The sequence below is a fragment of the Ruegeria sp. K3 genome (genome assembly GCF_056531845.1).
In genome coordinates this window covers 55,421-167,057 of the sequence record NZ_JBQFMM010000003.1, presented here as the reverse complement: position 1 = coordinate 167,057, position 111,637 = coordinate 55,421, and the positions used below count along the sequence as shown (strand labels likewise).

Genomic DNA, 111,637 nt, shown 5'->3' with positions numbered 1-111,637 from the left:
CCCCCACGCCAGGCTTACCGCCCGCGCACCGTATCGATCATCAATTGAACGTTCTCAGGGTCCGCATCTGGCGTAATACCATGACCCAAATTGAAGATATGCGGTCCTTTTGAGAAGGCTTCGACAATCCGCCGCGTCTCATCGACAAGCGCTTGCCCGCCTGTCACCATATGCGATGAAGCCAGATTGCCCTGTACACACCCATCGACTTGCACATTCGCAGCAGCCCATTCGGGCGACACAGAATTGTCCAGCGCGACACAATCCACACCGGTGGCCTTGGCGAAACCGATGTACCCCTGATCCGCTTCGCGTGGGAAACCGATGACGGGAATGCCCGGATGGCGTGCCATTATGGCAGCAGTAATCACGCGACAGGGTTCAACGGCGTATTTCTGAAACGCTTCGCCCTTCAATGATCCCGCCCAACTATCAAATATTTTGACAACCTCGGCCCCTGCCTCGATTTGGGCAGACAGGTATTCAATTGTCGCGGCCGTGATCCGATCCAACAGCGCCTCGAACAGCGCAGTGTTTTCTTCGCGCAGCGCATGGGCTGGCCCCTGATCCGGGGTGCCCCGTCCGGCGATCATGTAGGTAGCCACTGTCCAGGGCGCGCCTGCAAATCCGATCAGAGTTGTCTCAGAAGGAAGCTCACGCGAAAGAATACGCACGGTTTCATACACCGGAGAAAGCGTCTCATGAATTGCATCAACGGGCTTCAGCGCATCAAACTCCGACTGCCGTGTAATTGTCGAAAGGCGAGGACCTTCGCCGGTGACAAACCACAAATCCGCACCCAGCGCCTGCGGCAGAAGCAGGATATCAGCAAACAGGATCGCGGCATCAAAGCCGTAGCGGCGAATAGGCTGAAGGGTGACTTCGGCGGCAAGCTCGGGGTTATAGCAAAGAGACAGGAAATCTCCGGCCTGTGCGCGCGTTGCACGATATTCAGGCAAATACCTCCCAGCCTGTCGCATCATCCAGATCGGCGGCACATCCTGCACTTCCCCCGCCAGCGCCCGTAGCAATTTCTTTGTCTCGGCCATTCGTGCCCCCAGTGTTCCGGTTTGGTGCAACGCGTCGGCCCTCAGTGGCAATTTGTCAAGCTCTGCCCCCATTGTCAGGGCAATGTGACGCGACTAAAGCTGTGCGCATGAGTCTTACATTGCCTACCCCCGCATCGCCTCTGAAAATCGGCACCCGTGGATCACCGCTGGCGCTGGCGCAGGCTTATGAAACCCGTCAGAGGCTTGGTGCCGCTTTCGACCTTCCAGAAGATGCGTTCGAGATCGTGGTGATCAAGACTACCGGCGACAACCGCGCGATGATCGATGCGGACCGACCGCTGAAAGAGATTGGCAACAAGGGTCTGTTCACCAAGGAAATCGAAGAGGCGATGCTGAAGGGCGAGATTGATGTCGCCGTGCATTCGACCAAGGACATGCCGGTCGAACAGCCTGATGGGCTGGTGCTGGATACTTTTCTGCCGCGTGAAGACGTGCGCGATGCCTTTATCTCTCCGACGCTGAGTTCGATTCACGACTTGCCCGAAGGCGCGGTTGTCGGGACGTCTTCGCTGCGCCGTCGGGCACAGTTGCTGAACCGGCGGCCCGATCTGAATGTGGTCGAGTTTCGCGGCAATGTTCAGACTCGCCTGAAGAAGCTGGCCGATGGCGTGGCCGATTGTACCTTTTTGGCCATGGCCGGATTGCGCCGCTTGGATATGAAAGACGTCCCCGCGACTGCCATATCACCTGATGACATGCTACCTGCCATTGCGCAGGGCACCATCGGCATTGAACGGCGCAGCGACGATAACCGCACCGCCGAGATGCTGGCGGCGATTCATCATGTCGAAACAAGCCAACGCCTTGCGGCTGAACGCAGCCTGCTGGCCGGGCTGGATGGCTCATGCGAAACACCGATCGCCGGTCTGGCACAAGTCCAAGATGGCCAACTGCATCTGCGTGGAGAAGTTCTGCGCCCGGACGGTTCCGAGGCGATCAGCGAAGAGGCCACCGGGGCGCTCGAAGACGGCGCAAAACTGGGTCAGACAATGGCCGCCTCTCTGCTGATACAGGCCGGACCAGGGTTTTTCGACTGGCGCTAAGAAAAAATTTAAACAATTTCAGGGTAATGTGAACTTCTTCACTGTCTACCCTGCCGAATTCGTTAAATATGGGGACAGAAGGTCGATCTCGAATATATCGAAAGTTTTAGCCCGTGTTGTTTTAGATGGTATTCGAGGGGGCGAGATTGATACTTCCGGCGGGGCGCAGTTGATTTTCAACAGCGCCCCGTTCTCTTTTCCAAAGCATATGGCGAAGTACTTACTCTGCACCTTCGCGCAGACCATGATGATGACTAAACACCGGGCGCGCATGAAGCACCTCTGATCGGAAATCCGCCATGCGCCCCGGTAGCGCGCGATAGAATGATGCCAAACCTGGCTCAACCGCCATCGCATGCTTGGCACATTCCTTGCACAACCCAGCGACTACGGTCTGTGATTCCCGTGCGCGTATCGCCTCTAGTAGACCTATGTGTGCGGTCTGCAGCTTTTGAAACGATGCACTGCCTGCAACTTCTCGATCTCCGACCAGTACATAAACAGGCTCTGGCTCGCTTTTGCCTTTCAAATCCACGAAGCCCGCCTCTAGCAGCGCAAGATCAGAATTGGTGACACGGCGAATAGAGTCTGAGACCAGAATATCATAATCCACATGTCGGCAGTTTTGTTCGATCCGCGCTGCCACATTCACCACATCTCCGATTACTGTATAATTGAACCGGCGCCGCGAGCCGATATTGCCTACGCAGGCGGCTCCGGTTGCGCAGCCTGTCGCCAGAGCGATGGGAGGACGCCCGCGCATGATGGGCAAAGTGTTGAACTTATCTAACGCGCCGCGCATCTTCAGCGCGGCCAAAGCAGCGCGGCACGGGTGATCATCCACGGGCAGCGGTGCATTCCAAAAAGCCATAACCGCATCGCCGATGAACTTGTCGATCGTGCCACGCTCGACCAGAATCTGATCCCCGATCTCTGAGAACAGCGCATTCAGCAAGGCCACCAGATCGGTGGCTGATACAGACTCGGACAATGGCGTGAAGCCCCGAATGTCCGAAAACATCACCGTGATCTCCTGAGATTCACCTCCCAATTGCAGTTGATGCCCGTTGGCCTCCATCTCATCGAGGATTTCCGGTGCGACATAGTGCGAGAAAGTCTGGCGGATCACCCGCTTCTCCCGCTCGGTCGAAACAAAGAGGTACCCGGCCAGAAGCCCGAAATTGGCCATACCTCCGGCCAAAGGGAAGGTCGCATCAAACAGAACCGACTGGTTCTGGAACGCCAACCAACTGATGGCAATCACGGCCGATGCGGCCACACCGCCTGCAGCAAAAGAAGCGACCGCCCCATAGTTGGACATGACCACTGTGACAACGACGCCCAGGATCACGAACGCCAGCAGCTCAAGTGCAGAGGTAACATCCGATCTGCTCAGCACATCGCCAAGGATGATCTGTTCGATAATCTGGGCGTGGATCGAAACACCGGGAACAGATTCACCCAGTGCCGTTTCGCGTATATCGAACAAGCCCGCCGCAGAGGTGCCGACCAGAATGATCCGTCCTTCTATCTCTGACTGAAGCGTTGGATCACTACCGCTACGCATGACATCATCGGCCGACAGATAGAGGCCAGGATTGTCCCGCCTGTAACGCACCCAAATCTCGCCATTCTCGGTGGTCGGCAGCACAAAATCACCCAGACCAACCTCAAGCATGATGCCGATCTCGTCCTGCGATCCTTCGGCAAAATAAACGGATTCGCCCATGGCCACCCGCAGGGCTTCAACCCCAAGCGCAGGTAATACACCGTTGGGCCCGGACCAAAGCACAGGGACCCGTCGCACCACACCCAAACTTCCTTGGGGCGAAACATTAACACCCCCGATCCCGGCCGCTTCTTCCCCCAATGGCGGTGCCAGAGAGGTCCAGTGGGCAACGCTGACAAGGCCAGCTGCGGGGTTCTCTCCGATTTCAACTAACCCCGCCTTCGGTACAATGGCCGAACCGCTATCGGTTTGCCGGGCTGCCACACCCAGAACCACTGGCCATTTCGCAACTTCGTCCCCAAATCTGACGTCATTGTCCAGATCGATCGCAGCCTGATCCACCTGCAATAGTCCGGACAAGGTCGGGTCTTGCAACAGTCGCATCGGAGAGTATCGGTCGGGCTCGGCAAACAGCATATCAAAGGCAATCGCAGCGGCACCGTATTCGCCCAATCGTTCGACCATCTGACCCAACAGGGTACGAGGCCAAGGCCATTGGCCCCATTCTGCCAGAGACCTTTCATCAATATCCACCACGCGGACCGGCAGATCCGGGTTGTAGGCCCGTGGTGAAATCCGCTGCAGGATATCGAAGTAAATCAATCTGGACATTTGAACGGGATACGGATCCGCGACCCTAATGAAGCAGCCCATCAGGATCAGCGCCAAGCCTACAAGCCTGAATACTAATCGATGCCCAATTTTGTCTCTTATCTTACCCACCACGTTCACCTTCCAGGCGCAGGGGAACATGAAAATATATGTAACCTGATGCTACCAACCAGCTATCGCTGAAGCGTTACCTGCCGTCGCCGTTGCCCTGACACCCGATCCACCGCTATCTCCACTGGATGCGTTTACGGATGTTCTCGTTTCACCCGAGGCGCTTACACCTGCGTGCGCTGATGTCCCGGAACGCCCTTCGGCGCTGGCTGAGGCCCGGTCTGGCGCTTCGGATCGCCCGCTTTCGCGGGCCGCCGACACCTCAGAACGACCTTGTTCCGTTTGCCGCCGTGCTTCGCGCCGCTCTGGCCTTTCAGATTCAATCTTTGGGGCCTGAGCCTGTCTGCCCGAACACCCTTCGGCACTCACCCGAAACGGTGGCAGCAGTTGCGTTTGCGAGCGTATGAAGGGGAAACCACCTTTTAGCGCTTTGTCATACTGCTCCTGATCTATCGGGCGCCCCACCTGACCGCCCGAACCGGTCGCAAAGAGACTGCACTGTCGGCTTGCCGACCGGCACGACCCGCGTCGGCCGCACATCTGAACGGTGCCCTCGATAACCAGCATCGCGCTTTGGCTGCCGGATGTAATCCACATGTCAAATGTCGTTCCCCGCACGGCCATGGTGGCATCGGGCGTTTTGATCGAATAAGCGCGCTTTCTGCTTTTGCCCGAAATGAAACGGAAACTGCCGCCCAGCGCCTGCACGGTGAAGTTTTTTGCCTTCCGATTGCCTCGCAGCATCGAGACATCCAGGATCATTCGCGCGTTCGGACCAACCGCGATCTTGGTTTCATCTACAAACACCAATTGAACCACGCCTGATCTGTCGGTCGAAATAGTATCGCCTGAAACAACATCCATCCCTTCACGCAAGCGTATCTTTTTACCGGCCCGGATAATATCCGCGCCCGGTTTAGCACTGAGCACTTTTCCGATTGATGCGATGGCCGACGCAGGCAGCGTCGCTAGAACCAAGAAAACACAAAACAATTTCAACCAGGCCAAACCCAAGTCCCCTTCCCCCAAAAGGTACCTACCAGGGTGCCAAACACCCCACGCCCGATATCTGTCGCCTCAGAAAGCTAAATCTGAATAGTTATTAGAGCCTTAAAACTAGACAAATATGCGCCAGAACAGGTGGAGTTGGCAAGGTTTTGCATGTTTTTCAGCATTTCGGGGGTTTCGCACCCCTGCTTTCGGTAGCCCCAGCGCTCCTTCTTGTGGGTTTGATCATCGGTATTCAGAAAAATTTTCCAGACATAGAAAATCGCCTTGTATCTGGATGACAGGCAAGGATATACCGGCCAGCGGAGACGTGGCCGAGTGGTCGAAGGCGCTCCCCTGCTAAGGGAGTAGGCGGGAAACCGTCTCGAGGGTTCGAATCCCTTCGTCTCCGCCACCCACCCCTATCTCTGCCTGCGCAGTCCTTCTTTCCCTGTTTTCTCCCGTTTTCCCGGGCGCTTGGGCTATGCCATCTGCCAGAGAGACGACCATGATCCCATAAGCTGGCGCGATTTCCTCGTAACTTCTCTGGAGGCACCATCATGCGCTTCGGTTAGGGCCAAAATTCCCTGCTAACAGGGAATTAATTGGGAAATACTTCAGATTTGGGCCTTTTGGCTGATTTTGGCTTCTGGATCATCACGTGTTATCAGTGCGTTGCACAAGATTTCCCTGCGCAAGATAACAGGGAACATTTTCGCGATTATCAGGGAAATTCTTAGGAGAAACAGGGAACGCCACATCCAGATCAGGGAAGTCTCTGACCGCCTTTGAAGCCGAACAATCGGGCCTGGGCATCCCAGTCCAGTGGCAGTGGTTTTCGGATGAACCGTTCGAGGGTCAGGTTCGTCGGCTAGCGCCCCTCGAGGATTGCGCTCTGGATCGCGGGCGACAGGAACGCCAGCTGCGATCGGGTGCGAATGTAGGATTCTGCATGCCCCGTCGCCACGGCGATCTCTCTAAGGAGCCTGCCGTCGCGCAATTCGGCTGCCCAGACATGCGCGCGGGAAAGAGCGCGAAGGAGCGTACGATCTGGTTGAGGCTCGCGGTCGCCGATGACGATCTTTCCTTCGACACCGCGTCGCCGAAGTTCGAAGGGAGCCTCGATCATCCGAACTGCACCGTCCATCTCATTGGGCTGCATTTCCAACGCCTTGGCTAGGCAATCCGTATTAAGTCGCAAGACAATGCCGTTTTTCGTGATCTGCTCATCGTCCAAAATCTTCTGCAGAAGATCGGGTGTACCCTCTGAGAGCCGACTGGCGAGTCGACGCGCTTTTGCCAGTATGGCGCCGTCACGTTGCAGATCTGGTCGTGTGCAAATCCGATGGTCCTGGGCGAGCTTGCTGATGCGCCCTGCAATGGCGTTCGCCACAGCATGCTCCAGGGCGTTTGCAGGCAATCGCCAGCCTCGCGGCTCCGTCCCCCCAGAAATCAGCCGGTTTGAGACGTAGTACCGGATCTGCCGTCCATGACGATGGGTGTGCGTCGGGGTCAGTCGATCTCCGGTTTCATCACGGAGTTTCCCGGTGAGCGGTGCAGTGGGCCTGGTACTGAGTTGCTTGGCAGCGGTCTTTCGACTCCGCGGGCGCGCACTGGCAGTCTCCAGTTTTTCCTGGACCCGTTCCCAAACCGCCTCGCTTACGATCGGCTCATGCTGTCCATCCCAGACTTTGGTCTTGTGGCGGATCTTTCCGATGTAGATCGGGTTGCGCAGAGCCGCATAGATCTGGCCGCGCGAGAGTGTATTACCGCCCTGGACCCGCCCGGACTTGAAACGGTGCAGCTTGGAGCGCAGGCCCAACTCATTGGCGCGACGCATGACAGCATTCAGGCAGCCGAGGTCCTCGTAGAGGGCGAAGATCGTCCGCACTGTTTCAGCTTCGTCTGCGTTGATGACGAGGCCGCGGATCTTGGGATCGGCATGCGGATCGTATCCGAGCGGCGGCACGCCGCCCATCCAAAGACCCTTCTTCTTGGAGGCCGCGATCTTGTCCCGGATCCGCTCGGCCGTCACCTCACGCTCAAATTGGGCAAAGGACAACAGAACGTTGAGCGTCAGCCAGCCCATCGACGAGGCGGTGTTGAAGGCTTGGGTAACCGAGACAAAGGAACAACCGGCGGCATCGAAGCGCTCGACCAGCTTGGCAAAGTCGGCAAGGGATCGGGTCAGACGATCAATCTTGTAGACTACAACCATCTGAACGAGCCCCGCGTCGATGTCTGCCAGCAGGCGCTGAAGGCCGGGCCGGTCGAGCGTGCCACCGGAGATGCCGCCATCGTCATATCGGGACTTGCCCGCAACCCAGCCTTCGTGCCGCTGGCTGGCGATGTATGCGGCACACGCCTCGTGCTGGGCATCGAGCGAATTGAAGTCCTGGTCGAGCCCCTCGTCGGAGGATTTACGCGTGTAGATGGCGCATCGGATTCGCGGCTTGCTCACGGTCAACCCGCCCGCTTCAGACCGAAGAAGCGGGGCCCGGACCATCGGGCCCCGGTGATGGCGCGGGCGATCGGCGACAGCGACGCATAGCGCTGACCTTTCCAGAGAAAGCCGCCCTCGACGACATCGACCACATGGGTCGCGCCAATCCATTCGCGGATCAGACGGCCGCCGGGTTTGAGCGCGGGGCTTGTGGCAGACGGAATGTCCCGTGCAGCCTTGGCGAGCCTTGTGACAAAGTCTTTTGGCAACCCGCCACGCTCGTGGGTCTGCACTTCGACGGCCAGGAACCGGCGCAGGAAGGGACTGCTGAGGAGTTTCGGGGCAGGGGTGCCGAAGACCTCTTTCCAGGCGGCGATCAGCGCCGCCCGGTCCAAGGTTTCGATCTCGGCCACGGAGAGCTCTCCGGGCCGTTGGTGATGCGGTAGATGGCGCCAGTGCCGGGCTTGGTGGGTTCCGCGCGGTCGATGCGATACCCCGCCTTCCTGAGCCCGCTCAGCGCCGCCCGGACCGAATGGGGCTGCCAGCCGGTTGCGGACTGAAGGGCGGCAAGATCTGTGCCGGCCTTGCGGCTCCGCAATTTACGCAGGATTGCAGTCTTGCTCACGCGCGAAGGGGTTGATTTGGACTTGGACATTCTTGTTCCTCGGTTTTCCGGGCCTGCGGGATGCCGGCCCTGGTACCGAGATGCGCCCGGGGTCCAACCGGGCGTGGGAGCAGTGACGCTCGTGTCCGCGCTGAAGTCCAGTACGGATTTGCGCTAACCGCGCAATTTGGAGTCTTCTGGAATTTTCACGCCCATGCGCTCCAGCCGTTCCACCAATTCCTGCCGCTTGTTTTTCTGCTCTTCCTCTTTCGCTTGCACGGCTGGGCCTACTTCCAACATGATCCGGATCGCTTCAAGCAGTGACGGTTTGTGCCCTTTGAGACCTTTGCGGCAGAGCGCAAGATAGGCGGCTTCAATACCGTCCAAACGAACAGTCGTGCCGTCTGGCGCGCGGGCGTCGACGGGCTGGGTCAGAATCTGTGCAGCGTCCATCATGAATTCGGACTTCGTCTTCGGCCGACCCTTAGGATTCCCGGATTGACCCTTCTGCCACCGCGTGGACTCAGGAGGGTTGGCGTAGCCTACTTTCTTGTCGTTACTCATTGTCTTTTTCTTTCTGCTTCCTGTGTTCGGCGATCCGCTTGACGGCGCGGAGGATCTTCTTTTTCTCTTCCTCCGGCGAATAGGCATTGGGATCGGCGATACCTGACTCGTCGATGATGCGTCGCTGCAGAGCCATTGCTTGCTTGTCACCATTCAGTGCCAGATCGCGCAGCTTCCACATCAGTGCATCCCGGATCGGCAATTTCTGGTCGTTTTCTTTGACCCGCACCTTGCGATTGAGGACTCGGTTCAGAACTGTGTTCAGGTCTTCCCGCTTGCGCGGGCGACCACGGGGATTGCCCGACTTACCCTTTTTGAAGCGGGTATGTTCGGGCGGGTTCATGTAGCCGACCGCAGATGTGTTTTCGTCTGTCATTCGGCAGCCTCCAAATTCGCATCATCGGCCCCGGCTTGCGCCACCTGCAATCTGAAGAAAGGCGCAAGCAATGACGACGATTAATCTCAGACCGTGGCAGGCTGCCTGCGCCAACAAAGCAATGGACTGGCTCCAGGCCGGCGAAGATCGGCATTTTTTGATCAACGCGGCGCCGGGCGCGGGCAAGACCATCTGCGCCTCGGTCATCGCACAGCGTTTGCTCAATGCGGATCTGATCGATCGGGTCATCGTGATCGCCCCGCGAAAAGCGGTCGTCAAACAGTGGGCGGCGGAATTCAAGCTCGTGACCGGGCGCGCCCCATACTTCAGATCACCGGGGCTGATGAAGAGCCCGAAGAATACCTGACAGAGCCTTGCCGAATAATGGCGTCAGAGACGAGCGGATCGTTAGGGGAAGCCCGCGGCGATAGCTGAAAAACGCCAGCGCAAGGCCGGCAATCGCATAGCACGCCCAAGCGCCCAGACCCCAATGCAGATAGGACCAGACATAAGCCGTGCGCACATTGTCCGCGTCAAGGGCCGTTGTCACGCCCTGAATAACCGATGGGTTGTTCTTGAAGTGCGCGACGGGTTCCGCAACAGCCCATGTCAACATCCCGACACCGATCCCGCTAGCACCAACGAATATGCACATCTCTCAGCCGGGACTCAGCTTCACATCCTGACTGCTCTAATCCTAAGAGCCGAAGGTGCGGGGTATCACAATCATGGATTTGAGAACTCAACGCGGTATAACCGCCGACAGCAGCCTGAGCACGAGATCGCCGCCTCAATCAAGAGGGGGTTGCAGACGGGAATCTGTTTCGCGGGTTATCTTGGTTTCAACGGGTATTGCAATGGCTATTTGGTATTTCTGCAGGCTGCAGCCCTAACGCGCGAGAATGTCGCCAGTATCACAAAACCTGCGGACGCTTCTTTCTAGAAATCTCCGACTATCTGAGCTTCGCAGTTCACGAGTTTACGTTGTCCAGTTTTGAAGCGTAATAGAAGGCAATCGCCTGCGCGCGGTTCTTGATCGACAGCTTGTCGTATATGTTCGACAGATGGAACTTTACCGTGTTGGTCGAAATCTGCAGCTCTTTCGACAATTCCTTGTTAGACATGCCCTGCGCCAGTGCCTCAAGGATAGCGAGTTCCTTGCGCGACAGAGTCTGCAACGGGTTTTGATGCATTTTGCGCACGTCGATATAGGGAAATACCATTTTGCCCTTAGCGACATCGACACAGGTTTCCAGCAAGCCTTCGACCTCGCCCGAACGCGGCGCGAACCCTGCGGCCCCGGCCTGCATAGCCTGACGCGGTACGTCCCCAGCCTCGTCCCCATAGACCACAAAGCGTGGCGCGTTGGTCTGCTCGCGCAGAACCTCAATCAGTTTTGCCGCGCCCAAAGCAGGAAGTTCCCAGGACACGATCCCCACCTGAACCGGCACCCGCATGACTGTGCCCAGAAATCCCTCGGCGGTCGCTGAAGTGGCCACCAGAGAGAATCGCGGGTCGCGCTCGAAGATCTCGGACATGGCCGACAGCACCAAAGGGTTGTTGTTGGCCAGCATGACATCAATGGGGCGTTGAGATGTGTCGGACATTGTTTTCCCGTCTGATTTTATCTAAACCTACCCATTTTGGTGGGGATGCTTTCAGTATACATTGGCATATTTACCAAAATGGGTAGGTTAATACCCACCTAACAAGATATGCTAAAGCTGTAGTAAGTTACGTTGTGCCCCGGCGCAAGTTTCAGTTTTCCTCTGGGTCAAGGCGATCGGCGGTATCGAACACACCCGACGCACAGGAGGAGCACATGACGTTTCAGATTTATCCAACGCTCGACATCCCCGAGACGCTGGCCGCTGGCCCAGGACCGGGAAACACCGACGCACGTGTTTTGCAGGCGTTTGCCAGCGCCGGCGTTGCCGACCACATGCAGAGCGACGTGCTGCGTGGCATGATCGAATGCAAGCACATGCTGCGTCAGATCTGGGGCACCGCCAACACCCATACCTTCGCGGTTGCTGGCACCGGATGGAGTGGGCTGGACACCATGTTCTCGGCGGTGATGCCGGGTGACAAGGTTGTGGCATTCACCAATGGCACCTTCTCGGGCATCGATGCGATGACTCTGCGGATCAAGGCTGCAACACCGGAAGAGCACGCGACCAACCCTCTGGACCCACAAGCCGCGAGTGTCGCCGTTATTGAAATTCCCCACGGCCAGCCCGTCACAGGCGAGATGGTCGAAGAGGTGTTGGCCACGCACAAACCGAAGTGGGCCTTCATGGCGCATTGGGAAACCGGGTCAGGTCGGGTCAACGACCTGCGTGGCTTCTCGGATGCCTGTGAACGCCACGATGTGATGGGTTTGATCGATGCCGTATCGTCGTTGGGTATCGCGGATTTCCGCATCGATGACTATCCGGGTGTCGCGGGATGGGCCTCGTGCCCGCAAAAAGGGCTGTGCTGCCTACCGCTGACCTATGCGCCGGTCAGCTTCACCGACGCCTATATCGACGCGCTGAAGACCTCCGGCGCCTATACATACGTCCACAACCCGATTTTCGAAGCACGCCACTGGGGCATCGTTGACGGGCAAAACGTGGAAAAGGGCACCTATCACCGTACCCATTCGGGCTATGCGGTCGCCGCCTTCCATGAATCGCTACGCCTGACTTTGCAGGAGGGATTGGCCAAACGTGCGCATTCCTATCGCACGCATGAGGCCGTCCTGCGCGACGCCGTCACCGCGATGGGTTGCCAAGTCACATCGGACATGCCCAGCCTTGTGGTGCTGAACCTGCCCGCAGAGCTGGCGGGTCGTGAGATGGAGTTGGTACAGAACTGCCGCGCCCGTGGCTTTGGCATCTGGCCCACGCTCAGCGCCCCGGTTCAAGTCCGTATCGGCATCCTGAACCAGCTAACCCACCAATCGGTCAGTCGCATCGTCAGGCTGTTCGCCCAGGCCATCCGCGAGATGGGCGGCTCAGTTGATTTCGAAGCCATCGAAGCACTTTTGGAAAGTCGCTACGGCACATCTATCGCTGCATAACGGGAGGGAATGCAGATGGATATCCATGAATATCAGGCGAAAGAACTTCTTTCGAATTTCGGCGTCGAGGTCCCTTCGGGGGCTTTGGCCTACAGCCCCGAGCAAGCGGCATATCGCGCGCGTGAGTTGGGTGGTGACAAGTGGGTCATTAAGGCGCAAGTCCATGCCGGCGGGCGTGGAAAGGCCGGTGGTGTAAAGCTGTGCAACTCGGAAAGCGAAATATACGAGGCTTGTGACGAGATGTTTGGCCGCAAGCTGGTGACGCACCAGACCGGCCCCGAGGGCAAAGGCATTTACCGCGTCTATGTGGAGGCCGCCGTACCGATTGATCGCGAGATTTATCTGGGCTTTGTGCTGGATCGGTCCAGTCAGCGGGTGATGATCGTGGCCTCTTCGGAAGGTGGGATGGAGATCGAAGAAATCTCATCTGAGCGCCCCGACAGTATCGTCCGCTCAATCGTTGAACCTGCCGTTGGATTGCAGGAGTTTCAGGCCCGCGAAATAGCGTTTAATCTGGGGCTGGAACCTCGCCTAATTCAGCACATGGTCCGTACCCTGCAGGGTTGCTATGCTGCGTTCAGCGAGCTGGACGCGACTATGGTCGAGATCAACCCGCTGGTCATCACTGGTGACGACCGTGTGCTGGCGTTGGACGCGAAGATGAGCTTTGACGACAATGCCCTGTTTCGCCATCCGCAGGTTGCTGAATTGCGCGACAAAAGTCAGGAAGACCCGCGCGAAAGCCGCGCGGCGGATCGCGGACTGTCTTATGTCGGACTGGACGGCAATATCGGCTGTATCGTGAACGGTGCCGGTTTGGCCATGGCCACGATGGACACCATCAAGCTGGCTGGCGGTGAACCTGCGAACTTTCTGGACATCGGTGGCGGTGCCTCGCCCGAGCGGGTGGCCAAAGCGTTCCGACTGGTACTGTCCGATGACAACGTTCAGGCGGTGCTGGTCAATATCTTCGCAGGCATTAACCGCTGTGACTGGGTGGCCGAGGGCGTAGTGCAGGCGCTGCGCGAGTTGGAAATCGACCTGCCGATCATCGTGCGTCTGGCGGGCACCAATGTCGAGGAAGGTCAGAAGATCCTGGCCAAATCGGGCCTGCCAATCATCCGCGCGACAACCCTTATGGAAGCCGCTGAACGCGCTGTGGGTGCATGGCGCAACGATCTGTCCCAAAACACCAAGATGAGGGCTGTGTAATGAGCATTCTTCTGGACCGCGACACCCGCGTTATCGTTCAGGGCATCACCGGACGCATGGCGCGCCTGCATACCAAGGATATGGTGCAATATGGCACCAACGTCGTTGGCGGCGTTGTTCCCGGCAAAGGCGGAGAGACCGTCGAAGGCGTACCCGTATTCGACACCGTCAAACAGGCGGTTGAGGCCACTGGCGCCGAGGCTAGCCTTGTCTTCGTGCCTCCGCCGTTTGCGGCGGATTCGATCATGGAGGCCGCAGATGCCGGTATTCGCTATTGCGTCTGCATCACAGACGGCATCCCCGCGCAGGACATGATCCGCGTAAAACGCTACATGTACCGCTATCCTAAGGACAAGCGCCTGGTGCTGACCGGTCCGAACTGTGCCGGTACCATCAGCCCCGGCAAGGCGCTGCTGGGCATCATGCCGGGACATATCTACCTGCCGGGCACTGTGGGGATCATCGGACGCTCGGGCACGCTGGGTTATGAGGCTGCGGCGCAGTTGAAAGAGCGCGGCATCGGTGTCTCAACCAGCGTCGGCATTGGCGGCGATCCAATCAACGGCTCGTCCTTCCGCGATATCCTTGAGCGGTTCGAACAGGACGAAGACACCGAGGTCATAGCTATGATCGGCGAGATCGGTGGCCCTCAGGAAGCCGAGGCTGCAGAATATATCCGTGACCACGTCACCAAGCCTGTTGTGGCCTATGTCGCGGGTCTGACCGCGCCCAAGGGCCGGACCATGGGCCATGCTGGGGCGATCATCTCGGCCTTTGGCGAAAGCGCCAGCGAGAAGGTGGAAATCCTGTCAGCGGCTGGTGTAACGGTTGCTGAAAACCCCGCGGTGATCGGCGAGACTATCGCCCGTGTCATGGGAAAGGCCGCGTGATGGTCAAACCTTCGGTCCTTGTCACCCGTCGCTGGCCTGCCGCCGTCGAGGCGCAACTGGCCGAAAACTACAACGCCGTGCTGAATACCGGGGACATTCCGATGTCTCCGGCGGAACTCCGCGACGCGTTGAAGACATACGACGCGGTTCTGCCCACCGTCACCGACACGCTTAGCGCCGAGGCGCTGGACGTGGCCGCAGCTCAGACCAAGATTTTGGCCAACTACGGCGTCGGGTACAGTCATATCTGTGAACCGGCGGCCCGTGATCTGGGTATGACGGTCACCAACACGCCCGATGTTCTGTCTGAATGCACCGCCGATCTGGCCATGACCCTGCTTCTGATGGTCGCCCGTCGCGCCGGTGAGGGCGAGCGCGAGCTGCGCGCAGGCGGCTGGACCGGCTGGCGTCCGACCCATTTGGTCGGCACCAAGGTCAGCGGCAAGACGCTGGGCATCATCGGCTTTGGCCGCATCGGTCAGGAAATGGCCCGTCGCGCCCATCACGGGTTTGGCATGAAAATTCTTGTCCAGAACCGCAGCGCCGTGTCGCCCGACGTGCTGAAGCAGTTCGATGCGACCCAAGTCGAAACGGTGGATGATCTGCTGCCGCATTGCGACTTTGTCTCGCTGCATTGCCCCGGCGGGGCTGCGAACCGGCACCTGATCAACGGACGCAGGCTGGACCTGATGAAGCCCGACGCCTTCCTGATCAACACCGCGCGCGGCGAGGTGGTGGACGAGCGCGCTTTGGTACAGTCGCTGATGTTCGACACGATCGGCGGCGCCGCGCTGGATGTGTTCGACGGCGAGCCACGCATCAGCCCCGACCTGCTGCAATGCGACAACCTCGTGATGCTGCCGCATCTGGGCAGCGCAACAAAAGAATCGCGCGAAGCCATGGGCTTTCGCGTGCTGGACAATCTGGGCGACTTCTTCGCTGGTCGCCCACCCCGTGACCGCGTGATCTGACGCACCCTTCTTCAAAGGAGCAAAACCCATGAGCTTTTATGCCATCGAACAGGCCCCCGCGCGCCTGAACCGCAGCGAACTCGCCGTGCCGGGCAGCCAGCCCGGCATGTTCGAAAAAGCCGCGAAATCGGATGTGGACGTGATCTTCCTAGATCTCGAAGACGCGGTAGCCCCGGATGAAAAAGAGCAGGCCCGCAAGAACATCATTCAAGCCCTGAACGATATCGACTGGGGCAGCAAGACAATGTCGGTGCGCATCAACGGGCTGGATACGCATTACATGTATCGCGACGTTGTGGATGTAGTCGAACAAGCCGGTGAGCGGCTGGACCTGATCATGATCCCCAAGGTCGGCACAGCAGCAGATGTCTATGCCGTCGATATGATGGTCACGCAGATCGAAGACGCGATGGGTTACAAGAAACGCATCGGGTTCGAGCATATCATCGAGACCGCTCTGGGCATGCAGAATGTCAGCGAAATCGCGGCGGCCTCGAACCGCAATGAGAGCCTGCACTTCGGTGTGGCGGACTATGCAGCCTCGACCCGCGCGCGAACCACGATCATTGGTGGCGTGAACCCCGACTATTCGGTTCTGACTGACCCGGATGGCGATGCTGCGCGCGCGACCCATTGGGGCGATATGTGGCACTACGCGCTCGCCCGTATGGTTGTCGCCGCCCGTGCCAACGGTCTGCGTCCGATTGATGGTCCGTTCGGTGATTTCCAGGATCCTGAAGGCTATAAGGCAGCTGCCAAAAGGGCGGCGGTGTTGGGCTGCGAAGGCAAATGGGCCATCCATCCCAGCCAGATCGCTCTGGCGAACGAGGTCATGTCACCCAGCGATGCCGAAGTCACCAAGGCGCAGCGTATCCTTGTTGCTATGGCCGAGGCCGAGACCGCAGGCAAAGGTGCAGTGTCGCTGGATGGTCGTCTGATCGACTATGCCTCGATCCGCCAGGCGGAGGTCATGGTCGAAAAGGCTCGCCAGATCGCGGCTGCCTGATTTTAGCCCGAACTGGCGTAACCAGTAGACGGATACTCCCTTGCCCCGGTTGGTCCGGGGCAGGCAACACCCGCGGATTACGTCGATCATCTATTCGGAATTGTACCAGATCTGTAGCACCCAATCCCTGACATTCACAACGCTATTTGAAAACAGTATTTTTCGACTCGGTCAGACAAAACCATCCGCCGACGGCGCGTTACCATTTGCCCCTATTGAGCCAAATACGCTGACGTCGAGCGTCTCGAGATTTTCCTGCGTTGCCCGGGCTCGCCGTATCTGGCTCTGACCAATCACTTAAGTCAAACTTGCTGTAGCGCGCGGCGAATGGCCGGTTTGGTGAGGCAGCGCTGCAGCCAATCTGACTAGGATTGTACTTCCGATTTAGTCCGTCCGGAAAAGTTTGCAAAGTCCGCTTCCTGCGCGTAGCCGCCGCTAAAGAACAACTAGGACTGCAACCGCAGCGAAGATGTGTTGTGTGGCGCATACGAGCCTTATCGGGCGAATTACAGCAATCGATCAGACCGCACCGCGAGAGGGACCATATTCACAGCTTATAAATGCAAAGGTACTTCAAGCAAATTCCAAAAGGATGACTAACGTCAGTTGGCGTTGGAGCCATGCCGTTTGAACGTCGACTACTTTTTTAGTCCCAAGTGTTCGAATTTAGCTACCTGATTTATCTCCCATTAAATCCCGCATAGCTTCTTCGGTGGAAATGACCAAGGGCTTCTAAGATGTTTATGTTATACATTATTTATTAGATCTTATCGATTTGCATAAACTCTCTTCGTCTCCGCCATTACCCACTTTCGGAATGTTAAAACGGCGCCAGCGCACCGTTGTGTCATTGAAATCAGACACTTTTTTTCTGCGCTCAATATCCCTGTTCTGATCCCCGTAATTTGGTGTAAATTGCGGGGTGGATATCTGGTAACCGAAATTCGGGACAAAGCTGCAATGCAAAGGGTCGATACGTCGAACGTCGACTGACACAGCGTGTGGTCGAGAAAGCCGCTCTGGACTGCCACATAGTCGGAGGCGGCCTCTACTTAGTGGTAGATCCAAAAGGTGCAAAACGATGGCTATTGCGCATCGTAGTGCAAGAGCGGCGCAGTGACTTTGGTCTGCGATCCGCGTCGATGGTCTGCGTCGAAGAAGCAAGATCAAAAGCCGAGGAATACCGAAGATTGGCATGAGGCAGTGGCGATCCCGTTGAGCAAAAGGAAGCTGTAGCGAAGGTCTTTATCACATTCGATGAGCTTACCACTCGCGTTCACAAAGGATGTATCATTCCGAAAAGCAGTAACGGCAAGCAGGTTGACCATCAGTTTAACACACTGAACATCTACACGTCACCCGTTGTTGGGAAAAAGCCGGTTCACTTGATTTCGCGATCAGATTTTTTTCGCCGTTCTTAACTCAATCTGGAAAGCAAAACATGAAATGGCGCGTCGAGTGCGAAAAAAGATTAGAGTAGTGATTGACTACGCACTGGGAACCGGAATCAAATCAGACAGAAACCCGGTCGCCGACGTCTTAAAAGACAGCAAAACACGACTCGCCGAAAGTGAAACACTTTGAAGCTGCCACTAGGCTTGAGGCGACAGAGAATTTCTAAGCCCTCAGGAAAAGGGATGAGATCAGGGCACTCGATCTTTACTAGAGAATCGCAACAGGCGTGCGATCCGGTGCAGTTCGAAGCTCGGTGGAACGAGTTCTGTGACACATTGTCTGGTGGACGATCCCAGACGTTCACATGAAATCGCGGGAGATATTTGAAGTTCCACTATGTCATACCGCGAGTGACATAGTGGTCAGGGCCAAGAGGTTTGCAGACGGTCCAAATAGCCTCGTTTTCCATCGCCTTATGGAAATGGAAAGTCGATGCTAAACGTCAGATATGGGCACCGACCAGTCAATAACACATACAGCAGAGAACGACCAATTCGAGCCCAGTTTACCGATTGCTGCAATGCGCACCAATGACCGCTAAACGGGTACTGGCACGGCGGAGCAGTTGCCTGTCAGTTAAATCCAGCGCTCGTTTGATCAACAGGGTATTCTCGAAAATTAATTGAGCGGCGAAATATTCCGAAGTGATGGCGAATTATGTACAATCTCTGATTTAACTTTAAATAGGGTTAGCGATACCTGGGAGAGACAGCATGACCGGTTCAGAAACAATTTCCTTGGGCTATCACGTCGATCCATCACGTTCTAGCTCGTTACAGGCTTCGGCATACACACAGGATAAGTGGTTTGACGCTGACCTTCGCTCGATTCTCTCCAAGAGTTGGCAATGGGTGTGTCATGTCGAAAAGACGCGTGAGCCGGGATCATATGTAACGGTGGATGTTGCCGGTCAGCCTATTGCGGTCGTGCGTGACAAAGAGGGTAAGCTTCGCGCCTTTTACAACGTCTGTAAACACCGTGCCCATGAACTGCTATCAGGCGAAGGCAATACCACACGGATTATGTGCCCCTATCACGCCTGGGTCTATAAGCTTGACGGGCAATTGGCGCGTGCGCCACATACTGAAAACCTCGAAGACTTCAACAAGGATGAGATTTGCCTCGACGAAGTGCAGGTTGAAGAATTCTGCGGTTTTGTTTTTGTCAATTTGGATCCGACGGCTGCCTCTTTGTCAGAGCAATCCGGAAACCTGGAAGCCGAGGTGCGCCATTGGGCACCGGATGTGGATCAACTCACTTTTGGCCACCGTCTGACCTACGACATCAAGTCGAATTGGAAGAACGTCGTGGACAATTTCCTTGAGTGCTATCATTGCCCTACGGCCCATAAGGATTTTTGTGACCTCGTGGATATGGATACCTACAAGGTTACAACCTACGGCATCTACTCCAGCCATATGGCTGACGCAGGCAACAATCCAAATACCGCCTATGACGTCTCGAACGCCACGGTGAAAACTCACGCGGTTTGGTGGCTCTATCCCACCACTTGCCTGATGCGATATCCCGGACGGTCCAGCATGATCGTGTTGAACATCATACCTGTTGGGCCAGATCGGACGCTTGAAACTTACGACTTCTTCCTTGAGACGCCGGAACCCGACGCGATGGAGTTGGACGCAATTCGCTATCTGGACGAAGTTCTTCAGGTCGAAGATATCAGCCTTGTCGAAAGTGTGCAGCGCGGGATGAATACACCTGCGTTCACCCAAGGTCGGATCGTCAATGACCCGGACGGGTCCGGCAAGTCCGAGCACGCCGTTCATCACTTCCATGGCTTAGTCTTGGACGCTTACGCTAAAGGTGCCACGTGACGCGGCCAAACATCCTTGTGGTCATGGCGGACCAATTGGCTCCGCATTTCACAGGGGCGTACGGGCATAAGGTCGCCAAGACGCCACATCTTGACGCGTTGGCCGCGCGCGGCAGGCGCTTCGATGCAGCTTACTGCAATTCCCCTCTCTGTGCGCCTTCACGGTTTTCCTTTATGTCGGGTCAGCACATCAGTCGCATCGCAGCTTACGACAATGCATCCGAGTTCAAGGCTTCGGTGCCGACATTTGCGCATTATCTGAAATCGCTGGGCTATCGTACATGTTTGGCAGGCAAGATGCACTTTGTCGGGCCGGATCAGATGCATGGATTTGAGGATCGTGTGACAACCGACATCTATCCTGCTGATTTCGCGTGGACCCCGGATTGGGAGGCCCCGGACGAGCGGATCGACAAGTGGTATCACAACATGCAAACGGTCAAGGAAAGCGGCGTTGCCCACGCGACTTTCCAGATCGACTATGACGACGAGGTCGGTTTTGCTGCCAAACGCTGGCTGTTCGATGCGGCCCGAGACAAAGCGCTTGGCAATGACGCGCCTTTTGCGATGGTTGCAAGCTTCATTCACCCGCACGATCCATATGTAGCCCGACCAGAATGGTGGAACCTGTATACGGATGATGAAATTGACTTGCCCGCGTTTGTGCCCGCGTTGGAGGATCAAGACCCCTTTTCACGACGTTTATTGGATGGGATCGAAGCGTCTTATGTGCCACTGACCGAGGAAGAAATCCTGCGCGCGCGCCATGCCTACTTGGCAAACGTCAGTTACTTCGACAGCAAAATCGGAGAGCTGGTTCAAACCCTCGAAGAAACGGGCGAGTTGGACAGCACCATTGTGATTGTCACAGCCGACCATGGCGACATGCTGGGTGAACGTGGGCTGTGGTACAAAATGAACTTCTTCGAGCACTCAGCACGAATTCCATTGGTCATGGCCGGACCAGGCATCGCTGTTGGGGCCGCTCAAAATGCAGTGTCACTGGTTGATCTATTGCCGACATTTATCGACATCGGTGGCGGTGATGAGACGATGATCGGAGAGCCGATCGACGGTCGTAGCCTTATGCCTCTGGCTCGGGGTGAAGATGATCCAGTTGATGAGGCGATCGGAGAATACTGTGCCGAGATGACGGGCTATCCTGTGATCATGATCCGGCGCGGGCCCTTGAAATATATTCATTGTGATAGCGACCCACCGCAGCTCTATGACCTGAGTGCTGACCCGATGGAAACGAAGAATTTAGCTTCGGACCCAAGCTACTCTGACGCGAAAACTCGTTTTGCAGCCGAAGTCGCCGAACGGTGGGACGGCAGCGCTTTGCGAAAGAAGATAATCGCCACGCAAAAATCGCGCCGTGCATTACATGCCGCGATGGAGGCCGGTGCCAGCGAGCCTTGGGACTACAACCCGCCGTCCGATGCAAGTCAGCAATATGTACGCAACAATATGGATTGGACAGTGGCTGCACGCCGCTACCGTTTTCCGCCTTTGAAGGATTGAAACCAATGATGCTGAACGGAAAAGTTGCTCTCGTGACTGGTGCTCGCGGTGGGATCGGGCGCGCGATTGTCGCTCGGTTTCTAAGAGAGGGCGCAACGGTATTTGCCGCTGACCTCACGCCGGAAGGGTCGTTAGATCAGCACGACGATGATGGCAGTCATTTTGTTAAGCTGGATGTGACTCAAGAAGCAGACTCGGTTGCGGCGATGGATCATGTGCGCGCCGCACACGGAAAGTTGGACATCCTAGTGAACGCGGCGGGGATCGAGATCGAAAAAACGGTTGAAGAGACCACGTTGGAGGAATGGAATCAAAGCTTTGCGGTTAATTCCACGGGCACGTTCCTGACCTCGAAATACGCCATCCCATTGATGCGCGAAGCGGCGAAGACAGGGAATAGCGCAAGCCTTATCAATTTTGGCTCCTACGACGGGTTCATCGCAGATCCAGGGCTTGCGGCCTATTGCGCGACCAAGGGTGCAGTTCACGCTTTGACCCGCGCAATGGCTTGCGATCATGGCCCAGAAGGTATCCGGGTGAATGCCATCTGCCCTGGCTATATCGACACTCCAATGCTGCAGAGCTTCTTCAACGGCGATGGATCCGGCGGAGGAGGTGGCAACATTGAAACGCTGCAAAAGGCCGTGCGTGATGTTCATCCGATGCGCACCTACGGGACGCCCGAGGATATTGCAAATTTGGTCAACTGGCTTGCCTCGGACGAGGCGCGCTATGCCTCTGGCCAGTTGTGGGTTCTGGACGGGGGGCTGTCTGCACAAGTGCAGCAGATGAAGCTCTGATGCCCAAGCCAGTCATTATCACTTGCGCGCCGACTGGAGGCATCCATACGCCGTCAATGTCACCGCATCTGCCGATTACACCGGCCGAGATTGCGACGGCCAGTATTGAGGCGGCCCAGGCAGGGGCATCAATCGTTCACCTGCACGCACGGCACCCGGAGACAGGAAAACCCGATCCCCGACCTGAGCTGTTCAAGCAATTTCTACCCGTAATCAAGCAGTCCACCGATGTTGTGATGAATGTCTCGACCGGCGGCGGCTTGGGGATGTCGATGGATGAGCGGCTGCTGGCGGCGACATCTACCAGCCCAGAGATGGCATCGCTCAACATGGGATCCATGAACTTTGGTATCTTTCCGATGCTGCAGAAATACACCGAGTTTCAGCACGACTGGGAACGGCCATTTTTGGAGATGACGGAAGACTTTATCTTTCCCAACACTTTCAAAACAATTCGTTACGCCATCGAAAAACTTGGTGGAGATCACGGCACCAAGTTCGAGTTCGAATGCTATGATCTTGGACATCTCTACAACGTCAAATGGTTCGTGGATCAGGGCCTGATCAAACCGCCATTTTTCATTCAGATGGTATTTGGCATCTTGGGTGGCGTTGGCGCAGATGCGGACCATCTGACTCACATGCACAACACAGCCGATAAGCTGTTCGGAGCAGAGAATTACGAATGGTCGGTCCTTGCCGCTGGTCGTCACCAAATGCCATTTGCGACCCAAAGCGCCATGCGGGGCGGTAACCTGCGCGTCGGTCTCGAAGACAGCCTGTTCATGGGCAAGGGTGAGTTGGCAAAATCTAACGCGGAACAGGTCACGCGCATCCGATCAATCGTTGAAAACCTTGGCCTTACGGTCGCGTCGCCAGCAGAAGCCCGCATGCGGCTCGCACTAAAAGGCGGCGATCAGGTTGGCTTCTAAGGAGATGCATATGCAGACGAAGATGTTGATCAATGGCGAATTGGTTGAAGGGATCGGAGAGGCCTTGGACGTCCTGAACCCTGCAACAGGCGAGGTAGTCGGTGCTGTAAAAGAAGCCAGCGATGCACAGATCGAGGCGGCGGTGCGCGGCTCAGCAGAGGCATTTGAGACCTTTTCGGTTACGACCCCTGCAGAACGCGCTACAATCTTGCTTCAGATAGCTGATGTTATCGAGGCGAACAGCCAGGAGTTGGCAGAACTTGAGAGCCTAGATGTGGGAAAACCCTGGCCATCGGCTCATGATGATGAAATGCCGCTGACGATTGATGTCTTTCACTTTTTCGCCGGGGCTGCGCGCACCATGATGGGGTCTGCCTCTGGAGAGTATGTCGCGGGTCATACGTCGATGATCCGGCGCGACCCCATTGGCCCTGTCGCCGCCATCGCCCCTTGGAACTACCCGCTGATGATGGCGTCCTGGAAGATTGCTGCACCAATTGCGGCAGGATGTTCGGTGGTGTTGAAACCGTCCGAGATCACGCCGCTATCTACTCTGCGACTTGCAGAACTGTTACAAGATGTTCTGCCAAAAGGCGTGCTTAACGTGATCCATGGTCGCGGGCCCGGCGTGGGGAATGCCCTGATGAACAGCCCACAGATGGAAGGGATCAGTGTTACGGGTTCTCCGGCGACAGGCATGGCTGCAATGCGGGCTGCTTCCCAGAAAATTAAACACGTTCATCTGGAATTGGGCGGCAAGGCGCCAGTCATTGTCTTTGATGATGCTGATCTCAATGCTGTGGCCGAGACGATCCGATATGGCAGCTACTTCAATGCCGGTCAGGATTGCGCACAGCCTTGCCGCGTGATGGTTGCAGACAGTGTTTACGACAAACTTGTGGCCGCGATTGCCGGTCAGGTTGGCCAGATCCAAATCGGTGCACCGAAAGCTGAAGGAACGGAAATGGGCCCGCTTGTCTCTGCGGCTCAGCGGGATCGTGTAGCGGGTTTTGTTGATCGCGCACGCAGCAGCTCTGAAATCGTTTCCGGTGGGGCCTCTGGCGAAGAAGACGGCTTTTTCTACCAGCCGACAGTCATCGCCAATGTCGACAACACTGCAGAGATTGCCTGCAATGAGGTTTTTGGACCCGTTGTAACTGTCTCTCGGTTTTCTGAGGCAGAAGATGCGTTGAAGACCGCCAACAACGGACCCTACGGGTTGGCCTCATCGGTTTGGACACGAGATGTTGGGAGAGCAATGCAAATGACGTCCAAGTTGCGCTATGGATTCACCTGGGTAAACACGCATGGGGTTGCGACCCCCGAGATGCCTTGGGCCGCGATGAAGGGCTCAGGCACGGGCAGTGATATGTCGGTCTATGCGCTGGATGCTTACACCGCAGTCCGTCACGTTATGGTGGCACACTGATGCGGTTAGCTGGGAAACGCGCCTTTGTTACAGGCGGCAAACAGGGCATTGGTCGCGGCATCGTTGAGGCCTTCGCAGCCGAAGGTGCGGCTATCGCCACCTGCGGGCGCGGCCCTCAACCAGATGATCTACCTGATCAAGTAACCTGGTACACGCTGGATGTATCCAATCCCGAAGCGGTTGCACGTACTGCCCGAACAATCGGCCTGGTAGATATCCTGGTAAACAACGCCGGCGTTCAGGTCGAAAAAACAGTGACCGAAAGCACAGACGCGGATTGGGATTTGGTGATGGGAGTAAACGCACGAGGCGTTTTTAACTGTTGCCGCGCCTTTATTCCGAAAATGTCTCAGGGTGGTTCGATCATCAACATTGGTTCTATCTCGGGCAATGCCGCTGACCCATCGATGGCGCTCTACAATGCTTCAAAAGCCTTTGTGCATGGGCTTACACGCTCTATCGCGGTGGACCATGGACCTGCGGTGCGCTGCAATGCAATCTGCCCGGGATGGATTGAGACGGGCATGCTGGACGCAGCATTCGAACTCGCCCATGACCCGGAAAAGGCTAGATCAGACGCGCTGGCACGCCATGCGGTCAAACGCTTTGGTAAGCCCGCAGACATTGCTGGGATGGCTGTTTGGCTAGCTTCTGACGAGTCGTCTTTTGCGACTGGCCAACTGTTCACTGTAGACGGTGGTATGACTGCGGCATCCCCCCTGAATCCGGGACTGTTCTGATGTCGGAAATCGAAAGAACCGCCATTCTCGGAGCCGGTGTCATCGGGGCAAGCTGGGCAGCGCTGTTCCTCGCGTCGGGTCGCAGTGTGACCGTATTTGATCCCGATCCGAACGCTGAGGCATCCGTCCGTAAATACATTGAAAAGGCGTGGCCTGCGTTGGAAGAATTGGGCCAAGTTGGCCACGCCACCCGAGATGCGATCACCTTTGCACCGACCGCAGCTGAGGCCGTGCGAAACGCGCAGTTCATTCAGGAGAATGTGCCCGAGCGGTTGCCGATCAAACATTCCACCTATGCGGAAGTTGAGCCAGAGTTGAGCGCTGATGCAATAGTTTCAAGCTCAACATCCGGCCTAACACTCGAGGCTCTTCAACAGGGTTGGCGCGATCCGAGTAAGCTCATCTTAGGTCATCCGTTCAACCCGCCACATCTCATTCCGCTGGTCGAGTTGACAGCGAACGACGCCACCGGTTCAGATGTTCTGAACCGAACAGAGACGTTCTACGAAGACCTGGGCAAAGTCACGATCCGGATCAAGAAGGGCATGCCCGGACACGTCGCAAACCGCTTACAAGCTGCAGTATGGCGCGAGGCCGTCCATATGGCGATTGAAGGCGTTGCCAGTGTCGAAGACATCGATAAAGCGATGTGGGCCGGCCCCGGATTGCGGTGGGCCGCGATGGGTCCGACGACGCTTTTCCACCTGGGTGCAGGCGACGGCGGTCTGCGGGCCTTCTGTGACCATTTCAAGGATACATTCAATGGCTGGTGGGATGACCTGGGCAACCCTCGTCTTGATGAGGATGTCATCAATAAACTGGTCGATGGTATTAACGATCAAACTCAGGGGCAAAGTACCGAAGAGTTATCAGCGCAACGCGACAAGATGCTTACGGCGATGCAAAAAGCTACCCAACACCTTCGGACTTAATATCAGGCTTGAACATTGGCCAAGCGCGGAACTCGAATGGCGTGCGGCCTTCAATACGGTCTGCAGTTGGTGTGAGGCCAAAACGGCTTCGATATGCCCGGCTGAAATGAACTTGCCCGTTAAATCCTGATGCTTCTGCAATCTCGCTGAATTTCAACTCTGTTTGGGTTACTAGTCCACGCGCGCGATCAAGGCGTATGTCACGGTAGTACTCGATCGGCGACTTCTGGACATATTGCTGAAACAATCTGCTAAGTTGTCGTTGCGAAATCTTCAACCTCGCTGATATTTCAGGGATCGACAAAGTGGCTTCCAAATGTGCCTCCATCAAGTCGATCGCGTCCCTTACCACCCCAGAGGTGACATACCCCAGTGGCTCCACGTCTTTGGGGTTCTGTGATTGGCCCTCACCGCGTACATTGTGATGAAAAAGATATCGCGCAGATGCATTGGCGATACTCTCACCATCGACAGAGTGCACAAACCGCAAACCCAGATCGGTCGCTGCGGAACCCCCGCAACAAGTGAACATCTTTCCATCCATAACAATCATGTTCTCTGACACTGTGGTATCATGGGCCATTTCAGCAAAGGCATCGATGTGTTCATAGTGAACCGTCGCTGTCTTGCCTTTAAGCAGTCCAGCAGCCGCAAGAACAATCGCACCAGTATCCAAGCCGCCAACGATTGCTCCGCACGCCTCCCACTTCTGAAGGGCCACCTTAAACTGAGATGTTCCGTGACGTTCAGGTGACCAACTTGTACTCACCAGAACCAACCAGGGCTTGCGCCCCGTCACGGCCGCCAATGGGGCAGTGTCAACGACTAGGCCGCTACTAGACTCAACTGGTCCACCGAGGTCCGAGACATAGGTCCAAGAAAATCGAGCCGAACCTGTCAGGTAATTGGCTATTCTGAAAGGATCCACGAAAGACGTAGTCGCCGAAACATTGAAATGCGGACTCACCAGGACAACGATATCTAGCGTGCGATCAATTGGATGGATCATGGCCGATTCTGTAAAATGGCGTCCAAAATTGTCAATAATGAACTTATCACTGGTTCAAAAAAGTCCAATTACTAAGGCAAACACAGCATAAACAAGGGGGAAATACCGGGGGAGATCAGCGCTCATTAAGTTTCTGAAATCCAAAAACGGACATTCGTTCTACCGCGGCGAAAGTCCGTTTTGGCCGCTAGAAACTTAGTGTTGTTGCGAGACAAAGAGATCACAATTCGGGATTCCGCGTCCAAGCGCATTCATATCAATCTTTCACAGGCCAAAGCTTCTGATTTGCAAGGCATTCTGCAAGGCTCACATGATGAGCGCCAACCCATCAAATCTTAACTGGTCTCCCATCCGCCTGGATCATCTCATCACCGCCTGAGAGGCCTTCAACAATTACGCTACTTGTGGCTGTTTCGATTGCTGTTCCATCGACAAAGCATACGTAATTCATCTTGTTCGGATTGTTTGTGCTTATGCTGGCTAATGCAAGCGGAACGCCTTCTAGCAAGGCCCGGTCGTCGAAAAGAACCAGCTACTTGCCCCGCCATAATAGTCACCCGCTGTCGTCGATACCTCTAAAGGGTAGAGGACATAGTTATCAGTACCGTCTATAGTGGTGAACGTGGCCTTATAAAAAACTCGTTCTCCGCCAATCGTTTGCTGGGTTGTATCGCTTGAGATCTGCTGAGGTAAGTCACCGGATAACTTTGCACGATTTGCCCGATAGTTTGCACACGCACCATTTTGGTGCCAGATCAAATCCTTCCGAAAGTCTCTTTGAGTTCTGCGACTTGTTCTGCATCCAGTAGGCGGGTTGGCAGGCCGCGCAGTGTCACGAGCAGCTTGGCTGTTTCTTCTAACTCTTCTGCCGCACAGATCGCTGAGAAGAGGTCCTTTCCCGATACGACGGGTCCGTGATTGGCCAGCAGAACAGCACTATAATTGCCGTCCAGTTCACGGATCAAATCACCGGACGTCGGGTCGCCCGGCTTGACGTATGGAACCATTTTGACCGTGCCGACACGCATAACCACATATGGCGTAAGCGGTGGAATACAGTCGTCTGGATCGGTGTCTTCCAGACACGACAGTGCAGTGGCCCAGGTCGAATGCAGATGGACCACGGCGCCAGCTTCTGGCCGCGTCTCATAGAAGGCTTGGTGCAGAAAGACCTCCTTGGTCGGCTTGTCACCGGAGACGTGGTTGCCATCCAAATCAATCTTAGCGATGCGCTCGGGGTCGATATCGCCCAAGGTGGAATTGGTTGGTGTCATGAGGATGCCGTCGTGCAGACGTGCAGAGACGTTTCCAGCAGTGCCGACGGAGAATCCACGCGCAAACAGCGAGGCGCACAGCTCGGACATCTGTTGTCGCAGTACCTGTTCTTCAGAACTCATTTGCCTGCCTCCATCATTTTGAGCGCCCTAGCGAAAAAGTCCGGAGCGCCGAAGTTTCCAGACTTTAGAGCCAGCGCAATGGGTTCAGTTTTTCCAACGCTCAAGACTGGTACGCCCGGGTCGATCTCTGGCCCTAGTGACATGGCCGGTGATCCCAGTGCCTCAGAAACAGCCTTTGCGACAGCTCCCGACGTCTCCCCCCCTGCCACCACCAATCGCTTGTAGCCCTTTTGGACAAGTTCTCGGGCGGTAACTGCAAAGAGACTATCCAGTTTTTCTGCAACCGCTTCCCGACCGAATTGGTCTTGGATCGCCCGCACATCCTCCGGGCTTCCCGATGAATACGCTAGCGGTGCCTGACCTAAATGCGTTTCAAAGAAATCCAGAAGCGTTTGCATAGTCACATCCCCGGACATAACACCCGGAACGTCAATGGCGAAGGTCGGATGGGATTTCGCATGAACATCGATCTGACCACGGGTCGCACCTGAGCAAGACCCTGCAAGGATAGCGGCGGGCCCAGCGATACCTGTGAATACACTGCCACCTCTTTTGGACGAAGCTTTTCTGACGAAGTTCTTGGGTAGCCCCAGCGCTATCCCAGATCCCCCAGTAATGAGCTGGGCATCCTTCAGAGCCTCGCCCCAGGCCAGCAAATCCTCGTCCGAAATCGCATCACCGATCACAAAGCGTTCGTCGACGTTCCGCAAAGCAGTAGCAATCGCCTCTGGTCCTTGCGTCACGGCGTCAATTGAAACCAACCCAACCGCTTCTTGGGTCTGATATTGCAACCAACGCTTGATGTCGGCATCCGTCATCGGAGTAAGAGGGTGATTTTCCATCCCGGACTCGTTCAACAGCTTGCCGAACACAAATAGATGGCCGTGATAGATGGTGCGCCCCGTTGTCGGAAAGGCTGGACAGAAAACCACCTTTTGCGCGCCCAGTTCGTTGGCCAACGCTTCCGCAACCGGGCCGATATTTCCCTGCCTAGTGGAATCAAAAGTCGAGCAATACTTGAAGATGAACTGGCGGCATCCTTGATCTTTAAGCCATCGCAGGGCTCGCAGGCTGTCCGCAACAGCTTCTTCGACAGGTGCAGTGCGGCTCTTGAGTGAGACGACACCCGCTTCGATCTCTTTGTCGGCCGGGGTATCCGGAATACCTGGAAACTGCGCGGTTCTTAATCCACCTTCCGGCTCGACGCCCTTTGCCAAGGTGTTCGCAATGTCGCTCGCACCAGTGAAATCGTCCGCTATGACGCCGATTAGCATATTCTAATGTCCTTCGTCGGCCCAGGATCCAGCCTATGGATGTGCGGTGCTGCTCCGATGGGAAAAATCTCGCGCACAAGTGGATCATGGCCGGGCACGATAAGTCGAGGATGCGAGACTAACTTCTCGAGTGTCTCGAAACCATCCATCATGTCCTGCAGGTCGACGACGATGGGAAAAGCTTTTCGCGCCATGAAATTCTCGTAGTAATGCGAGGCATCCGAGGCCAGAACCATCCACCCGGCTGCTGTTCTTACACGAACACATTGCAACCCCCGCGAATGCCCGCCGATACAGTGTACGGTCACCCCATCTGCTATCTCGGCCTCTCCGTCGTAGAACACGACCTTGCCTGAATAGAGGCGCTTTACGACCTCGCAGATATGGCCCGCCGAGAAAGGCGCGCGTAAGTGGTCGTGGCACATGCAGGGACCTGTAGCGAAGGCCATTTCCGCCGATTGCATGTGCAACTTCGCATTTGGGAACATATGCAGCCCCCCAGCGTGGTCATAATGGAGATGGGTCACGATAACCTCGGTCACCGCTTCGGGCATGATGTCCAATGGGCGCAAAGCCTCGCGTGGGTCCATCACAATGGGACGTCCACGGGCGGCTGCCTCGTCGCTGTCGTATCCGGTATCGACCAGTATAACTTTGTTGCCACGCTTGAGCACCCAAACGAAATAGTCCATCGCGTGAGGTGCATCGTGATTGTCATCCAATATGAAGCTGTCGCGTCGAGTGCGGGCATTGCGATCCGCGTATTTCACGGCGTGAATTTCCCAATCGTTCATCGGATGACCTCGGAATACTGTTGAACAGTCTTGGTGGCGATCATATCAGCCACAGCCGTATCGAAGGACTGGAAATGCGCGCTTTCTAGGTGGGCGGAGAACGCCACGCTGTCATCATAAACCTCATAGAGAAAAACTGTCTCGGGATCGTCGCCGAGGCAAACGTCAAACTGCTGGCATCCGGGTTCTTCACGCAAAGAGGTTGAAGCGTTTTCGACCATTAGCGGCAAAAAGGTTTCTCTCGTACCGGGCTTGAGAGTGAAGGTGACGGTAACCACAAACATCAGACGGAAAGTCCTTTCAAACGTAAGAAAGCGCGCTTTGCCATGGGCAGTTGGCTGAGGATCAGACCAACGTTGAGCACAAGTAGAATGGCCGCACCGGGTCGCGAAAAGAAGACAGAAAGATCCCCGTCCGACAAGAACAGCGATCGGCGGAAAGTTTCGTCAAACAGGCTTCCCAGTATAACCCCAATGACCAATGGAGCGATTGGGTACTTCATCAGGTTCATAAAATAGGCGACGGCGCCGACACCAAGCATCAGGTAGAGATCATTGATGCCACCACCGACGCTGAAGGACCCGATTGTTGTCAGAACCATCACAACCGGCAAGAAGATGGTCTGCGGTATGGCGAGTATTTTGATAAAGACCCGAGCAGTGAACAGGCCCATCAAGAACATAGTCAGGGATGCCAGCACTAGGATTGCGACTACGCGCAGAATGATCTCGGGGTCTATCGTGGGGCCCGGGATCACGTTGTTGATCTTGAAAGCCCCCATCAAAGCCGCGGCGGGTGGCGAACCGGGAATGCCCAAAACCAAAAGCGGGATTAGCGCGCCCCCAATGCAGGCGTTGTTTGCTGTTTCAGAGCATAGCAGACCTTCCAATGAACCTTTTCCGAACTTGTCGCCCTCGGCAGATACGGTCTTGCCGACACCGTAGCTGACCCAACCGGCGACATCTTCGCCCACGCCAGGAAGCGCTCCCACCCCGGTCCCAATTACCCCTGAACGGCCTATGGTCGGCAGGTAGCGTCGAATAGAGCGAAGGTTTGGAAGAATACGGCCCTTCAGTGCCAGAACTTTCCCGGCTTCAACATGCCTTAGACCGTCGATGATTTGAGGTATCGCAAAAGCCCCCATCAAAACGGGCACAACCTGAATCCCGCTCAATAAGTAAGACCAGCCGAAAGTATAGCGCGGCTCAGACAGAAGCGGATCGAGCCCTACCATAGACATTGCAAGCCCGATCAGACCGGCGATCCATCCCTTGATCACCAGATCCTCGCTCATAAGTGTGCCAGATAGAAGGATGCCAAACAAAGCCAAGAGTGCTTTTTCCGGACTCGCGATGTTCTTCGAAACCAAAAGCAGTGCCCAGACAAAAATCAAAAGCGTGATCGTCCCGATAACCGTACCGATAAAGCTGGCCGTTGTGGTCAGACCAAGTGCTTCGCCCCCTCGACCTGCTTTGGCCAGAGGGTAGCCATCCATGGCCGTCGCCGCGCTGGCTGCTGTGCCAGGTATGTTCAGCAGAATAGACGGGTAAGAGCCGCCGTAAATCGCGCCGACATAGGCCCCGAGCAAAGCGATAAGCGAATAGTCCAATGGGATCTTGTTGCCGAAAAATCCCGTCAGGATCGTCACTGCCAGCGTTGCGGTCAGGCCGGGCAACGCGCCGAACGTGATGCCTAGGAACACGGAAGCAATCAAATACAGATAGGTCAGCGGGTCCACTGCCAGACCAACGAATGCGGTCCCAAACCCAGCCAGTTGCGAAAGGATAAAGTCCATCCGGTCAGTCTTTCCATAACGGACGAAGCGTCACGTAGTAGTGGTATTCGATTTGCTTGAAGATCAGCCCCCCGCGCGCGGGCACGTTCTGTCGGAAAATAAAGGCCATCGCGCAGACGAGGATCAGCGGGGCCAGTATTGCGACGACTGGCACAAACCGCAAAACGCGTTCGGAAGCCGATTTGATCAACACCACAAATGATAGCGAGACCCATAGGGCCAGTGTAAACCAATCATCACCGTGTGCATTCCATTCCGCCTGCGCGGGAAACACGGCGAACGCAAAAAGTCCGGCAGAGACAACTGCGATACAGGCTACCAAAGCACGCCGCGCGTGACCGCCGTAGTAGCCGTAAGTCAAAGCAGTAATCAGTAACCCCGAGCACAATATGAAGTCCACTCTGGGAACCAGTCCGACGACGTATGCAAGAAGGATCAGGCCTATTGTTGATGCTCGATAGGCTTCCCACTTATCCCATCCGATCCCCAAAGCCGTGAGCGCGTTTTGGGCTCCACCTGAGCGGATCGAAGTAGCCAACAAGACGAAGGACAACACAAGCAATCCACCGAAGATGAACAACGGTACAATTGCAGCCGAGTTGTACCAGTCCGACCCACTTACACCTGCGCGGTTTTCACCCCAAAGTGGGATGTCCAACGTTTTCCAAAGGAAAAAGACGGACACTGTTATTAGAACAATAGCAGCCCAGAAATCGCGGGTCCGCATGACCAGTGTTTCGTCGATTTTGTCCATGCCTGCCTCCTAGAGGAAAGGGCGCGATCAAACGCGCCCTTCCAAAATTGATCGGATTAGGGCTTCTCGATACCCAGCGAGGCTGGATCGACCGTGGCAGCGCCCAAATCTTGCAAGGTATAGGCAAAAGTAGCCTCAAGGTTCGCAAATAATTCTTGAGCTTCTTCGCCGTGTTGACCACCGACATCATAATTGTTTGCCTCAGCCCATTCAGCGACGGTATCGGATGCAATCGCCTGCTCGAACGCATCGCCGAGGGCCGCCTTCACATCATCTCCAGCCGAGCTGTGAACGGCAAATCCGATGGCTTGTTTTAGCGGCAGATACTTGTCGAGACCGTCATAGATGCTAAAGGCAGATGGCACTGTAGCTCCGGCAATCTGCGCATCTTCCGGTGTCAACATCGCAAGTGGCTTCAACTGTCCGCCTTCGATCAAAGGAGCTTGTTCAGCCAGCGAAGTCACAACCAACGCAACCTCACCTGCTATCGCCGCTTCCTGCCCGGGCGCTGAGCCTTTGTATGGAACAAACTTGAACTCTGCACCGGACCCTTTCTCGATGGCGAGAAGATTCAAGTGGTGGATCGAACCCGCGCCGGACGCGGCAGCGGGAATAGTGCCAGGAGCGGCTTTGGCAGCGTCGACCAGTTCTTCCAGAGTATTGTAAGGGCTGTCCGCCGGAACCGAGATCAGATCGGGTGATCCGCCAACAATAAACGGATACCAAAAGTCAAATTTCTTGTCCCAACCGCCCTGCACAGCAGCGGTGACGTTCGATTCAGACAGACCAACCAGTGTATAGCCATCGTCTGGTTGGTTCATGACGTAGACCATGCCGTTGGAGCCTGCGACCCCACCGGTTTGGTTAATCACATTGATCGAGACTGGAAGGTGTTTTTCCATTTCGGCCATGATCATTCGGTTGATCGTGTCCGTGCCGCCACCGGCCCCCCAGACCACAGCTGTGGTGATATCACGGTAAGGGTAATCCTGCGCGGTAGCAGCCCCTGAAATCCCGGTTGCAATCACGGCTGCAGCCGCCAACTGCCCTAACTTCAGTTTCATTTCCAAGTCCTCCCAAACATCTTTGCGTTTATTATTGCATTTATTTGCGTATACATTAAAGAATGCATTGTCAACGGACTGTAGCGAAAGCTGCTATCGCGCTATGAATGCGAAACTGGAAGGAAGCGGGCCAAGATGAAAAAGAACTACGATGTCGCGGTGTTCCACGGGGACGGGATCGGCCCGGAAATTATGGCCCCTACGCTTGAAATCCTGCGGCAGCTCTCCGGCAACAATCCCAGCTACGACCTAGCGTTTACAGACGCTCCAGCAGGCGCAGGCCACTACGCCAAAACTGGAGAATCGTTTCCGACTGGTTCACTTGAAACTGCACGCAAGGCAGATGCGATTCTGCTATCTGCAATGGGTTTGCCGGATGTTCGCTATCCTGATGGAACCGAGATTTCACCACAGATCGACCTGCGGAAGCAGCTCGGCCTTTTTGCCGGCGTGCGTCCGGTAAAGGTTAGCAGCGGACAAATGACCCCCTTGGCGCTGCCTCCCGGAAAAGAGATCGACTTTGTCTTGATTCGTGAAAGCACTGAAGGGTTGTTCTTCACTCAAGGCGCGGGGGAAGTCACCGAAGACGAGGCACGTGAAACCCTTTTGATCACGCGCGAGATATCTGAAAAGCTATTCCGGTTCACGTTTGAACTTGCCAAAAACCGAAAGGCTTCAGGGCGTGGCAAGGGGCGGGTTACCTGTGTCGACAAGGCCAATGTGTTCCGCGCCTTTGCATTCTTCAGATCGATGTTTGACGCTGAAGCCGCTCGCCATCCCAAATTGCGGGCAGACCATGCTTATGTTGATGCCACTGCGCTTTGGATGGTGCAGAAGCCTTGGGAATTCGATGTTTTGGTGACTGAAAACATGTTCGGCGACATCCTTTCTGACCTTGGCGCCGGCCTTATGGGCGGTCTTGGATTGGCTCCTTCAGCAGATATCGGGTTGAACCACGCCGTGTTCCAACCCTGTCACGGCTCTGCTCCGGACATTGCGGGACAAGACATTGCCAATCCTTTCGCGATGATCCTGTCTGCAGCAATGATGCTTGAATGGTTAGGGTTGACCCATAATCATCCAGAACTGTCCAAAGATGGCGAACGTTTACGGGAAGCCGTGGAAAAGGTGACTGAGAGCGGTCAAAACCTGACGCGTGACCTAGGTGGCACAGCAGGAACGCAGGAAGCAGCCTCATCGGTATTGGAAGCATTGCTGGCATGAATACTCAACAAGCCATCACGGTCGCGTGCGTAGGTGCGGGGTATTTCAGCAAGTTCCACTACGAAAGCTGGTCTCGAATGCCCGGAGCGGTTCCGATTGCATCCTGCAACCGTGACATCAAAAAGGCGAAAGAAACAGGATTGGCCGCTTACGATGATCTGTCAAAAATGCTGGAGGCGGAAAAACCAGATCTCGTGGACATCATCCTTCCACCTTTGGCGCAGGCCGATGCCATCCGAACGGCGTTGCGCTCTGGAATAAAGTGGTTGATCTGCCAAAAACCTTTCTGCATGTCGCTGCATGAAGCTGAGAAAATTGTTTCAGAGGCCGAAGCGGTAGGAGCAACTATTGTTGTACACGAGAACTTTCGCTTTCAACCTTGGTATCGCGCGATCAAAGAGGCGATGACCGAGGGTCGAATTGGTACACCTCTACAAGCTACTTTCCGGCTTCGGCCTGGCGACGGACAAGGACCACGCGCCTATCTTGACCGGCAGCCGTATTTTCAGGACATGCCACGTTTCCTGGTTCATGAAACAGCAGTTCACTGGGTAGACACATTCCGATTCTTGTTCGATGCGCCCAGCGCAGTTTATGCGGACTTGCGCCAAGTGAACCCCATTATCGCGGGTGAGGATGCCGGCTATATCCTGTTTGATCATCCCAACGGTTTGAAAGCTCTGTTCGATGGGAACAGGTGTCTTGACCACAGCGCCAAAAACCTGCGTCAAACTATGGGTGAAGCCCTCATTGAAGGAACAACAGGATCATTGGTTCTTAACGGCGATGGTTCAGTTGAACTCCGCGCTTTTGGAAAGCAGGCGCAGCAGCAAATTCTACCTCCAAGCGATCATAATGGATTTGGCGGCGATTGCGTCCACGCCTTGCAAAGTCACGTCGTTTCAGGCCTTGTAAAGGGCACGCCGCTGGAAAACACGGCTCGAGACTATTTGGACGTGATCCGCATCGAAGAGAGCATCTATCTCTCGGCTGCGGAGGGACGAAAGATCAACCTGGAGACGCCGTGAAGGGTCAAGACGCAAAAACTCTTTCCAATACGCAACGCGCCGTTAGGGATTTGCGGCAGATGATCCTGTCTGGCGAACTTGCAGCCGGAACTGACCACCTGGAGTCGGAACTCGCCGAAACCCTTGGTATGTCCCGCACCCCGATACGGGAAGCTGCGCTGATGTTGGAAAGCAAGGGGTTGTTGGAGATGCGGCCCCGCAAAGGCGTGCGGATACTGCCGGTTTCATCAGACGATATGCGTGAAATCTACGACATCCTGACGGAGCTCGAGAGCCTCGCTGCACAACGCGCTGCCGAAGCGGGTTATTCAGAAGATGAACTTTCGGTACTTGCTGGATCAATTGCGAAGATGGACCGAGCCATCGAAGCCGAAGATCTTGAAGCCTGGGCCGAGGCCGATGAGTTATTTCATCAAGAACTCGTTCGGTTGGGCGGCAACAAACGGGTCGAAGCGATTGTCGCCATGATGAGCGACCAGGTGCGCCGCGCGCGCGCAACGACCTTGTTCATCAGACCCCTGCCCGTCAAATCCAATGAAGATCATCGGGTTGTTTTCCAAGCGATTAGTGAAGGTCGTCCGGATGTCGCCCGTGAACGTCATCGAGAACACAGGCTGCAAGCCAAGGCTATGCTTTGCGAGATACTCGAAAAGCATCGGCTCAACAGCCTCTGATCTTCTCGTATCCGGTCGTTAGTCAACTAAAGTAACTGCTTATTTCCGGTACTAAAGGCGCTCCGAATACTTGTCGATAACGGCAACCCGCAGTTGCCTCCGGCTGCTCTGATTTTCTTTTTTCTAGTCGCTCAAACAATCACTGCATCGATTGGGGTTGAAATAGTACGATTTCGTATTAATTTAGTTCGATATCGTACTATTGGAGAGTCAAGATGCCAAACCGAAGACGTTTTCTCAAGATTCTAGGCGGAGGCACAATACTGGCGGCAACGGGCGCGGCTGGGTTTCTCACGACACGTACGCCCCATGAAGCTTTAGCTCCGTGGACGCCAAAACCGTATGATGACCCACGCAAGGCTGCTTTGTCCTACGCAATTCTCGCCCCCAATCCGCACAATTTGCAACCTTGGCTGATCGAGTTGGTTGGGCAAGACAAAGTGCGCATCCACCGTGATCCTGAACGTGAGCTTCCTGAAACCGATCCTTACCACCGCCAGCTCTATATTGGCCTCGGTGCATTTGTTGAGACGATGGTTCTAGCAGCAGGTGCACAGGGGTTTGATACAGAGGTCGAGTTACTGCCAGGTGGGAATGACGGACCTATCGCAGAAGCGATGTTTGTATCTGGCGGGGCATCCGATCCACTCTCAGATCAAATCCTCAACCGACATTCAAATAAAGAACCGTACACTGAACAGCGGCTCTCTGAGGCGGAAATATCGGTCCTTGAAAACTATGCCACTCTGATTTCCGATGAGGATCTAGTGGCCCGTATTCGAGACCTCACAAAACGCGCTTTTGAAATCGAAATGCGAACTCCACAGACCCTTAGAGAATCCGTCGACCTGATGCGGATCGGCAAAGCAGAAATCAACGCAAACCCAGACGGGATTGAACTGCGTGATCCCATGCTGGAAACGCTGCGACTTACTGGCCTATTGGACAACGAGACCCTGATGAACGTTGATCACCCAGGCACTCAGGCGCACATGCAAGACTACTTCGCTATGCTAGACGCGACACCGCAATACGCAGTCCTCGCGACAGCCACAAATACGCGAAGCGATCAACTTGATGCTGGACGTCAGTTGATGCGTTTCTACCTGAAGACAACCGAAATGGGCCTAGGCGTTCATCCTGTCAGCCAGGCCCTTCAGGAATATCCTGAGATGGCCGATGAATACGCTCTGGCGCATGAGATTCTTGCGTCACCGGACCACACGGTGCAAATGTTGCTGCGTTTGGGGTATGGACCTGAACCAATTGCCACACCCCGCTGGCCGCTGGAGACACGAATTCTGAATGAAGCCTGAAGATGAGACCACCGAAGTTTACCGATTCTTCACCGAGGTCGGGATCATCAATCAGTTGATCTCGACCAAGCTGGAAACGTTCTTGCCTGGTAGAATGACGGCGACTCAATTCGGAATTTTGGGCCATCTGGTACGGCGTCCCGAGGGTGAAACTCCACAGCAACTTTCGAACGCGTTTCAAGTGCCTAAAACTTCGATGACGCACATGCTCTCCAGTCTTGAAAATCATGACCTGATTACTCTTGAAGCCAACCCCAATGACAAGCGTTCGAAAATTGCTCGGCCTACACCGCAAGGCGCTGAGTTTTTGAAAACTTGTATGGAGCGGATGTCGGAATCCCTGGCTCCAGTTTTGTCCGAACTCGGGCCTGAACCATTCCATGAATCATTGCCTAATCTGACGCTCATACGCGAAACTTTGGACAGCGAGCGCGACTAGCCGAAACCTGCGCCAGCCGAAGCAAGCAACCAAATTTTCAGAACATCATGCAATCCGCGCCCGGCGGGAGCGGCGGCGATCCTTCAGGCAAAGTGGGCGTGTAGTCAAATGTCACAATCTTCGCGCCACCGTCGAATGCAACGAACAGTTGATTGGACCCCGGCCTAATGGCGAGGCCTTCTGGATCGGTTCCGAATTCTAACAAACTTTGCTGGGCGAGAAGTTGGCCATCTGCCGTGAACTCATACAGGCTGTTTGACCCTTCCCAGTCATCAACAATCAACATGTGGCCGGTACGCGGATCAATCGCGATCCCCTGCGCCTCACTCAAGGGAGGAGAGAGCTTCATGGTATCCAACCTCGCCGTCAATGCACCCTCTGAGGTGAACCACGACAACCGTTCGGGGTCATCCTCTACGGTCACGATCTGTCCCTTGGCGTTGATCGCAATTCCTTCCGTATCCGCGAAACCACCTTCCAATTCGAAGGGTGCTCCCAGGCGTGATCCGTCCTTGGTGACACGTTGAAGACTGCCGAGACCATCGCCCAGCAACAAGTGATCCCCTTCAACAGCAATTGCTTTGATCCGAAAGAGATCGCTGGATATACGGCGCAATTCATCACCTTGCAATGTAACGAGAATTGCCTCGGGCCCCTCGTTCGCAATCCACAACCCACAAAAGGTCGGATCGTAGTCAAGACTTGCGGGCTGATTAAGTTCATAACGCCCTGTTTCGCGAAGCTGCAATGCCGTGGCCGGGGTCGACACAGCAAAAATCAATAAGGCGGTGGTCCTCACAAACACTCTGCATGCTCCGAAAATCTGCGTCAAAACTGTGGGGCGGAATCGTAACACGTCAATGCTAAGAGCACCTAAACTTCCAAAATCAGAGAGCATCATTTTACCTGATCAGAGACTTATAACACGGAAACTGGTTACGAGCGGTGTGGTTCGACGCATCTGGGTTCTGCCATAGTCCGTTGGATCTAGGGGTGTGTCGAAATCGCAAACCAACAACATGGCGCTTGTGAGAGTTACGAAATCAACACTAGCGAACAAAACAACCTCAGGCTTCATAGAACAAACTTGCAATCGCGCGCTCGGGCGTAGTCACCTAGGGCATAGGGTTGGAGAAAGCCAATGGCGCTGTGGAAGTTCGTGATTAGTGTTTATTGCGCGCTGTTTCTTGTCGCTTGCGCTCCGAAAACCCGCACGTATGAAAAGACGGTATCAGCTGCGCTACCGGCAAATTCCAGCACGGCTCTGGGTCAGGCGGCCAATCGCCTTGGGGATCCTAAAGACGGTCGGTCAGGCATCAAGCTGATCAGTGATGGAGAAGAAGCGCTCGTATCACGGCTGCTGTTGGCCACTGCGGCCGAGCGAACGATAGACGCGCAATACTATCTTCTGCACGACGACCCAACCGGTCACCTGTTCGCTGCCAGTCTCTTGCAAGCGGCGGATCGGGGTGTTCGTGTTAGGCTGTTGTTGGATGATATGGATACGTCCGGCTACGACGCGATGACCGCTGCGTTGGACAATCACAAAAACATTGAAATAAGGCTGTTCAACCCGTTCTGGCGAGATCAGAGCCTTTTGATCGCGGGTCTGACTGATTTCAAACGCATCAATCGCAGAATGCACAACAAGTCCATGACAGCAGACAACGTGTTCACGATTGTAGGTGGGAGAAACATCGGTGCCGAGTATTTTTTGGCGCGGGAAGAAATGAACTATGCTGATCTGGATGTGCTGGCCGCAGGCCCAGTTGTACGCGAAGTGTCACGTAGCTTTGACGCTTACTGGAACAGCGAATTCGCTGTTCCGGCTCGCGTGGTTGTCGGAGAACCCGAAGAATTTGACCTGAGCGATGCGCGCAGCAGGTTGAATGAACTCGTCGAGGAAGCGAAGCAAACGCAGTACGGCGCAGCGCTCAGAAAGTCGGCAAAAGAGAACTTCGCGGATGGTGCCCTGTTACTGGATTGGCTGCCAGCGAAACTTTATGCTGATCCGCCTTCAAAGGCCGCGGGCCTCGAAAACTCAGGTCCCGTTCTTGCATCTCAATTGCTTCCGTACTTTGAGAATGCCAGCAGTGAAGTGAACATCGTGTCCGCCTACTTCGTGCCGCGCAACAACGGTGTGAAATGGCTGACCGAACTCGAGAACCGTGGGGTCGACGTAAAGGTTGTAACCAACTCACTTGCATCTAACGACGTCGCACCCGTTTACGCACACTACGCCAAGAAACGCCGAGCACTGCTACGCGGTGGAGTAGAACTCTACGAGCTGCGACCCGACGCTTATCAAGTCCAGCGCCGCGGTATTAACTGGGCTCAATCCAGGTCAGGCCTGCACTCCAAGGCATTTGCAATTGATGACCAGTACTTGTTCGTGGGTTCATTCAACTGGGATCCGCGATCTGTCAACATCAACACCGAGATGGGAATTCTGATTGACTCTCCAGCGTTGACTGCGCAGACGATGGGAGCCTTGGACGACGCACTACCCGCATACACATATAACGTGACGCTCGAGCAAGCTGGCCAGCTTAAATGGACGACAAGAGCCAATGATGGCACCATTCTTGAGTACCAATTCGAGCCGACAGGATCGGCCTGGGATCACATAGTTGCCGGGCTATTAAGTATTTTACCAATTGGGTCCCAGCTTTAGGTTTCTGCAAACTACTTGATCGCTTGGCCGTCACCGGCGCCTGCGAAGATGGCAGCAAAAAAGAAATAGGACATCAGTCGCAGATATTTCCCAATATCTAATTCTTAATTCAGACTAGATATTCATTTTATCAACTGCTGGCGGGAAAATGCCTGCTACCAAAGTCAATGGCCATGTTCATCATTCCAGGGAAGCTGAACGACAACGGGCAAGTCCCGTTTTCCGGTTACTCTAACAGTTACGTTCAGCTTGCCGTGCCTTAGTGGATTTTTGCGCTTTGTGTTTCATTTCTAGCGATCATCTAATTTCGTAAGATGCCGAAGGTAGATTGTTTTGAATAACTATAGCTGACTATTGTGCATCTTCAGTGAGAAAGAACAACTCAATGGGCTGCGCAAGGCCACGTATTTCGTGATTCCCACAGCTAACGAACATGTTCGGAGCAGCACTTGCAACGGCTGACGTCGCCAACACTCTCCGACCAGTTGATTTTGTTAAACCTTCAATTCGGCTTGCAACGTTCACCGCCCCGCCCAGAACTGTGAAATCAAGCCTGCCGGGGCTGCCGATATTACCATAGCTGACCTGCCCGACGTTAATTCCAATACCAACATCCAAAGGCGGTTTTTGAAACCCGTCTCGTCTGGTGTTGAGAGCGTTCAAACCACTCAGCACACTCTGCGCTGCAAGAGCCGCCATTCTGCAGCGGTCGGCATGGTCTTTTTGCGCTTCAATAGTAAAGATCGACAGGATGCCATCGCCCATGAACTTGAGGACGTCTCCACCGTTGTCCTCTACGGCTTTAACCACCAGATCAAAATAGTCGCTAAGCGTGTCGAAGATATCTTCTTCCGGAGAGGTCTCGGAAAGTGCTGTAAAGCCTCGCAGATCAGAGAACATCACCACGGCATCCAAAGTTGTTCGCTCTCCGCGCTTTATATTGCCGCTCCAGACGGCCTCGGAAGGTCCATCTCCTAAATAAGTTCGAAGCAGACCTTTAGACGATTTTCGCATCGTGACAGGTTCCAAGGCAGAAGAAAGGGCCGGTAAGGCCGCTTCAATCAGCCTAAGATGTTCGGGCGAGAATCCATCCTTTGCCTGAGTAACGAACGTACATCCATGCAGCGATCCATCGCCGTAATAGAGCAAAGTAGCGTAGTAGTCTGTGCCGCCCTGCTCTGCAAATTCAAGATAGGATGAATGCTCTGTTTCCAAGTCCAGTCGCCGAAGACTTTTGTGAAGTGGCTTTCTGTTCGCAAGAATATACTCGAATGAACTCCCGACATAACCATCTGTCAACATCGTCTCATGCGTGACGTCGTAGCTGTCGGTGCCTTCAGGCGTCCAAACTACCCCCCAGGCAATAAGCAATGGGTTGGCAAAGCGCTGGCCAATGTTTGCCCGCCATAGCGGCACTCCGGCTTCGATCAAGGAGGAACAAAACTGTGACACCACCTTTACAGGATCACCGGAGCGACGACCTTCTGTAATCATCCATTCGGTCAGTCGAGTGACTTCTTCCATGGACCCAATTTAGTCGCTTGGAAACGATGAGCAAAGACAATTGGATTGGCAATGTCGGTTGCTGTTGTTGAGCAGCCTGATCAGACCTGTCCAAATTGATGCTCGGGCATCAAAGGAATGTATTCCATCGGGAAGATGGTTTGTAAATTTAGATCCCGCGCGGTTCCAAACAGACCTATTTGAAGATTGCAGCCCTCTCTTGGGAAACCTTCAATAGAAACCAATCTCGCTGACATCTACGCGGGCCTCGTGATCTCTCCCGTAGGCTACAACTCCAACTGAGGTGATTTCGTCAGCAACGGGAATACCTTCGCAACCCGACCTGCATTAGTTGGTGCTATTTCGACTTGTTCCGCTTCAACCCGCCCGTTTCCTTGCACAAATCCGACCGGCAATTCATCGCCATCCTCGGCAACAACGGCATACAGCAACGCACCAGCAAATACTAAACCAGCCAAAATAAGAAAAACCGATAGGTTTTTGGTCATAGCGTTTCACCTGAAACAGGGTTTCTGACGCAGAGTTTAGTGTCTCAAAAGACTCAAAGCCTTGTTTTGGATCAAAACCGATCCGGGCACCTCAGTTCCAAGCAATTGTTTGTATAAACACCGGTTTGGGTGTTGCACGCTCTTTCGCGATAGGTCGGAAGAAGTAGACGTGAAGCGTTTTTGCTATCAGTTTGGTATTGAAGAGGGTTGTTCTAGCACGCAATTGCAGTCGCGACTGACCTGCTGCGCAATACAGCGAAAGGAAACACGATGACCAAAACACTGAGAGCGTGCTTGTCTTTGTGAGCAGCCTCGTCTGACTGGTCCAAGTTGATTGTTAGTGCCTCATCGGCCTGTGATCCATTGGGATGATGGTCTCGGGCGCTGGCGGGCGATAGTCCAGTGCACTGCGGGGGCCGCTTTGTGTTGTAGTGTCTCCTCCATTGTTCGATCAGAGTTTGAGCTTCGTGTAGGCTGTAGAAGACTTATACCCTTGGACCTTGGTGGTTTAGCTGACAGGAGCTTTCGAAGTTCCATGCACCGCTGTCAGAACGACGAAGTCAAAACATACCATTGTCATTCTCGCTGTTTGCCGGAACCTCCTGAAGAACGTCCCAGTGCTCGACAACCTTCCCATCGACATCCAGGCGAAAAATATCGATCCCTGCGTACTCGAGACCATCGGGCCAGATTTGATGGCAATGCAGAATAACGTGATCGCCTTCGGCAAACGCACGTTTGATGTCCACACGCTTTCCCGGGTATTCGGCGGCCATGCGCTCGAAATATTCGATAAAAGCTTGCTTGCCGTCGCCAACATGCGGGTTGTGCTGCGTATAGGTTTCCCCAACAAAGATTTCTATGGCCTCGGCAGGTCGACACTCGTTGAACATCATTTCGTAGAAAGCGATGACGTTTTTCTTGTTTGTTTTGAGGTCCGGCATACTGATCTCCAAATCGACGTTTGCACCGCCCAAAAAATGTTGTCCCACGCAAGTCTTGGAAGCAACCCGGCAAGGACCTCATTCCCTAATCGGCAAGAAGTTACCGGCTTGATTTTGCGTTGCGACTAATTCGCGGGTTAGCCACTTATTCGGTTTCTTCAAAGTCTATGTGAATGTGATTTCCATCAGGATCGGCCACATGGACTTGCACCATTCCAGCCCCAGGGACTTCAGTTTTGCGATACTGGATCTGACTCGAGATCAGTTTTTCTTCGAATGCGCTCAACCCCGTGGCTGAGAGCGCAAAATGCTCGAGCTTGAGCCTCACTTCAGTGCCAACGTTAGGTGTTCCTTCGTGACCCACAAGATGAACCACGGCGTGATTACCCGCATACAACCATGCTCCGGGAAACGGAAAATCGGGCCGGGCCCCGTGTTTCAAACCCAGGACCTTTTCATACCAAGTAACCATCTCAGGCAACCTAGTCGTCACGATATTCACATGATCCAGCCGCTCAATTCTCATCTAAAAACCCTCAAGCACGAGTTTTCCTTTGGCCTTACCGCTTTCAAGGATAGCATGCGCTTTCTTTAAGTTTGCAGCATTGATCCTACCAAGTGTATCGGTTGCTGTGGATCTGATCTTTCCATTGTCTATCAAACCGCCGACCTGATTCAGGATTTCGCTTTGACGATTCATATCTCCAGTCCCAAAAAGCGACCGAGTGTACATGAACTCCCAATGCAATGAGATCGATTTGGGTTTGAACGGCGCGATGTCGAAGGTCTCAGGATCATCGATCAACCCAAAGCGACCTTGGGGCGTCATCACCTCTCCAGCTTGGGACGCATAAAGCTGGGAATGGTTTGTCGAATAGATGAAATCCACGCTGTCGATACCGAGAGCCTTGAGTTGTGAGCCAAAAGGTTCCGCGTGGTTGATGACTTGGTGTGCACCTAACTCTCGAACCCAGTCTTGTGTCTCGGGTCGGGACGCCGTCGCTATCACTGTCATGTCAGTGAGGGCCCGTGCTAATTGAATGGTGATTGACCCTACACCGCCTGCGCCACCAATAACCAGCAACGTATTGGTTCCGCCGGAAACGGCATCTTGGACCCGCAAGCGGTCGAACAGCATCTCAAAAGCAGTAAGCGTCGTTAGCGGCATCGCCGCAGCTGCTTTTGCAGGTATCGACTTTGGCGCTGACCCGACGATACGTTCATCCACCAGATGAAACTCGGCATTGGTTCCCGACCGGTTTATTGCCCCGGCGTACCAAACTGTATCTCCCAGACTGAAAGTCTCAACCGCTTCGCCAACTGCTTCGACGATCCCTACTGCGTCCCACCCCAGAATATCTGGTGCTGGACCTACAGGAGCACGTTTTTGACGAATTTTCGTATCGACTGGGTTCACTGACACGGCCTGCACCTTCACCAACAAGTCGTGACCTTTCGGCGTCGGTTTATCGGCCTCGAAGTCGATTAAGGCGTCCGCCCGATCAATCGACCCTGTCTTAAGGTATCCCACGGCTTTCATAACGTGCTCCTTTGTCCGGTTCTTTATCAACCGATGACTGTCATCTCATTTAGGGCGAATTCTGCAACGGCGCCTTCTGTTGCTTCCAGGTAAGCCGCAAGGTGCTGAGCACCCATGTGGGTTTGCCAAAGCTCTCGGCTTTCCCAATTTTCGTAGAACACGAAATGAGCCGGGTTGTCGTTGTCCTGGTGCAGGTCATAGTTGATGCAACCCTCTTCGGCTCGGGTTATGTCGATGAGCTTGATCAGCTCGGCCTTTACGAGGTCAATTTTGTCAGGGTTGGCTTTGATGTTGGCGACGATTGTCAGCTTGGCCATTGGAATAGATCCCTTGTGTTATTGAGCGATGCGCAAGATTTACGCCGCAGCTCCTTCGGGATAAACAGGGCAAGATCGAACATATAATCCGGAAATTCCGTTTAATGCTTTTAGACAATCTTCGCTTGTTTCTGACCATAGCCGAGAAAGGCAGTCTGGTGGCCGCGGCGCGCGAGACAGGGTTGTCGAGTACGACAGTGTCCGAACGGCTCGCGGCTCTGGAGGCACATTACGGCGTGGTTTTGTTCAACCGCACCACCCGTTCCATTAGCCTGACCGAAGAAGGCCGGACACTCGCTAATGGAGCAAGAAACGTTCTCAGTGAGGTTGCGGACCTGGACACACTTGTTCGGCACGGCGCCGAAACTCTGTCTGGTCCAATTCGCATAAGCGCGCCCATTGACTTGGGACGGAGCATTGTCTCCAAGGTTATTGCCGAATTCACCGAAAAGAACCCTGCCGTCTCAATCGAACTGTCCCTCTCGGACGGTTATGTCGACCTTGTAGGCCAAGGTTTCGACCTCGCCGTTCGCTTCGGCAACATTACGGACAGCTCACTCAGGTTGAGAAATCTGGGAAGCTACCAACGTTTCGTTTGTGCGTCCCCAAGTTACCTGGCCTCATTCGGAACGCCTAAAAAACCAGAAGATCTATTAAACCACAACTGCTTGGTGATGAGGTTTGGCGACATGCTCGACAACGTTTGGGAGTTTGGATCAGGACCAAATGCCCAGCGCGTATCGGTAAAGGGAAATCGAATTGTCAATGATGGTTCACTCATCCGCGATTGGGCGATTGCAGGCCATGGGGTCGTCTTGAAGTCCGAACTGGATGTCGGCGACGATGTTCAATCTGGCAGACTTGTTTCTGTCTTGCGCGACTTCCTCCCACCGCCGAAACCTTTGCAAATGATGTTTCCACCGAGCCGGGCCCAACCACGTCGCATAACAGCCTTAGCTGAGCATTTGCGTAGCAAATTTGGTGTGAGTTGAGGCCGCAGGGGAAGACACTAATCTGATAGCTGCTATGTCTGCTCAATGAATTTCAAAGTCGCATGTGCTAGTTCTGTGCCGGCATCTTCTTGAATGAAATGCCCGGCTTTTGGCACAACTGTATGATTTTGACCAACTGCCCCAGGGATCGACTTTTGGAACAGTTTGTCTACGCCCGCCATGACCCTGTCATCTTCTCCAAAAACAGTCAGAAACGGAGTGTTGAGGGTCTTGAAGGTTTTCCATGAGGCTCGGTTGGCTTCTGAAGCTGGATTGTCGGGCGAGTCGGGCACCAACACTGGAAACTCTCGAGCGCCTGCCAGATAGCGCGCATCTGGGAACGGTGCGTTGTATGCTGCGACTTCTTCATCGGAAATCTTGGATGATGTGCCGCCGAATACAATGCGTCCCGAATTAAATTCAGGCACGGACTGCGAGTATTCCCGCCATGAAAGAAATGCCTCACTCAAGGGTGCGTCACCGGTGGGCAAGGCCGTGTTTGCCACAACTACGCGCGAGAACCGCTCGGGCATACTCGCTACCAACCGCAAGCCTATTAGACCACCCCAGTCCTGGCAAACCAACGTGATGCCCGTCAGGTCAACCTTCCGCAACCACTCGGACATCCAGTCTACATGGCGTTGGTAGGTGTAGTCGGATCGCTCTGTTGGTTTATCCGACCTTCCAAACCCAATCAAATCAGGAGCCAGAACTCGATGGCCCGCGCCCTTGAATAACGGAATCATGCGCCGGTAAAGGAAGCACCAGGTTGGCTCTCCATGCATCAACAATACTGGTGATGCATGGGCCGGTCCTTCGTCCAAATAATGCAGTCGGAGAAGACTTCCCTCGGTGTCATCCACATCAAGATAGTTCGGGCCAAAGTTGAAATCTGGCAGCCCGTCAAACCGATGGTCCGGTGTACGAAGGAACTTCATCGTGAACTCTCCAAAAATGCCGACGGTCTTGGTCCAATAACAGTGATCGATAAAACAAGAACGGTCCAGTTCCAGCGTATACCGACTTCAGGTTTGGTTGAATTGGACACATTGCTTCGGTCCCTCGCGGAGGAGGCCCTTTTTGCAGACGTTTTGAATCCGCGCCAAAAAATTTGGTCTCAAAAACCATATATTGTGAGTTCTTCTGTACGGATCGCCGAGAGGCGGCTCAGAAGAAAATCGCAAGCCCGGTCATTGAGACAACCAAGAAAAGGAGAGTCATGATTCCACCTGAGCGAACGAAATCGACCACCCGGTAGCCTGCCGGGCCCATGATCAACGCGTTCACTTGGTGTGTTGGGATCAAAAATGAGTTGGACGTTGATATTGCCACCGTGAGAGCAAACACAGCCGGATTGCCACCCGCGGATACGGCAATAGAAACTGCTAGTGGCACCAGCAGGACAGTTGCGCCTACATTGGACATGACCAGCGTGAACGCCGTTGCCAAAACGGCAATCCCTGCTTGCAAAGACCAGATCGGCCACCCCTTCAGAAGGGCCAACACATGCGCTGCAATCCAATCCGCAGTGCCGGTGTTCTGAACCGCCTGACCTAGCGGGATCAGTGAAGCGAGTAGAAAAACAGTACTCCAACTTATCGACTCGTAGGCTTCGTCAATCGAGAGCACCCGGCTCAACACCATCCCAATAGCGCCGATCAACAGGCATAATGACAAGCGCAGATCGGAAAACAGAATTAAGCTCAACGCTATTAGGAAGAAAGCAAGCGCCCAGCCGACCTTGTGTGGCCGTAACTCTTCTTGGGGAAAGTCTGAAGTTACGACAACAAAATCCCTGTCCGACTTCAGTCGTGTCAGACGGTCCCACTGCACGTGAACCACACACGTATCACCGGCCTGCAAAGGGATTTGCCCGATATGCGTGGCTGAATGATCCTCGGTTTCAACGTGGCTCAGTGTTTCTTCTCCGCGCTGAATGGCCAACAGAGACAAACCATGTGTCTGACGGAGGCGCAAATCAATCGGAGTCTGGCCGATCACTGAAGAACCGGGCGGAATAACAACCTCGGCCACCCCGGATTGGGTCGCGGCGAAATCATCCGCAAAGACATCTAGTTGGGGTAGGATCTCTAATCCGTAAGGCTCAGCAAACTGATGCTCAACCACCCGACGCAGGCCAAGCACTGCGAGCCGCGCCGGGGCTTCGATCTTGGTATCAGCCATCGGCGCGATGACCTTGTGGCCACGATAGGACGTGCCAAGAATGTACATGTTATGGGCTACCATTAGATCTGCGAGCGTTTGCCCGATGATGATCGAACCTTCAGGAACACGTATCTCGAACATATCAGCCCTTAGCCCATAGGTGTTTTCGACATAGGTCTGCATGGACCGCGCTGCGCTTGCGTCTTCTCCACGATCCCGCTGCGCAGGGAGAACCCAACGACCAAAGAGCACAAAGTAAAGCACCCCAGTCAGCATCAGCATCACACCGATAGGCGTGACTGAAAACAGCCCAAATGTCTCCATTTGCTGGTCAGCAGGAAGGGATGAGTTTGCCGAAACAATCAGGTCATTCAACAGGATGAGGGGGGACGACCCGACTAATGTAATCGTACCACCGAGTATCGCGCAAAACCCCATAGGCATCAGCAATCTACTCATCGGGATTTCTGTACGTGCTGAGATGCGGCTGACAACAGGAAGGAAAAGCGCAGCAGCTCCGACGTTCTGCATGAAAGAGCTGATGACACCAACCGTTGTTGATATAATTGGGATAATCCGGGCCTCAGTCGTGCCACCATTCTTGAGGATCAAGGCCGCAACCTTTGACATAAGTCCAGTCTTATCAAGCCCCGCCCCAATTACCATAACTGCGATGATGGACATCACAGCGTTGGAGGAGAAACCTTCAAAGAGCTTAGATACATCGGCTAGATTACCCAGCCCCGGTAGATAGCTCAGTGCGCCAAGCAAAACCATAACAAGAATTGCTGCAACATCGATCCGTATGATTTCGGTAACTAAAAGTAAGACCGTAAAAGACAATAGACTCAGCACGGCTATCATTTCGTACGTTAGTGTTGGTAATTCCATATCTTACTCCCAAACTAACGTTACCTGACTACCAGCAAATACGAAGGACCAACTCTGCGCGGCAGATAAGGCCAAAATCCATCAGGCCGTCTCACGCGGCTCGTTTTCTCGGGCGTGGTATCTGCTGAAACCTGGATTTCTCCAACCCCAAGAGACGCTGATCACAAACTCATATGCCTCTCTTGAACATCGCAATGCGAAATGAACTTTCACCATGGCTAGAGTACAAACACATTAATTTTCGTGTCCTCATCATTCATATTCAGCCAAACTTAATTGCTAAGTCGGGAAGGCTTTGTGAAAGCCGCTACGAGGACAGGTGCCAAAACAAGCGCCGCCAAGACCCTAAAAATATGATGCACGCCGACGAACGCAACATCGCGACCAACGCTCACCGCTATGATTGACATCTCCGCCAAGCCTCCAGGTTAATAGGCCGCTACCTGCCCAAACCGGACATTCGTAACAAGACTTTGCAGTTTCCGAGATCGGGACAAAGCGGTCGATGACGAGAAGCTTAGAGTTTTCAAATTCCAGTATCGAAAGTCAAAGGGCGCACGGCATCTTCTTACCTTCGAACAATAAAGGCTTGGCAAAGAACAACGTACACTGCTCAAATTGAACTCAAGAAACGCTCAATTTCCACTAGGGCTTTAGGCCAGGCAGGATCATACTCTGGCATCGTGTTGTTTGCTGTCTCAAGGCCAATAAAGCGCGCATTCTCGATGCCGGAGGCGAATATCCTACCTTGTTCAACACTGTGCATCCTGTCTCGATTAGCGTGCATGACAAGAGCCGGACAGGTGATCCGCGGAAGTAGATCGGTTACGTCGACCCCTGCGACCAGTGGTCCAATCTTGAGCCAATCCTGATGGTCCATTGCCACTTTCATAAATTCTGCATAAGTGCGCTGGTCATGCGGACTTGCGGTTGGAGCAAAAGACTGAGCCATCAAGTCTCTTGCAGAAGGGTATTCATCGTTCCAGCCTTCAAGACTCATATCCATCATTGCTTGCCCAAGAGCGGCAATTCCAGGCTGTGAACGCACCGCGAGTCCTTGTGCAAATCCACCGAGTAGAACCAACCCCGAAACACGGTCAGGATTATGTGCGGCAAAAGCCGCCGCAATGGTTGCCCCAAAAGATATACCAAACAATGGCATTTTTTCGATCCCGGCTGCGTCCAGCACGGCCTCAACATCTTCGACGATTCGATTCAAAGACACATCCTGCACGCCGCGCTGGGACAAGCCATTGTTTCTACCATCAAACCGATAAAGGCAGTGATTTTCAGAAAGCAGCGGCAACCACCCGGCGATGGTGTTCATCGTCCAATCGTATTCCAGATGCCTGAGCCAGTTTGGTGTGACCAGTAACTTTCTTCCGCTTCCAGTAGATGTCCAGGCAAGCGTTGTACCGTCTTTTGATTTTGCAAAGCGGACGTCTTGAGAGTTAGCCAGCAGCTTGTTCTTTGCGTGTCTTTTGTCACCATCTAAATCAATAGAGTAGGCTTCCACTGGATTTGGAATTCCCTTCAACCGTATCGAGCTTTCTGGTCGCAAAGCAACCGCCAGCGAAGTTCCTGCAACTTCAGCAGCTGTCTTGCTGACGAGACAACTTCCAATATGCGCGCTGGACTGAAGGCGCGACGCAACATTCACGGCCTCTCCGAACAAGTCTGCGCCATTTGGCATTACGTCGCCAACGTGGAGACCTCCTCGAAGTGTTACGTCTTCATCTCTCATCTGATTGAAAATCTGGCTGGCAGCATTAATTGCGTCAGTGGCTGCAACAAACTCAACCAAAGCACCATCTCCCATCAGCTTGAATATTCGTCCATTGTTTTCATGGACCAACGGTCTGATCACATCGTCCAAAATGCGTTGTAGAGTGTTCAGCGTGGTCTCAGCATCCTCTGACATGCGCTTGGTATATTCGACGACATCGAGGCTTAGGATCGCAGCAATTTTCCGCTTCATCAGTCGATGTGATCCTTTTAGCTAAACCAATTCCGCTGAACCAAAATTAACAGACGAATAGATTTTTGTGGCTAAAACTTGTGCCTGGGTATTTTGCTAAGCCTGCAAGTTCCAAAACTTGCGTTGAAACACACAGCCGAGCAAAATGTCTTTTTGGCTGGCGAAACCTAGAATTAAGGTGAAGTAGTTAGCGCGTTTCGCGTTACTAACAAAGGTTCACTTTGCAATATCCATTCTGAAAGTGTCAGCCCGTTGCTCTCTTCATCTGTGACCGATGGCAGCCCGAAGCGGAACTTCGACTCTGAGCTTTGCAAAATCTAACAAGCGGACGGCAGCTACCATTAGTGTGAATGGCTTGAAGGTATCGAGCGCTTCGCCACGGCGACAATTTAAGAAAAAATGACTGTGAGAAACAAGGTGGCTGAAACTGCGCTCTGACAGGAAACAGGTGTCCCCGCACACTTTCGCACAATTCGAGCTTAGCCCAAGGTGTTGCCGGTGATGAAGGTGTACGAGCTTTCTACCAGATCGATGACGACATCCAACTCTTCTGGTGTGGTCGGTGTATATATCAAGACAAAGCCGCTCCACCCAGGACGTTGCTTGGCCCAAGGGTGAGCTACGGCCCAGCCAGCCTCAATTGCCCGCCGCGCCATTGCCGGATGCAGCGAAGCGTGCAAGCTGCCATCAGGATGCATATGCGCAAATTCAAACCCACCGACGATAGAGCTCGGTTGAGACAAAAACATGTCGGGATCAAGCTGAAAACCAATTGCGCCAGGTAGTGATATGCGTGTGGGGCCAAGTGTAACCCCTGGGAATTGAGCAACTCGCTCCAGCAATAGCTGGGCCAATTCGGCATCAATTTTGACACCAATCTGAGTATGCGGTACGCCGCTTGTCGTTTCAGGACGGTGCGAGGTGCGCTCCGGCAAGGAGCGCTCTTGCGCGGACGCCATCGAGCACATCAATGCCACTACCGTGATAGCAACCGCCAATGTTCTCAGGTGCACATTCATTTTGTTGTCAGCCCGTCAAAAGTAAAGATTGAGTGCTCAGCGCGGTTTCGGTGCCCCTGCACGCATCATTCAGCTTTTAACGCCTCGATATTGATCAAGAGATCTATTTCGTCGCTCACGGCTGGTGCAAAGGCCCCAAGTCCGAATTCAGACCGCACGATAGTCGCCGTTGCTGCCAGCCCCAAGGTCGGTCTGCCCTCCTTTTCGCCAAAAGGGTATGGCGCTGACTTGTTAAGCGTTGTTTCCAGAACAACAGGTTTGGTGATGCCATTCATGGTCAGGTCGCCAGAAATATTCGCGGAATTGTCCCCGGTGACTTCGATGCTGGTTGAGGCGAATGTGACCACGTCACCGTCAGTCGCGCCAAAAAAATCATCGGACATGAAGTGTTGCAAACGGGCATCCCAGCCCGTGATCATAGATTTTACAGGCATAGACACTGTGACAGATGATGCAGACGGATCATCTTCGTTGAACTTTATCTCACCGCTAAAACCTGAGAACATTCCAAATGTTTCTGAGAACCCGATGTGGTCGTAGCTGAACAATACCTGGCTGTGTCCAGGATCCAGCTCGTAGGTGCCACTCTCGGACAAAGCGGTTGTTGCGCCCATCGATAAGAGTACCGCCAGCGGGGTTGCTGCCACTTTGAACATTGATACGCTCCCATTTTGACAAGACGTGTTTGTGGAATTGAGTTTTGCGATTTAGGTATTGGCTGACCATACTTTTAGGGCAAAATGTTCTACAGCGCAACAAAATGTTCTATAGGAGGGGCGATTGAAAGAAGATCCCAGGCTGATCGCCACACGACAGGCCGCACTTGATGCGGCGCAAAGGATACTGATGGATGAGGGCGTGCTGCACGTAACTCATGGCGCGGTTTCAAAGGCAACGGGCATTTCGCGCAGCACACTTTACAGGCACTGGCCAGATGCGCGCGGTCTGCGTGATGCAGCATTCAGGCGCATCGCAACACCGCCTAACATACCACCCAAAACAGATGGCCCGCTGCGATCTGACCTGCGCTGGTTACTCGGAGTACTGATGGGAGCCTTGAACGACACACCATGGGGCCAAATTGCGCCTCAAGTTGTCGCTGCTGCGTCCACCGATGCAGAAGCGCGCTTGGTGATCACTGAATTCATGAAAGACAGGTTTGCAAGTGTTGAAGCCGTGCTTTCAGCCGCAATAGATCGGGGTGAGATCGCCGCCGACGTTCCGGTTGACCAATTCATAGAACTGGCAGTCGCTGCACCTTATTTCCGCAAGCTCATTCGTCACGAGGCGCTGAACGAAGAATGGTTGGACAAACATGTCGATCTGCTTTGCAGTATCGCGAAAACCAATTCAGGACAGTGACCATCGCCTGACTTTGCAATCACAGCGACCTTCAACTGGCGCGAGATTTCGACAGAACAGCAAGTTATGATCAATAGCCTGTCCAGCCGGTTCCTCATAACTGCTGCTCCAAAAGGTCTCGGCAAACGTTCGCTATGATCGTTCGTTGAGGTTTGCAAAGTCTGCTTTCTGCGCATTTCTGTAATTCGGCCAGCCCCTCGAGAAGTTCTGACGTTGGAGTAACTTCAAGATCGAGCGTCGCGTCCAAAGCCAAAACACTTGGGTCAGAAAAATAACGATAGACCGTCGCACGGCTGGTTCTTGCACGTTCTACGCTGACAAATTTGAGTCGTGGACAGCGGACGAGATTGAAGCTCTTCGATGTGATGTGGTTGAGACAGCCACAGAGGAAGAACTAATGGCCGAGGTCGAACGCCGGCGAAGAGCTGGTCTACTGCCCAAGGAGGCCTCGAATGATGGCTTCTCAGATATGGTTGATGATCTCTGGGGCAAACTCGATACAGACCCAGACCGCTAGTACAGCGTACCTGCCGCTCTTAACCAATATTTGACATAAGAAGTCTATGGCGACTGTCGTCGTAGTAGTGCGTGCTTCTTCTAAGCTCCTCTCCTGCTAGGAACCAAAGCGCCCCAGATAAGCATTTCGCCAGCACTGCTCTGCGGAACTATGTACCACCAGTCTCTACCATGAGTATGGTTGACCGCAACCAGCCCAAAGCGGACCTTCACTATGAGCTTTGCACCCTCTGAGATGCGGACTTTATTGCCATTGGATCAAAGTCGGCTATGCGGACAAAGCAGACATTGGAAGATTGCTCTCGCGACCCACAAGTCAACTATTGTCGGAGTTCATCTTGCGATAGTCAGAGGGCGTCAGTCCCGTCACCTTCCTAAATGCGCGGCTGAAATTATTTGCGGTTTCATATCCTAGCATGGAGGAGATACTGGAGACTGTCTCGCGCGTATCTGTGAGGAGTTCCTCGGCCCTTGCTACCCTGACATCGTTGACGATTTCGCGAAAACGAACCCCTTCGGTTGCTAACTTCCGTTGTAGTGTGCGAACGCCAAGATCGAGCGAACGCGCGGTGGCATCAATCGACATTTCCTCCCGATGAAGTTGTTGCCAAACCACTTCCTCGACTTGTCCTCTAAGTGTTTGAGGTGGGCCGCCCAATCGTTCGCGAGAAATATCTCCGACGGTTGTCGAGCCGCCGGTAAGTTTTTTGGGCGTGGTTTCGGCTCGCAAAGCCGATGCATCAAAATCAACCCCAAGCCGGGAGGCGTTCCAGATTACAGGACAAGCGTAGGTGTCTTCTGCCTCGACAAATCCAGGAACCTTCGGGAAGTCCAAGAGCACGGCAGATGGCTTCCAGTCGCTTCCTAAATACGCGCGGAATATGCTCAAAAAAACCCCAACGGCCGAGAAGCCGATGTCCGGATACGCGAAATGCGAGCGAAGTCCAAAACGATAACAGTAGCGCGCGCTTGTGCCCGAAGTTTCAAGCCACGCGCGATCCGTAGACGAATGAAATGGCATGACGGCAGAAGCTCGTATTAGCGCTGCCCCCAGCGTTGGAGCAGAAAGAACGTAACTCCCCCAGGCGCCGTAGTCAGCGACAGTGAGATACGGTGACCACAACAATCCGATGTTTTGTTGTCCCGTGGATCGTGCGGCTTCGTGCACAAAGGTCGCCAAGGCATGCTCCGAGATGTAACCGCCTCTTTCCTCAATGAAGTGAACAGGAAGAACGGCAGAGTCAAAAGCACGCAACAAGCGTCTTTCCCCAGCGGCCTCAAGCACAAACTGGGGCATCGCGCCCAAGGCCTTAGCCGAAATCATCGGTGGTAGGTTCAATCCGTCAACCCGCTTGTTCGCCCGCGTGTCGTGAAATGATACGCATCGGCTGAACGGATGTGCAAGCTTTCCCTAAACAGCAGGGAGCATTGCAATATGAAAATACTTCGGCCATTACACGGCGGTTTTTCGATGCATTTTTTGGGAATGGTGCTCGGCGCAGGTATTTCTGCTTCACCAGTTTTCTCCCAGTCCTTCAACGACACGGGCGACATCCTTGCACGATCAGCCGAGGTCGAGGACATCGAGTACAAGATTATGGTGCAGCGTGCCACCCAGACGGCCATCTGGGGAATGCCTGCCGCCGGTATGATCGATTTCCTCAAGGGCATTCGCCGCGACCTCGGTGGCGACTACAATGACATCATTTATCTCAACAAGCCGTTCGACTCCAAACATGGGTTTCTTACGGCCAACGATGTTACGGCCTATGCTTGGGCTTCAATGACCTCCGAACCCGGTCCCCTTGTCATTGAAGTGCCCGCTGCCACCGACAAGGTGAACTACTTCGGTACAATCGTGAATGCTTGGGATGTTCCTATTGTGGACGTAGGTCCCGATGGTTTCGATGAAGGTGCCGGCGGCAAGTACCTCATGCTACCCCCAGGCTACGAAGGGGAAATGTCGCTGGAGGAAATAACTGAAGCGGGATACCTTCCCTTTGAAACAGATACCTACGAATATGGTTTTTCGTTCCGGCCAAAACTGACGAATGGCGGAACGGACACCGATGCGGCCGAGTACGCTCAGACGATCAAAGTGTACTACCTGTCTGAGGCTGACAATCCACCACCCAACAACTATCTCGAAGCGTCAGAAGTGCCGTACGACTCGCTTCCATACTACAACGAGACCTTCTTTCAGGACTTGAATGATTACGTTCAAAACAACCCCGTCAGACAACAAGACAAGGTCATGGTAAATTTCCTGAAGGATCTCGGGATCGAAAAGGGAAAACCTTTCGAACCATCGGAAATTCAGTTGAAAGCAATGAATGAGGGTTTGTTGTTGGCGTATGCCTCTATGCAGAACTACTTTGTTACGCCCGGCAAAGCCATGATACCGCTCTGGGTCGACGATAGCGGCGAGATGAAAAGCCAGTGGCTGATATGGGACTTTGCCGAAGGTCAACCCGAGGCAGGCTTCCCGTATGAGACTGAGACAGAGGTACTTGTGGATGCGCGTGCGGGCGGCAGCTACTTCTGGATCACGTACCTGCCGAAACAACTCGGTGGCGGCACCTTTTATCTGACGGGCCTTCGCGACAGCGACGGCGACATGTACGACCACAATCAGACTTACAGACTTAACGTGCCAGCAGACACACCTGCCGACGATTTCTGGTCCGTGATTGTTTATTCGATGGAGACCAAGAGCTTCATCCGGAACGTTGATCCAGTGGGTCTGTCCGAGCGCGACACAGACTCTATGCAAGCCGATGAAGACGGTTCTTACGACATCTTTTTTGGACCGGAGGCACCGGAAGGCAAGGAAAGCAACTGGATACCAACCACAGAGCCGTACTTCCTTTTGTTCCGTCTATATGGGCCGCAAGACGGATGGTTGGAAAGTGGCTGGATGCTGGGCGATCTAGAAAAAGTAAACTGATCAAAACAAACAAAAATTCCCAATGGAGTGAACAATGAAAACAAAGTCGTTAGCCGTGCTGACCGCCCTGGTACTCGCATCGCAATCTCCAGCCCAAGAGTACAAGGCTGAAGTTCCGGATAGCATAATCGTACCGGATCAGGTGGAGACACGATTTGGAACGTTGGAATATTTTGACGGCTTGCCGACGCCGGATACAGCTAAGCTGTCGTATAACGCATTAAATTTCATGCGTGGCATGCAGGTATTCATGGATGGAATGCCTGCAGCCTCAACATATGCAATGTGTCACGGGCTCGAAGAGGGCGCTGGCGTTGATCCGATGAAGATCGGGATCTTTGAAGACCTGTATAACGCCCGTTCGCTTCTTCTCACGCCGAACACCACGACAATCTACATTCTTAACTGTACGGACCTGTCCGAAGGGCCAGTGGTTTACGACGTGCCGCCGGGCATGCTGGGGTTCGTGAACGATGCCTATATGCGTTATGTCACTGACATCGGGAACGCTGGGCCTGACGCTGGCGAGGGTGGGAAGTTCTTGATCGTTCCGCCCGACTATGAAGGTGAGTTGCCGGACGACGGTTACTATATTGTGAAGCCGCCAAGCTATCGGAACTGGTTTCTGTTGCGTGCGTTTTATGGGGAAGACGGCGTTGGAGCCGCAGTGGATCGTGTGAAGGAAACTCTTCGTGTTTACCGGTGGGAAGACCGCGACGCGCCGCCCGATCAGGAATTTGTGAACCTGACTGATCTTCAGTTCAACACGATACACGCCAATGACTTTTCCTTCTTTGAAGAGATGAAGGCCGTTGTAGACAACGAAGCGGAAGGAGCACTTCCCGATGAATTGATGGGAGCAATGTTCTCGCTGGGTATCCGAAAAGGTGAACCATTTGAACCCGATGACGAACTGAGGCTGCTGCTCACAGAGGCAGTCGCATTGGGCACGGCGGCGGCTAAGTCGTTGAATTTTGCTCCTCGCTCGCGTGCGCCATTCTACTATGACGAAGGGTATTGGAAGACGGCGTTCGTCGGTGGCAATCATGAGTTCCAGGCGGGGGACGTGAAAATCCTCGATGCGCGGACCCTGTTCCACTACTACGCGACTGGCATTACGCCTGCCATGGTTGCACAAAAGGTTGGTGTCGGGTCGCAATATGCGCTGGCAAACCGGGACAGTGACGGGAACTACTTCGATGGGAGCAACACCTATTCCGTCACCATCCCGCCAAATCCGCCCGCGCAGGATTACTGGTCTTTCGTCGTTTACGACACCCAAACCCGTTCACTGCTCGAAACTGATCAGAAACTCGCAGGGGTCGACAGCAACCAAGCTACATTGGAAGCGAATGAAGACGGAAGTTACACTGTCTGGTTCGCGCCTGAAGCGCCTGAAGGCAAAGAGGGCAACTGGATACAGACGATGCCGGGCAAATCTTGGTCGACCGTACTGCGATTGTATGGCCCTCTCGAGCCTTGGTTCGACGGATCGTGGCGCCCGGGCGAGATCGAACTTATGGAGTGATAGACTGTCAATTTAGCGCCCTAACAGTTCGCTATCGAGAACGAGATGTCGTGCCATGTGAGTGCGCATCCCGAACAACGCGACAACAACCAGGGGAGGGCGGCAACTACCTCGTAGTGCCGCCCTTCTGTTTGTCTGCTATCGCGCTAAATTGTAGCGTGTCATCGACATTGTGGTTGCATCGATCATGCTCATGAATCGTTCAGCAGCGGGTGCTGATGCAAAGCTATCCATGGACGCTTGGGCGTCTTCGGCACTTTCCCAGTTAACTACCACTGCCCATTTGCCATCTGTGAATGCAGCTTGGCGCGAGACAAAGCCTGGTTGTTTGCTGACATGCTCATCTTCGATGACTTTATCAACAGGTTCGAACTCTTGCGGTGTAACGCCTTCAGCAAGGTCCATCGTCACAATTTCAATGACGCCGACGTCTTGTGCCATTGCGTTACCTCCTACGAGCATTATCAGGGTGATCAAGAACGCTTTCATGATGGCACCCGATCAAAACTTTCCATTGTCGTGGGCCATCTCGGACGGGATGTCCGCGATTACGTCCCAATGCTCAACGATCTTGCCGTCTTCGACGCGGAACAGGTCATAGAAGGCAGTCGGCTTGTCGGCAAACGTGCCCTCGGAGGCGGTGAAGACAAAGTTGCCCTCGGCCACAACAATGTGGACGTCCGTGTAGATCATCTGGATGCCTTGCTCGGCCATGCCTGCAAGAGCCGCACCCAAACCGTCCAGACCGTCAGCAATGTTGCTGTTGTGCTGTATGTAGGTCTCCGTCGACAGAAATTCGGTTATCCGGTCAACGTCGCCATCCTTCAGGATGGTGTGCACAAAGTCTGTGACCAGCGCCTTGTTCTCAGCGGTCTTATCCAGATCGGTTATCTCAGTTGGACCATCGGTCTGAGTATGACCCGACGGGTTCGGCGGTGTGATTGGTGTCAGGTTGTCCCAGTGTTCTGCAACCTTTCCGTCCTCGACGCGGAAGACATCAAAGCCAACCAAGGTGTCTGCACCAAACGCCTGGGCGTTGTTGTAGGTGGTATGCAGGACGACGATATCGCCCTCCGTGATGACCCGGTGGATGTCCACCTCGATCCCGCTTTCCTTAAGACCGGGGATAAACCCCAGGATTGGAGCGGCACCTGTGGGTACAGCAGGGTTGTGCTGAATGTAGTCATTTGCCAGCAGTTGTTCGGCTGCGGTTGCGTCGAAGTTGACGAAAATGGCGGCTACAGCCTCCAATACGAGCTCTTTAGGTGTCATTGTTGTTGTCCTCTCTTGGTTTGATTTGACGATATTCACGCGGCGCAGGCTTGCGCCGAGTTGATCGTGAATTCAGTGCCCCACGGGTCGACCTTGCGGCCGGGCGTGAGAGTTTTGGGGTCTGCCAACAGCTCAACACTTGTGAGACCAGTGGCCCCAGCAGAGCGCGAGCCTGCTCCCTTGGATTGCCAAGCGTTTGTAGCTAGGTGGTGATGGTAGCCACCGGACCCGAACCAGCGGGCTGAGGGCAGCTCAAAGGTCTGAACCATACTCAGTTCGTCAGTAACGAATTTCGCTGCTTTGCTGACATCACCGACACGTAAATGAACGTGTCCGATGACTGTGCCTTGTGGTGCGCCTTGCCACTGTGTGGCATCTTCTGTGAGTGATTTCAGATCGAGCGGGTGCGTTGTCATGTGGACGGTATCGCCCTCGCGTTTCCACATTTTGCGAGGCAGGTCACGATAGATTTCGATGCCGTTTCCTTCGGGATCGTTCAGATAAAGCGCCTCGCTGACACCGTGGTGGGATGCCCCGTCCAGGCGAACACCGCGCTCATCCGCGTAGATCAGCCATGCGCCGAGGTCTTGTTTGGAAGGCAACAGAAATGCCGTGTGAAACAGCCCCGCCTCTTTAGGAAAGGGTTTGGCGTTTCGGTCCTGGCGCAGCTCGATCAGCGTTCCAGCCTCGGTGCCGAGGTAGGCGCTTTCACCGTCGCGTTCGATCAGGCCGAGGCCAATCACGTCTTCATAGAAGGTGGCGGTCTTATCCAGATCGCGCACCGTCAGGGCGACCTGACCTATTGAGATGGGGGCGTCTGACGCTGCCATGTTCTTTTCTCCTGCGATTAAGCTTGAGAGGAACTTAGCGATGGTCTTTTCTCCATAAAATGGCGATAAGAGCGAGTGTGTATCGCGCAAATGGAGACAATTCTATGGACCGGATCGACGGGATGCAGAGCTTCGTGGCTGTTGTGGAATCCGGTTCTTTTGCCGCCGCCGGACAACGGCTTGGCATTTCAAACAAGCTGGTCAGCAAGCGTGTCGCACAGCTCGAAAACATGGTTGGGCTGAATCTTCTCCATCGCACCACCAGGTCTATGTCGCTGACCCACGAGGGGGAGCGATATCTGGAAGGAGCGCGACGAGTGCTGGCTGAGATGGAGCAGTTGGAGACTGAGTTTGACGCTTCAGAGGGCTTGAAGGGCATCGTTCGTGTGGCCGCGCCCCTTACCTATGGCGACACGGCGGTGGCTAAAGCAGCAAGCCGCTTCGTAGAGCAACACCCGAACGTCACGGTCGAATTGGACTTGTCGGATCATTATGCCGATCTGGCCAAGGGCGGTTTCGATATCGCAATACGGATCGGCGCGCTCAGTGACTCCAGTTTGGTCGTTCGCAAGCTTGGTGAAACGCATATGAAAGTCGTCGCGACCCCTTCCTACCTTGAAGAACATGGCGCACCTTCACATCCTGCGGAACTCTCGGACCACATTTGCATTCGAGATGCGAACAACCCGGATCCAAACCGCTGGCCCTTCCAGATCGAAGGGCAAACCGTGCAGGTGCCTGTCTCTGGCCCATTTCTCGCAAACAGTCCTCCCGCCTGCCTCGTTCCGACGCGCGCAGGGAGCGGCATCTTCATATGCCCAGATGTGTTTTTGGGGGACGACCTTGAAACCGGACGTCTTGTGCAACTCTTTCCGGAGTTCCATTCCCGCACTTTGCCGATCCAAAGCGTGCAGTTGCCTTCGGCCTTTCGAAAGCCGCGTGTTAAGTCCTTTGTCGAGTTTATGCGTGAAGAGATTCGAGCGTAGGAAGTCCAAATCAGTCACTCGCGCTATGCGCAGCATTTGGTAGGTATGGGCTCAGTGTTTCCGTTCTCTGCGGCTTGCATGATTGACTGGTCGCAGCCCGAAGCGGACAATCAAATCCGAGCCTTTTAGTAAAAAAGATGCGTTAACAAGCTTTCGAATTAACCAACTCAACTTGGTTCCGGCACTGCTATTCTGGCAACCCTGCCCTGCGAAGCGCTTCAAAGTAACGTTCAGCGCCTTCAGAGCCACCATAGTCCACGTTGCTACGCCACTTCGAAATCGTCTCACCAGGTTCCATTTGCAGCATTTGCGTCAAAGCAGCAGACGCCTCTTCAGGTTCCCCAAGCATTGCGTGAGCAGCAGCCCTCGTGCTGTGGAGCGGGGCATAGTTCTTTGAAAAGCGCAAACCTGCCTCTGCGTAGGCGATAGCATCGCGGTCTCGACCAAGCATTACGCAAGAGGTGGCAGCACCTCCGGAAGCCCCCACGAAAACGGCACCATATCGGCCCAACCGAAGCGCCGTCTGAAAACAGCTTAGTGCCATTTTAGGAAACCCAGCCCAGTTGTACCCCCACCCCATAAACAAATGCAGACGGGCATCCAATGGCGCCCTTTGCCGGATTTGCTCAAGCGCCACGGAGAGCCGATCCGCATCTCTGTCTACATTGTAGTCAGCCACAGCGACACTCAGATCAAGAGTTGGGCTTTGCCCCGCCATGTGTCGTCCGGCCTCGATCCAGTCTGGCAGTTTCTCATAGTAGGATGACAGTTCGCGACGAAGATCATAGGTGCTCGCGCCATTCATTGTCCAAATAGCTTCCGCATAGGCCGCCGCGAGGGTTGGTTTGGTTTCTATGGCCCTGGCGTGGTACGATAGCGCCTCTTCTTAGCTGCCGATGCCGGCATCCGACCAAGCGATCATGCCCATCAAAACGCATTGCTCGGCTGTCAGTTCGTCTTCTGGCAACGCGGAGAGCTTTGCGGTCTCAGACTGGATCAAGATTCCGCTAACCGCATCCAATAGCTTTTCCACGACCTCGTCCTGCCAATCAAAGATGGCATCGACCGAACCGTCGAACTTCTGGGTCCAGATTTCAGAACTAGAAGAGTCACTTAAGCGGGCTTCCAGACGCAATCGGTCGCCGTGTCCACGCAACACACCGCGAAGTGCATATCCCTCTGATGGTTCTGTGGAAGATATCGCTGCGTTTAACCAGTTGATCGTTCGAAAATAAGAACCGAAATCTGAAGTGAGAGCCGCGGCCATTTCCTTTAACTCAGTGCTTTGGTCGCTGCACGTGACAGGATGGATGGATAACTTTGGCAAGCTCGTCTCTGTGAAAGAAGGCGAGCTTTGCGATGCACCCAGGTGTGGTCCATCGTGAATCCACACATCCAGGCTGCGCTGGATGTTCTTAAGCCTCTTCTCCCTACAGCTTTGAATGCGTCTGCCAGAGTGTGTTCAAGGTTCAAGTGTACGGGTTCAGAAATTGCGATGCCACCGGTTGGCGCAATGCTCTCAAGCCGAGCGGCAATATTCACGCCGTCGCCCAGAATGTCGTCACCTTTTTCTGTGACATCGCCCACATGAACGCCGATCCGCAGGTTCATTAACGAGTGTTCAGCCAACTGCTCTTGTAGCCGGATTGCTGCGGTTACAGCTCGCGCCGCGCTGTCAAATTGCACCAACCAACCATCGCCCATGCTTTTCACGACACGACCTGACTGGCCTGCTATCGTTGGGGCGAAGATGTCGCTTTCCAGGTGATCAAGCATTAGAATTGTGGCTTGCTCATCTTGGTGCATAAGCGCCGAATACCCAACGACATCCGCGGCTAGAATTGCCGCCAACCTTCGTTGCAACTGTTGCCCCTTGTTCGACATGCGTTCGACGATAGATGATGCGGCCCTCTACTCCAACTGCCTGAATACGAGGTTCGCTCAGGGCTTTTTACTGAAGCTCCTTGCCCTTGGCATAAACCTCCTATTTGCCCCAAGTTAAGCATTTCGGCACGGCTTGTGCTTGATTCAGGTGATGCTAGGATTTTTGGTAGAGAATACTGAGCAGTATTGGAGGCTGGTGGGGATGGCTGATCCGTTTCAAGATGTAGATGCTGCGGGAGCGGAGTTCATTTCCGCATTTGCCGACTCGATGGACGCGCGTCAGGCCGACCCCACAATGGAAAAGATCGTTTCAGACTATCTGGCCAAACTTTTGTTTGCGAAAGATAGCCTAACGATTGAAGTCGGATGCGGTGCAGGAGCTGTCACGCGCCGCATTGCGGAGAAGGCCAAACCCGCGCGTGTTATTGGTTTCGAGCCGTCTGTAGGCTTTGTGACCGAAGCAAGGGCGCGGGTTGGGGGCCACGACAATGTGGAGTTTGAGGTCGCAGGAGGAGCGTCGCTTCCCCTGGATGATGGCTCAGTTGATAACGTGATAATGCACACAGTGCTTACCCATGTGGAAGATCCGGCACCTCTTTTAGCCGAAGCAGGGCGCGTCCTTCGGTCGGGGGGGTGTCTCGTAGTGTGTGACGCTGACTTTTCGAAAGCGTCACTGGGAAACATGCCGAACGATCCCCTGGGCGCCTGCGCCAAGATATTTGTGAACGAGTTCGTGACCGACCCATTTGTTGTCGCCAAGCTGCGCGGCCTGGCCTCCAATGCGGGGTTCACAGTTGAAGACTTCAGTCTTCAAAGCAGAAGCATTCTGGACAACGACCAAATGCTCCCTTGGGTCGAAGAGACTGGAAAGGTGCTAATGAAACGCGGTGAAATTGGAGAGGATCTGCACAATGGATTGGTCGCCGAGTATCGCCGTCGAGCAAGAGAGCGCACACTTTTTGGCTATCAGGTATTTGCAACACTGATTTCGAGGCGGCCCTAACTCTTGGCATTCGAGTTGCGACGGTAGACAACAGTCAGCCACCAACCCTGCTCCATAAGATGGTTTAGCGAGCGCAGCCGAGGTCAAGGGGCGCGTTGTAGAACGATCAATCCTTTTTGCGCACCACGACGATAAATTGGGTCATCGAAAAGAAGAAGCGCCCAACTTTTGCAAGGCTGAACTGTTCGTCAAACCACGATAGTGCAAAAGCGGGGTCAACATGATCATTTGCAACAGCGTATTGCTTCATGAGGTGCATCATCATGATTGCGAGGCCATCAGGCTTTAACTGGTGATCTGTCATTGTGAACGACAATACATCTTCCACATGGTCGCCACGCGCTTTGATCAGTGCGGGCAGTCTTTCCGGGAGGGAACCACTCACAAAGTGCTGGTTCCAGGAAGTCAGCATCTTTTGCATTCTGTCGGGCTCATCGCTGAACCAGATCAAGCTGCCAAAGTGTAGATCGCTGATGACGAGGCGCCCGCCGGGTTTGACGCACCGCAGCGTGTCAGCCAACGCACCGTCTACGTCTTCGATGTACTCAAAGACCTGTACCGAGACGGCCTTGTCAGCACTCTCATCCTCAATGGGCAAGCTATTTGCGGCACCAGCACGAAACTCCACGTTTGCGTAGTCGCTGCACCGTTCTCTAGCAGCTGCCGTCATGTCAGCGCTTGGGTCGATCCCGATGACATAGCCATCCGAGCCAACTGCCCGGGCCAACTCAACTGTTAACATCCCGTTGCCACAACCGATGTCCAAAATAGTTTCACCAGGAGCCGGGCACAGCGCATCAAATGAAGCCTGTCTTCGCCGCGTCAGTTCTGCGCCTTGATAGGCGATTTCAAGTAATTTCGTTGTTTCAGCGTCAAATTTAAGCAACTCGCTCCCCTTACAAAGACCACAAGTCTCCAAAACTTATCAGAAATTGGGTTATCTAAGAAAAGCAGGATGGATCGTTGAGTTTTGAGCATGGATCCACCAACAATAAATGAATGCGCCGACTGGTATCGACGTATTGGTTAACCTCGGGAGATAAGGCCGCTTCTGCCGCGATATCGGGCCAGCTTTTTGTCGTCGTTCGAAAGTTCGAGCAACATCAATTCAAGGGATGTCGAGGCCGTTCTCTCGTCCGAAATCGGTATAGAAAGTGTCGCTGCGGTATCGATCCAAAGTGGCTTCGTCTGCTTGTCTTGGGTCGTTGCCAGGGCTCTGGACACCGGTTCCTTCTATGAAACGGTTCACGAGATTAAAGACACCACAGACCTGGATAGCATCGAACAGCGCGCTCTCTGACCAGCCTGCCGCGTAGACCGCATTTGCGTCGGCTTCTGTCATTCGCGATGGCGAGACGGTGAGCTTTTCAATGTATGCCAGTAACGGTTGGAGATGGTCTTCGATTGGTGCCGTATCGCGGTCTTCCATCAGTGCCTCGATTGTCTCGACCTCAATGCCGTAGGCTTTGGCGAAAACGATGTGTGCGCCATGGCAATACGCACAAGCATTCAAGCCCGAGACATAGGCTGCAATCAATTCACGTTGGGCAACCGATAGGTCGCTCTCTCCTCTCATCACCAAGCTTTCGTACGCACAAAGCGGAGAAAGCTTGTCCGGAAAGGCTTGATAAACACTTCCCAGTGTCGCGTTCTCGGGCAGAGATGGAAACAGGCGTTTCATTCAATTCTCTTTCAATCTTGCTTTGGATCACTTCGTCTCAAAATGAGGAAGCAACGATGTGTACGCAACCTTAACGCAAATCCGGGTTCCGCACAGAATTTCCGTTGGAACACTACGAACGGCAGGTTTGCCTAACGAGACCCCAGCAAGTTCGTCGTTTGGTTAAAGGCAATTTCATTTGAGCCGTTCTCGTAAGTCTTCAAAGGATGGATTGAGCTCAAAACCGGGGCTTCACATCCAAGCGTGGTGACTTCCGCCTTGCGGACAAAACTGACCTTGGAGTCTACACCTTCGCTGACGCAGGATCCACCGCACTGGCGGCAACAGTTTTCCCCTCCAACAGGGAAAATCGCCAAAGCGGCCGTTCCACAGAGGGCTTGGGAGCTCCTTGATCGCTCTTTGACCAGATGGCGCTCCGGCATGGAAACTAAGGGACTTGGCCCAGCCCATAATCAGAGCTGGCAAATAGGCGTCAGGATCATAAAATTGGGCTTCTTCGCGCAAGGAAAGCGAACACAGGCAACATTGTTACGATCCAGACCACGCTATAAATTGCGGATGGGATGGCATATTCGCTTAACCCATTGGTGTTAGGCAACAGCAAGGTGGCAATTGCGATCCCCAAAGCTCCGTTTTGAACGCCGGTCTCAATTGAAATCGTCTTCGCCTCGATGTCTGTGCATCCGAGCATCCCTGAACTCATGATGCCAATAAACGTGAGTGACGCACCTACAACCAAAAGTGCGGGTCCAAGCCTAAGGAAGTTATCCGCGACCACCACCCAGTTTGAAATGATCGCGCCTCCAATGACCAGCGCAAAAAGTAGCATAGAGACCTTGCTAAAGACTGGTTCGACAGCGGCTACAATACGCGGCGCCAATGACCGCGCGGTCACCCCGACTAGGATTGGAGAAGCTGTTAAAAAAAACATTGCTAAAGCCGTCGAAGAGATGTCGATGGCGGGCGCAGTTGCCCCCATGAACATCTGCATCGAAAACCCCAGGATAAGCGGTACGGTAACGACACAAGTCAGACTGAAGACTGCTGTAAGAGTAACGGACAAAGCAACATCCCAATTCGAAAGCTTGGTTACGATGTTACTGATCGCCCCGCCCGGACAGGCCGCTAAAATCATAATGCCAACGGCTGTCTCGGTGGAAATCCCAAAGATAAAGATCACCATCAAAGCGATGCAAGGCAGCAAAATGATCTGGTTGAGAGCCCCGACGCAAAAGGCACGTGGACGTCGTCCGATGCGTTGAAAGTCAGCCGCTGTGAGTCCGAGGCCAAGGCAGAACATGATGACAACAACTGCGAGCGGCAGCAGCACAGATATAAAAATTTCGCCCATCTACCATGACCTCTATGACTGCATGCTTCTTCACGCTTTCGGACGATACCGTTCAGAAAACCTGATGACGAGTTTTATCAGTTTGGCGCATTTATCCTCAAGCGCCCGAAGATCGAGGCTGTCTTTATTTATTATAACTATCACTGGGTGGGACGATCTGGTGTGAAAGAGCATTCCAGTGCTAATCTCACTGTATGGCAAGTGTAACTTACGCATTCGCCCGCGCGATGGCCAACGCCGCCGGGATGACGCTGAACGACGATGGCGCCCTGATTTCGAATGGCGCTGTCGTGCTGCGTTTACCAGAAGCTCAAGACGGCCAATTGGCGGATGATGCGTATTTCGATTTGATAGATTGGATTCGTGCGCAACAAGCGGATGAGGTTGCGTTGGTTGAGGCCTATGCGAACGCGATTGCGACCGATGATCTCGGCGTCCTTGGCCTGGCTGTAAAGACAGCTCCCACCTTGCGGGAATCTTTGCAACGGATTGAACGTTATTTTCGTCTCGTCACGGACACCGCAGTTTACAGACTTGACGAAACCGGCGATCCGGTCCTTTGGATATTTGAAGGGCAAACGCCACATCGCGCCGCCTTGGAATTGCGCAACGAATGCGCGCTTGCCGCCTTTGCACGGAATATGTATCGGTTTGTGGGTGCTGGATTGTCGCTCGAATATGTCGCGTTCAAACATGCGTGCCGACAAGAGCATGAACGTTACGCCCAGCATTTTGCTTGTCCCGTGCAATTTGGTACTGACCACAACGCCATTGCTATGCGCCCTGCTATGCTGGAAAGCGAAAATCGTCTTGGCGATCCGGGCTTGTCAGATTTCATGACGAAGCACCTGGATGAGGAGTTCAACTCTCGCGATGACGACACCTCACTGAGCCAAGCAATTGTCCACCGGCTTACGCCAGCCCTAAGTAACGGCGCACCGCAGGCGGCGCATGTCGCCCAAGAGATGGGAATGAGCGAGCGCACTCTTTACCGCAGGTTGGCCGAAGAAGGGCTGACCTATCGCGACGTTCTTGGTCAGGCACAAGTTGCACTCGCTCGTGACCTGCTCCGTGACGGTAAGGCTTCCATAGCCGAGATCGCCTTTATGACCGGGTTTTCGGAACAGAGCACGTTCAGCCGCGCCTTCAAGCGCTGGGTTGGCCAGGCTCCGGCACGATTCAGGCAGCAGGCGACCTCCGACTAGGCACACACCTCAAGACCACATGGCAGGTTCGGCCAAAACCTTGGCAGGGCGGGCCGATACCTCAATCGATGTGGCGCCTAACTTCTTCTTTGTCAGATCCACCTGGGGCGCTCCCGAGTAAAGCAAACCCATTTGCCCCTCTCAGACAAAGGAAATTTGCAATGAGCAATCATGACCACAAACATGGAGCAAGCTGCGCTTGCGACGTCACGCCCGAACGCGTTGATATGGCGCGCCGGCGACTCTTGCAACAAGCCGCCGGTGCGGCCGCGGCAGGTACAACAATAGTGGCTGGCGGGCAGGCCCTTGCCGCGACCGACGAAGCACGCGCCTACTATGCTGACCCGGAAAATCCAGGCCTTCCCCAAATCGACATGACCATCGAGCCGGGGCGTACTGCGCTTGTGGTGACCGACCCCCAGATTGATTTTTTGTCAGAAGACGGTGTGACGTGGGGTGTCGTTGGCGAAAGCGTGACCGAACAGGGCACGGTCGATAATATCGAACGGCTTTTCATTGCCGCCAAGGCTGCGGGGATGCCGGTCTTCATCTCGCCCCACTATTACTACCCGCATGACCACAAGTGGGAGTTCGAGGGCACTCTGGAAGCCACGATGCACAGCATCGGCATGTTTGACCGCCTGGGACCGCTCAATTTGGACAACTTCGAGGGCTCAGGTGCCGACTGGATGCCGCAATACAAGAAGTACATCGAGGATGGCGAAACCATCATTTGCTCGCCACACAAGGTTTATAGCCCTGCTCAGAATGACCTGAACCTGCAATTGCGTAAACGCAAGATCGACAAGGTGATCCTCGCGGGGATGTCGGCGAACCTGTGTACGCAGGCGCATCTCTACGAGCTGCTGGAGCTGGGCTACGAAGTCGCTGTCGTTCGCGATGCCACAGCCGGGGCCAAGGTGCCTGAAGGTGACGGGTATCTCGCCGCCATAATCAACTTCCGAATGGTCGCCAACGGCGTCTGGTGGACCGACGACGCGGTTGAGCGCATTGGCCAATCGGCCTGACCCAAATCGATCTTCAAATTTGATCCCGACATCCTGAAAGGACATATCATGACACGCATCTTTACATTTCCCGCACTTACAACAGCGTTGACTCTCGCCCTGGCGGCGGCGGCATTGGCTGACGATGAATACAACGTTTCGAACAGTCTTACCTTGACCGGGCAGCCCCTCGGCATGCATGGCGTCGATCCTGTATCGATGTTTGAAGCCGAAAAACCCGAAATGGGCAACGCCACTTTTACATCGGCCCATGATGGAGTGGACTACTATTTTGCGTCGCAGGCAGCGCAAGCCACATTCGAGGCGGATCCGACGGCACATCTGCCTCAATTCGGCGGGTTCTGCGCCTTTGGCGTCTATGTAGGCAAGAAGCTTGATGGCGATGTTCGGTATGCCGATATCGTGGACAACAAGCTCTATCTCTTTGTGAATGAGGACATCTTCAAGAAATACCTTGAGGACAAAGAGACCGTGATCCAAGGCGCCCATGCCAAGTGGGCAGACATCCACCACACGCCTGTCAGCAGCCTTTGATCGAGGAATTTGGTGGCTTTTGCCGGTCGGAGCCACCGCTGCCTCTCCCCTCCCCAAAAGGCCGGCATTTCTCCAAGACGCCCTGTCCGCAATGACAATTCGCGAGCGTCGAAAACTCTTCCCAAAGGAAACCAGACATGACTGATTTTGAGACCTATACAATCGCCTCAGCCCCTGATGCCGCGAAACCAATTCTGGAAGCATCGCTGAAAGGATATGGTTTTGTGCCCAACCTTTATGCGGCCATGGCCGAAGCGCCCGCAATTTTGGAAGGCTATACGACACTTTCCAACATCTTTGGAAAGACCAGCCTGTCAGAGACTGAGCGCCAGATCATCCTTATGACTAACAACCGGTTGAACGGGTGCAAGTACTGCATGGCCGCCCATACCACTCTTTCACAGATGGCCGGTGTCCCCGAAGACGTGATCGCAGCGTTACGCGATGGCAGCCCTATCGCCGACCCCAAATTGGAAGCACTGCGCAAATTCGTCATCGTGATCAACGAAAGCCGAGGCTGGCCCAGCGACGCACAGGTCGAGGCGTTTCTGACGGCTGGCTATACCCGCCAGACCATGCTGGAAGTCATCCTTGGCACAGCGTTGAAAATCCTGTCGAACTATACGAACCATGTGGCGGAAACGGCTTTGGATGATGCGTTTGTCCCAAATGCATGGACCGCCTCATCCGCAGCGGCGGCTGAATAACGCGATATTGCCTAATTGTTGGTCTTGCGCTTAGGCCTGAGTTTGGTTCTGGCCAATAAGGGAATCCGATTTGAGACGTTCGACCGAAAATCAACAAAAGCGCGTACCTTCGCAGACACGGTTCGACCCTCTTGATGCACAAGATGGATGGGAACCTCGGGTGGCTCATATGACTTCATGACAGTCTTGAGCCGCCCATCTGCAATGTAGGGTGCCACCTGATACGACAAAAGCCGTCCGATCCCATGACCTTGCAACGCCAACTCAATCACGGCGTCATTAGTATTCATGCTGATGCGTGGGTTCACTCGTTTGGTTATGCTCTTTCTACCGCTTTGAAAATGCCATTGGGCGGATGCATTCAGGGCAGTAGAATTAATGATCGCCGACCTTGTGGCTCTCCACAGCCCGGGAGGAGTGGTTTCCGAGGCACTGTCCATTGGTAAGCAGGTGAGAGGTGCTGAGCTTTCTACAGCCGTTCTAGCTGGCTCGATGTGCGTGTCGTCATGTCCTTACATCCTTGCAGGCGGTGAGGAACGCCTCGTCTCTCGTCGAGGCATTGTGGGTAGGCCCGGAATACTGCGAAAATAGGCTTCTGTTGCTACCCGTACCAAAGACTTTGCAAAGTCCGCTTACTGCGCATCGCAGACCTTCGCGAGAATCCAAGGTTCCTTAGGGAGGCCCTTTGCGGGATTGAGCAATGCAAAGGGCCATAACCGCGACGACTAAGCCATAAACTGATTGAATTCGTCGCTAATGCAGACAAACGCGCAGCGCAAAACTATGGGCGAACTACGTAAACTTATGGGGTGCGCGAAGTGTTATGCGCAAACCTACAACCGCTCAAAAATCCAAATTCTCCACGCTCAGAGCATTCTTTTGAATGAATTCACGGCGTGGCTCTACCACATCACCCATAAGCTTGGTGAACAGATCATCGGCCTCGACCATATCATCCACGCGTACTTGCAAAAGGGTCCGTGCGTCCGGGTCCAGCGTTGTTTCCCAGAGTTGATCGGGGTTCATCTCTCCCAAACCTTTGTAGCGTTGCAGCGACAAGCCCTTTTCGCCTTCTTCCAGAATCGCGCGCAGCAGGTCGAGCGGGCCGTGTATGACTTGACCCCGATCGCGACGCACCAACGTTGCGGGGGTGTTGTAGACCTCTTGCAGGCTTTGGGTGAAACTGCCGGTTTTGCGAGCCTCACCCGAACGCAACATGGGGCCGTCCAGTGTGCGTACTTCTTCCACACCGCGCAGGATGCGCGCGAGGCGGATGCCGTGATCCTGTGTGATGCGGCCTTGCCAGCCGCGTTCGTATTCCAGTGCAATCAAGTCAAGGCGCGCCGCGACCTTGTCGGCCACGCCCTGCAAATCGGCATCAACAGCGCCGGGCACGAAAGCACCGGCTACAGCAGCCTGCTCCAGAATATGGCGTGGATAATGCGTTGGGAAGGCGTCCAGCACACGCTTCAGCTGGCGCGCTTCATCCACTACGCGGGTCAGGTCCTGGCCGATGATTTCCTCGCCCGAGCCTAATTTAAGTACTGCGCCTTCGACGCCCTGATTGATCAAATAATCATCCAGCGCAGCCTGGTCCTTCAGGTAAACCTCTGATTTACCTCTAGAAACCTTGTATAGCGGTGGTTGAGCGATGTAGAGATACCCGCCCTCGATCAACTCTGGCATTTGCCGGTAGAAGAAGGTCAACAAGAGGGTGCGGATATGCGCGCCGTCAACATCTGCGTCCGTCATAATGACGATTTTGTGGTAACGCAGTTTTTCGATGTTGAATTCGTCGCGGCCAATGCCGGTGCCCAACGCCATCACGAGGTTACCGATCTCTTGGCTCGACAACATCCGGTCAAACCGCGCCCGTTCCACGTTCAAGATTTTGCCACGCAAAGGCAGAACAGCCTGAGTCAGCCGATCCCGACCGGTCTGGGCAGAACCACCAGCCGAGTCCCCCTCGACCAGGAAAACTTCAGTCTTGGACGGATCTTTTTCAGAGCAATCCTTCAGCTTACCAGCCAGATAGTTCACATCCATCGCAGTCTTGCGGCGGGTCAATTCGCGAGCTTTACGGGCGGCCTCGCGCGCTAAAGCCGCCTCGATGATCTTACCGACAATCCCCTTAGCCTCATTCGGGTTCTCTTCGAACCATTCAGCCAGCTTCTCGTTCATCAGACCTTCGACCGCCGGGCGCACCTCAGAGCTGACCAACTTGTCCTTGGTCTGGGACGAGAATTTCGGATCGGGCACTTTCACAGACAACACGCAGGTCAGGCCTTCGCGTGCATCGTCACCGGTGAAGCTGACCTTTTCCTTCTTTGCTATGCCGCTGGACTGCGCATAGTTGTTGATCGTCCGGGTCAGCGCGCCGCGGAACCCAGCCACATGGGTGCCGCCATCGCGCTGCGGGATGTTATTGGTGAAGGGCAGCACGGTCTCATGATAGCTGTCGTTCCACCACATGGCGATTTCCACGCCGATATCGTCACGCTCGCCCTTGATATAAATCGGTTCGGGCATCGCCGGGGTCTTGGACCGGTCGAGATATTTGACAAACTCTTTGACGCCGCCCTCGTAGAACAGCTCGGTTTCCAGCCGCTCAGCAGGGCGTTCGTCGATTAGGATGATCCGCACGCCTGAGTTCAGGAAGGCCAGCTCGCGCAAGCGCTTTTCCAGCGTCTCAAACGAGTACTCGAGGTTCGAGAACGTGTTGGTCGAGGCCAGAAATCGTACCTCGGTTCCCGTGCGATCGCCGCACTCGCCGACGACTTTCAGATGTTCCGCCGTCTCACCGCCCTCAAAACGCGCCACATGTTCCTTGCCGGCCCGCCAAATGCGCAGTTCCAGCCAATCGGATAGCGCATTCACCACCGAGACGCCCACTCCATGCAGACCGCCTGACACCTTGTACGAGTTGCTGTCGAACTTACCGCCAGCGTGCAGTTGGGTCATGATGACTTCAGCCGCTGAAACGCCTTCCTCGGGGTGGATATCCACCGGGATTCCACGTCCATTGTCGCTGACCGAAACGCTGGAATCAGCGTGAATTTTTACAGTCACATGGTCGGCATGACCGGCCAGTGCCTCGTCAATTCCGTTATCGACAACCTCGTACACCATATGGTGCAGACCCGAACCATCATCCGTATCCCCGATATACATACCGGGACGTTTGCGAACTGCCTCTAAGCCTTTGAGAACTTTGATGGAATCAGCGCCGTATTCTTGGGGTGCCTGTGCGTCTTCGGACATGCCGTTAGTACCTATATTATTTTGGTAACTTATACGTTTTCTGGTGGGGATTGTCACGTGCTCCCCCCATATTTTGTGGTTCTGATCCGCTTAATTTGCGGATCAAAGCCGATCAAGGTCTGCTGCAATATCCTCGGCAATTTCTGCCGCGTTCACATCGTCCCGTTCGGCTGACAATCGCAACCCCAGAAGGTCGGATTGATAGCGCGCCGCCAAGCGATCCGGGTCATGACTTGGCGCGATTTCTCCGGCCTTCTGCGCGCTGCGAAAGAGGTCCGCAAAACAAGCTTTCATGTCAGCCATATGGGTTTGCGCCTGATCAGCCAAATCATGGTCTTTGGCTTGCAATTCCGCATAAGTCTTCGCCAACATGCAGGCTTTTGTTGGCAGTTCCGACGCCTCGATCACACGACGAGGTTGCACCTTAAGAGCACCAAGCGGGCCCAATTCCTGCGCCAAAGCCTTCATATTGGCAACCCCTTCCCGAGTATACCGCTCTAACGCCAGGGCGTAGAGCGCATCTTTCGACCCGAACGCCGCGTAGAAGCTGCCCGGTTTAAGCTTCAGCTCTCGCTCGAGATCCTTAAGCGATGTCCCCGCCCAGCCGTGACGCCAAAAAATGTCTCGCGCCTGCGCGATAAGCGCGTCTCGGTCATATGAGGGTTTGCGGGGCATCGTTTCACCAATTCTTGAACGTTCGCTCAAATATATACTTGAGTGATCGCTCAAGAAACCCTAAATACGACTCATCGCGCCAGAAACAGGAGTTTTGACATGGCCAATTTCCCGTCTCACGACCTAGAAACCGCCCCGGAAGGGTCCAAGCCGCTGCTTGAGAAATCTCAGGCTGCATTCGGCCGCCTGCCCGGTCTTCATAAAGTAATGGCTGAAAGCCCCCAGCATCTGGAAGGCTATCAGGTTCTGCACGGCCTGTTTCTGCAGACCGATTTCAACAACGACGAAAAAACCGTTGTCTGGCAAACCATCAATGTCGAAAACGAATGCCATTACTGCGTGCCTGCGCATACCGGCATCGCAAAGATGATGAAGGTCTCTGACGAGATCACCGAGGCGCTGCGCAACGAAACGCCGCTGCCCACGGCCAAGCTGGAAGCGCTACGCACTTTTACCCTGCAAGTGATGGAAACCCGTGGAAACCCGACTGAAGAACAGTTGCAGGCCTTCTTTGACGCTGGCTATTCCCACCGTGCGGTCCTGGATGTCGTGCTGGGTCTGGCACAAAAAACCATGTCGAACTACGTCAACCACATGGCCAAAACCCCGGTCGACGAAGTGATGCGCGGCTTCCTTTGGGAACGCAAAGTCGGCGAGCCTGCCTAAACGCGGACGACCGAGCCCTCGTCGCCTTCGGTAACGACCAGCGTTTGGGCTCGATCCCCCAATTCCGCAAATAGCTCAGGCCCGGTGCCCGTCATCCAGGCCTGTGCGCCCAGCGCACAAATCTCATCATACAACGCAGCGCGCCGACCCGCATCCAGATGCGCGGCCACCTCATCCAGCAATACAATAGGAGGTGCTCCAACCATCTCCGCCAACGCTCGCGCGTTTGATAGGATCAGCGACACCAGCAATGCTTTCTGCTCACCGGTCGAGCAATCTTTGGCAGGAACGCCCTTGGCGGAATATACACCATACAGGTCTGATCGATGCGGGCCGACCAAAGTCCGCCCGGCGGCCAGATCGCGAAACCGGCTTTCATCCAAAGCTTCTCGCAAGTCTTCCGCCGTCTCAGGCATTGCACCTTCGGTTTGGACCAATTCAAGATCCGCTGACGGAAAGGCCGTCTCAGCTTTGTCCTGTGCTGCGCGCAGATACTCCAACGTACTCAACCGCGCGGCGTGGATGCGATGCCCCATCTCGGCCATCTGCCCTTCCAGCGCCGCGTACCAATGGGCATCGCGAACTTGTTCTTTCAGCAACCGGTTCCGCTCGCGCATCGCTTTTTCATAGGTCAGAGATGCCTCGGCATGTGCCGGATCAAAACTCAGCGCGATTCGGTCGAGGAACCGCCGCCGCCCTTCAGCCCCTTCGATCCAGAGACGGTCCATCGATGGGATTAACCAAACTACCCGCGCCAGCTTTCCCAATTCAATCTGGCTTGAGGTTTTCTCATCAATCCGCACTTGCCGCGCCGCACCATCTTCGGACCAGGTTTCAATCTCGAAATTCTGTCCTTGCGCATTCAATAGCCCAATCAGCTTCCACCCCAGCGCCTCGGGGCGCCGTGTCATCTCAGCGGCGCTTGCCCGCCGCATCCCGCGCCCGGGTGAAAACAGAGAAACCGCTTCCAGGATGTTGGTCTTACCGACACCGTTTGGCCCATGGATCGCGACTGGCCGCCCGTCCAACGACAGGCGCGCCAGCTTATGAGACCGAAAATGCGAGACCGTAAGCTCGGTCAGGGCCAATCCCATGACCCCTCTCTTTCGTTAGAGATCACCCAGTCGAGGCAATCAGACGCGCATCGGCATTACGACATATACCGCGCTTTGGTCGTTGCCTTCGCGCATCAGCGTCGGATCACCTGCCGAGTTGAACATAAACACCGCATTTTCACGATCCACCTGAGACGCGATTTCGAGCAGATACTTAGCGTTGAACCCGATCTCCAGGCGCTCATCCCCGTAAGCAACTGCCAGCTCTTCCTCAGCCGCACCACTGTCGGGTGCATTCACTGACAGAACCAGCTTATCCGCATCCAATTGCAGTTTGACGGCCCGCGACCGCTCGGACGAAACTGTCGCCACACGATCCACGGCCTGCGCGAATTCAGCCGCGTCCACTTCTAACTTGCGCGTGTTACCTTGCGGGATGACACGTGTGTAATCCGGGAACGTTCCGTCGATCACTTTCGAGGTGAGCGTGATGTCAGGCGTTGCAAACCGCACCTTGGTTTCACTGACCGAGACGGCGATGTCCATCTCGTCATCATCCAGCAGCTTGCGCAGTTCGCCCACGGTTTTGCGGGGCACGATCACGCCCGGCATATCCGCTGCACCATCCGGCAGATCCGCATCGATCCGTGCCAAGCGGTGACCATCAGTCGCCACGCAACGCAGTACCTTGCCGCCCTCGGAACCATCCGCAACGTGCATGTAAACGCCGTTCAAATAATATCTCGTCTCTTCCGTGGAAATGGCAAACTTCGATTTATCGAACAGCCGGCGCAACAATGCCGCCGACGCCGTAAAGTTCGATTGGTATTCTGAAGACGCCATAACCGGGAAATCTTCTTTCGGCAGCGTGGCCAGAGAAAAATTCGAGCGCCCCGCTTCCACGGTCAACCGCCCAGCTGCACTATCTGCGGTTAGGGTCACCAGCGCCCCATCGGGCAGTTTGCGTACGATCTCATGTAGTGTTGTGGCCGCAACAGTCGTGGCGCCCGCTTTCTCGACCTGCGCAGGGGCCTTGTCGACCACTTCGATGTCCAGATCGGTGGCACGAAACAGCGCCTGATCGCCTTCGGCCTCGATCAGCACGTTGGCAAGTATGGGAATGGTGTTGCGACGTTCGACAACTGACTGGGCCTGCGAAACGGCCTTGAGAAGGGTGCCGCGTTCGATGCTGATCTTCATACCCTCTGTTCCTTTGACTTGCGTGCCGAAATAGGCGGGACTGGCACGTTAGCGTCTCAGCCCTGAGGCACAAGGATTTTTTACGGATTTCTGGGTCGGATTGCCTCGGTGGTCAAGAGCAGCGCGCGTGAAACACACCAGATCATTCTCAACCGTGGACAATAGCGCACAAGAAAACACCCCGAACGCAATAGTCCGGGGTGTTTTTCAAGGATTCAGTGAGGTTTAGGCTTCCAAGGCCCGGCGCAGCATCTCAACATCTTCGGCAATCTGGCCATCGGTCAACTTCAGCTCTTCGATGCGCTTCACGCCATGCATGACCGTGGTGTGGTCTCGCCCGCCAAATCGACGGCCAATCTCAGGTAGCGACCGACTGGTCAGTTGCTTGCACAGATACATCGCCACCTGACGCGGACGCGCATAGGACCGCAGGCGTTTAGGGCCGATGATATCGCTGAGGCGGATGTTGTAATAATCCGAGACCTTTCGCTGGATCTCTTCGACGGTGATCTTGCGCTCGGAGGCGCGCAGTACATCGGCCAGGCAATCCTGCGTCAGCTCCATATCGATCTCGCGCCCGACCAGCGAGGCAAAGGCGAACAAGCGGGTCAGCGCCCCTTCCAGCACGCGCACATTGGTCGAGATGCGGTGTGCAAGGAATTCCAATACACCATCAGCAATGGTCAGATCGGGATAGGTGCTGCTGTACTGCTGCACTTTGTTCTGCAGGATTCCCAGACGCAATTCGTAGTCTGTGGGATGAAGATCGACGACAAGGCCACATTGCAAGCGCGATTTCACGCGATCCTCAAGGTCTTTGATTTCGCCCGGAGCGCGGTCGGCCGAGATGATGATCTGCTTGTTCTGATCCACCAGCGCGTTGAACGTGTGGAAAAATTCTTCCTGCGTCGAATCCTTGCCAGCGATGAACTGCACGTCATCGACCATCAGCACATCGACCGAACGGAACAAGTGTTTGAAATCCATCATGCGGCGTTCACGCAAAGCCTGCACAAAGCGATACATGAACTGTTCTGCTGACAGATAAAGCACATTCAACTCGGGGTGCTTGGTTTTCAACTCCCACGCAATCGCGTGCATCAGGTGGGTTTTACCCAGTCCAACACCGCCGTAGAGAACGAGCGGATTGAAAGTTACCGGGCCACCCTCGGATACGCGGCGAGCTGCGGCATGTGCAAGTTCGTTGGGTTTGCCAACAACAAAGCTATCAAAGGTAAACCGTGCATCCAGTGGCGCAGCCTGTAGTGCTTCAAGCGCATCGTTGGCTGTATCTGTAACAGCGGGCCGGGTTTCTGGCGCGGGAGATGGCTTGGGCTCTTCCACCAATGTGGGACGGGCTGACGAATTGGCCGCTGTGCGAAATGCCAAGCGCTGAACCTTTTCGCCCGATGTGTTCAGCTCATAGAGAATAAGGTCCGCAAAATTCTGACTGACATAGTTGCCCATGAAGTTGGTCGGCACCGAGAACACCGCTACACCATCCTGCAACTCCTGAAACTCCAAGGGTTCAATCCAGGTGGTAAAATTGTTCTTCCCAACCGCCTTCATCAATTTGCTACGCAGTTGTCCCCATTTCTCTTGTGTCATTCGGCGCCTCACGCATCCCATTCATTATTGGCCTTAAGGCCTTTTTTAATGTGTCCCGAATTACGGGCCATTATGGCGCTCACACACAAGGGAACGTTTCGCCAAACCTGATGGTCTGGCGGGTACGCTCGAATATCATCGCAGTCCAATACAGCACGGCCCCAAAATGGGGGCACACCCGGAATCCGGGATGCGCATGATATTCCAATTTATCGACAGGGCCAGGATCTTCGGCTAACCCGAGACCCAGAGCAGATCGTCCAACTGACCGAAGCCAGCTTTCGAACATTCGTTCCTAAATCTTCCCGATGCCCGTCGGTCAGATCCTTGGAACCGCCTGTCCCCCCAAGCGAGTGAATCGCTGTCTAAGTCGTAGCAAGAGCTCAAGGGTCCGGGCAACGAAACTCTGATATTGACTCGGGGTTCTGGGCGAAAGAATCTCTCGGCTTCGTGAAGACGCGGCTTTCCGGCAACAATGAAAAAGGCGTCGCAATCAGCGACGCCTTTTTCGTAAATCAACGCTTGACGCGTTTTCCCAAAGAATCAGCCCAGCGCTTTGACGCGCGCCGACAGGCGCGACATTTTGCGGGCTGCGGTGTTCTTGTGGAAGACGCCTTTGGTGACGCCACGCATCAACTCGGGTTGAGCGGCGCGCAGGGCTGCGGTAGCTGCGTCCTTGTCGCCGGATGCGATCGCTTCTTCAACTTTGCGCAGGTGGGTACGGATGCGCGAACGACGCGCTTTGTTGACGGCGAAGCGCTTCTCGTTCTGACGGGCGCGTTTCTTTGCCTGGGGCGAATTTGCCATGTGTCTCTGACCTTTTGTTCGGTACGGTTATCTTGGGTTGCGCGCCACGGACATATCCGCACCGGATCAGAAATCACGAGTGTGAGTCGGGCCAAGCGGGCCGCACGCGCATGTATGACGGCGGTCTCTAACCAAGTTTGGCAGGTTTGCCAAGCTGATTCTTCCAGTATGTGATGAGGGAAAAAGGCGGGGTCTGCCCGCCTAATATCACTAAGCGACGATTACGATCACTTGTCGCGGAACTGAGCCGCACGTTTTTCCAGAAACGCGGCCATGCCTTCTTTCTGGTCCTCTGTCGCGAACATCGAATGGAACACCCGACGCTCAAACAGCATGCCTTCGCTCAGCGGCAGCTCATAGCTGCGGTTCACAGCCTCTTTGGCCGCGATGGCCGTGATCTGCGATTTCTCTGCAATCTTCTGCGCCGCACCGGTTGCCTCTTCGATCAGCTTTTTGGCGGGCACGACACGACTGACCAATCCCGCGCGCTCGGCCTCTTCCGCGTCCATGAAGCGGCCTGTCAGGTTCATATCCATCGATTTGGACTTACCAACGAAGCGGGTCAGACGCTGACTGCCACCAAGCCCCGCGATGACGCCCAGATTGATCTCGGGCTGGCCGAACTTGGCGGTGTCGGCAGCGATGATGAAATCGCACAGCATCGCCAGTTCACAGCCGCCGCCCAGCGCGTAACCGGCAACGGCGGCGATAATAGGTTTACGGATCGCGGAAACCCTATCGTTGGCGTCTGCAAACAGATTGACGTCGAATACATCGACAAAACTCATCTCGGACATTTCCTTGATGTCCGCACCGGCGGCAAAGGCCTTGTCCGAGCCGGTGATGACGATGCAGCGCACCTTGTCATTGCTATCCGCATCTTCCAGCGCCTCGCACAGCTCACCCAGCAACTGGGTGTTCAGCGCGTTCATCGCATCGGGGCGGTTGAGCTTGATAAAGGCGACGTGGTCTTCGATTTCGACGATGATCGTCTCAAAAGCCATGAGGTGTAAGCTTCCGGTTGTTCCGTTCAGGTACGATTCCTTATCACGCGATTTCGCTGGATCAAGTTATCTTTGGCATTGCGCGCAATAGAAGGATGAGCGACCGGACTGGGTGATTCTCTTGATTTCAGCACCACAACCCTCAGTTCGACAAGGCTCTCCTTCGCGGCCGTAGACGTCGAAACTGTGTTGAAAATATCCAAGTTCTCCATCGGCTTGGCGGAAATCGCGCAGCGATGACCCACCCGCTTCAATCGCGTCCTGCAACACTTTTCTGATGATCGGCACAAGGGCCGCAACGCGTGGCGCAGAAATCTGTCCGGCTTTGCGACGTGGCGACACCTTGCCGCGATAAAGCGCTTCGCAGACGTAAATATTACCCAAACCAGCAACGATTCCCTGATCCAACAACGCTGATTTGACCGGGCTGTTCTTGCCTTTGAAGGCGTCTATCAGGTGCTGTTCGTGAAAATCATTACCCAACGGTTCAGGACCCAGAACCGATAGCAGCTTGTGCTGCTCCGCCGTTGCCGTCGGCAGCAGGTCCATTGCCCCGAACCGGCGCGGATCGTTGAAGGTGATGCGTGCGCCATTAGCCATATGAAACACCACGTGATCATGTTTCTGCGCCATCGGATGCTCATGCGCATACTGTCCGAGCGGATCGCCAGAGACCGTCATCCGCCCCGACATGCCCAGATGGATCAACAACGTCTCGGCACTGCTGAGATCCGCCAGAATGTACTTCGACCGTCGCCGCAGCCGATCCACCCGTTGCCCCGTCAGCCGCTCGGCCATCCGAGCCGGGAAAGGCCAACGCAAATCGGGGCGATTCACATCCGCCCTTTCGATCACTGCGCCCTCCATTGCGGGGCTCAGGCCGCGTCTTACTGTCTCGACCTCGGGCAATTCGGGCATTACAGGGCTCCTATTCCAAAGGGCCGCATTGTGCCCGCCTCTTATCGCCCTATAACAGAGGCGAAATTCGACAAACGGCAAGGCAAATGTCCGACACCAACGACAAGACCACCCATTTCGGGTTCGAAACAGTGCGCGAGGCTGAAAAAGCCGGCCGCGTACAGGGCGTGTTCAATTCGGTCGCCTCGAAATACGACGTGATGAACGACGTGATGTCGATGGGCATCCACCGGGTCTGGAAAGACGCGATGATGGACTGGCTTGCCCCGCGCGCCGGTCAGCGGCTTCTGGATGTGGCGGGCGGCACCGGCGATATCTCGTTCCGCTTTCTGAAGCGCGCAGGCCACGGCCATGCTACCGTGCTGGACCTGACCGAGCCGATGCTGGTCGAAGGCCGCCAGCGCGCCGAGGCCGACCAGATGTCCGACAGCCTGAATTGGGTGGTGGGCGATGCGATGGCGCTGCCCTTCGAGGATAACACCTTCGACGTCTACACCATCTCCTTCGGCATCCGGAACGTCACCCGCCCGCAAGAGGCGCTGAACGAGGCCTATCGCGTTCTGAAGCCCGGTGGTCGTCTGATGGTGCTTGAGTTCAGCCAGTTACCCAATGACGGGCTGCAGAAGCTTTACGACCTCTACAGTTTCAATGTCATCCCGCGTATGGGCAAGCTGATCGCCAACGACTACGACAGCTATCAATACCTTGTGGAATCGATCCGCAAGTTCCCAGATCAGGAGACATTCCTGAACATGGTCCGCACCGCCGGGTTCGAAAACGCCAAATACCGCAACCTGAGCATGGGCATTGCCGCACTGCATTCTGGCTGGAAGATCTAGATGCGCGGCCCCCACAACATCATTCGCCTGGTCCGGACGGGCGCCACGCTGGAACGCACCGGTGCCATGAATGTGGTGCTGGACGCGTTTGAAGCGCCGCGCGCCGTACGTATTCTGGCGCATACGCTGGGCAAACCGTTCCAATGGCTGGGCTACAAGGGCGACCCCGAGATGCCGCCCGCCACCCGTGCCCTGACCGCATTGGGTCCGGCTTACATCAAATTCGGGCAGGTGCTTTCGACCCGCCCCGACGTGGTGGGAAATGAACTGGCCGAGCAACTGCGTGTTCTGCAAGACAAGCTGCCGCCCTTTTCCAAAGCTGAAGCAATGGCAGAGGTCGAGAAAGAGTTAGGCCAACCGACGTCAGAGATATTCAGTGAGTTCAGTGAACCCATCGCCGCTGCCTCGATTGCTCAGGTTCACAAGGCCAAGCTGACCAGCACAGGCGAAGACGTTGCTGTCAAAGTCCTGAGACCGGGTATCGAGCGCGCCTTCCGCAAGGATGTAGACGCGTTCTATTTCGCCGCGCGTATGGTACAACTTTGCGCCCCCGGAGCGCGCCGACTACGCCCGATGGAAGTGATCGAGCATTTCGACGGCGTAGTACGCGGCGAGTTGGACCTGCGTCTGGAAAGCGCCGCCGCCTCGGAATACGCTGCCAATACCAAGGATGATGCTGGATTCTGGCTGCCTCCGGTGGTCTGGTCGCTATCCGCTCGTCGCGTCATGACGCTCAGCTGGGCTGATGGCATTCCCTTGGGAGATAACAACGCGCTGGACGCTGCCGGACATAATCGCCGCGATCTGGCTGAGCGCGTGCTCCGCCTGTTCCTGTTGCACGCGCTACGCGACGGCTATTTTCACGCCGACATGCACCAAGGCAACCTCAAGGTCGCTGCGAACGGTGACATTATCGCCTATGACTACGGCATCATGGGCCATATCGATGAATACACTCGCCGGGTCTATGCCGAGATTCTCTTTGGTTTCATCCGCCGCGACTATAAACGCGTGGCTGAAGTCCATTTCGAAGCAGGCTATGTGCCTGCCAATCAGGACGTCGACGAATTCGCCCGCGCCTTGCGCGCGGTAGGTGAGCCGATCTTCGGCATGGACGCCACCCATATCTCGATGGGTCGGCTGCTGAGCTACCTGTTCGAAGTCACTGAACGCTTTGGCATGGAAACCCGCACCGAGCTGATCCTGCTGCAACGCACCATGGTGGTGGTCGAAGGCGTCGCCCGCTCGCTTGATGATCACATGAACATCTGGGAGGTCGCCCGACCGGTGGTCGAGGATTACATCAAACAATCCATCGGCCCCCGCGCCGCCCTGCGCGATTTCGGTAAAACCGCCCTGGTGCTTGCCCGTTTCGGCCCCCGCTTGCCCGGTCTGGTGGAAAATGCCCTGATTGCCCAGACTCAAAAAGACGACCCAAAGACCCCGGGTTTCATCGCGAACCTTCTGCCAGCAGCGATCGGCGCGGCCGCAGGCATAGCCGCGACGCTGGTGATCTTCGCACTCAGCTAAACTAACCCGACCGCTTCATCTGGCCAAAAATACCTTCGGGGGGGAATCGCACCCCGGCGCGATGGGGGGCAGACAGCCCCCCCTTGCCCCGGTCCAACTCAGAGCCGCTCGATGGCGAGGGCAATGCCTTGACCGCCCCCGATGCACATGGTGATCAGACCTTTTGATCCACCAATACGCTCCAACTCATACAACGCCTTAAGCGTGATAATCGCCCCTGTGGCGCCCACCGGATGGCCCAGTGCAATAGCCCCACCGTTCGGATTCACCTTTGCAGCGTCCAGACCCAATTCCTGATTGACGGCCAGAGCTTGCGCCGCAAACGCCTCGTTGCTTTCGATCACGTCGAAATCATCCGCAGACAAACCCGTCTTTGCGAACAGGTTCTGCACAGCTGGAACCGGGCCGATGCCCATCACCTCGGGTCGCACGCCGGCATGCGCATAGCCAATCACGCGCGCTTTGGGTTTCAAGCCCGCCTTTTCTGCAGCATCCGCTGTCGCCAACACCATCGCCGCCGCGCCGTCATTGATGCCCGAGGCGTTGCCCGCCGTCACCCGCCCATCTTTCTGGAATACCGGGCGCAATCCGGCCAACGCCTCGGCAGTGGTGGCCTTGGGATGTTCATCGACCTTGAAGTCGACCATGTCGCGCTTGACCTTGACCTGCACCGGCGCGATCTGGCTGTCGAAATACCCGGCCTCAATCGCCGCAGCCGCACGGGTCTGGCTGGTCAGCGCAAACGCGTCCATCTGTTCGCGGCTGATTTGGTGTTCATCTGCCACATTCTCGGCGGTCACCCCCATATGCCCGGTGCCGAATGGGCAGTTCAGCGCACCTAGCATCATGTCGAGCGATTTGACATCGCCCATCTTCGCCCCCCAACGGGCCTGCGGTACGACATAAGGGCTGCGCGACATGCTTTCCGCACCGCCCGCCACGGCAAACTCGGCATCGCCTAGCATCAGCGCCTGCACCGCCGACACTACTGCCTGCGCCCCTGAACCGCACAGCCGGTTCACGTTCATCGCCGGAGTCCCGTTCGGAATACCCGCCTGCATTGCGGCGACTCGCGATAGATACATGTCGCGCGGTTCGGTGTTGATCACATGACCAAAGACAACATGATCAATCTGCGCGCCTTCAACGCCCGAACGCTCCATTGCCGCCTCGGTCGCCACGGTCGCCAGATCAATCGGAGCGGTCGAGGCCAACGCACCGCCAAAGGTCCCGATGGCTGTGCGCGCACCGTCCAGTATTACTATGTCCGTCATGTTTTCTCCTCCAAGTCTCGCGCCCATTATGCACCTGCAGCATGATCTTCATATTAAACTCACTGTCACGCCGGAATTGACATTACGTTGCGCAACACCCATGGATTCCGTCATGACGGAAAACACAGACGATATTCTGACGCGCCTGCCCGCCCGATTGAAAGAGGCACGCCGCGCCAAAGGCCTGTCGCTTGAGGCGGTCGCCAACCTCAGCGGCGTCTCGCGTTCCATGGTCAGCCAGATCGAGCGTGGCGAAAGCAGCCCCACAATTTCGACTCTGTGGAACCTGACACGCGCTCTGCAGGTGGATTTCGCCGGACTTTTGGAAGACGCCAAAACGACCGACCAGATCGAAGTGCTGCGTCAAGCAGAAGTGCCCAGTATCGACAATATGGGCGAGAAATGCCGGATTCGCATCCTCTCTCCCCCCGAAGAGGCCGGAGGACACGAGGTCTATGATATTCAGTTTCAGGCCAATGGGAGCCTGAACAGCCAGCCTCATGCGCGCGGCGCACGAGAGCAACTGACTGTGCTGGAAGGCGCCGTCCGTGTCACTTCGGGAACGGCATCCAGCGATCTGAAACAAGGGGATACCGCCCGGTATGCCGCCGATATTACGCATTCGATAAGCGCTGAAAACCCGGCCCGCGTTTTCCTGATCGTAAAAAACGCCTGAACGGGCAAGATTCCGCCTTCACGGATATTTTTCCCAAATACTGTAATTCTCCTATTTGGGAATTTCATCCGCTATGTTAGACGTGCGACTCAGATTAACGGAGGTCGCCATGGCTGATGCATTCCTGTCCCATATTTCGGATACACTCGCGCAGATTGAGGCAGAGGGTCTGTACAAGCGCGAACGAATGATCACCTCGCCTCAGGGCGGTGAGATTACGGTGGGCGACAAGCAGGTGATCAACTTGTGCGCCAACAACTATCTGGGTTTGGCCGATCACCCCGCGCTGATCAACGCCGCCAAAAGCGTCATGGAGCCCAAGGGGTTCGGCATGGCCTCGGTCCGGTTCATCTGCGGTACGCAGGACATTCATCGCGAACTTGAGCAGAAGCTGGCAAAGTTCCTGAACAAGGACGATTCAATTCTGTTCGCTGCCTGCTTCGACGCCAATGGCGGGTTGTTTGAGCCTTTGTTAGGGCCCGAAGACGCCATCATCTCTGACAGTCTAAATCATGCCTCGATCATCGACGGGGTACGGCTGTGCAAGGCAAAACGCTATCGCTACATGAACAACGACATGAACGACCTCGAAGCGTGGCTGAAACAAGCGCGCGAGGACGGGGCGCGGCATATCATGATCGCAACCGATGGCGTGTTCTCAATGGATGGCTATCTGGCCAATCTGCCGAAGATTCGCGAGCTGGCCGACAAATACGACGCCATCGTGATGGTCGATGACTGCCACGCCACCGGCTTTATGGGGCCAAACGGAGCGGGCACGCCGGACCACTTCGGCGTCGACGTGGATATTCTGACGGGAACTCTGGGCAAGGCACTTGGGGGGGCAATCGGCGGTTATATCGCCGGGCCGCAGCCAGTGATCGACCTGCTGCGGCAGCGGGCGCGGCCCTATCTGTTCTCAAACTCGCTGCCGCCGTCCATCGTTGCCGCAGGGCTTGAGGCAATCCGTCTGGTTGAAGAAGGTGACATGCTGCGCGCCCAATTGTTCGGCAATGCCAAGTACTGGCGCGCCGGGTTAGAGAATCTCGGCTTCGACCTACTTCCGGGCGAACACCCGATCATCCCGGTCATGCTGGGTGAAGCGACCCTGGCGCAGGATATGGCATCGCGATTGTTTGACGAAGGCGTCTATGTTTCGGGCTTTTTCTTCCCTGTCGTGCCGCGTGGTCAGGCCCGAATCAGAACGCAGATGAATGCGGCTCTAACACGCGACGAATTAGACCGAGCGCTCGCGGCATTTGGCAGGGTCGGCAAAGAATTGGGGATAATCTGATGCGGCCCAACACGATGAAAGCCCTTGAGAAATCCAAGCCCCAGGAAGGTCTGTGGATGGTGCAGGCCCCGGTACCCGAGATCGGCCCCGACGAGGTTCTGATCCGCATCAACAAGACCGGGATTTGCGGCACGGATATTCATATCTGGAACTGGGATGAATGGGCTGCGGCCACCGTGCCGATCCCGATGATCACCGGCCACGAGTTCGCAGGTGAAATTGTTGAATTGGGTCGCAACGTGACAGGGATGACGGTCGGCCAGCGCTGTTCAGGCGAGGGCCATCTGATCACCCCTGACAGCCGCCAGAGCCGTGCGGGCAAGTTCCACCTTGATCCCGGCACGCGCGGTATCGGTGTGAATGAACAGGGAGCCTTTGCGCAATACCTTAAACTGCCTGCCTTTAACGTGGTGCCCCTGCCTGACGACGTACCGGATGAGATCGGAGCGATCCTCGACCCGCTGGGCAATGCCGTGCACACTGCACTCAGCTTCGATCTGCTGGGCGAGGACGTATTGATTACTGGCGCAGGCCCCATCGGCATCATGGCCGCCGCCGTTGCCCGTCATGCCGGTGCCCGGCATGTAGTGATCACCGATATCAACCCCGACCGCCTGAAACTGGCCGAACACGTGGTACCAACGGTACGCACCGTTGATGTGTCCAAAGAGGATCTGCAGGATGTCATCGCGGAACTGGGCATGACTCAGGGCTTTGATGTCGGGCTTGAAATGTCGGGCTCGCAAGCCGCGCTGGACCAGATGGTCGAAGCGCTGGTTATGGGCGGCAAGATCGCACTGTTGGGGATTCCGCCCGGAAAATCTCCGGTGGACTGGTCGCGCATCGTGTTCAAAGCTATCACCATCAAGGGTGTCTATGGGCGCGAGATGTTCGAAACCTGGTACAAGATGATCGCCATGTTGCAGAACGGGCTGGATGTCAGCCGCGTAATCACCCACCAGTTCGCGGTCGATGACTTTGCCCAGGGATTCAAGGCCATGAAATCCGGTCAATCAGGCAAGGTGGTTCTGGACTGGACCTAACGCTCTGGAACCGTGCGGGTTTTGTCCCTAAACAGGGATAAACCCGCACGTCTGGAGGAGCACATGGGCGACAAAGACAGGTATACAGAACGGGGAATCGAAGAGTCTCTGGTCACCGATTTCACAGAAACTCACCGCAAAAGCTATGGGGATTTTCTGCAACTTAAGACTCTACTGAACCTGCAAAAGACCTTTCAGGACCCGGCCCAACCTGATGAGATGTTGTTCATCATCATTCATCAGGTCAGCGAACTGTGGCTGAAACTGATGCACCATCAACTTGTCGAAGTCCGCCGGTTCCTGCAGCAGGACGATTTCGGTCCGGCGATGAAGAACCTCGACCGGATCAAGGCGATCCAACGGCAGTTGATCGCCGCGTGGGAGACGCTACTGACTATGACTCCCGCGGACTACATGACGTTTCGGGACGCATTAGGCAGTTCGTCAGGCTTTCAAAGCTATGGCTATCGCCAAATCGAGTTCATTCTGGGCAACAAAGATCCCGCGACCCTGAAAGTGCATGCGCATGACCCAGAAGTGATGGAGATGCTGAACGCGGCTCTTACCAAACCCTCGCTCTATGACGAAGTGCTGCGGATGCTGGCCCGGCAAGGGTTTGACGTGCCGCATGATCTGATCGAGCGGGATTACGCAAAGCCCTATTCCGGCGATCCGCGTATCGTCAAAATCTGGGTCGAAGTGTTCCGCAACACGGAACAATACTGGGATCTTTACGCGCTGGCTGAAAAACTGATGGATGTGGAATCTCTTTTCCAGAGGTGGCGATTCGATCATGCAACCGCGGTTGAGCGCGTGATCGGAATGCAGCCCGGAACGGGTGGATCTAGCGGCGTGGCCTTCCTGCGCAAAGCGCTGGAGTTGCGGTTTTTCCACGACCTCTACGACGTGCGAACCGAACTGATGTATACTGGGGAATAGGCCATGCTGTATCGCGGATTCACCCAAGAAGAGCTTGAGCAGGAGTATTCCCCTAGCTCAATGATTGGCGGTGATCTGACGCCATATCTAGCCAGCTATTCTGCCCTCAGCGCACAGGCACGGTCTGAAATTAGGATGCAGGAAAACCGTTCCTATGGCGACAGCCCGACGCAAGTTCTGGATTTCTTCCCCGCACCTGGCGCCAACGCGCCTTTGCATGTCTTTATTCATGGTGGCTATTGGCAGGCGCTTAGTCAGCGTGAGTCGGCCCCTATGGCACCGGTATTGCATGAGAACGGGCAAGCCTTTGCCACGCTGAATTATACGCTCGCACCCGATGCCAGATTGGGGCAGATGGTCAACGAATGCCGTACCGCCTTGTTGTGGCTCGCGTCACAGGCCGAAACACTGGGTTTTGATCCATCAAACATCACGCTATCGGGTCATAGTGCAGGTGCCCATCTGATTGCGATGGTGATGGCGACGTCTTCGAAGGCATTTGCGCAGGCTGGCCTGCGGGTACGCAATGTGATCCTGATTAGCGGGATCTATGACCTTGTTCCGATCAGCCTGACCTCGGTGAATGATCCGCTGCAACTGACCAAGGTCGAGATTCACGATTTCTCACCCTGCCTCAACCTGCCCGCGCCAGGACCCCGTTACAGGGTGACAGTCGCCGAGCGGGATACGCCCGAGTTTATCCGCCAAAGCCGTGACTATGCGGAATTGCTGCGCAAGGCCGGACATTCGGTCAGTTTCGATCTGCAGAAGGGCAAGCATCATTTTGACATCATCATGCCTTCGGGCACGTTTCTGTCGTCGCGCACGGACTAACCTAAATGAAAACAGCGGCCTAGTGGGGCCGCTGTTTCAAGTTTTTTCTAGATCCGGATCAGTCCAGCGTACGCGTGACCTCTTCGCGCTCGAAGATTTCGATCACGTCGCCAGCGCGGATATCGTCGTAGTTCTCGAACGCCATACCGCATTCCTGACCCGACTGTACCTCGGCCACTTCATCCTTGAAGCGCTTGAGGGTCTTCAGCGTGCCTTCGTGGATCACCACGTTGTCGCGCAGCAGGCGTACGCCAGCCGAGCGGCGGGCAACACCTTCGGTGACCAGACAGCCAGCAACTTTGCCGACGCCGGTAACCTTGAAGACCTCTTTGATCTCGGCGTAACCGATGAACTTCTCGCGAATCTCGGCGCTCAGCAGGCCAGATGCTGCCGCTTTCACGTCATCCACCAGATCGTAGATCACCGAATAGTAGCGAATCTCGACGCCTTTCTGGTTGGCGGTGTTCCGCGCCGATGCGTTCGCACGCACGTTGAAGCCAAAGATCGGTGCACCGGAGGCTTCGGCCAGGCCGACATCCGTCTCGGTGATCGCACCAACACCCGAGTGAAGAACGCGTACGCGCACTTCGTCGTTGCCGATCTTCTCCATCGCCTGAACGATGGCTTCGGCAGAGCCCTGCACATCCGCTTTCATCAGAATAGGCAGCTCGGTGACGTTTTCGTCTTCCTTCGCCTTCTGCATCAGCTGTTCAAGGGTGGTCGCGGCACCAGCAGCGGCGCGTTTGTCCTTGGCGGCTTGCTCACGATAAGCAGCGATCTCACGGGCCTGCGCTTCGGTCTCGGTCACGTTCAGAACGTCACCTGCTTCGGGCGTACCGTTGAGACCCAGAACCTCGACCGGAACTGAGGGGCCAGCTTCTTTGACGCGGTCGCCCTTGTCGTTGATCAGCGCACGGACCTTACCGTACTGCTCACCCACAACGAAGATATCGCCCTGACGCAGCGTGCCGTTCTGAACCAGAACGGTGGCGACGGGACCACGGCCCACATCCAGCTGCGCCTCGATCACGGCACCTTGGGCGGCGCGATCTGGGTTGGCTTTTAGTTCCAGAATCTCGGCCTGCAGTGCAATGGCTTCCAGCAATTCGTCCAGACCCTGACCAGTCATGGCCGAGACCTCAACGTCCTGAACCTCACCCGACATCTTCTCGACGATCACTTCGTGCTGCAGCAAGTCAGTGCGGACTTTGTCGGGATTCGCGTCGGGCTTGTCGATCTTGTTGATCGCCACGATCATCGGCACTTCGGCCGCTTTGGCGTGGTTGATCGCCTCAATCGTCTGCGGCATCACCGCGTCATCAGCGGCGACAACCAGAACCACGATATCCGTGACCTGAGCCCCGCGCGAGCGCATTGAGGTAAAGGCCGCGTGGCCCGGTGTATCCAAGAAGGTCAGCGTGGTGCCACCATCGGTTTTCACCTGATAGGCGCCGATATGCTGGGTGATGCCACCAGCTTCGCCGGCAACAACACGCGCGTCGCGGATCGCATCCAGCAGCGAGGTCTTACCATGGTCAACGTGACCCATGATGGTGATGACCGGCGGACGGGGCTGCAGATCGTCATCGCTGTCTTCGACCTCTTTGATGACGTCTTCAACATCCGAATCAGAGACACGCGTGACCTTGTGGCCAAATTCTTCGATGATCAGTTCAGCCGTGTCAGCGTCGATGGTCTGGTTCTGCGTGACCATCATGCCCATTTGCATCAGCGATTTGACAACGTCAGCGACACGCTCGGCCATACGGTTGGCCAGTTCCGAGACCATGATCGCCTCGGGCAGCTGAACGTCGCGGATCACCTTTTCCCGCTCGACCGTGCCGCCCATGGCCTTCTGGCGCGCACGCTCCTGCTTGCGCTTCATCGCGGCCATCGAGCGTTGGCGATTGCCTTCGCCGCCAGTGGCCTGACCCAGTGTCAGCTTGCCCGAGCGGCGGTTGTCGTCACGGCCCTTGCCACGGCCACGCTGCTCACGCTCGCGATCCTGCTTGCGCGGTGCCGCAGCAGGTGCAGGCTTGCTGGATGGGCTGCGTGCGGCCTTGGGCTCGGCGGCGGGTGCCGGGGCTGCGGCAGCACGCTGGGCTGCTTCCTCGGCCTCTTTACGCTTGCGTTCTTCCTCTTCGGCCTTGGCACGGGCACGCTCTTCAGCTTCACGCTGCTCGCGTTCCTTGGCCTCTTGTTCGGCCCGGCGGCGTGCGCGTTCTTCTTCGCGCGCCTTTTCCTGCGCCTCACGGGCAGCGGCCTCTTCAGCCTCACGTGCCTTGGCGGCTTGCAACGCCTTCATACGACGCGCCATTTCCGCATCGGAAATACCCGCTGGGCGACGCGAAGGATCACCCGAAGGTGTCGCACCACCACTTGGTTTGGTCGCGCCCGGCTTGGGTACGACCACGCGTTTGCGTTTGGTCTCCACCACGACATTCTTGGTGCGTCCGTGGCTGAAACTCTGTTTCACATTTCCGGGGCGTGCCCCGCCACGAAGACCCAATGTCTTTTTGCCGTCACTATCGCTCATAAAGCTTCTTACCCTTCCGAGCGGCCCTTGCCGCCGTCATCCTTTTCGCGCAAGCCACGCAGGCGCTGCGCTTCCTCTACAACACGTTTGGCGAGTCCGCCAGAGGCCAAGGCCGCATGAATCACGGTTTGGCGCCCAAATGCCGCCCCAAGCTCATCCGCAGTCAGCCAGCCGATGTATTTCCCGAAGTGCGGCGTGCTGAGTTTCGACTTGCCGCGCCCCGATCCGTCTGAGGCCTGAATCAGCACCTGGGCCTCTTCCCGGTCCAGCCACGACTTGACCTTTTCATACCCGGCGACCGCGTCACCGGACTTGCGCGCCAGACTGATCAGCTCGATCACACGACGCGCCACCTGTTTCTCGACCTCATCGGTCAGGTCCTTGGCGGCACTCACCTGCGCCTTAAACCCGCGCGAGAACAGTTTCTTGTTCACCGCCTTGTCCAGCGCCGCACGATCCGCCGCCACGTAAACCCCACGCCCCGGCAATTTCGCCGCGACATCGGGAAAGACCTGACCGTCGGGCCCCGTTACAAAGCGGATCAAGCCATATTTGGGCTGAACCTCGCCCGTGGCGATGCACTTGCGTTCAGGGCCTTCCGACCGATCCTTATGGACGCCACCGCGACCCATGTCAGCCACCCGAGGCCTGAGATCAGGCCTCGACCTCCTCATCGGTTGCTTCACCGTCTTCTTCGGCCTGCTCCAGCTCGGCCGGATCAACCCAGCCCAGCATGATGCGCGCGGTCATGACCAGATCCTGCGCCTCTTCCAGCGTCACGCCGAAGGGCTCCAGTACACCATCATCCTTGATGCGTTCGCCATCGACCGTAGTCCAGCCACCGGCCAGTTCCCAGTCGGCGCAGGTTGCGAAGTCTTCCAGAGTCTTCACATCATCCTTGGCCAGCGCCTCTACCATCTGGGGTGTCAGGCCCTCGAATTCAATAAGACTGTCCTCGGCACCCAGCGCACGGGCTGCATCCAGCGCCGCCTTGGCCTGAGCTTCCAGGAATTCGCGTGCACGTGTCTGAAGTTCTTGCGCGGTTCCTTCATCCACACCGTCGATGACCAGCAGTTCGTCGATTTCAACGTATGCCACTTCTTCGAGGTTGGTGAAGCCTTCAGAAACCAGCAGCTGAGCGAAGAATTCGTCCAGATCCAGCGTTTCCATGAACAACTGGGTACGGGCCTCGAATTCTTTCTGACGGCGCGCCGATTCTTCGGCTTCGGTCATGATGTCGATGTCCAGATTGGTCAGCTGGCTGGCCAGACGCACGTTCTGACCACGACGGCCAATGGCGAGGCTCAGTTGCTCCTCGGGAACCACAACTTCGATCTTGCCGGCTTCTTCGTCCAGAACCACCTTTGAAACTTCGGCGGGCTGCAGAGCGTTCACAAGGAAAGTTGGCTGATCTTCGTTCCACGGGATGATGTCGATTTTCTCTCCCTGCAGCTCGTTTACCACGGCCTGCACGCGGCTGCCGCGCATACCAACACAAGCGCCGACGGGGTCAATCGAGCCGTCATAAGAAATCACGGCAATCTTGGCGCGCGAGCCGGGATCACGAGCAACGGCCTTGACCTCGATGATGCCGTCATAGATTTCCGGTACTTCCATCTTGAACAGCTCGGCCATGAATTCCGGCGCAGTGCGCGACAGGAAGATCTGGTGACCACGCACCTCGCGGCGAACCTCTTTGATATAGGCGCGCACACGGTCGTTCGGGCGATAGCTTTCGCGACCGATCTTGTCATTGCGGCGCAGAACGGCCTCGGCACCGCCCAGATCGACGATCACATTGCCGAACTCTTCACGCTTGACCGCACCGTTGATGATGGTGCCTGCACGATCCTTGAATTCTTCGTACTGACGATCACGCTCGGCTTCGCGAACCTTTTGCAAGATGACCTGCTTGGCGGACTGAGCAGCGATACGACCCATTTCAACCGGCGGCACTTCTTCAACGAAGACGTCGCCAACCTCGGGCGATTCCATGTACTGGCGCGCCTGCTCGACGGTCATCTCGGCCTGATAGTTCTCAAGCTCTTCATCCTCGACCACGGTGCGGACGCGGGTGAAGGTCGCCTTGCCGGTCTTGCGGTCGATGCTGACGCGGATGTCCATCTCGGCGCCGTAACGGCTCTTGGCGGCACGGGCGAGCGATTCTTCCATCGCTTCGACAACCAGACCGGGGTCGATCATCTTTTCGCGGGCCACGGCCTCGGCGGTCTGCAGCAGCTCCAGCTGGTTGGCTGAGGTGATTGCCATCAGTTCGTCTCCTCTTCGGACCCTTCGGTCTCAATCTCGTCGAAAGCGTTTTCGTTCAGGGCACCAGCGTCTTTGCGCTGGCGCAGCATTTCCTTGATCAGATCATCGGTCAGGACCAGCTTGGCATCGCTCAGCCAGTCGAATTGCAAACCGATGGTGATCGTCTCGTCTCCCTCGGGGATGTTGATCAGAACCTCATCCCCTTCGATCCCGGCCAATTCGCCCTTGAAGCGGCGGCGACCGTCGATCAGTTCTGCGGTTTCGATCTTGGCCTCATACCCTTCGAACGTCTCAAAATCTTTGAGACGGGTCAGAGGGCGGTCAATTCCAGGGCTGGAAACTTCAAGCGTGTAGGCGTCCAAAATGGGGTCTTCGACGTCCAGCGTGGCGCTGACCGCATTGGAAATCTCGGCGCAGTCATCCACTTCGATGCCGCCATTGGGCTTGTCTGCCATGATCTGCATCGTGGTGGTCTTGCCGCTCATCAGCCGAATGCGGACAAGCTCATACCCCAGATCCTCGATCACAGGGGTGATGATCTCGGCCAGTCGCCGGTCGATGGCAGCTTTGGCTATCAGGTCGTTTGTCATTCAGGTTCTCTACCCTGCTATCGGGCACAAAAAAACGGGCGCGCGGCCCGTCGAATTTTCCGGTGGAGCCCCGGACCAGAAGTCCGACGCGCCGCTGTTGCAACTGCATATACGCAGGAGTTCCTGAGTCTGCAACCCCCGGCGCAAATCGTGATCAAATTTACGCCAGCCACCACCGTTCGGCGATGCGCCCATCATCCAGCGCAGCCCGGCTGATCTGGCGCGGCATACCGACATGAGAGGCCATTGCCAACGCCATCTCGGCCTCAGACGGATGATATCGCAGCCCGCGTTGCGCGGTCAGCTCCTCACCAGCCGGGAGCGCTGCGATATCTACATATCCATCGCGCAATGCTTCGGCCCGCACCCCGGCGTCCGGGATCACGATAATCTCAAGCGTATCAACCCATCCTGCCGTTCCGCTTTTGTAGTGATTGGACACCCTGCGTGCGCGGAAATGACGTTCATCCTCGGCCCGCTCAACCCGGTAGCATCCTGTGCCGTTGGCCTGAGCCAGTGGCGTCACGCCCCCTCGCGCAATGACAAACCGTGACCCAGCCAGCAAGAATGGTAGTCCCGGGTTGCCCTCGGCCAATTGCAGCTGCACACGATCAGGTGCAATGGCCTCGGCCTGACCAATATCTTCCAGAACAGCTAGAACATCGTTCACGTCCAGCTTGGTGCCATCGTGGAACACAGCATCGTCGCGCAAATCAAAGTTCCAGACCCGCGCATCAGCATCGGTCTGCCAATTTGTAGCCAGCTCTCCGCGCAGGGTACCATCAGGCGCGATCTCGGTCAGGCTGTCAAAGACTGCGCCCCGAGCCACCTGTTCCAGACTGTTGTCGCGTGGCACCGCCAGCCGTAAGGTGCCGCCCTGTTTCGGCGTATCGGCCAGAGACGCTCCTGTCGCCGCCAGCAAAGCGGCGGCGGCGCCCGAGGCAAATAATGCGCGACGGTCGATGCGAGTCATACCGTTTCCTCCGACACGCGATCCATGATCCGAACCAGTTCCGCGCTGATGCCCGGTTCTGACAGGGCGTGACCGGCCTGCCGCACCATCTTCAGTTCGACATTGGGCCAGCGCTCGGACAGGTTCCATGCAGCCTGCGGTGGGCAGATCATGTCATAGCGTCCCTGAACGATATGACCGGGAATATGGGCAATCCGGTCCATCTGATCCAGAATTTGCCCGTCATACTCAAGAAACGCCTTGTTCGTGAAATAGTGATTCTCAAGCCGCGCAAAAGTTCGCGCGTATTCGCCGGGGCTTTCCCCGACCGATCCGTTGGTGTGGATCGAAGCCAAAGCGTTTTCCCAATGTGACCACGCGCGGGCATAGAGGATCTCGGTCGCGCGGTCGCCCGAAAACAGGCGCTTGTTGTAGGCCGAAATTGCGTCATTTACTTCATGTTCGGGCAAGAGAGAGGTGAACTTGGCCCATTGTTCAGGCCAGAATTTGCCCGCACCACCGCCATAAAACCAGTCCAGCTCGGCCTGTGTGGCCAGAAACACGCCGCGCAATACCAGCCGATTTACCCGATCTGGATGTGTTTGGGCATAGATCAACGCCAGTGTCGCGCCCCAGCTGCCGCCAAAGACGATCCAATCTTCGATGTCGAACAATTTGCGCAGACGCTCGATATCCGCCACCAGATGCCATGTCGTGTTGTTTTCGACTGACGCGGTTGGCCGCGACCGGCCACATCCGCGCTGATCAAAGAGAATCACCCGATAGGCATCCGGGTTGAAATACCGTCGCATCGCCGGGCTGCAGCCGCCGCCCGGCCCGCCATGCAGGATCACCACTGGTATCCCATTGGGATTACCGCATTGTTCCACATAAATACGGTGCCCATCGCCCATATCGACCACGCGCTGATCGAACGGATCGATCGGCGGGTAAAGATATTGAACTGCGCGCTTTTGGTCCGGGTACTTATCCATTACGACCCTATATAGTCCTTAAGCGTAAAAGAGCACACGGAGACAGGAATGCAAGCGCATCCGAACACGGTTGACCCGTCCGAGATCGCAAAATTCGAGGCGATGGCTGCGGAATGGTGGGACCCGCATGGGAAATTCAAACCTCTGCACATGCTGAATCCGTGTCGCCTGGATTATATCACACAGCAGATCGCAGGCGAGTTCGACCGTGATCTGAAAGCTCCGCGTCCCTTCGAAGGCTTGCGCCTGCTGGATATCGGCTGCGGCGGCGGGTTATTGAGCGAACCGATGGCGCGTTTGGGCGCCACGGTCGTGGGCGCCGACGCCGCCGAAGGCAACCTGCCGGTCGCTCGCATCCATGCCGAGCAATCGGGGCTGCAGATCGACTACCGCCACACTACCGCCGAAGACATGGCCGCCGCAGGCGAACAGTTCGATGTGGTGCTGAATATGGAAGTGGTCGAACACGTCGCTGATCCGTTGGGTTTCCTGACCGCATCGCAGCAATTGCTGAAACCGGGCGGGTTACTGATCTGCTCAACCATCAATCGCAACCCGAAATCCTACGCGATGGCCATCATCGGGGCCGAGGTCGTCATGCGTTGGCTGCCGCGCGGCACGCACGAGTGGAACAAGTTCATCACCCCGGATGAGCTGTTCGACCTGCTGCGCCAGGCCGGGCTGGAACCGGTGGACCGCAAGGGGTTCGTCTTCAACCCGATCCTGTGGAGCTGGTCGATCTCGGACCGGGATTTGAGTGTGAACTATGTGACGGCGAGTGTGAAGCCGAGGTAGGATGGGCGATTGCACCCATCTTACAATTGCCTATTTGACGGCCAAACGGTGAAAACTGAATGCTGGAGCAAACCCAGCTTCGTCTAACGCTTGTTTAAGAAGCCCATTTAGAAAAACACGATGTGGTACGCCCTGGTCGCGCCAAATGTCGATCCCGGACGCCGCATCCGCATTGCAGAAAACATCCCCGGGCTTGGCATCCTTCCATTCAGGAAGTCGGAAAAGGTCATCCCGATCGGGTCGGCGACGCAGAAGGCCTTTTGACTCAGCAATGTTCAGCGTGCCTGATTTGTTTGCGATCCACAGGATCGAGTAGTTCTGCTCAATCGGTGTGATCTTGTCTTTTTCGAATAGGTTGACGGGATAAAGCCCCCCTTGCCCCAAGTCGAAGTTCTTGAGGACATCGGCAACATCTGATCGAACCGCGAGAATTCCAAACAACGTGATTACAGCAGAATACTTGCCGTAGTGAGGCTCAAAATCATGATCTTCAGGTGCAACCTCTTGAAAGAAATCCGGCAAGATATCCTGCTGCTCCAGCGGCTCCCCGTGGCGCTGCCAACGATACAGATTCGCATGATAACCTGATCCGGGTTGCCACCTGAAGGCCTTGAAGCGTTCACTTGGTTCTTCAGGAAAATCATCGGGGACAAGCGCCCGGAATGGCCTCTGCAGGTCCATCCCGACGGTAATGTCTGAAACCCAAATTTCATCCGTCATCTTTTAAGATCCTTTGGCGCAGTTGGCGTAAAGCCCCTACTCCCCCTCCAACTGCAACCGCAAATCCCGTAGCACGGGCAGCGTGCTGCGCACCCGCTCCAGCCCCAGCTCTCCGACCACGCGGTTGATCAGCGGGGCAATCGAGGAAATCGCCTGATCGCGTGCGCGTCGGCCTGCGGGGCTGATGGCGACCATCTTGCGGCGGGCGTCGTCCCAGTCGGGGCGGATGTGGATATAACCGGCCCATTCCAGCTTGGCCAAAGTGTTGGTCATCGCCCCGCGCGTCACATGGAACGTGTTGGCAAGTTGCGCCGGGGTGCGCTCGTCGCCGACAAACACCAGATGGTTCAGCACCGAGAAATGCGAGATTTCCATGCCCTTGGGCAGCACCCGGCTCAGCCGGTTGCGCAATAGCTGATCGGCGGTCAGGATCTCGCTGAACAGCGTGACCGCAAGGGCATTTTTTTCGTCAGTCATGGTCCGGTTCTGGATCAGGGTGCGTCAAAGGGGCGGACATGTGTTAGTGAAGGCACGCGTCGTCGCGCCTCTGTAACAGACCTATCATCCAAATCAAAAAAGTGAATGCCCGGATCGGTGCCTGCGTCGATCAGCACCTCTCCCCACGGGGCGACAATCATACTGTGGCCGTGTGTATATCGCGTCTTGCCGCGAGTTTTAGGGTGCTCACCCGTTTGTGCCGGAGCCAGCACCCAGCAGCCGGTCTCAATGGCCCGCGCGCGCAGCAGTGCTTCCCAATGGGCAGCACCGGTGACCGGCGAAAACGCCGCCGGGACGGTGAGAATCCGCGCGCCCGCCTGCGCCAAAGCGGCATACAGGTAGGGAAATCGAATATCATAGCAGATGGTCAGGCCGACTTTACCGAAATCGGTGTCGGCAATCACCGCTTTCTGACCGGGGCGATAGTTCTTCGATTCGCGGAAGGTCTCGGATTCCGTGACTTGCACGTCGAACATGTGAATCTTGTCGTACCGCGCCACGATCTGCCCCTGCGGGTTGACCATGAAGCTACGGTTGGCAAAGCGCCCGTCCGAGTCATGCGTTTTGATCGCAAGTGACCCGATCAGCAGCCAGACACCCAATTTGGCGGCCTGTTCGCACAGACCCGCCAAAGTAATGTCATCTTCTTCGTGCTGCAGAACCTCGTGCTGGCGTGTGGTGCTGGTGGAGACGCAATTCGTGACCTCGGGCGTCAGAATGAACTGCGCACCCTGCGCTGCCGCGTGGGCCATCATGGCACGCACCATCTCGAGATTCTCAGCCGGATCATCCGACGCAGTGATCTGCAGCAAAGCGGTTTTCATCAAGCCGCCAGCAGGCGGTCCAGCTTGCCCTGACGTTCAAGCTCGTAAAGATCGTCGCACCCACCAACATGGGTGGTGCCCACAAAAATCTGCGGCACAGTGCGTTTTCCTGCCGCGCGCTGGATCATTTCAGGTTTGCGTTTCGGATGCATCAGCACGTCGATTTCCTTGAATTCGACGCCTTTCTGTTTCAACAACCGCTTGGCCGCATGACAAAAGCCGCACAGCGGCGAGGTGTAGATTTCTACCGGCTTCATATTCCGTCCCTTTGGGTCTCGCACATTCTTGGGCGAATTAGGCATCCTTGGCAACGCGCGCCAGTACCAACACGAAAATATGATTTGCCCCTGACGCGCGACAGACACGCGCGCAGGCGTCCAACGTCGCACCCGAGGTCATAACATCATCGACCAGAAGAATATCCCGGCCTCTGATCATGGGTGCACGTTTTCGATGCAGAGATATGGCGTTGGACAGCGCAAGGGATCGCTCAACCGCAGTTTTTCCATCCAGAACAGGGGTGCGTACCGTGCGTACCAGAAGATCGGGGCAGACGCTCAACTCCGCTTCCCGGCCCAGATGCCCCGCCAGCAGCACCGATTGATTGTAGCGACGCTTGATCAGCCGGGTCCAGTGCAGCGGAACCGGCGCGATCAGCATGTTCGGGTGCAACAGCTCTTGCCCGGCTTGAGCCATCCAGCGTGCGGCAGGGCGGGCCAACTCAGGCCGATCCCCGTGCTTAAAGGCAAGTATGAGTGCCTTCGCGCGCCCCTGATACAGCAACGCTGCCCGACCATGCTGCCACGCGCGTGGTGCCCTGAGGCAGTCATCACATTCAATCCGGTGTCCGTCCCGCGCGCCGGGAAGTGGCATGCCGCAGCTTTCGCAGACGGTGCCACCGATGAACGGCGTGTCGCGCCAGCATGCGCCGCAGAGGCCGAAATCGGATTCGGTCAGTGCTCCGCAGGACAGGCAACGCGGTGGGTAGATCATCTCGACAGCGGTTTGAATCCCCTGACGAATGCGATACTTGCGGCTTATGAAGCTTCCGTCCGACACTACACCCTCTCTGTTTGACCGCGCCGTCCTTGCGCTTCACCGCAGCCGCGCGCGGGACGACGCGCTTTTCCTGCACCATGTCGCTGTCGACGAAGTGCAGGATCGTCTGTCCATGGTTAACAAAACCTTTAAGGCCCCCGCCGTCGTGACCCCCTTCCCTCATATCTGGGAGGGGTTGTGGCCCGAGGCCCGGGTGATCAGGGATGAAGATGTTCTCGACCTAACTCCAGGAGCGCATGATCTCTTGATACATGCGATGGCACTGCATTGGGCAAACGACCCGGTCGGCCAACTGATCCAATGCCATCGCGCCCTAAAATCCGACGGATTGCTGTTAGCGGTATGTTTAGGGGGCGACACCCTTAAGGAATTACGCGCGGCTTTGGGTCAAGCCGAGATCGAGGTGACTGGCGGTCTCAGCCCCCGTATTGCTCCTATGGCCGAGCTTCGTGATCTGGGGGGGCTGCTGCAGCGGGCCGGGCTGGCTTTACCCGTCGCCGACAAGGCGACACTGTCTGCGGAATACCGCGATCTGCTGCATCTGATGCGTGATCTGCGTGCAATGGGAGAAACCAACGCATTGGCCGATCGCCTGAAACACGCGACCCGACGTGCTGTTTTTGACAAAGCGCAAGACATCTATGCCGGACATTACAAATCGCCACAGGGCCGCCTGACGGCAACATTTGAATTGATCTGTCTGACGGGCTGGACCCCCGATGACAGCCAACCCAAACCTTTGCGTCCGGGATCCGCCAAGATGCGGCTGGCTGATGCGCTAGGTACGGATGAGGGCAAACTGCCCGATTGACGACCGGCCTTTTCCCTATATCTCAGGCCAGACACCACAAATCAGGAAGCTTTCAATGTTTGATGCCACTCGTCCAACCCATGCCCCTGCAGACCATCCCATGGTCAAGATGGGTCGCGTCGGCATCCTGCTGGCTAATCTGGGAACTCCAGATGACTACAGTTATTGGCCTATGCGGCGGTATCTGAACGAGTTCCTGTCGGACAAGCGCGTGATCGACTACCCGGCGTGGAAGTGGCAGCCGATTCTGCAAAGCATCATTCTGACCAAGCGGCCTTTCAGTTCGGGTGAGGCGTACAAGTCAATCTGGAATCACGATAAGGGCGAAAGCCCGTTGATGACGATCACCAAAGATCAGACTGCCAAGCTGCGCGCAGCGATGCAGCAGCGGTATGGCGATCGGGTGATGCTGGATTTTTGCATGCGTTACGGCAATCCTTCAACTCCGTCGAAGGTCCGAGAGATGGTAGAAGAAGGCTGTGATCGCATCCTGTTCTTCCCGCTCTACCCGCAATACGCCGGTGCCACGACTGCTACAGCAAATGATCAGTTCTTCCGCGCGTTGATGAAAGAGACATGGCAGCCTGCCAGCCGAACTGTTCCGGCCTATTTCGACGAACCTGCCTATATCGATGCGTTGGCGAGCTCTGTCGAGCGCGCCTATGCAGATATGGAGACAAAACCGGATGTCCTGGTCTGCTCGTATCACGGGATGCCCCAGCGCTATTTGCAGCAAGGGGACCCCTACCACTGCCAATGCGTGAAAACATCAAGGCTACTGAAAGAGCGTCTGGGATGGACGGATGATCAGCTGATCTCGACCTTTCAATCGCGCTTTGGACCGGAAGAATGGCTGAAGCCCTACACCGTCGATCACGTGGCTGATCTGGCGCGTCAGGGTCAGAAGAACATCGCCGTCATCGCACCTGCCTTCTCTGCCGATTGCATTGAGACGCTGGAAGAGATCAACGAAGAGATCAAAGAGAGCTTCGAAGAGGCAGGCGGTGAATCGTTCACCTATATCCCTTGCCTTAACGACGATGATTCGCATATCGCCGCGCTGAGCAAGGTGATCGAAGACAATCTGCGTGGTTGGTTAGACTAATCGCGCGCTTTCGCCAGACACGAAAAAAGGCGGTGGTTTGCACCACCGCCTTTTAAGTGCATAAAGTCTCGTCGACTTAGCTTGCTGCAACAGCTGCGGCAACAACAACCAGCAGGATCAGCGGCAGGATGATGCCCTGCGACGAACCTTGGGTCTCTTCGACAACAACAGGTGCTTCAACAACCGGCTCTTCCAGGTTGCCAGCATATGCGGTCGAAGCAGCAGCAGTCAGAGCAGCAGCGAGAACGAGTTTCTTCATATTAACCTCCAGAATTTGCGCGATTCCCAATAGCGAAACCACGCATCTAAGACTTACCTCGTGAGTTTTTCTAATCAGCAATGCAGGCGGATTGCAATTGCAACTTGTCCCGCAAGCGGGTTCGTGCGCGAAAATGTCGTCAAATTAGCAACACTTGCGTGCCGACCTTGGCCATAGAAAACAGTTCGGCGATGTCATCGTTGAACAAGCCAATGCACCCGTTCGACGACCGGCGTCCAATTTTACGCGTATCGTGGGTGCCATGGATGCGATAATACTTCCAGCTCAGATATAAAGCGTGTGTTCCCAGCGGGTTATCAGGACCCGGCGGAATATAATCCGGCCATTCAGGGTTGCGCTTCTTCATCGATGGCGTCGGTGACCAGCTTGGGCCTTCCACCTTGCGAATGACACTGGTGCGTCCGCGACGGGTCAATTCCTCGGTCAGAGGCACCGAAGAGGGGTACAGTTTGTATACGGATTGATCATCTGACCAATAATGCAGCGCTCTGGATACGGTATCCACCAGAATGGCACCGTTTCTTGTGTTCGAAAAATAGGGCTGCCAGTCCAGCGCACGGAATCCCGACACATTGCGGCGTACCGGAGCTTCGGGTTCCGGGGCGGGGCGTAGCGGATCGCCCGGAATATACTGAGCCAACGCAGGCGAGGCCAAGCTAGCGGTTGCACCGGCCAGGAATCCCCGGCGCGTCGATGTAAGAATATGTTTCTTGACCATGGAGATCGGTCCTCTGCTAACAGCAAATGCAAAATCTAAGGCATTTTATGGCCAGAATGCTTCAGTCGCAAATCAAACCGGCAGAATCACGCAAGGTTGGGGCATTGTAGGTTTGCTCCGGGCGGTCAAGCAGGCTATTTCCCTTCTCGACACAATATTTAGGCCGATCATGACACGTATTCTTTCTCTACTAGCGATTTGTTTTGTCGCACTTGCGGCATGTACCGATTCGGGCACATCCGCTATTGGCGCCGATGGCAGGCCGCTGCCATCTGTGTACAAAATTCGTGGCAACCCTGAAAAGCTGCAGTTCAGAATGCTGGATTCGGTGAATGCCTTGCGGCAAGCATCTGGCCTGCAACAGGTCCAATTGAACTCGCAACTGAATGCAGCTGCCGCCACTCATGCGAAAGACATGGCGCGACAGAATCGGCCATGGCATTTCGGTTCGGACGGTTCGTCTCCGTTGGATCGCGCGGCGCGCGCCGGTTACTTCGGTACATTCCTGGGTGAAGCGATCTCGGAAACCTTTGAGACCGAGACCGAAACGCTGGCCGCATGGATGCAGGAACCCGGTCCTCGTGCTGTGATCATGGACCTGCGCGCCACCCAGATGGGATTCGCCTGGCACCAAGAAGGCGGTGGCAAGATCTGGTGGACGCTGGAAATGGGATCCGGCGGCTGATCACGCCAGCTAAAGAAACAAAATAAGCCCCCGACAAATCGGGGGCTTTTTTTGTTGATAAGTGGGCCAATCAGGCAGCTTGCATCGATTGCGCTTCAGTCAGAATGGCATACAGCTTTACCGGGTCAGGGTTGGCCCGCAGCTTGGCGCAGACCGATTGCTCGCGCAGCGTGCGCGAGACCAACGCCAGCGCCTTAAGGTGTTCAACCCCCGCCTCTTCTGGCGCAAACAGGGAAAACGCCAAATCGACCGGCTGACGGTCGACCGAACCGAAGTCGATGGGCTTTTCCAGCATGACAAACACACCCGAAACTGATTCTAGTTCGGAAAGCCGTGCGTGCGGAAGTGCAACACCATGTCCAACACCAGTTGGGCCAAGGCTCTCCCTCTCAAGCAGGCTGTCTACGATCGTCTGAGCATCCAGCCCAAGCGTCGCGGCGCCCACATCGCCAATTTCCTGAAACAAACGCTTCTTGCTGGAAGCAGCGGACAGTACACGCACCGCTTCTGGCTTTAGAATGCTCGAAAGCTCCATCATTTTGCTCCTAAGCCGTGCCCCCGGCTATTCGGGGGCAGGCCGATTTGTCTTGCCTGTTACGGATCGATCCAACCGATATTGCCGTCCTCGCGGCGATAAACGACATTCAATCCGTCCTTGTTCTCATTTCGGAACACCAGTACCGGAGCACCAGCGAGTTCCATCTGCATGACGGCTTCACCAACACTGAGCGATGGGATCTTGGTTTCCATCTCAGCCACGATCATAGGCTGCAGCGATTCGGGTTCGTCTGCCGTCTCCGATTCGTCAGAGGCGAGGATATAAGAGGACGCGCCAAAGAGTTCAACCGGCTCGGACCGATCCTTATGGTGGTCTTTCAGGCGGCGCTTATAGCGTCGCAGTTGTGTCTCCATCTTGTCGCAGCAGCCTTCGAATGCCGCGTAAATCTCGGTCGCGTGCGCCTTGGCCTGTGCGGTCAGGCCGGTCGACAGATGCACGGTGGTTTCGCATACATATTCATGCGCCGAACGGGAAAAGACGACATTGGCGTCTGTAGGCCGCTGGGCATATTTGCCCACGACCTCGCCCAGTTCGGTCTGCACATGGGTCTGCAGGGCCGCACCGATGTCGATCTGTTTTCCGCTGATTTGGTAACGCATGTGATCTCCTTCACAATTCACACCCATTCTGACGCCGCGTAACGCGACTGACTTGTTTTTATCGGGTGGGGGGTATCGGCATGTTCTGCGGTTGCCGTTGGCCCGGCCCTTCAACGAAGGGAGATCGAGATCCAGTTTGGAACCGAAGAAATGCCATATGCCAATTGAGCCAAGAGGTGAGGGAAGAGTCAATCAAAACAGGTGTGTATATACGTGATTTCCGTCATGCGTCAGGCGCATCTCCGCACAACCTTATGAAATACGGAAGTTTTCACCCAGATAGACCCGGCGAACATTTTCGTTTTCGACAACTTCGTCGGGCGTGCCTGACATCAAAACCTGGCCGTCATGCAAGATATAAGCCCGATCCACAATCTCCAGCGTTTCCCGGACGTTATGATCCGTGATCAGCACTCCGATGCCACGCTTTTTCAGATCGGCCACCAGATGCCGGATATCACCGACACTGATCGGATCGACACCCGCAAATGGTTCGTCCAACAGCAGATATTTCGGATCGGCGGCCAGACAGCGCGCAATTTCGACCCTTCGGCGTTCCCCGCCGGACAATGCCAATGCAGGCGCTCGGCGCAGGTGTTCGATGGAAAAGTCCGAAAGCAGCTCTTCCAGCCGCTCCTTGCGGCGATGGGCATGTTTAACCGTGATATCTAGAACCGAAGCGATGTTGTCTTCAACGCTCATCCCGCGGAAAATCGACATCTCCTGCGGCAGATATCCGATCCCCATCCGGGCACGACGATACATCGGCAGGGTCGTGACGCTCTGCCCATCAATCGTGACCGTGCCTGCTTCGGGGAAAACCAGACCCGCGACAGAATAAAAAGTGGTGGTCTTGCCCGATCCGTTCGGGCCTAGCAACGCCACGACCTCGGAGCGGTTCAATTCCATGGACACATCGCGAATGACGGTCTTCTTGCGATAAGACTTTCGTAGCTTTTCGATCTTCAGACCGGAAGAACCTTCAGCGATGGAGAGTTCGGGCCGGTTCATCAGTTGCCACCTTGTTGCAGAATGGTTTTGACACGCCCTGACATCGTCGCAGTTCCCGTCGTCAGATTTGCAATCATCTCGTCGCCGCTGATGATACTTGGGCCCTGCGTCAGCAACACGTTGCCCTTCATCTCAATCACGCCGGAGTCGATGGTGTATTCTGCCCAATCGCCCTCGGCTGCGTCGGGCGGACTGACCAGAACCACGTTTTCGGTGGCCTCCATCCGTTCGATGGCCGAGCGTTCTTCGTTATAGATGACAAGAACCCGGTCTGCCGTCAGGCGCATCTCACCCTGGATGACAATGACGTTGCCGATAAACTCGGCCGATCCATCTTCCTGATTCACGTTCAATGTCTCGGACGTCACCTCGACTGGCAGCGTCGGGTCGGCATTGACAGAGCCGAACGCCACCTGAGCCTCTTGTGCAGAAACAGGTGTGGCTCCGACAGCCACGGCTAGACACAAAAAGGCGACACGTAAATCGAACACAAGTTATCTTTCTGCTTTTTGCGGCTCATATATCAACTTCACGCCGCCTGTAAAAAGAATATGAACCGGACCGTCCTTTTTTTCGGTCCCAAACACCATTCTTCCGGCAGTAAAGTCGCCAATCGGACCGGTTCCGTCAATCTGTCCAGGGCTATCACCACGTATTTCATCCAGCGACGTATTCAACAGGTCGGTGGTGACCTGGATGCCGTCTCTGGTGGTGATGACCACATCCCCTGCAAACGTTGCAGTACCCTTGTCTGGCCTGATGATGCCTGTGTTGGATTCGAGTGTGATCTCGCCCCCGTTGCTTAGTCCGAAGCGGCCCTGCACTTCGGCTGCCGTCGGTGTGTCGCCATCGCCACCCTGACTGGCCCTTCGGGCTTCGACGCGGATTTCCTCGCCCTTGCGGGTGACACCTTTATAGTCGGGCCGCGTAACAACCTGGTCTGTCAGCCGGTCGTCAATATCCTGATCACTGAACGGCACCGAGACATTGGTGTCGACGCTGCGAGAAAGAAGAAAGACAGAAGACAGCAACAAAATCGCCACAAGCGGTAGCAGTACCTTCAGGAACTGCACCCATCGGGAATGGCGATCAACTTCAGCCATCTTCCTAACCCAATCCTACACGCAGACAGTCATGTATGTGCAGCAGACCCAAGGCTGGGCCATTTGTGTCAGGATCAACCACAAAGAGTGACGTGATCTTGCGATCGTTCATGATTGCAACCGCCTCCTCCGCCATAGCACTTGGCGCAATGGTCATTGGATTTTCGGTCATCACCTCTTCGGTGTTTTTGCTCAATAGCCCGTCCATGTTCCTGCGCAGGTCGCCATCGGTCACAATACCCAGCAAACGACCTGCCTGATCAGTGACTCCCACAACACCAAAGCTCTTCTGACTCATGACCAGCAGCGCCTCGCTCATCGGGGTGCCAGCGGTCACCAAGGGCAAATCTTCATGCATCAGATCACGTACAGTTGACAGTTGCGCCCCCAACTTTCCACCGGGGTGGTAAGCGCGGAAATCTTCGGGTTTGAAATCCCGGTACTTCATCAGCGCAATCGCCAGCGCGTCGCCCATCGCAAGGGTCAGCGTCGTCGAAATTGAAGGCACCATCCCAAAGCCGCAGGCCTCTCCCAGTGACGGGATAAGCAGATGCACATCCGCCTGTTTCATCAAGGTGCTTTCCGGCTTGCTCGACAACCCGATCAGCGGAATTCCAAAGCGACGCGTAAAGGCCAGTAAGTTCGCCAGTTCCGGCGCTTCACCTGAGTTCGAGATCGCAAGGACCACATCGCCTTTCGATACCATGCCCAAATCACCATGGCTGGCTTCGGCGGGATGGACAAAATAGGCGGGCGTACCAGTGCTGGCCAGAGTCGCCGCGATCTTGTGGCCAATATGGCCGGATTTGCCGATACCACTGATAATGATGCGGCCAGTGGCCTGCAGGATCAGTTGCACGGCTTCGGCGAAATGCTCGTCCAAGCTTTCGGCAAGGACCTCCAATGCGCGGGCTTCGTCGGTAACGACCTGCCGGGCGGTTCTGAGGAATGCTTCGGTGTCAGTCATGAGTGCGCAAAAATATCGGTTTCGGGCCAGCCTGCGAGGTCAAGCTTCGCACGCATTGGCAGGAAGTCAAAACACGCCTGCGCCATTTCGGTGCGGCCTTCGCGGGCCAGACGTCCGTCCAGTGCATCCCGCAGTTGGTGCAGGTACAAAACATCCGATGCCGCATAGTCCAACTGGGCATCGGTCAGCGTTTCAGCACCCCAATCGCTCATCTGTTGTTGTTTCGAGATATCGACGCCAATCAGTTCCTGACACAGGTTCTTAAGACCATGACGATCAGTATAGGTGCGCACCAAGCGGCTGGCGATCTTGGTGCAATAGACCGGGGCGGCCAAAGCGCCGAAGGTGTGATACATCGCAGCAATATCGAAGCGGCCAAAGTGGAACAGCTTCAAAACATTCGGATTTTCCAGCATCGCATAGAGGTTCGGCGCCTGCGTCTGCCCAATCTCGACCTGAACGATATGGCTGTTGCC

Annotated in this window: 114 protein-coding genes, 1 tRNA gene and 2 pseudogenes (1 of these 117 only partly in view); 45 read left to right on the top strand and 72 right to left on the bottom strand. The window is 55.4% G+C overall.

Annotation, left to right across the window (positions count from 1 at the left end; all coding sequences use genetic code 11):
• Positions 1-14: 14 nt before the first annotated feature.
• The gene (hemE, locus tag ACR0MP_RS07345; RefSeq protein ID WP_170408416.1) at positions 15-1,049 is read right to left on the bottom strand and encodes a uroporphyrinogen decarboxylase; all 1,035 of its coding nucleotides are present in this window, start codon (positions 1,047-1,049) and stop codon (positions 15-17) included.
• A 107-nt stretch (positions 1,050-1,156) separates the two neighbouring features.
• On the opposite strand from hemE, the gene hemC reads away from it, so the two are divergent.
• Positions 1,157-2,113 carry a hydroxymethylbilane synthase gene (gene hemC / locus ACR0MP_RS07340; protein WP_480886258.1) on the top strand — a complete coding sequence of 319 codons (957 nt, stop codon included), beginning with the start codon at positions 1,157-1,159 and terminating at the stop codon, positions 2,111-2,113.
• 220 nt (positions 2,114-2,333) lie between these two features.
• Here hemC and ACR0MP_RS07335 read toward each other — a convergent pair whose 3' ends face one another.
• Complete coding sequence (locus ACR0MP_RS07335; RefSeq protein WP_170736760.1) at positions 2,334-4,595, bottom strand: adenylate/guanylate cyclase domain-containing protein; 2,262 nt, start codon at positions 4,593-4,595, stop codon at positions 2,334-2,336.
• Positions 4,596-4,616: 21 nt separating this feature from the next.
• Complete coding sequence (locus ACR0MP_RS07330) at positions 4,617-5,573, bottom strand: FecR family protein (protein ID WP_480886256.1); 957 nt, start codon at positions 5,571-5,573, stop codon at positions 4,617-4,619.
• Between the two features lie 304 nt (positions 5,574-5,877).
• Between ACR0MP_RS07330 and ACR0MP_RS07325 the strand changes: the two genes are divergently transcribed.
• A tRNA-Ser gene (locus ACR0MP_RS07325) sits at positions 5,878-5,967 on the top strand.
• Between the two features lie 456 nt (positions 5,968-6,423).
• Here the strand turns inward: ACR0MP_RS07325 and ACR0MP_RS07320 are convergent.
• From ACR0MP_RS07320 to ACR0MP_RS07300, 5 genes are all read right to left on the bottom strand, one after another.
• Entirely contained in the window at positions 6,424-8,013 is a 1,590-nt protein-coding gene (locus ACR0MP_RS07320; protein ID WP_480886254.1) for a recombinase family protein, read from the bottom strand.
• A gap of 2 nt (positions 8,014-8,015) precedes the next feature.
• Positions 8,016-8,408, bottom strand: a complete 393-nt coding sequence (locus ACR0MP_RS07315; RefSeq protein ID WP_170408419.1) for a DUF2924 domain-containing protein — start codon at positions 8,406-8,408, stop codon at positions 8,016-8,018.
• On the bottom strand, positions 8,372-8,650 hold the full coding sequence (locus ACR0MP_RS07310) for a DUF3489 domain-containing protein (RefSeq protein ID WP_170408420.1): 279 nt from the start codon (positions 8,648-8,650) through the stop codon (positions 8,372-8,374). Before ACR0MP_RS07310 ends, ACR0MP_RS07315 begins: the two co-directional genes overlap by 37 nt.
• Positions 8,651-8,773: 123 nt before the next feature.
• Complete coding sequence (locus tag ACR0MP_RS07305) at positions 8,774-9,163, bottom strand: DUF5681 domain-containing protein (protein WP_480886251.1); 390 nt, start codon at positions 9,161-9,163, stop codon at positions 8,774-8,776.
• Entirely contained in the window at positions 9,156-9,539 is a 384-nt protein-coding gene (locus ACR0MP_RS07300; protein ID WP_170408422.1) for a DUF5681 domain-containing protein, read from the bottom strand. The genes ACR0MP_RS07305 and ACR0MP_RS07300 overlap by 8 nt, the downstream gene beginning before the upstream one ends.
• Positions 9,540-9,609: 70 nt before the next feature.
• On the opposite strand from ACR0MP_RS07300, the gene ACR0MP_RS07295 reads away from it, so the two are divergent.
• A complete protein-coding gene (locus tag ACR0MP_RS07295) occupies positions 9,610-9,906 on the top strand; it encodes a DEAD/DEAH box helicase (RefSeq protein ID WP_480886249.1) in 297 nt (98 codons plus the stop codon).
• On the opposite strand, the pseudogene ACR0MP_RS07290 reads toward ACR0MP_RS07295, so the two are convergent.
• Together ACR0MP_RS07290 and ACR0MP_RS07285 are read right to left on the bottom strand one after the other, a co-directional pair.
• Positions 9,895-10,173 (bottom strand): annotated as a pseudogene (locus ACR0MP_RS07290) (BCCT family transporter); the annotation flags it as partial. The gene ACR0MP_RS07295 and the pseudogene ACR0MP_RS07290 overlap by 12 nt on opposite strands.
• Positions 10,174-10,510: 337 nt before the next feature.
• A complete protein-coding gene (locus tag ACR0MP_RS07285) occupies positions 10,511-11,146 on the bottom strand; it encodes a LuxR C-terminal-related transcriptional regulator (protein ID WP_480886248.1) in 636 nt (211 codons plus the stop codon).
• Positions 11,147-11,361: 215 nt separating this feature from the next.
• Here ACR0MP_RS07285 and ACR0MP_RS07280 point away from each other — a divergent pair, with 215 nt between their 5' ends.
• The 14 genes from ACR0MP_RS07280 to ACR0MP_RS07215 all read left to right on the top strand — a co-directional run bounded on the left by ACR0MP_RS07280 (position 11,362) and on the right by ACR0MP_RS07215 (position 26,328).
• Positions 11,362-12,603: an alanine--glyoxylate aminotransferase family protein gene (locus tag ACR0MP_RS07280; RefSeq protein ID WP_170408423.1), complete on the top strand. Its 1,242-nt coding sequence runs from the start codon at positions 11,362-11,364 to the stop codon at positions 12,601-12,603.
• A 15-nt stretch (positions 12,604-12,618) separates the two neighbouring features.
• Positions 12,619-13,815, top strand: a complete 1,197-nt coding sequence (locus ACR0MP_RS07275) for a malate--CoA ligase subunit beta (protein WP_480886246.1) — start codon at positions 12,619-12,621, stop codon at positions 13,813-13,815.
• Entirely contained in the window at positions 13,815-14,705 is an 891-nt protein-coding gene (gene sucD / locus ACR0MP_RS07270) for a succinate--CoA ligase subunit alpha (protein ID WP_170408424.1), read from the top strand. The genes ACR0MP_RS07275 and sucD overlap by 1 nt, the downstream gene beginning before the upstream one ends.
• Positions 14,705-15,676: a 2-hydroxyacid dehydrogenase gene (locus ACR0MP_RS07265; protein WP_170408467.1), complete on the top strand. Its 972-nt coding sequence runs from the start codon at positions 14,705-14,707 to the stop codon at positions 15,674-15,676. The genes sucD and ACR0MP_RS07265 overlap by 1 nt, the downstream gene beginning before the upstream one ends.
• Positions 15,677-15,704: 28 nt before the next feature.
• A complete protein-coding gene (locus ACR0MP_RS07260; protein WP_170408425.1) occupies positions 15,705-16,682 on the top strand; it encodes an HpcH/HpaI aldolase/citrate lyase family protein in 978 nt (325 codons plus the stop codon).
• Positions 16,683-17,683: 1,001 nt separating this feature from the next.
• Complete coding sequence (locus ACR0MP_RS07255; protein ID WP_170408426.1) at positions 17,684-17,881, top strand: Arm DNA-binding domain-containing protein; 198 nt, start codon at positions 17,684-17,686, stop codon at positions 17,879-17,881.
• Positions 17,882-18,083: 202 nt separating this feature from the next.
• The gene (locus ACR0MP_RS07250; protein WP_480761869.1) at positions 18,084-18,266 is read left to right on the top strand and encodes a phage integrase central domain-containing protein; all 183 of its coding nucleotides are present in this window, start codon (positions 18,084-18,086) and stop codon (positions 18,264-18,266) included.
• 584 nt (positions 18,267-18,850) lie between these two features.
• Positions 18,851-19,972 carry a ring-hydroxylating oxygenase subunit alpha gene (locus tag ACR0MP_RS07245; protein ID WP_170513307.1) on the top strand — a complete coding sequence of 374 codons (1,122 nt, stop codon included), beginning with the start codon at positions 18,851-18,853 and terminating at the stop codon, positions 19,970-19,972.
• A complete protein-coding gene (gene betC / locus ACR0MP_RS07240; protein WP_480886243.1) occupies positions 19,969-21,495 on the top strand; it encodes a choline-sulfatase in 1,527 nt (508 codons plus the stop codon). The genes ACR0MP_RS07245 and betC overlap by 4 nt, the downstream gene beginning before the upstream one ends.
• Before the next feature lie 5 nt (positions 21,496-21,500).
• Positions 21,501-22,295: an SDR family oxidoreductase gene (locus ACR0MP_RS07235; RefSeq protein WP_170395498.1), complete on the top strand. Its 795-nt coding sequence runs from the start codon at positions 21,501-21,503 to the stop codon at positions 22,293-22,295.
• Positions 22,295-23,227: a 3,5-dioxohexanoate:acetyl-CoA acetone transferase gene (gene kce / locus ACR0MP_RS07230; RefSeq protein WP_170736767.1), complete on the top strand. Its 933-nt coding sequence runs from the start codon at positions 22,295-22,297 to the stop codon at positions 23,225-23,227. The genes ACR0MP_RS07235 and kce overlap by 1 nt, the downstream gene beginning before the upstream one ends.
• A gap of 10 nt (positions 23,228-23,237) precedes the next feature.
• Entirely contained in the window at positions 23,238-24,656 is a 1,419-nt protein-coding gene (locus ACR0MP_RS07225; RefSeq protein WP_480886242.1) for an aminobutyraldehyde dehydrogenase, read from the top strand.
• A complete protein-coding gene (locus ACR0MP_RS07220; protein WP_170408432.1) occupies positions 24,656-25,396 on the top strand; it encodes an SDR family oxidoreductase in 741 nt (246 codons plus the stop codon). Before ACR0MP_RS07225 ends, ACR0MP_RS07220 begins: the two co-directional genes overlap by 1 nt.
• Entirely contained in the window at positions 25,396-26,328 is a 933-nt protein-coding gene (locus tag ACR0MP_RS07215; protein ID WP_170408433.1) for a 3-hydroxyacyl-CoA dehydrogenase NAD-binding domain-containing protein, read from the top strand. The genes ACR0MP_RS07220 and ACR0MP_RS07215 overlap by 1 nt, the downstream gene beginning before the upstream one ends.
• On the opposite strand, the gene ACR0MP_RS07210 is transcribed toward ACR0MP_RS07215, so the two are convergent.
• From ACR0MP_RS07210 to ACR0MP_RS07175, 8 genes are all read right to left on the bottom strand, one after another.
• Positions 26,306-27,337 carry a GlxA family transcriptional regulator gene (locus tag ACR0MP_RS07210; protein ID WP_170408434.1) on the bottom strand — a complete coding sequence of 344 codons (1,032 nt, stop codon included), beginning with the start codon at positions 27,335-27,337 and terminating at the stop codon, positions 26,306-26,308. The two genes, ACR0MP_RS07215 and ACR0MP_RS07210, sit on opposite strands and share 23 nt — an antisense overlap.
• A gap of 755 nt (positions 27,338-28,092) precedes the next feature.
• Positions 28,093-28,734, bottom strand: coding sequence for a 3-oxo-tetronate 4-phosphate decarboxylase (gene otnC / locus ACR0MP_RS07205; protein ID WP_170408435.1), 642 nt, complete (start codon positions 28,732-28,734; stop codon positions 28,093-28,095).
• Entirely contained in the window at positions 28,731-30,008 is a 1,278-nt protein-coding gene (gene otnK, locus ACR0MP_RS07200) for a 3-oxo-tetronate kinase (RefSeq protein WP_170597193.1), read from the bottom strand. Before otnK ends, otnC begins: the two co-directional genes overlap by 4 nt.
• Entirely contained in the window at positions 30,002-30,802 is an 801-nt protein-coding gene (locus tag ACR0MP_RS07195) for an N-acyl homoserine lactonase family protein (RefSeq protein WP_170408437.1), read from the bottom strand. Before ACR0MP_RS07195 ends, otnK begins: the two co-directional genes overlap by 7 nt.
• The gene (locus ACR0MP_RS07190) at positions 30,799-31,086 is read right to left on the bottom strand and encodes a putative quinol monooxygenase (protein WP_170408438.1); all 288 of its coding nucleotides are present in this window, start codon (positions 31,084-31,086) and stop codon (positions 30,799-30,801) included. The genes ACR0MP_RS07195 and ACR0MP_RS07190 overlap by 4 nt, the downstream gene beginning before the upstream one ends.
• Positions 31,086-32,597, bottom strand: coding sequence for a tripartite tricarboxylate transporter permease (locus ACR0MP_RS07185; RefSeq protein WP_480886238.1), 1,512 nt, complete (start codon positions 32,595-32,597; stop codon positions 31,086-31,088). Before ACR0MP_RS07185 ends, ACR0MP_RS07190 begins: the two co-directional genes overlap by 1 nt.
• A 4-nt stretch (positions 32,598-32,601) precedes the next feature.
• Entirely contained in the window at positions 32,602-33,351 is a 750-nt protein-coding gene (locus tag ACR0MP_RS07180; RefSeq protein WP_480886236.1) for a hypothetical protein, read from the bottom strand.
• Positions 33,352-33,407: 56 nt separating this feature from the next.
• Complete coding sequence (locus ACR0MP_RS07175) at positions 33,408-34,415, bottom strand: tripartite tricarboxylate transporter substrate binding protein (RefSeq protein ID WP_170408440.1); 1,008 nt, start codon at positions 34,413-34,415, stop codon at positions 33,408-33,410.
• Between the two features lie 135 nt (positions 34,416-34,550).
• On the opposite strand from ACR0MP_RS07175, the gene ACR0MP_RS07170 reads away from it, so the two are divergent.
• The 5 genes from ACR0MP_RS07170 to ACR0MP_RS07150 all read left to right on the top strand — a co-directional run bounded on the left by ACR0MP_RS07170 (position 34,551) and on the right by ACR0MP_RS07150 (position 39,096).
• Positions 34,551-35,639: an isocitrate/isopropylmalate dehydrogenase family protein gene (locus ACR0MP_RS07170; RefSeq protein ID WP_480886234.1), complete on the top strand. Its 1,089-nt coding sequence runs from the start codon at positions 34,551-34,553 to the stop codon at positions 35,637-35,639.
• Positions 35,636-36,667 carry a Gfo/Idh/MocA family protein gene (locus ACR0MP_RS07165; protein WP_480886232.1) on the top strand — a complete coding sequence of 344 codons (1,032 nt, stop codon included), beginning with the start codon at positions 35,636-35,638 and terminating at the stop codon, positions 36,665-36,667. The genes ACR0MP_RS07170 and ACR0MP_RS07165 overlap by 4 nt, the downstream gene beginning before the upstream one ends.
• Positions 36,664-37,341 (top strand): GntR family transcriptional regulator, encoded by a 678-nt coding sequence (locus ACR0MP_RS07160; RefSeq protein ID WP_170395106.1) that lies wholly within the window; start codon positions 36,664-36,666, stop codon positions 37,339-37,341. Before ACR0MP_RS07165 ends, ACR0MP_RS07160 begins: the two co-directional genes overlap by 4 nt.
• 215 nt (positions 37,342-37,556) lie before the next feature.
• Positions 37,557-38,657 (top strand): Acg family FMN-binding oxidoreductase, encoded by a 1,101-nt coding sequence (locus tag ACR0MP_RS07155; RefSeq protein ID WP_480886230.1) that lies wholly within the window; start codon positions 37,557-37,559, stop codon positions 38,655-38,657.
• Positions 38,647-39,096, top strand: coding sequence for a MarR family transcriptional regulator (locus tag ACR0MP_RS07150; RefSeq protein WP_170408445.1), 450 nt, complete (start codon positions 38,647-38,649; stop codon positions 39,094-39,096). The genes ACR0MP_RS07155 and ACR0MP_RS07150 overlap by 11 nt, the downstream gene beginning before the upstream one ends.
• A 37-nt stretch (positions 39,097-39,133) precedes the next feature.
• Here ACR0MP_RS07150 and ACR0MP_RS07145 read toward each other — a convergent pair whose 3' ends face one another.
• Positions 39,134-39,997, bottom strand: coding sequence for a hypothetical protein (locus ACR0MP_RS07145; protein WP_480893719.1), 864 nt, complete (start codon positions 39,995-39,997; stop codon positions 39,134-39,136).
• A 240-nt stretch (positions 39,998-40,237) separates the two neighbouring features.
• Here ACR0MP_RS07145 and ACR0MP_RS07140 point away from each other — a divergent pair, with 240 nt between their 5' ends.
• On the top strand, positions 40,238-41,770 hold the full coding sequence (locus tag ACR0MP_RS07140) for a phospholipase D family protein (RefSeq protein ID WP_170408446.1): 1,533 nt from the start codon (positions 40,238-40,240) through the stop codon (positions 41,768-41,770).
• A 351-nt stretch (positions 41,771-42,121) separates the two neighbouring features.
• Here ACR0MP_RS07140 and ACR0MP_RS07135 read toward each other — a convergent pair whose 3' ends face one another.
• The 7 genes and pseudogenes from ACR0MP_RS07135 to ACR0MP_RS07105 form a co-directional block, all read right to left on the bottom strand.
• Complete coding sequence (locus ACR0MP_RS07135) at positions 42,122-43,294, bottom strand: adenylate/guanylate cyclase domain-containing protein (RefSeq protein WP_480886226.1); 1,173 nt, start codon at positions 43,292-43,294, stop codon at positions 42,122-42,124.
• A gap of 266 nt (positions 43,295-43,560) precedes the next feature.
• Positions 43,561-43,782, bottom strand: coding sequence for a hypothetical protein (locus tag ACR0MP_RS07130; protein ID WP_480886224.1), 222 nt, complete (start codon positions 43,780-43,782; stop codon positions 43,561-43,563).
• 337 nt (positions 43,783-44,119) lie between these two features.
• A pseudogene (locus ACR0MP_RS07125) lies at positions 44,120-44,267 on the bottom strand (integrase core domain-containing protein); the annotation flags it as partial.
• Positions 44,268-44,342: 75 nt separating this feature from the next.
• Positions 44,343-44,726, bottom strand: coding sequence for a nuclear transport factor 2 family protein (locus tag ACR0MP_RS07120; protein WP_480886222.1), 384 nt, complete (start codon positions 44,724-44,726; stop codon positions 44,343-44,345).
• Between the two features lie 145 nt (positions 44,727-44,871).
• Entirely contained in the window at positions 44,872-45,252 is a 381-nt protein-coding gene (locus tag ACR0MP_RS07115) for a VOC family protein (RefSeq protein ID WP_170408603.1), read from the bottom strand.
• Positions 45,253-46,296, bottom strand: a complete 1,044-nt coding sequence (locus tag ACR0MP_RS07110; protein WP_480893717.1) for a zinc-binding alcohol dehydrogenase family protein — start codon at positions 46,294-46,296, stop codon at positions 45,253-45,255.
• Positions 46,293-46,583 carry a putative quinol monooxygenase gene (locus ACR0MP_RS07105; RefSeq protein WP_170408604.1) on the bottom strand — a complete coding sequence of 97 codons (291 nt, stop codon included), beginning with the start codon at positions 46,581-46,583 and terminating at the stop codon, positions 46,293-46,295. Before ACR0MP_RS07105 ends, ACR0MP_RS07110 begins: the two co-directional genes overlap by 4 nt.
• Positions 46,584-46,687: 104 nt before the next feature.
• On the opposite strand from ACR0MP_RS07105, the gene ACR0MP_RS07100 reads away from it, so the two are divergent.
• Positions 46,688-47,575 (top strand): LysR family transcriptional regulator, encoded by an 888-nt coding sequence (locus ACR0MP_RS07100; protein WP_170408605.1) that lies wholly within the window; start codon positions 46,688-46,690, stop codon positions 47,573-47,575.
• A 32-nt stretch (positions 47,576-47,607) separates the two neighbouring features.
• Here the strand turns inward: ACR0MP_RS07100 and ACR0MP_RS07095 are convergent, their stop codons facing one another.
• From ACR0MP_RS07095 to ACR0MP_RS07070, 6 genes are all read right to left on the bottom strand, one after another.
• Positions 47,608-48,513, bottom strand: a complete 906-nt coding sequence (locus ACR0MP_RS07095) for a haloalkane dehalogenase (protein WP_170408606.1) — start codon at positions 48,511-48,513, stop codon at positions 47,608-47,610.
• A gap of 229 nt (positions 48,514-48,742) precedes the next feature.
• Complete coding sequence (locus ACR0MP_RS07090) at positions 48,743-50,632, bottom strand: SLC13 family permease (RefSeq protein WP_480886220.1); 1,890 nt, start codon at positions 50,630-50,632, stop codon at positions 48,743-48,745.
• Positions 50,633-50,904: 272 nt separating this feature from the next.
• On the bottom strand, positions 50,905-51,051 hold the full coding sequence (locus ACR0MP_RS07085; RefSeq protein WP_480886218.1) for an AbrB family transcriptional regulator: 147 nt from the start codon (positions 51,049-51,051) through the stop codon (positions 50,905-50,907).
• A 194-nt stretch (positions 51,052-51,245) separates the two neighbouring features.
• Entirely contained in the window at positions 51,246-52,610 is a 1,365-nt protein-coding gene (locus tag ACR0MP_RS07080; RefSeq protein WP_170408609.1) for an alpha/beta fold hydrolase, read from the bottom strand.
• A 479-nt stretch (positions 52,611-53,089) separates the two neighbouring features.
• Positions 53,090-53,629: a luciferase domain-containing protein gene (locus tag ACR0MP_RS07075; protein WP_170392859.1), complete on the bottom strand. Its 540-nt coding sequence runs from the start codon at positions 53,627-53,629 to the stop codon at positions 53,090-53,092.
• Between the two features lie 65 nt (positions 53,630-53,694).
• Positions 53,695-54,285 (bottom strand): YceI family protein, encoded by a 591-nt coding sequence (locus ACR0MP_RS07070; protein WP_170408610.1) that lies wholly within the window; start codon positions 54,283-54,285, stop codon positions 53,695-53,697.
• 124 nt (positions 54,286-54,409) lie between these two features.
• Here ACR0MP_RS07070 and ACR0MP_RS07065 point away from each other — a divergent pair, with 124 nt between their 5' ends.
• Positions 54,410-54,991, top strand: coding sequence for a TetR/AcrR family transcriptional regulator (locus ACR0MP_RS07065; protein ID WP_170408611.1), 582 nt, complete (start codon positions 54,410-54,412; stop codon positions 54,989-54,991).
• An 832-nt stretch (positions 54,992-55,823) separates the two neighbouring features.
• Here ACR0MP_RS07065 and ACR0MP_RS07060 read toward each other — a convergent pair.
• A complete protein-coding gene (locus tag ACR0MP_RS07060) occupies positions 55,824-56,846 on the bottom strand; it encodes a helix-turn-helix domain-containing protein (protein WP_171212500.1) in 1,023 nt (340 codons plus the stop codon).
• Positions 56,847-56,942: 96 nt separating this feature from the next.
• Between ACR0MP_RS07060 and ACR0MP_RS07055 the strand changes: the two genes are divergently transcribed.
• The gene (locus ACR0MP_RS07055) at positions 56,943-58,454 is read left to right on the top strand and encodes a DUF1214 domain-containing protein (RefSeq protein WP_217360881.1); all 1,512 of its coding nucleotides are present in this window, start codon (positions 56,943-56,945) and stop codon (positions 58,452-58,454) included.
• Positions 58,455-58,488: 34 nt separating this feature from the next.
• Positions 58,489-59,982: a DUF1254 domain-containing protein gene (locus tag ACR0MP_RS07050; protein WP_170380003.1), complete on the top strand. Its 1,494-nt coding sequence runs from the start codon at positions 58,489-58,491 to the stop codon at positions 59,980-59,982.
• A 138-nt stretch (positions 59,983-60,120) separates the two neighbouring features.
• Here ACR0MP_RS07050 and ACR0MP_RS07045 read toward each other — a convergent pair whose 3' ends face one another.
• The 3 genes from ACR0MP_RS07045 to ACR0MP_RS07035 are packed head-to-tail and all read right to left on the bottom strand — an operon-like array spanning position 60,121 to position 62,084.
• On the bottom strand, positions 60,121-60,423 hold the full coding sequence (locus ACR0MP_RS07045) for a hypothetical protein (RefSeq protein WP_214648679.1): 303 nt from the start codon (positions 60,421-60,423) through the stop codon (positions 60,121-60,123).
• Between the two features lie 60 nt (positions 60,424-60,483).
• On the bottom strand, positions 60,484-61,254 hold the full coding sequence (locus ACR0MP_RS07040; protein WP_170380001.1) for a nuclear transport factor 2 family protein: 771 nt from the start codon (positions 61,252-61,254) through the stop codon (positions 60,484-60,486).
• A 35-nt stretch (positions 61,255-61,289) separates the two neighbouring features.
• Positions 61,290-62,084, bottom strand: a complete 795-nt coding sequence (locus tag ACR0MP_RS07035; protein ID WP_170380000.1) for a VOC family protein — start codon at positions 62,082-62,084, stop codon at positions 61,290-61,292.
• 104 nt (positions 62,085-62,188) lie between these two features.
• On the opposite strand from ACR0MP_RS07035, the gene ACR0MP_RS07030 reads away from it, so the two are divergent.
• Complete coding sequence (locus ACR0MP_RS07030; protein ID WP_170379999.1) at positions 62,189-63,070, top strand: LysR family transcriptional regulator; 882 nt, start codon at positions 62,189-62,191, stop codon at positions 63,068-63,070.
• A 187-nt stretch (positions 63,071-63,257) separates the two neighbouring features.
• Here the strand turns inward: ACR0MP_RS07030 and ACR0MP_RS07025 are convergent, their stop codons facing one another.
• The 3 genes from ACR0MP_RS07025 to ACR0MP_RS07015 all read right to left on the bottom strand — a co-directional run bounded on the left by ACR0MP_RS07025 (position 63,258) and on the right by ACR0MP_RS07015 (position 64,933).
• Positions 63,258-63,875, bottom strand: coding sequence for a hypothetical protein (locus ACR0MP_RS07025; protein ID WP_480886213.1), 618 nt, complete (start codon positions 63,873-63,875; stop codon positions 63,258-63,260).
• Positions 63,876-63,956: 81 nt separating this feature from the next.
• Positions 63,957-64,337 carry a hypothetical protein gene (locus ACR0MP_RS07020; protein WP_480886211.1) on the bottom strand — a complete coding sequence of 127 codons (381 nt, stop codon included), beginning with the start codon at positions 64,335-64,337 and terminating at the stop codon, positions 63,957-63,959.
• 5 nt (positions 64,338-64,342) lie between these two features.
• Positions 64,343-64,933: an adenylate/guanylate cyclase domain-containing protein gene (locus ACR0MP_RS07015; protein ID WP_480893714.1), complete on the bottom strand. Its 591-nt coding sequence runs from the start codon at positions 64,931-64,933 to the stop codon at positions 64,343-64,345.
• A gap of 223 nt (positions 64,934-65,156) precedes the next feature.
• On the opposite strand from ACR0MP_RS07015, the gene ACR0MP_RS07010 reads away from it, so the two are divergent.
• Complete coding sequence (locus ACR0MP_RS07010; protein WP_170379997.1) at positions 65,157-65,957, top strand: methyltransferase domain-containing protein; 801 nt, start codon at positions 65,157-65,159, stop codon at positions 65,955-65,957.
• Positions 65,958-66,063: 106 nt separating this feature from the next.
• On the opposite strand, the gene ACR0MP_RS07005 is transcribed toward ACR0MP_RS07010, so the two are convergent.
• From ACR0MP_RS07005 to ACR0MP_RS06995, 3 genes are all read right to left on the bottom strand, one after another.
• On the bottom strand, positions 66,064-66,843 hold the full coding sequence (locus ACR0MP_RS07005; RefSeq protein ID WP_170379996.1) for a methyltransferase domain-containing protein: 780 nt from the start codon (positions 66,841-66,843) through the stop codon (positions 66,064-66,066).
• Between the two features lie 222 nt (positions 66,844-67,065).
• Positions 67,066-67,638, bottom strand: a complete 573-nt coding sequence (locus ACR0MP_RS07000) for a carboxymuconolactone decarboxylase family protein (RefSeq protein WP_170379995.1) — start codon at positions 67,636-67,638, stop codon at positions 67,066-67,068.
• Positions 67,639-68,116: 478 nt separating this feature from the next.
• The gene (locus ACR0MP_RS06995) at positions 68,117-68,989 is read right to left on the bottom strand and encodes a bile acid:sodium symporter family protein (RefSeq protein ID WP_170379994.1); all 873 of its coding nucleotides are present in this window, start codon (positions 68,987-68,989) and stop codon (positions 68,117-68,119) included.
• A 227-nt stretch (positions 68,990-69,216) separates the two neighbouring features.
• Here ACR0MP_RS06995 and ACR0MP_RS06990 point away from each other — a divergent pair, with 227 nt between their 5' ends.
• The 4 genes from ACR0MP_RS06990 (at position 69,217) to ACR0MP_RS06975 (ending at position 72,463) form a co-directional block, all read left to right on the top strand.
• A complete protein-coding gene (locus ACR0MP_RS06990) occupies positions 69,217-70,194 on the top strand; it encodes an AraC family transcriptional regulator (RefSeq protein ID WP_237217123.1) in 978 nt (325 codons plus the stop codon).
• Between the two features lie 161 nt (positions 70,195-70,355).
• Positions 70,356-71,222 (top strand): cysteine hydrolase family protein, encoded by an 867-nt coding sequence (locus tag ACR0MP_RS06985; RefSeq protein WP_058282012.1) that lies wholly within the window; start codon positions 70,356-70,358, stop codon positions 71,220-71,222.
• A gap of 48 nt (positions 71,223-71,270) precedes the next feature.
• Complete coding sequence (locus ACR0MP_RS06980; RefSeq protein WP_170379992.1) at positions 71,271-71,756, top strand: YHS domain-containing (seleno)protein; 486 nt, start codon at positions 71,271-71,273, stop codon at positions 71,754-71,756.
• Between the two features lie 137 nt (positions 71,757-71,893).
• Positions 71,894-72,463 carry a carboxymuconolactone decarboxylase family protein gene (locus ACR0MP_RS06975; RefSeq protein WP_170473744.1) on the top strand — a complete coding sequence of 190 codons (570 nt, stop codon included), beginning with the start codon at positions 71,894-71,896 and terminating at the stop codon, positions 72,461-72,463.
• An 11-nt stretch (positions 72,464-72,474) separates the two neighbouring features.
• Here the strand turns inward: ACR0MP_RS06975 and ACR0MP_RS06970 are convergent, their stop codons facing one another.
• From ACR0MP_RS06970 to ACR0MP_RS06960, 3 genes are all read right to left on the bottom strand, one after another.
• Positions 72,475-72,753, bottom strand: a complete 279-nt coding sequence (locus ACR0MP_RS06970) for a LysR substrate-binding domain-containing protein (RefSeq protein WP_371813528.1) — start codon at positions 72,751-72,753, stop codon at positions 72,475-72,477.
• Positions 72,754-73,306: 553 nt separating this feature from the next.
• The gene (gene gyrB, locus ACR0MP_RS06965) at positions 73,307-75,724 is read right to left on the bottom strand and encodes a DNA topoisomerase (ATP-hydrolyzing) subunit B (RefSeq protein ID WP_170395385.1); all 2,418 of its coding nucleotides are present in this window, start codon (positions 75,722-75,724) and stop codon (positions 73,307-73,309) included.
• Between the two features lie 102 nt (positions 75,725-75,826).
• Entirely contained in the window at positions 75,827-76,399 is a 573-nt protein-coding gene (locus tag ACR0MP_RS06960; RefSeq protein WP_170408653.1) for a TetR/AcrR family transcriptional regulator, read from the bottom strand.
• Positions 76,400-76,498: 99 nt separating this feature from the next.
• Between ACR0MP_RS06960 and ACR0MP_RS06955 the strand changes: the two genes are divergently transcribed.
• Entirely contained in the window at positions 76,499-77,065 is a 567-nt protein-coding gene (locus ACR0MP_RS06955; protein ID WP_170423365.1) for a carboxymuconolactone decarboxylase family protein, read from the top strand.
• Here the strand turns inward: ACR0MP_RS06955 and recF are convergent.
• The 6 genes from recF to mutM form a co-directional block, all read right to left on the bottom strand.
• Entirely contained in the window at positions 77,062-78,159 is a 1,098-nt protein-coding gene (gene recF / locus ACR0MP_RS06950) for a DNA replication/repair protein RecF (RefSeq protein WP_480886208.1), read from the bottom strand. The two genes, ACR0MP_RS06955 and recF, sit on opposite strands and share 4 nt — an antisense overlap.
• Before the next feature lie 39 nt (positions 78,160-78,198).
• On the bottom strand, positions 78,199-79,320 hold the full coding sequence (gene dnaN / locus ACR0MP_RS06945; RefSeq protein ID WP_010442547.1) for a DNA polymerase III subunit beta: 1,122 nt from the start codon (positions 79,318-79,320) through the stop codon (positions 78,199-78,201).
• A 225-nt stretch (positions 79,321-79,545) separates the two neighbouring features.
• Positions 79,546-80,928 (bottom strand): chromosomal replication initiator protein DnaA, encoded by a 1,383-nt coding sequence (gene dnaA / locus ACR0MP_RS06940; protein ID WP_170408656.1) that lies wholly within the window; start codon positions 80,926-80,928, stop codon positions 79,546-79,548.
• Between the two features lie 543 nt (positions 80,929-81,471).
• Positions 81,472-81,735 (bottom strand): 30S ribosomal protein S20, encoded by a 264-nt coding sequence (rpsT, locus tag ACR0MP_RS06935; RefSeq protein ID WP_010442545.1) that lies wholly within the window; start codon positions 81,733-81,735, stop codon positions 81,472-81,474.
• Positions 81,736-81,962: 227 nt separating this feature from the next.
• On the bottom strand, positions 81,963-82,739 hold the full coding sequence (locus tag ACR0MP_RS06930) for an enoyl-CoA hydratase (RefSeq protein ID WP_480886207.1): 777 nt from the start codon (positions 82,737-82,739) through the stop codon (positions 81,963-81,965).
• 66 nt (positions 82,740-82,805) lie between these two features.
• Positions 82,806-83,657, bottom strand: a complete 852-nt coding sequence (gene mutM / locus ACR0MP_RS06925) for a bifunctional DNA-formamidopyrimidine glycosylase/DNA-(apurinic or apyrimidinic site) lyase (RefSeq protein ID WP_170408657.1) — start codon at positions 83,655-83,657, stop codon at positions 82,806-82,808.
• 86 nt (positions 83,658-83,743) lie between these two features.
• On the opposite strand from mutM, the gene ubiE reads away from it, so the two are divergent.
• Together ubiE and ubiB are read left to right on the top strand one after the other, a co-directional pair.
• Positions 83,744-84,496, top strand: coding sequence for a bifunctional demethylmenaquinone methyltransferase/2-methoxy-6-polyprenyl-1,4-benzoquinol methylase UbiE (gene ubiE, locus ACR0MP_RS06920; RefSeq protein ID WP_170408658.1), 753 nt, complete (start codon positions 83,744-83,746; stop codon positions 84,494-84,496).
• On the top strand, positions 84,497-86,026 hold the full coding sequence (ubiB, locus tag ACR0MP_RS06915; RefSeq protein ID WP_170408659.1) for a 2-polyprenylphenol 6-hydroxylase: 1,530 nt from the start codon (positions 84,497-84,499) through the stop codon (positions 86,024-86,026).
• 98 nt (positions 86,027-86,124) lie between these two features.
• On the opposite strand, the gene ACR0MP_RS06910 is transcribed toward ubiB, so the two are convergent.
• Positions 86,125-87,300 (bottom strand): acetyl-CoA C-acyltransferase family protein, encoded by a 1,176-nt coding sequence (locus tag ACR0MP_RS06910; RefSeq protein WP_170408660.1) that lies wholly within the window; start codon positions 87,298-87,300, stop codon positions 86,125-86,127.
• 112 nt (positions 87,301-87,412) lie between these two features.
• Here ACR0MP_RS06910 and ACR0MP_RS06905 point away from each other — a divergent pair, with 112 nt between their 5' ends.
• From ACR0MP_RS06905 to ACR0MP_RS06885, 5 genes are all read left to right on the top strand, one after another.
• Positions 87,413-87,976 carry a helix-turn-helix domain-containing protein gene (locus ACR0MP_RS06905; protein WP_170395365.1) on the top strand — a complete coding sequence of 188 codons (564 nt, stop codon included), beginning with the start codon at positions 87,413-87,415 and terminating at the stop codon, positions 87,974-87,976.
• Between the two features lie 109 nt (positions 87,977-88,085).
• Positions 88,086-89,270, top strand: a complete 1,185-nt coding sequence (locus ACR0MP_RS06900; protein WP_170408661.1) for a glycine C-acetyltransferase — start codon at positions 88,086-88,088, stop codon at positions 89,268-89,270.
• Positions 89,271-89,284: 14 nt separating this feature from the next.
• Positions 89,285-90,313, top strand: a complete 1,029-nt coding sequence (tdh, locus tag ACR0MP_RS06895) for an L-threonine 3-dehydrogenase (RefSeq protein WP_170396071.1) — start codon at positions 89,285-89,287, stop codon at positions 90,311-90,313.
• Positions 90,314-90,376: 63 nt separating this feature from the next.
• Positions 90,377-91,252, top strand: a complete 876-nt coding sequence (locus tag ACR0MP_RS06890) for a tryptophan 2,3-dioxygenase (protein WP_170515673.1) — start codon at positions 90,377-90,379, stop codon at positions 91,250-91,252.
• Positions 91,253-91,255: 3 nt separating this feature from the next.
• Complete coding sequence (locus ACR0MP_RS06885) at positions 91,256-92,086, top strand: alpha/beta hydrolase (protein ID WP_480886204.1); 831 nt, start codon at positions 91,256-91,258, stop codon at positions 92,084-92,086.
• A gap of 58 nt (positions 92,087-92,144) precedes the next feature.
• On the opposite strand, the gene infB is transcribed toward ACR0MP_RS06885, so the two are convergent.
• The 6 genes from infB to pip all read right to left on the bottom strand — a co-directional run bounded on the left by infB (position 92,145) and on the right by pip (position 99,427).
• Positions 92,145-94,622, bottom strand: coding sequence for a translation initiation factor IF-2 (gene infB / locus ACR0MP_RS06880; protein ID WP_170408663.1), 2,478 nt, complete (start codon positions 94,620-94,622; stop codon positions 92,145-92,147).
• A gap of 8 nt (positions 94,623-94,630) precedes the next feature.
• Positions 94,631-95,254, bottom strand: coding sequence for an RNA-binding protein (locus ACR0MP_RS06875; RefSeq protein ID WP_170395356.1), 624 nt, complete (start codon positions 95,252-95,254; stop codon positions 94,631-94,633).
• Between the two features lie 22 nt (positions 95,255-95,276).
• Positions 95,277-96,890 (bottom strand): transcription termination factor NusA, encoded by a 1,614-nt coding sequence (nusA, locus tag ACR0MP_RS06870; protein WP_170395353.1) that lies wholly within the window; start codon positions 96,888-96,890, stop codon positions 95,277-95,279.
• A complete protein-coding gene (gene rimP / locus ACR0MP_RS06865; RefSeq protein WP_170408664.1) occupies positions 96,890-97,480 on the bottom strand; it encodes a ribosome maturation factor RimP in 591 nt (196 codons plus the stop codon). Before rimP ends, nusA begins: the two co-directional genes overlap by 1 nt.
• Before the next feature lie 160 nt (positions 97,481-97,640).
• Positions 97,641-98,453 carry an ABC transporter substrate-binding protein gene (locus ACR0MP_RS06860; protein ID WP_170408665.1) on the bottom strand — a complete coding sequence of 271 codons (813 nt, stop codon included), beginning with the start codon at positions 98,451-98,453 and terminating at the stop codon, positions 97,641-97,643.
• A complete protein-coding gene (pip, locus tag ACR0MP_RS06855; protein WP_170636522.1) occupies positions 98,450-99,427 on the bottom strand; it encodes a prolyl aminopeptidase in 978 nt (325 codons plus the stop codon). Before pip ends, ACR0MP_RS06860 begins: the two co-directional genes overlap by 4 nt.
• A 48-nt stretch (positions 99,428-99,475) precedes the next feature.
• On the opposite strand from pip, the gene ubiG reads away from it, so the two are divergent.
• Complete coding sequence (gene ubiG, locus ACR0MP_RS06850) at positions 99,476-100,222, top strand: bifunctional 2-polyprenyl-6-hydroxyphenol methylase/3-demethylubiquinol 3-O-methyltransferase UbiG (protein ID WP_170408667.1); 747 nt, start codon at positions 99,476-99,478, stop codon at positions 100,220-100,222.
• 30 nt (positions 100,223-100,252) lie between these two features.
• Here the strand turns inward: ubiG and ACR0MP_RS06845 are convergent, their stop codons facing one another.
• From ACR0MP_RS06845 to ACR0MP_RS06825, 5 genes are read right to left on the bottom strand one after another with little or no spacing between them, the layout of a single operon-like run.
• Positions 100,253-100,942 carry a hypothetical protein gene (locus ACR0MP_RS06845; RefSeq protein WP_170408668.1) on the bottom strand — a complete coding sequence of 230 codons (690 nt, stop codon included), beginning with the start codon at positions 100,940-100,942 and terminating at the stop codon, positions 100,253-100,255.
• Between the two features lie 36 nt (positions 100,943-100,978).
• The gene (locus ACR0MP_RS06840; RefSeq protein WP_170395340.1) at positions 100,979-101,419 is read right to left on the bottom strand and encodes a MarR family winged helix-turn-helix transcriptional regulator; all 441 of its coding nucleotides are present in this window, start codon (positions 101,417-101,419) and stop codon (positions 100,979-100,981) included.
• Between the two features lie 14 nt (positions 101,420-101,433).
• Entirely contained in the window at positions 101,434-102,264 is an 831-nt protein-coding gene (locus tag ACR0MP_RS06835; protein ID WP_170408669.1) for a carbon-nitrogen hydrolase family protein, read from the bottom strand.
• On the bottom strand, positions 102,264-102,521 hold the full coding sequence (gene grxC, locus ACR0MP_RS06830) for a glutaredoxin 3 (protein WP_170395334.1): 258 nt from the start codon (positions 102,519-102,521) through the stop codon (positions 102,264-102,266). Before grxC ends, ACR0MP_RS06835 begins: the two co-directional genes overlap by 1 nt.
• 37 nt (positions 102,522-102,558) lie before the next feature.
• Complete coding sequence (locus tag ACR0MP_RS06825; protein WP_480762246.1) at positions 102,559-103,323, bottom strand: double zinc ribbon domain-containing protein; 765 nt, start codon at positions 103,321-103,323, stop codon at positions 102,559-102,561.
• On the opposite strand from ACR0MP_RS06825, the gene ACR0MP_RS06820 reads away from it, so the two are divergent.
• Both ACR0MP_RS06820 and hemH read left to right on the top strand, forming a co-directional pair.
• The gene (locus ACR0MP_RS06820) at positions 103,304-104,134 is read left to right on the top strand and encodes a methyltransferase domain-containing protein (protein ID WP_170408670.1); all 831 of its coding nucleotides are present in this window, start codon (positions 103,304-103,306) and stop codon (positions 104,132-104,134) included. The two genes, ACR0MP_RS06825 and ACR0MP_RS06820, sit on opposite strands and share 20 nt — an antisense overlap.
• Positions 104,135-104,189: 55 nt before the next feature.
• Positions 104,190-105,239 carry a ferrochelatase gene (hemH, locus tag ACR0MP_RS06815; protein ID WP_480886202.1) on the top strand — a complete coding sequence of 350 codons (1,050 nt, stop codon included), beginning with the start codon at positions 104,190-104,192 and terminating at the stop codon, positions 105,237-105,239.
• A gap of 76 nt (positions 105,240-105,315) precedes the next feature.
• Here hemH and ACR0MP_RS06810 read toward each other — a convergent pair whose 3' ends face one another.
• Positions 105,316-105,498: a hypothetical protein gene (locus tag ACR0MP_RS06810; protein WP_010442520.1), complete on the bottom strand. Its 183-nt coding sequence runs from the start codon at positions 105,496-105,498 to the stop codon at positions 105,316-105,318.
• 139 nt (positions 105,499-105,637) lie between these two features.
• Positions 105,638-106,237, bottom strand: a complete 600-nt coding sequence (locus ACR0MP_RS06805; protein WP_170395325.1) for a L,D-transpeptidase — start codon at positions 106,235-106,237, stop codon at positions 105,638-105,640.
• Positions 106,238-106,406: 169 nt separating this feature from the next.
• On the opposite strand from ACR0MP_RS06805, the gene dalA reads away from it, so the two are divergent.
• Complete coding sequence (dalA, locus tag ACR0MP_RS06800) at positions 106,407-106,922, top strand: divisome-associated lipoprotein DalA (protein WP_480886200.1); 516 nt, start codon at positions 106,407-106,409, stop codon at positions 106,920-106,922.
• Between the two features lie 70 nt (positions 106,923-106,992).
• Here dalA and ACR0MP_RS06795 read toward each other — a convergent pair whose 3' ends face one another.
• The 7 genes from ACR0MP_RS06795 to ACR0MP_RS06765 form a co-directional block, all read right to left on the bottom strand.
• A complete protein-coding gene (locus ACR0MP_RS06795) occupies positions 106,993-107,457 on the bottom strand; it encodes a PTS sugar transporter subunit IIA (protein ID WP_170395318.1) in 465 nt (154 codons plus the stop codon).
• A 59-nt stretch (positions 107,458-107,516) separates the two neighbouring features.
• A complete protein-coding gene (gene hpf / locus ACR0MP_RS06790) occupies positions 107,517-108,080 on the bottom strand; it encodes a ribosome hibernation-promoting factor, HPF/YfiA family (RefSeq protein ID WP_039541074.1) in 564 nt (187 codons plus the stop codon).
• A 252-nt stretch (positions 108,081-108,332) separates the two neighbouring features.
• Positions 108,333-109,091: an LPS export ABC transporter ATP-binding protein gene (lptB, locus tag ACR0MP_RS06785; RefSeq protein ID WP_170395315.1), complete on the bottom strand. Its 759-nt coding sequence runs from the start codon at positions 109,089-109,091 to the stop codon at positions 108,333-108,335.
• The gene (locus ACR0MP_RS06780; protein ID WP_255611996.1) at positions 109,091-109,582 is read right to left on the bottom strand and encodes an LptA/OstA family protein; all 492 of its coding nucleotides are present in this window, start codon (positions 109,580-109,582) and stop codon (positions 109,091-109,093) included. Before ACR0MP_RS06780 ends, lptB begins: the two co-directional genes overlap by 1 nt.
• A 3-nt stretch (positions 109,583-109,585) precedes the next feature.
• Positions 109,586-110,194, bottom strand: coding sequence for an LPS export ABC transporter periplasmic protein LptC (locus ACR0MP_RS06775; protein WP_170408672.1), 609 nt, complete (start codon positions 110,192-110,194; stop codon positions 109,586-109,588).
• 4 nt (positions 110,195-110,198) lie between these two features.
• Positions 110,199-111,161, bottom strand: coding sequence for a KpsF/GutQ family sugar-phosphate isomerase (locus ACR0MP_RS06770; RefSeq protein WP_170395309.1), 963 nt, complete (start codon positions 111,159-111,161; stop codon positions 110,199-110,201).
• Positions 111,158-111,637 carry the 3' portion of a ribonuclease D gene (locus tag ACR0MP_RS06765; protein WP_170408673.1) on the bottom strand. Its footprint extends 135 nt past the window's final position, so the window shows 480 of its 615 coding nt (coding positions 136-615); its start codon lies beyond the right edge, outside the window; it ends in the stop codon at positions 111,158-111,160. Before ACR0MP_RS06765 ends, ACR0MP_RS06770 begins: the two co-directional genes overlap by 4 nt.

What these genes read in the sequence shown, in the direction of transcription:
- hemE (WP_170408416.1), bottom strand. Translation starts at nt 1,049, where the DNA reads ATGGCCGAGACAAAGAAATTGCTACGGGCGCTGGCGGGGGAAGTGCAG.
- hemC (WP_480886258.1), top strand. Translation starts at nt 1,157, where the DNA reads ATGAGTCTTACATTGCCTACCCCCGCATCGCCTCTGAAAATCGGCACC.
- ACR0MP_RS07335 (WP_170736760.1), bottom strand. Translation starts at nt 4,595, where the DNA reads ATGTTCCCCTGCGCCTGGAAGGTGAACGTGGTGGGTAAGATAAGAGAC.
- ACR0MP_RS07310 (WP_170408420.1), bottom strand. Translation starts at nt 8,650, where the DNA reads ATGTCCAAGTCCAAATCAACCCCTTCGCGCGTGAGCAAGACTGCAATC.
- ACR0MP_RS07305 (WP_480886251.1), bottom strand. Translation starts at nt 9,163, where the DNA reads ATGAGTAACGACAAGAAAGTAGGCTACGCCAACCCTCCTGAGTCCACG.
- ACR0MP_RS07300 (WP_170408422.1), bottom strand. Translation starts at nt 9,539, where the DNA reads ATGACAGACGAAAACACATCTGCGGTCGGCTACATGAACCCGCCCGAA.
- ACR0MP_RS07295 (WP_480886249.1), top strand. Translation starts at nt 9,610, where the DNA reads ATGACGACGATTAATCTCAGACCGTGGCAGGCTGCCTGCGCCAACAAA.
- ACR0MP_RS07285 (WP_480886248.1), bottom strand. Translation starts at nt 11,146, where the DNA reads ATGTCCGACACATCTCAACGCCCCATTGATGTCATGCTGGCCAACAAC.
- ACR0MP_RS07280 (WP_170408423.1), top strand. Translation starts at nt 11,362, where the DNA reads ATGACGTTTCAGATTTATCCAACGCTCGACATCCCCGAGACGCTGGCC.
- ACR0MP_RS07275 (WP_480886246.1), top strand. Translation starts at nt 12,619, where the DNA reads ATGGATATCCATGAATATCAGGCGAAAGAACTTCTTTCGAATTTCGGC.
- sucD (WP_170408424.1), top strand. Translation starts at nt 13,815, where the DNA reads ATGAGCATTCTTCTGGACCGCGACACCCGCGTTATCGTTCAGGGCATC.
- ACR0MP_RS07265 (WP_170408467.1), top strand. Translation starts at nt 14,705, where the DNA reads ATGGTCAAACCTTCGGTCCTTGTCACCCGTCGCTGGCCTGCCGCCGTC.
- ACR0MP_RS07260 (WP_170408425.1), top strand. Translation starts at nt 15,705, where the DNA reads ATGAGCTTTTATGCCATCGAACAGGCCCCCGCGCGCCTGAACCGCAGC.
- ACR0MP_RS07245 (WP_170513307.1), top strand. Translation starts at nt 18,851, where the DNA reads ATGACCGGTTCAGAAACAATTTCCTTGGGCTATCACGTCGATCCATCA.
- ACR0MP_RS07235 (WP_170395498.1), top strand. Translation starts at nt 21,501, where the DNA reads ATGATGCTGAACGGAAAAGTTGCTCTCGTGACTGGTGCTCGCGGTGGG.
- kce (WP_170736767.1), top strand. Translation starts at nt 22,295, where the DNA reads ATGCCCAAGCCAGTCATTATCACTTGCGCGCCGACTGGAGGCATCCAT.
- ACR0MP_RS07225 (WP_480886242.1), top strand. Translation starts at nt 23,238, where the DNA reads ATGCAGACGAAGATGTTGATCAATGGCGAATTGGTTGAAGGGATCGGA.
- ACR0MP_RS07220 (WP_170408432.1), top strand. Translation starts at nt 24,656, where the DNA reads ATGCGGTTAGCTGGGAAACGCGCCTTTGTTACAGGCGGCAAACAGGGC.
- ACR0MP_RS07215 (WP_170408433.1), top strand. Translation starts at nt 25,396, where the DNA reads ATGTCGGAAATCGAAAGAACCGCCATTCTCGGAGCCGGTGTCATCGGG.
- ACR0MP_RS07210 (WP_170408434.1), bottom strand. Translation starts at nt 27,337, where the DNA reads ATGATCCATCCAATTGATCGCACGCTAGATATCGTTGTCCTGGTGAGT.
- otnC (WP_170408435.1), bottom strand. Translation starts at nt 28,734, where the DNA reads ATGAGTTCTGAAGAACAGGTACTGCGACAACAGATGTCCGAGCTGTGC.
- otnK (WP_170597193.1), bottom strand. Translation starts at nt 30,008, where the DNA reads ATGCTAATCGGCGTCATAGCGGACGATTTCACTGGTGCGAGCGACATT.
- ACR0MP_RS07195 (WP_170408437.1), bottom strand. Translation starts at nt 30,802, where the DNA reads ATGAACGATTGGGAAATTCACGCCGTGAAATACGCGGATCGCAATGCC.
- ACR0MP_RS07190 (WP_170408438.1), bottom strand. Translation starts at nt 31,086, where the DNA reads ATGTTTGTGGTTACCGTCACCTTCACTCTCAAGCCCGGTACGAGAGAA.
- ACR0MP_RS07185 (WP_480886238.1), bottom strand. Translation starts at nt 32,597, where the DNA reads ATGGACTTTATCCTTTCGCAACTGGCTGGGTTTGGGACCGCATTCGTT.
- ACR0MP_RS07180 (WP_480886236.1), bottom strand. Translation starts at nt 33,351, where the DNA reads ATGGACAAAATCGACGAAACACTGGTCATGCGGACCCGCGATTTCTGG.
- ACR0MP_RS07175 (WP_170408440.1), bottom strand. Translation starts at nt 34,415, where the DNA reads ATGAAACTGAAGTTAGGGCAGTTGGCGGCTGCAGCCGTGATTGCAACC.
- ACR0MP_RS07170 (WP_480886234.1), top strand. Translation starts at nt 34,551, where the DNA reads ATGAAAAAGAACTACGATGTCGCGGTGTTCCACGGGGACGGGATCGGC.
- ACR0MP_RS07165 (WP_480886232.1), top strand. Translation starts at nt 35,636, where the DNA reads ATGAATACTCAACAAGCCATCACGGTCGCGTGCGTAGGTGCGGGGTAT.
- ACR0MP_RS07155 (WP_480886230.1), top strand. Translation starts at nt 37,557, where the DNA reads ATGCCAAACCGAAGACGTTTTCTCAAGATTCTAGGCGGAGGCACAATA.
- ACR0MP_RS07150 (WP_170408445.1), top strand. Translation starts at nt 38,647, where the DNA reads ATGAAGCCTGAAGATGAGACCACCGAAGTTTACCGATTCTTCACCGAG.
- ACR0MP_RS07145 (WP_480893719.1), bottom strand. Translation starts at nt 39,997, where the DNA reads ATGATGCTCTCTGATTTTGGAAGTTTAGGTGCTCTTAGCATTGACGTG.
- ACR0MP_RS07140 (WP_170408446.1), top strand. Translation starts at nt 40,238, where the DNA reads ATGGCGCTGTGGAAGTTCGTGATTAGTGTTTATTGCGCGCTGTTTCTT.
- ACR0MP_RS07135 (WP_480886226.1), bottom strand. Translation starts at nt 43,294, where the DNA reads ATGGAAGAAGTCACTCGACTGACCGAATGGATGATTACAGAAGGTCGT.
- ACR0MP_RS07130 (WP_480886224.1), bottom strand. Translation starts at nt 43,782, where the DNA reads ATGACCAAAAACCTATCGGTTTTTCTTATTTTGGCTGGTTTAGTATTT.
- ACR0MP_RS07120 (WP_480886222.1), bottom strand. Translation starts at nt 44,726, where the DNA reads ATGCCGGACCTCAAAACAAACAAGAAAAACGTCATCGCTTTCTACGAA.
- ACR0MP_RS07115 (WP_170408603.1), bottom strand. Translation starts at nt 45,252, where the DNA reads ATGAGAATTGAGCGGCTGGATCATGTGAATATCGTGACGACTAGGTTG.
- ACR0MP_RS07105 (WP_170408604.1), bottom strand. Translation starts at nt 46,583, where the DNA reads ATGGCCAAGCTGACAATCGTCGCCAACATCAAAGCCAACCCTGACAAA.
- ACR0MP_RS07100 (WP_170408605.1), top strand. Translation starts at nt 46,688, where the DNA reads ATGCTTTTAGACAATCTTCGCTTGTTTCTGACCATAGCCGAGAAAGGC.
- ACR0MP_RS07095 (WP_170408606.1), bottom strand. Translation starts at nt 48,513, where the DNA reads ATGAAGTTCCTTCGTACACCGGACCATCGGTTTGACGGGCTGCCAGAT.
- ACR0MP_RS07090 (WP_480886220.1), bottom strand. Translation starts at nt 50,632, where the DNA reads ATGGAATTACCAACACTAACGTACGAAATGATAGCCGTGCTGAGTCTA.
- ACR0MP_RS07080 (WP_170408609.1), bottom strand. Translation starts at nt 52,610, where the DNA reads ATGAAGCGGAAAATTGCTGCGATCCTAAGCCTCGATGTCGTCGAATAT.
- ACR0MP_RS07075 (WP_170392859.1), bottom strand. Translation starts at nt 53,629, where the DNA reads ATGAATGTGCACCTGAGAACATTGGCGGTTGCTATCACGGTAGTGGCA.
- ACR0MP_RS07070 (WP_170408610.1), bottom strand. Translation starts at nt 54,285, where the DNA reads ATGTTCAAAGTGGCAGCAACCCCGCTGGCGGTACTCTTATCGATGGGC.
- ACR0MP_RS07055 (WP_217360881.1), top strand. Translation starts at nt 56,943, where the DNA reads ATGAAAATACTTCGGCCATTACACGGCGGTTTTTCGATGCATTTTTTG.
- ACR0MP_RS07050 (WP_170380003.1), top strand. Translation starts at nt 58,489, where the DNA reads ATGAAAACAAAGTCGTTAGCCGTGCTGACCGCCCTGGTACTCGCATCG.
- ACR0MP_RS07045 (WP_214648679.1), bottom strand. Translation starts at nt 60,423, where the DNA reads ATGGCACAAGACGTCGGCGTCATTGAAATTGTGACGATGGACCTTGCT.
- ACR0MP_RS07040 (WP_170380001.1), bottom strand. Translation starts at nt 61,254, where the DNA reads ATGACACCTAAAGAGCTCGTATTGGAGGCTGTAGCCGCCATTTTCGTC.
- ACR0MP_RS07035 (WP_170380000.1), bottom strand. Translation starts at nt 62,084, where the DNA reads ATGGCAGCGTCAGACGCCCCCATCTCAATAGGTCAGGTCGCCCTGACG.
- ACR0MP_RS07030 (WP_170379999.1), top strand. Translation starts at nt 62,189, where the DNA reads ATGGACCGGATCGACGGGATGCAGAGCTTCGTGGCTGTTGTGGAATCC.
- ACR0MP_RS07025 (WP_480886213.1), bottom strand. Translation starts at nt 63,875, where the DNA reads ATGAATGGCGCGAGCACCTATGATCTTCGTCGCGAACTGTCATCCTAC.
- ACR0MP_RS07020 (WP_480886211.1), bottom strand. Translation starts at nt 64,337, where the DNA reads ATGGCCGCGGCTCTCACTTCAGATTTCGGTTCTTATTTTCGAACGATC.
- ACR0MP_RS07010 (WP_170379997.1), top strand. Translation starts at nt 65,157, where the DNA reads ATGGCTGATCCGTTTCAAGATGTAGATGCTGCGGGAGCGGAGTTCATT.
- ACR0MP_RS07000 (WP_170379995.1), bottom strand. Translation starts at nt 67,638, where the DNA reads ATGAAACGCCTGTTTCCATCTCTGCCCGAGAACGCGACACTGGGAAGT.
- ACR0MP_RS06995 (WP_170379994.1), bottom strand. Translation starts at nt 68,989, where the DNA reads ATGGGCGAAATTTTTATATCTGTGCTGCTGCCGCTCGCAGTTGTTGTC.
- ACR0MP_RS06990 (WP_237217123.1), top strand. Translation starts at nt 69,217, where the DNA reads ATGGCCAACGCCGCCGGGATGACGCTGAACGACGATGGCGCCCTGATT.
- ACR0MP_RS06985 (WP_058282012.1), top strand. Translation starts at nt 70,356, where the DNA reads ATGAGCAATCATGACCACAAACATGGAGCAAGCTGCGCTTGCGACGTC.
- ACR0MP_RS06980 (WP_170379992.1), top strand. Translation starts at nt 71,271, where the DNA reads ATGACACGCATCTTTACATTTCCCGCACTTACAACAGCGTTGACTCTC.
- ACR0MP_RS06975 (WP_170473744.1), top strand. Translation starts at nt 71,894, where the DNA reads ATGACTGATTTTGAGACCTATACAATCGCCTCAGCCCCTGATGCCGCG.
- ACR0MP_RS06970 (WP_371813528.1), bottom strand. Translation starts at nt 72,753, where the DNA reads ATGAATACTAATGACGCCGTGATTGAGTTGGCGTTGCAAGGTCATGGG.
- gyrB (WP_170395385.1), bottom strand. Translation starts at nt 75,724, where the DNA reads ATGTCCGAAGACGCACAGGCACCCCAAGAATACGGCGCTGATTCCATC.
- ACR0MP_RS06960 (WP_170408653.1), bottom strand. Translation starts at nt 76,399, where the DNA reads ATGCCCCGCAAACCCTCATATGACCGAGACGCGCTTATCGCGCAGGCG.
- ACR0MP_RS06955 (WP_170423365.1), top strand. Translation starts at nt 76,499, where the DNA reads ATGGCCAATTTCCCGTCTCACGACCTAGAAACCGCCCCGGAAGGGTCC.
- recF (WP_480886208.1), bottom strand. Translation starts at nt 78,159, where the DNA reads ATGGGATTGGCCCTGACCGAGCTTACGGTCTCGCATTTTCGGTCTCAT.
- dnaN (WP_010442547.1), bottom strand. Translation starts at nt 79,320, where the DNA reads ATGAAGATCAGCATCGAACGCGGCACCCTTCTCAAGGCCGTTTCGCAG.
- dnaA (WP_170408656.1), bottom strand. Translation starts at nt 80,928, where the DNA reads ATGACACAAGAGAAATGGGGACAACTGCGTAGCAAATTGATGAAGGCG.
- rpsT (WP_010442545.1), bottom strand. Translation starts at nt 81,735, where the DNA reads ATGGCAAATTCGCCCCAGGCAAAGAAACGCGCCCGTCAGAACGAGAAG.
- ACR0MP_RS06930 (WP_480886207.1), bottom strand. Translation starts at nt 82,739, where the DNA reads ATGGCTTTTGAGACGATCATCGTCGAAATCGAAGACCACGTCGCCTTT.
- mutM (WP_170408657.1), bottom strand. Translation starts at nt 83,657, where the DNA reads ATGCCCGAATTGCCCGAGGTCGAGACAGTAAGACGCGGCCTGAGCCCC.
- ubiE (WP_170408658.1), top strand. Translation starts at nt 83,744, where the DNA reads ATGTCCGACACCAACGACAAGACCACCCATTTCGGGTTCGAAACAGTG.
- ubiB (WP_170408659.1), top strand. Translation starts at nt 84,497, where the DNA reads ATGCGCGGCCCCCACAACATCATTCGCCTGGTCCGGACGGGCGCCACG.
- ACR0MP_RS06910 (WP_170408660.1), bottom strand. Translation starts at nt 87,300, where the DNA reads ATGACGGACATAGTAATACTGGACGGTGCGCGCACAGCCATCGGGACC.
- ACR0MP_RS06905 (WP_170395365.1), top strand. Translation starts at nt 87,413, where the DNA reads ATGACGGAAAACACAGACGATATTCTGACGCGCCTGCCCGCCCGATTG.
- ACR0MP_RS06900 (WP_170408661.1), top strand. Translation starts at nt 88,086, where the DNA reads ATGGCTGATGCATTCCTGTCCCATATTTCGGATACACTCGCGCAGATT.
- tdh (WP_170396071.1), top strand. Translation starts at nt 89,285, where the DNA reads ATGAAAGCCCTTGAGAAATCCAAGCCCCAGGAAGGTCTGTGGATGGTG.
- ACR0MP_RS06890 (WP_170515673.1), top strand. Translation starts at nt 90,377, where the DNA reads ATGGGCGACAAAGACAGGTATACAGAACGGGGAATCGAAGAGTCTCTG.
- ACR0MP_RS06885 (WP_480886204.1), top strand. Translation starts at nt 91,256, where the DNA reads ATGCTGTATCGCGGATTCACCCAAGAAGAGCTTGAGCAGGAGTATTCC.
- infB (WP_170408663.1), bottom strand. Translation starts at nt 94,622, where the DNA reads ATGAGCGATAGTGACGGCAAAAAGACATTGGGTCTTCGTGGCGGGGCA.
- ACR0MP_RS06875 (WP_170395356.1), bottom strand. Translation starts at nt 95,254, where the DNA reads ATGGGTCGCGGTGGCGTCCATAAGGATCGGTCGGAAGGCCCTGAACGC.
- nusA (WP_170395353.1), bottom strand. Translation starts at nt 96,890, where the DNA reads ATGGCAATCACCTCAGCCAACCAGCTGGAGCTGCTGCAGACCGCCGAG.
- rimP (WP_170408664.1), bottom strand. Translation starts at nt 97,480, where the DNA reads ATGACAAACGACCTGATAGCCAAAGCTGCCATCGACCGGCGACTGGCC.
- ACR0MP_RS06860 (WP_170408665.1), bottom strand. Translation starts at nt 98,453, where the DNA reads ATGACTCGCATCGACCGTCGCGCATTATTTGCCTCGGGCGCCGCCGCC.
- pip (WP_170636522.1), bottom strand. Translation starts at nt 99,427, where the DNA reads ATGGATAAGTACCCGGACCAAAAGCGCGCAGTTCAATATCTTTACCCG.
- ubiG (WP_170408667.1), top strand. Translation starts at nt 99,476, where the DNA reads ATGCAAGCGCATCCGAACACGGTTGACCCGTCCGAGATCGCAAAATTC.
- ACR0MP_RS06845 (WP_170408668.1), bottom strand. Translation starts at nt 100,942, where the DNA reads ATGACGGATGAAATTTGGGTTTCAGACATTACCGTCGGGATGGACCTG.
- ACR0MP_RS06840 (WP_170395340.1), bottom strand. Translation starts at nt 101,419, where the DNA reads ATGACTGACGAAAAAAATGCCCTTGCGGTCACGCTGTTCAGCGAGATC.
- ACR0MP_RS06835 (WP_170408669.1), bottom strand. Translation starts at nt 102,264, where the DNA reads ATGAAAACCGCTTTGCTGCAGATCACTGCGTCGGATGATCCGGCTGAG.
- grxC (WP_170395334.1), bottom strand. Translation starts at nt 102,521, where the DNA reads ATGAAGCCGGTAGAAATCTACACCTCGCCGCTGTGCGGCTTTTGTCAT.
- ACR0MP_RS06820 (WP_170408670.1), top strand. Translation starts at nt 103,304, where the DNA reads ATGAAGCTTCCGTCCGACACTACACCCTCTCTGTTTGACCGCGCCGTC.
- hemH (WP_480886202.1), top strand. Translation starts at nt 104,190, where the DNA reads ATGTTTGATGCCACTCGTCCAACCCATGCCCCTGCAGACCATCCCATG.
- ACR0MP_RS06810 (WP_010442520.1), bottom strand. Translation starts at nt 105,498, where the DNA reads ATGAAGAAACTCGTTCTCGCTGCTGCTCTGACTGCTGCTGCTTCGACC.
- ACR0MP_RS06805 (WP_170395325.1), bottom strand. Translation starts at nt 106,237, where the DNA reads ATGGTCAAGAAACATATTCTTACATCGACGCGCCGGGGATTCCTGGCC.
- dalA (WP_480886200.1), top strand. Translation starts at nt 106,407, where the DNA reads ATGACACGTATTCTTTCTCTACTAGCGATTTGTTTTGTCGCACTTGCG.
- ACR0MP_RS06795 (WP_170395318.1), bottom strand. Translation starts at nt 107,457, where the DNA reads ATGGAGCTTTCGAGCATTCTAAAGCCAGAAGCGGTGCGTGTACTGTCC.
- hpf (WP_039541074.1), bottom strand. Translation starts at nt 108,080, where the DNA reads ATGCGTTACCAAATCAGCGGAAAACAGATCGACATCGGTGCGGCCCTG.
- lptB (WP_170395315.1), bottom strand. Translation starts at nt 109,091, where the DNA reads ATGAACCGGCCCGAACTCTCCATCGCTGAAGGTTCTTCCGGTCTGAAG.
- ACR0MP_RS06775 (WP_170408672.1), bottom strand. Translation starts at nt 110,194, where the DNA reads ATGGCTGAAGTTGATCGCCATTCCCGATGGGTGCAGTTCCTGAAGGTA.
- ACR0MP_RS06770 (WP_170395309.1), bottom strand. Translation starts at nt 111,161, where the DNA reads ATGACTGACACCGAAGCATTCCTCAGAACCGCCCGGCAGGTCGTTACC.